Raw genomic sequence first — 113,640 nt, 5'->3', positions numbered from 1 at the left:
GGATGACTCAGGCAGGATGGTTAGCAACGCTTTCGTAACGTTTGGCCGGGCAATACACCGCCCGGCTCCGATTTTTGCCTGATAATTATCCAATTACACATTATTTCATTTCCCGCTAGTGGCGCACGAATTGAATTGGTTTACACTGCGGTCTCTACGCATGTTGCAGGGAAATTATTATGTTGCGATTTTTAAACCAGTGCTCACGGGGTCGGGGCGCATGGTTACTGATGGCGTTTACCGCCCTGGCGCTGGAAATGGTGGCGCTGTGGTTCCAGCACGTCATGTTACTTAAACCTTGCGTGCTATGTATTTACGAACGTTGCGCCCTGTTTGGCGTGATGGGCGCGGGTCTGGTCGGCGCTATAGCGCCGAAAACACCGCTGCGATACGTGGCAATGGTTATCTGGATTTACAGCGCCTGGCGGGGTCTACAACTGGCGTATGAACATACGATGATTCAGTTGCATCCCTCGCCGTTCATGACCTGTGACTTTATGGCGCGTTTTCCAGACTGGTTGCCGTTGGGTAAATGGCTGCCGCAGGTGTTTGTGGCATCCGGCGATTGCGCCGAGCGCCAGTGGTCTTTTTTAACGCTGGAGATGCCGCAATGGCTGTTGGGGATCTTTGCCGCTTATCTTGTAGTGGCGATAGCCGTCGTCATAGCCCAGGCATTTAAGCCTAAAAAACGCGACCTGTTCGGTCGTTGATACACACGCTCCTTCGGGAGCGTTTTTTTTTGCCCGAAGCGTTGTTTGCCAGTGATTAAAAGGTGTATATTAAATACATCTTTTAATCACCACATCAGGGAGATGTCTTATGTCCCACTTACGCATCCCGGCAAACTGGAAAGTTAAACGCTCTACCCCCTTTTTCACCAAAGAGAATGTTCCGGCGGCACTGCTCTCTCATCACAACACAGCGGCAGGCGTTTTCGGACAACTCTGCGTGATGGAAGGTACCGTGACCTACTATGGCTTTGCGAATGAAACCGCGACAGAACCAGAAGTGAAAGTGGTGATTAATGCCGGGCAATTCGCCACCAGTCCGCCGCAATACTGGCATCGGGTAGAGCTGAGCGATGATGCGCGGTTCAACATTCATTTTTGGGTAGAGGAAGACCATCAGGGCGAGGAAATGTATCAACAGAAAAAAGCCTGACATCGATAAACCAGTCACCACTGGGCGGCGTCCCGCCCAGTAGCCAGGTGATTAATGGTGCTAATTAAACGCTAGAGTAGTTTAATTTTAACGTGGTATCCCTCAAGCCCTTTCATCGTTTCTCGCGGCGCGAACTCTATTTCGGAAACCTCTTGCCCGGTTTTCTTCCGTAGTTCGGCAACCTTTTTGCTAATGAGTGCCGCGATTTCCTCTTCTGCTTTATGTGTCAACTCTTCGCTGTTCATTGATTTCCTCCTTTGAACTCGCAAACGGCTAAGCGCAATAAGACAGTGTCGTCATGGACGCGCTACTATTTTAACGTACAAAAAATTATAGGCTATCTTTCTGAGAGTTATCAGGATGTTTCACTTTGAAAGATGCAAAAAAACCGCCTGGCACAGGAGCTGCATCAGGCGGTTAGTTAATAGCACAAGACGCTATCTACGAGGATCTTCAACCTCATTCTGGGTATCCGGGTCGAGAGGATCGTCTCCCTCTGGTGTATCCGGAATATTTTCACCAGGAAGCGGCTCATCCTCTGGTAATGGATCGACTAAATCAGGACGTTCAGACATAAAGCCTCCAACGAACCATAGTTATTAAAGATACCCTACAGCACTACTTTTGGTTTTTCTTTGGATTTTTTCCTTCGTCTTCGGGTGTCTTATCAGGCTTCCTGGGCTGATCCTTTGAAACGCGCAACGGTTGGTTATTCATGGGGTAACTCCTCAGGATAGGCAGCGATATACTGCTTTGAAAGTATAGAGTCGCCGCCATACGTGCGCGAGCGCAGCGACAAGGCGCGTCAGGGAAGAATAGAAGGCAGTGATAACGCCAGGTGACGGAATTTGCACGCAATTCCTGGTTTCAGGGGCCGCCCGGCGTAAATTAAAGAATTGTAAACAATCAGCCGTTTTGCCGAAGACTTATTCTGCCCACGACGGTTTATTTAAAATATGATCCTGCCAGTCCCGTACTTCAGATTCTTTAACCGCGATATGACGGACAGAAATTCGCTCGCCATGCATAGCAGCTTTCGATCCAGTCAGCAGCGGATGCCACGTCGGCAAGGGCTTACCTTCCGCCAACAAACGGTAGGCGCAGGTCATCGGCAACCATTCAAAGTCTGGCAAGTTTTCGCGAGTGAGTTTGATACAGTCGGGTTCAAATTCAAAACGGCGCTCATAATGACGGCACTGGCACGTTTTAATATTTAATTGCCTGCACGCCACGTTGGTGAAGTAGATTTCATCTGTATCTTCATCCATCAGCTTATGCAGGCAGCATTGACCGCAGCCATCGCACAGCGACTCCCACTCGGCATCGGTCATTTCATCCAGGGTTTTACGTTGCCAGAAAGGTGTATCGCTCATTAAAGTATCCGCCATTGCACTAAAGCTGCACCTTATAACCAGTCTGGCCTGCAGATGCAAGTTTTACCGCCGCTGAAGGCGGCAAGCAGATTTTACAGAACGCGGGTAGACAACGTTTCGCCATTAAAACGAATGTCCAGCTCATCGCCGCTTAATAATGGCCCCACGCCTGCCGGCGTGCCGGTTAGCACCACGTCCCCGGCTTTGAGCGTAAAATAGCGGCTCATATAGGCGATAAGAGGCACAATAGGATGAATCATATCCGCGGTCGACCCTTGCTGGCGAACCTCGCCATTAACGTTAAGTCCGATAACCGTATTTTGCGGATCGCCGCAGAAGGCCGCGACAGGGATGAAGCCTGAAATCGGACATGCGTTATCAAAACCTTTGGCTTTTTCCCAGGGCTGTCCGGCCTTTTTCATTTTCCCTTGAATATCGCGCAGGGTTAAATCAAGCGCCACGCCATAACCGGCTATCGCTTTACGTACATGATCTTCGGTCGCCTGGCGGAGCGTTGCGCCAATCAGCACGGCAAGCTCAACTTCATGATGAACAGCGCCCATATCCGCCGGAATCGCCAGCGGCTGGCGAATATCACACAATGCGGTTTCCGGCTTGATAAAAAGCACGGGTTCTTCCGGCGTCGCGCTGCCCATCTCCTTGATGTGATTTGCGTAATTACTGCCCACGCAGACCACTTTACTTACCGGGTAATCAAGCAAGGCGCCTTGCCAGTTACGATGTTGATACATATTTTCCCCTAAGATCATGATGGAATTCAGGCGCGGCGCCGAATACCGTTTAACGGTCAGCGGGCGACGTATTTTGTCCTACCGAAGAAAGATGTTGTTTCAGCAAATCTTCCGGCGGCGGCGGCAATTGTAAATAATAGCCCTGCTCGCTTAACGCCTGTTTTACTTTTTCGAGCTCGGCATTGACTAATTTTTTACGTCCATCAAGCGGCAGCATCATCGCTAACTGCGGCTGACCGAATCCTTTCATCAACGCTTCAGGCACTCGCGAAAAATCGTCTTTTTTTTCGACATACAAATAGGTTTGATCGCGCTTGCTACTTCTATAGATCACACAAAACATACTTTTACTCTGAATTAACGGGATGGTGACTTGCCTCAATATAATACTGACTATAACATGCCTTCTGGACTTCGGAATATCACTCCGTATCGGAGATGATAAATAGCAAATTGAGTAAGGCCAGGATGTCAAACACGCCAATTGAGCTTAAAGGCAGTAGCTTCACCTTATCAGTGGTTCATTTGCATGAAGCGGAACCAGAGGTTATTCGTCAGGCGTTAGAAGACAAAATAGCGCAGGCTCCTGCGTTTTTAAAACACGCCCCTGTCGTTATTAACGTTAGCGGTCTTGAAAGCCCGGTAAACTGGCCGGAACTGCATAAGATCGTGACCTCAACCGGCTTACGCATTATCGGCGTGAGCGGCTGTAAAGACGCCAGCCTGAAAGTAGAAATCGATCGGATGGGTCTTCCTTTACTGACTGAAGGTAAAGAGAAAGCGGTTCGGCCTGCGCCCGTTGAGCCGGCAACGCCCAGCGAACCGCCGCAAAACGCTAATCCCATCACAAAAACGCGATTAATTGATGTTCCGGTTCGTTCCGGTCAGCGCATTTATGCTCCACAATGTGATCTGATTGTTACAAGTCACGTCAGCGCTGGCGCAGAGCTTATCGCTGACGGCAATATCCATGTCTATGGCATGATGAGAGGTCGCGCGCTGGCAGGGGCGAGCGGCGATCGGGAAGCGCAAATTTTTTGTACCCATCTGACGGCAGAACTGGTCTCTATCGCAGGTGTTTACTGGCTGAGTGATAAAATCCCGGCAGAATTTTATGGCAAAGCGGCGCGCCTGCGTTTAGCAGACAACGCTTTGACAGTTCAACCGTTGAATTGATCCCTTTTTAACAAGGAATTTTTATGGCACGCATTATTGTTGTTACTTCGGGTAAAGGGGGCGTTGGCAAGACCACCTCCAGCGCGGCCATCGCTACAGGTTTGGCCCAGAAGGGAAAGAAAACTGTCGTCATTGATTTTGATATCGGACTGCGTAACCTCGATCTGATTATGGGGTGCGAACGTCGTGTCGTTTACGATTTTGTAAACGTCATTCAGGGCGATGCGACACTGAATCAGGCGCTGATCAAAGATAAGCGTACTGAAAATCTCTTCATTCTTCCGGCGTCGCAGACCCGGGATAAAGACGCGCTGACGCGTGAAGGCGTCGCTAAGGTACTGGACTCACTGAAAGCGATGGACTTTGAGTTCATTGTTTGCGACTCGCCGGCGGGTATCGAAACCGGGGCGCTGATGGCGCTCTATTTTGCCGATGAAGCGATCATCACGACCAACCCGGAAGTCTCTTCTGTCCGTGACTCGGACCGTATTCTGGGTATTCTGGCATCGAAATCTCGTCGCGCAGAAAATGGCGAAGAACCGATTAAAGAACATCTCCTGTTGACGCGCTACAATCCAGGCCGCGTCAATAAAGGCGACATGCTCAGCATGGAAGATGTACTGGAGATTCTGCGTATTAAACTCGTCGGTGTGATCCCGGAAGATCAATCCGTACTGCGCGCATCGAACCAGGGCGAACCGGTGATTCTTGACGCCACTGCGGATGCGGGTAAAGCCTATGCAGATACCGTAGATCGTCTGTTGGGAGAAGAACGTCCTTTCCGCTTCATTGAAGAAGAGAAGAAAGGTTTCCTCAAACGCCTGTTCGGAGGATAAATTATGGCATTACTGGATTTTTTTCTCTCGCGGAAAAAGAGTACCGCTAATATTGCAAAAGAGCGGTTGCAAATCATTGTCGCGGAACGTCGCCGTAGCGATGCCGAACCGCATTATTTACCGCAGTTACGTAAAGATATTCTTGAGGTCATTTGTAAATACGTACAAATCGATCCGGAAATGGTTACCGTCCAGCTTGAGCAAAAAGATGGTGATATCTCCATCCTTGAACTTAACGTAACGCTGCCGGAAGCCGAAGAGTCAAAATAAGCTCTTTTATGGGAAAATTCCTGGATTAAAAAAGGCAGAAGAATCTGCCTTTTTTATTTTTTTACATTATTCCGAATACGGACATTTATTTCACTGGCCGTTTTCCCGGCAATTACCGTCGTTAAAGCGGATACTCCTGCAACAGAAGAGTTAACTTCTCCGCCATCAGTTCGGCGCGCCAGCCGGAAATCAATTCCGGTTGCCCATTTTGCGGTTTTAATTTCCAGTGCCAGTTAAGCAACTGATTAATCTGCCGACGCGATGCCAGTAGCTCGCCGCTGACGTGATGCGACGCGCTCACCTCCGCCACCAGCGCTTTGATGGCCTTAAACGCTTTGCGATAGCCCGGCATGTCCATCAGATTCAACAGGGGTTCCGGCAATGCCTCTTCCGGTAGCGCCTGTGCTTTCGCCACCAGCGATATCAACGTCTTGCCGTGAAAACGAATCTCGCTGCCGGAAAGCCCCAGGCTATCCAGCTCACCGAGACTGCCCGGCATATAACGCGCGACCGCCCACAGGTTTTCTTCACGCACAACAAAGTTCACCGCCATATCGCGCTCACGCGCCTTACGTAGCCGCCAGTCAGCTAAAAGTTGCAGACAGGCTAACTGGCGAGTACGCAGTTGCCAGGCATTGGTGATATCCCGCCATGCTTCTTCCGGCGCCTGAATCTCCTGACGACGCTGCTGCATCAATCGGCATTCATCAAGCGCGGCAGGCAGCCATCCTGCGGCTTCAGTTTCAATCATCAGCTTTTTGGCGATCGGTAACAGATACCAGACATCCGCCGCCGCGTATTCACACTGACGTTCGCTTAAAGGCCGGGCTAACCAGTCGGTACGAGACTCGCTTTTGTCCAGCGCCACGCCCGTATACTCTTCTACCATCGACGCAAAACCCCACGACAGCGGACGCCCGCAAAACGCCGCCAGAATTTGCGTATCAATCAGAGGTTCCGGCAGTTCGCCAAACGCATTCAGAAATACTTCCAGATCTTCGCTACCCGCGTGCAGAAATTTGGTGATTCCCGTATCGCGCAACACCGCTTTTAACGGCGACCAGTCGCTGATGCCGAGCGGATCGATCAGGGCGACATTTGCCCCGTCAAATAACTGGATCAATCCTAACTGCGGGTAATAGGTGCGGGTACGGACAAATTCCGTATCTAAAGCAATAGCCGGACATGCGCGGACAGCCTCACACAGGCTCGCCAGCGCATCGTCCGTTTCAATCATTTGGTAATTCAAATCGTGTTCTCTTTGGTTCGCGCCAAAAAAAACGCCGGCTTAACCGGCGTCTCTCGTTAGCTGACTTAACGCTCAGGCTTTATTGTCTACTTTGCCACGGGCTTCGTCACGCAGTTCTCGTCGTAAAATTTTCCCAACGTTAGATTTTGGTAATTCCTCGCGAAACTCGACCTGTTTGGGCACCTTATATCCGGTCAGATGGCGACGGCAGAAGGTGATCAACGCATCGTCAGTCAATGCCGGATCTTTCTTAACCACAAAAAGCTTCACCGCTTCGCCGCTACTACCGGAAGGCACGCCAACCGCCGCGACTTCCTGCACGCCAGAATGCTGCATCACCACATCTTCAATTTCGTTTGGATAAACGTTGAAACCAGAAACCAGAATCATATCTTTCTTACGATCGACAATCCGCAGAAAGCCGTCTTCATCCATAACCGCAATATCGCCCGTATGCAGCCAGCCATCTTTAATGATTTCATCCGTCGCGTCAGGACGCTGCCAGTATCCCAGCATAACCTGCGGGCCTTTCACGCAAAGCTCTCCGGCCTCACCCGGCGCGACTTCGTTGTCATCGTCATCCACCAGTTTGGCTTCTGTTGACGGTACTGGCAGGCCGATACTGCCGCTGTGATAATCAATATCATGCGGGTTGACGCTCACCAGCGGGGCGCACTCGGTCAGCCCGTAGCCTTCCAGCAGGTATTGCCCGGTCAGCTTTACCCAACGTTCCGCAACGACGTTTTGCACCGGCATCCCGCCGCCGGCTGACAGATGCAGCGAAGAAAAATCCAGCTGTTGAAACTCTTTATTATTGAGCAGGGCGTTGAATAGCGTATTAACGCCGGTCATCGCCGTAAATGGATATTTCGCCAGCTCCTTGACCAGGCCGGGGATATCACGCGGATTGGTAATCAGCAGGTTTTGCCCACCCAGCTCGATAAAAAGCAGACAGTTCATGGTTAAGGCAAAAATGTGATACAGCGGCAGCGCGGTCACTACCAGCTCTTTCCCCGGGTGCAGCAGCGGCCCATAGGTCGCTTTCACCTGCTCCAGATTCGCCAGCATATTGCGGTGGGTCAACATCGCGCCTTTCGCCACGCCCGTCGTACCGCCGGTATATTGCAGGAAAGCCAGATCTTCAGCGACAACCTCGGGTTTGACATACTGCATACGGTAGCCATGCTGTAGCGCGCTGCGAAACGAGATCGCATCTGGCAAGTGGTATTTTGGCACCAGACGCTTGATGTATTTCACGACAAAGTTAACAACCGTACCTTTGGCGGTAGAAAGCTGGTCGCCCATCCGCGTCAGAATAACGTGCTGTACCGACGTTTTCTCGACCACTTTTTCCAGCGTATGGGCAAAGTTAGAAACAATAATGATTGCCGCCGCGCCGCTATCGTTAAGCTGATGCTCAAGTTCGCGCGGAGTGTACAGCGGGTTAACGTTCACCACAATCATGCCAGCGCGTAAAATACCAAATAGCGCGACAGGATACTGCAACAGGTTTGGCATCATCAGCGCCACACGGTCGCCTTTTTTGAGTCCCAGCCCTTGTTGTAAATAAGCCGCAAATGCCCGACTACGTTCTTCTAATTTGCGGAAGGTCATTACCTCCCCCATATTGACGAACGCAGGCTGATCGGCATAGCGCGCCGCCGCATGTTCAAACAGTTCAACCAGGGATTGATAACGGTCAGGGTTGATCTCCGCCGGAACATCAGCAGGATAACGGTTAAGCCAAACCTTCTTCAATGCATCACCTCTAAAATGAGTGTTCGTCGTCATCACAACCCCAGTTAATAAACAAGTCGTTAACATTATATTAACTCAGCGTACCAGTTTATTAATTACGCAACTGAAAGGTTGCGAAGCGCGTCACTATTTATTTTTATTATGTCTCTATGAATGCAGAAACAGCGGACCAGCCGCTGTTTCTTTTATTGATAAAACAAAGGGTTACTCTGTTACTATCGTCTGAACCTCTGCGGGTCCAGGGTTATACCATCCCCAACCGCCATAGCCATAAGGCCAAGCGCGTCCGCCGTAAAACCACGGATCGATCGGCTGTGGAGGCATGACGACCTGCTGAACAAGATGCCAGCGTTTATAGCCGGTAGCCTGCATCAGCATAAATTTATACGGCGTATTGCCGATTTTACCGTCAACCGTGCCGGTTATCGGGCCAACAACGGTAACTAACTGGCCACGGAAGTCCACCGGGTCCAGAAAACCGTTCACATCGGCAAAAATTCTGCCGCGCGAGGCTTCGCCCAGAACAGGACGCGCGCCGCTGTCGAGCGGTACGGTAGCGATTTCAAGCCGGGTTTTTCCCTGCTGATTTTGTACCGCCACAACTTTGCCGCCGAAACGCGCCTCTTGCCCGATATAGAGCTGTGGCGCATTCATCACCCGCACCAAATCCTGCTGCGGCGTCGGACTCGAACCTTTAATGGCATCCGGGATAGTCACGCAACCACTCAGCATAAGCGCAAAAGCGCACGCCAGCGCCCCTTTTATTAACCTTTTTTGAACCGCCATGATGCGACTCCTTTTTCTCGACCTCTATTCCACCCCACAGCATAAAGTATGGGGGGGTAATAGTAGTGAGAGTCATTCTTTGCCGGGAAGTTTCTTCCACGCCACTTCGTTACGCAAATAAACCGGCTCGGCATGTTCCACGGCAACGGTCTCTCCTGCCGCCAGCTTTTGACTGGCGATGGGCAACATATCTTCCGCTGCCGGGAGCGACACTACCCCATCATGAAGCGTCAGGCCGCACTCCTTCGCCAGATCGGGCCACGCGGACCAACCCGTTCCTACGGTCGCCCACTCGCCGGAAAGCTGTTTCAACCGCTCGCCGACCCGTTCCGGTTTCAGCACCGCTTCCGTCTCTTCGCCCTGCCAGACGCCCTGCGCATCACGCTGGTATTCCGCCCAGTACACTTCGCCCATTCGCGCGTCAATCGCGGCGAGTACGCGGGTCGCGCCGGTTTTACGCCACGCGCCCTGCGCCATCGTGGCAAGCGTCGAAACACCGATCATCGGCAGATTTGCCCCTAACGCCAGCCCTTGCGCAATACCAATGCCGATACGCACGCCGGTAAAGCTGCCCGGACCGCGCCCAAACGCCAGCGCATCTATCTCATTGAGCGAGGCGCCGCTGGCGGCCAGAATTTCCTGCACCATGGGCAGGATACGTTGAGTGTGTTCTCGTGGACAAAGCTCAAAGTGAGCATTGATAGTACCGTTGTTCCACAGGGCGACAGAACAGGCCTCTGTGGCGGTATCGATAGCCAGAATTCGCATGAGGTTTCGTGCTTAGATCAATAAAATAGCGCGCATCTTACCATACTCCGTAACAAATTACTCGGCGGATGGAATCGCAAGAAAGCGAACGGCACGGGCGATATCACGCGTGCGCGGCGCAGGAGGCAGGCTGGCGAGAAACGTGGCGCCATAGGGCCGCATCACCAGCCGGTTATCACAAATCACTAACACCCCGCGATCGTCCGCATCGCGAATCAGCCGCCCTACTCCCTGCTTCAGCGTAATCACCGCGTCGGGCAGTTGAACCTCATCAAACGGATCGCCGCCGCGCAAACGACAGTCTTCCATTCGCGCTTTTAACAGCGGGTCGTCCGGGGAAGTAAACGGCAATTTGTCGATAATCACCAACGATAACGTATCGCCGCGCACGTCCACCCCTTCCCAGAAGCTGCTGGTGGCGACGAGCAGCGCGTTGCCGGCGCTAACAAATTGCTGTAACAGTTGGCCTTTACTGGTTTCCCCTTGCAACAACACTGGCAGCGTCATGATGGCGCGAAACTGCTCCGCCAGCTCGCGCATCATGGCGTGTGAGGTACACAGCATAAAACATCGCCCGTTATTGGCTTCGATAATCGGCCTGAGCATAGCCGCCAACTGTCGCGCCGCGCCGGGCTGGTTGGTTTGCGGTAGGTTACGCGGTACGCAGAGTAACGCCTGGCGCGTATAGTCGAATGGGCTGGGCAGCAGCATGGATTCTGCCTGTTCAATTCCCAGACGGGCGGTAAAGTGGTGAAGATCATCATTTACCGACAACGTGGCCGAGGTAAAAATCCAGCTACCGGGCTTCTGTTCCATCACCTCTTTGAATTTATCCGCCACGGTGAGCGGCGTCAGCGCCAGGGTGAAATGGCGCGAGGTGCACTCATACCAGTAGCTGTATCCCGGCTGATTGATCTCTTTTAAGCGTTTCAGCCGTGAACGGTATAGCGTGGCGCGTTCAAAAGCCGCATCCAGCAGCGCCGAACGGCCCAGCGACAGTTTCGCCACGTCGTAACAAAGCTCCAGCGTATCATCCAGCAGTAAAAATGCCCGTTGGATACGCGAGTCGGCTAACAGTTCACGCAAATTTCCCCGGTAGCCGGGCTCCCCCAGTTGCAGACGAAAATCCTGGGCGCTCTGGGCAAGGCGATCGGCGCATTTTTGCAACTGTTGAGTGTCTTTCAGTTCCGTCCGGTAGGCGATGGTGATGTCTTTTGCTAAATCCAGCAACTGACGGCTGGAGAGCGATTGTCCGAAATACTGGCTGGCGATGTCAGGCAGTTGGTGGGCTTCATCGAAGATCATTACTTCAGCCTGAGGGATAAGTTCGCCAAATCCGCTCTCTTTAACCACCATATCCGCAAGAAAAAGATGGTGGTTTACAATCACCACATCCGCGTCCATCGCCTTTTTACGCGCTTTCACCACAAAGCACTCTTTGTAGAGCGGGCAATCGCTGCCAAGGCAGTTGTCGTTGGTACTGGTGACCAGCGGCCAGGCTTGGGAATCCTCCGCCACGCTGACGCAGGTGCTGATATCGCCATCCCGCGTCTGATTTGACCAGGAGCGCAGCAATATCATGTCGCTTAACGTTTGTACCGGTAAATCGCCGCCCGCCAGCACTTGTTGTTCCAGACGCTCCAGGCAGAGGTAGTTTGAACGTCCTTTCAACAGGGCCGTCTTACCGGTAAACGCCAACGCTTTTGCTACCGTCGGCAGATCGCGGCTGTAGAGTTGATCCTGCAACGCTTTCGACCCGGTCGAAATAATGACTTTTTTCCCGGCGCGCAACGCCGGAGCGAGGTAAGCATAGGTCTTCCCGGTTCCGGTGCCGGCTTCAACAACCAGAGGCTGCGCATTTTCAATCGCTTGTGTTACGGCAACCGCCATTTGTCGCTGTGGTTCGCGCGGCTTAAAACCGGTTATCGCTTTGGCCAGTTGGCCATCTGCTGCAAAATCGTCCGTCACACTGCCCCCTGTTAATTTGCACAGGGGATTATGTCAGGGTAGAAAGGCTTACGCCAGTTACAGAGGTGACGGCGGCGCCACATTGTGGCAGTCTTGAGCCATTCAAATGGAAAGCAAATGAGGAATTAGTAATGTCTATCGTGCGTATTGATGCCGAAGATCGTTGGTCAGACGTGGTGATCTACAATAATACGCTGTGGTATACCGGCGTGCCGGAAAACCTGGACGCCGATGCTTTTGAGCAAACGGCGAATACTCTGGCGCAAATTGATGCGGTGCTGGAAAAACAGGGCTCCAGTAAGTCACGTATTCTGGATGCCACTATTTTCCTGAGCGATAAAGCGGATTTTGCCGCCATGAATAAGGCGTGGGATGCGTGGGTCGTCGCAGGTCATGCGCCGGTACGCTGTACCGTACAGGCCGGGTTGATGAACCCGAAATATAAAGTTGAGATTAAGATTGTCGCGGCGGTATAAGCCGGTTATTCGTCTTCATCCTCAAAACGCGCCACTATGCGTTCGCCGGTATGGTTGGCGCGAAGCTCGCCCGCCACCTGGGCAATCGCTTCTCCGCTGCTCATACCTTGCGACATCAATTCCTGGATACGTTCTACGGCTTTTTGCTGTTGTTCATGACTGAGTGAAGGTAAACCTGCAAACATGATTAACTCCTGCTAAATTGTTAGCGCTAATTATTTCACGCTACCCGGCGGTAAGCCAGTAGTGTTGTAACGAGTCAGGAATGATGAAGACGTTATCTCCCACTGTTATCACCTTACCCTGGCGTCCGGACGCCGCTGAACACTATTTTGCGCCCGTAAACCATTTACCCTGGGCGATGCTGCTGCATTCAGGTGATGCTATTCATCCCTATAACCGTTTTGATATTCTGGTCGCCGATCCTGTCACCACACTGACCACGCGCGCGCAGGAAACCACGGTATGTACTGCGCGCACGACTACCGTCACTCTCGACGATCCGTTACACGTTTTGCAGACTCAACTGGAGGCGCTGCCTTTCCATCCTCAGCCTGACCCTGACTTACCCTTTCAGGGCGGCGCGCTGGGTCTGTTTGGTTACGATTTAGGGCGGCGTTTCGAAATTCTGCCCGATACTGCCGCGCGCGATATCGTTTTACCCGATATGGCGATTGGCCTTTACGACTGGGCGCTGATTGTCGATCACCAAAAACAGGTGGTGTCGCTGATAAGCTATCATGATGCAGACGCCCGATATCGCTGGCTCACCAGCCAGCGCGCGCCAACCCGCACGCCCTTCAGGCTTACCTCAGCCTGGCAATCCAATATGACGCGTTGCGAGTATGGCGAGAAGTTTCGTCAGGTGCAGGCCTGGCTGCACAGCGGGGACTGCTATCAGGTCAATCTTTCCCAGCGTTTTCAGGCGAGCTACGAGGGTGATGAATGGCAGGCTTTCGAACGCCTTAACCGCGCAAATCGCGCCCCGTTCAGCGCCTTTCTTCGTTTACATGACGGCGCCATATTGAGCCTTTCTCCCGAGCGTTTTATCCAACTGGAGAATGGTCATATTCAGACGCGCCCGATCAAAGGTACGCTTCCACGGCTTAACGATCCGCAGGCGGATCGTCAGCAGGCGCAGAAACTGGCCAACTCAATGAAAGATCGCGCTGAAAATTTGATGATCGTCGATTTGATGCGTAACGACATTGGCCGGGTCGCCGTGCCGGGTTCAGTGAAAGTGCCGGAACTGTTCGTCGTCGAACCATTTCCTGCCGTTCACCATCTGGTTAGCACCATTACCGCCCGTTTACCGGACTCGCTTCATGCTACCGACCTGCTGCGCGCGGCTTTCCCCGGCGGCTCCATTACCGGCGCGCCTAAAGTGCGGGCGATGGAAATTATCGACGAACTGGAGCCGCAGCGACGCAACGCCTGGTGCGGTAGCATCGGTTATCTGAGTTTCTGCGGCAAGATGGATACCAGTATTACTATCCGCACCGTCACGGCAACGCAGGGCCAACTCTATTGCTCAGCCGGCGGCGGTATCGTGGCCGATAGCAAGGAAGAAGCGGAATATCAGGAAACTTTTGATAAAGTTAATCGTATCCTGCACCCACTGGAGAACTAATACGTGGATACCAGCCGTCTGACGCTCGATCATTTCTTATCGCGCTTTCAGCTTTTGCGCCCGCAGATAACTCATGAAACGTTAAATCAACGTCAGGCCGCCGTACTGATCCCTGTGGTTCGCCGCCCCCAGCCGGGGCTGCTGTTGACCCAGCGGGCTATTCATTTGCGCAAACACGCCGGACAGGTCGCCTTTCCCGGCGGGGCCGTGGACAGTACCGATGCTTCGCTTATCGCCGCAGCGCTTCGCGAAGCGCAGGAGGAAGTCGCCATCCCGCCGCAAGCCGTGGAAGTGATTGGCGTTTTACCGCCGGTAGACAGCGTGACCGGTTTTCAGGTCACCCCGGTGGTCGGCATTATTCCGCCAAATCTCCCCTGGCGCGCCAGTGAAGACGAAGTGTCTGCGGTGTTTGAAATGCCGCTGGCGCAAGCGTTGCAACTGGGTCGATATCATCCGCTTGATGTTTACCGTCGCGGCAATTCGCACCGCGTATGGCTCTCCTGGTATGAGCATTATTTCGTCTGGGGCATGACCGCAAACATTCTTCGTGAGCTGGCGCTGCAAATCGGCGTAAAGCCCTGACTGTACACAACGCCATTCACGTTGCCTCAAGGCGGTAACAATCGCCTCCCCCAAAGAGGCAGCCTGAAGGGCAACGTGTATATACTTAACTTTACGCGCGCAAGACACGACTTGAGATTACTGTCGCAATATTAGTAAAAACGCGGTTATTCATTAGTTTAATTCATGTGAATAGTTAAGCTGATGCCAGCGTTCCCTCTTACACTATGCGCAGTTATAACATCGTAACCGGAAGCCCCGGTTGCCCTGTCAGGAGTATTATCGTGATTAGCCTATTCGACATGTTTAAGGTAGGGATTGGTCCCTCCTCTTCCCACACTGTTGGCCCGATGAAGGCCGGTAAACAGTTCGTCGATGACCTGGTCGAAAAAGGATTACTGGATAACGTTACCCGCGTCGCTGTCGATGTCTACGGCTCGCTGTCGCTGACGGGGAAAGGTCACCATACCGATATCGCCATTATTATGGGTCTGGCGGGTAATGAACCCGCTACCGTGGATATTGATAGTATCCCCGGTTTTATTCGCGACGTCGAAACGCGCGAGCGTCTGTTACTGGCCCAGGGACGTCACGAAGTCGACTTCCCGAAAGATGACGGAATGCGTTTTCACAACGGCAATTTGCCGCTGCATGAAAACGGGATGCAGATCCACGCCTGGCATGACGACACGGTCATTTATAGCAAGACGTACTATTCCATCGGCGGCGGCTTTATCGTTGATGAAGAGCATTTCGGCCAGGAAGCGACGAATGAGGTTACTGTACCTTATCCGTTTAAATCGGCGAAAGAAATGCTGGAGTATTGCAACAGTACCGGCCTTTCACTCTCCGGCATGGTGATGCAAAACGAACTGGCGCTGCATAGCAAGAAAGAGATTGAAGAGTATTTCGGTCACGTCTGGCAGACCATGCAGGCCTGTATTGATCGTGGTATGAATACCGAAGGCGTGCTGCCGGGGCCGCTGCGCGTACCGCGTCGCGCCTCCGCGCTGCGTCGTATGCTGGTTTCCAGCGATAAGCTTTCCAGCGATCCGATGAACGTCATTGACTGGGTGAACATGTTTGCTCTGGCGGTGAACGAAGAGAACGCCGCAGGCGGCCGCGTCGTGACGGCGCCAACCAACGGCGCGTGCGGCATCGTTCCTGCGGTACTGGCTTACTACGACCATTTTATTGAATCAGTCAGCCCGGATATTTACACCCGCTACTTCCTGGCGGCAGGCGCTATTGGCGCGCTGTATAAGATGAACGCGTCTATTTCCGGCGCGGAAGTCGGCTGTCAGGGAGAAGTCGGGGTCGCCTGTTCGATGGCGGCGGCAGGCCTTGCTGAACTGTTGGGCGCCAGCCCGGAACAGGTTTGCGTTGCCGCTGAAATCGGCATGGAGCATAACCTGGGGCTGACCTGCGACCCGGTTGCCGGTCAGGTGCAGGTGCCGTGTATCGAGCGTAACGCCATTGCTTCGGTTAAAGCGATCAACGCTGCGCGTATGGCCATGCGTCGAACCAGCGCGCCGCGCGTCTCGTTGGATAAAGTCATCGAAACGATGTACGAGACCGGAAAAGACATGAACGCCAAATACCGCGAAACGTCGCGCGGCGGGTTGGCTATTAAAGTCCAGTGTGATTAAACGCCATTTCCCCTCCCTTCGCCCATCTGCTACGGATGGGCGAAATTTTTATCTCTTCCTCGTCGACTCCACGTTTCCCCACTACACTTGCTGTGTCGCGGTTGGCTTTTGTCGCCAACGCTTATTGGGCGGCCCGCATGCAAACAGCACAACGGATCATCAATCATTATCGCCGTAATCGTTTCATTGTTTGCACGATTTGTGCACTGGTCACGCTCATTCTTACGCTGAGCATCCGATTTATTTCGGAGCGGAACTTAAATCACCATCGCACGGTTGCATTCGCGAATCATGCCGTTGATGCGCTGGATAATGTGCTGCATCCTCTCCTGGTCGGACGAAACATACTGCTACCCTTACTTGAGCTTCCGTGCGCGACCGCGCATTTGCCGTTGCGTAAGCAAGCCGCCCGCCTGCAAACCATTCGTTCTATCGGGCTGGTAAAAGAGGGAATTCTCTACTGCTCAAGCATTTTTGGCGCCCGTAATACTCCCATACGCCAGCTTCAGCCCGATCTTCCCGCAGCTGGCGATCTGCTGCTACTTTCCACGGACCAATCGTTACTCAAGGGAAGCCCGATCCTCATTCAGTGGTATCCCGCCTCTGCCGATGGACAGGATGGCGTGATGGAAATTGTGAATATTGACTTGCTGGCGACTATGCTACTTGAGCCGCAGCAGCCGCAAATTACCAGCGCCAGCCTGACGGTCGGCAAACGGCACCTGTTATATGGTCGGGGCGTGGTCGATACTCTTCCGGAATTAAAAAAAGATGAAGAGCGTTACCAGCTTTCATCGCGGCATTTCCCTTTTACTATCAGCGTCAGCGGGCCGTCGGCAGGCGTACTGGCGTTCAAACATCTCCCGACGCAGTTACCGCTGGCCGTATTGCTTAGCCTGTTGATCGGTTATATCGCCTGGCTGGCAACCGCCAGCAGAATGAGCTTTTCCTGGGAAATTAATCTGGCCCTTGCCGAACGGGAGTTTGAGCTATTTTGTCAGCCGTTGCTTAATGCCCGCACGCAGCAGTGTACCGGCGTTGAGATCCTGTTACGCTGGAATAACCCGCGCCAGGGCTGGATCTCACCGGATGTTTTTATTCCTATCGCCGAGGAGCATAACCTGATAGCGCCGCTGACCCGCTATGTGATTGCGGAAACCATTCGGCAGCGGCACTACTTCCCCATCAACCATCAGTTTCATATCGGCATCAATGTGGCGGCAAGCCATTTCCGACACGGCGTGCTTCTCAAGGATCTTAATCAGTACTGGTTTAGTGCGGAACCTGTTCAGCAACTGGTGCTGGAGCTCACGGAACGCGACGCGTTGCTTGACGTTGATTACCGCCTGATGCGCGAGCTGCATCGTAAAGGCGTGAAGTTAGCCATCGATGATTTTGGCACAGGAAACAGCTCGCTCTCCTGGCTGGAAAAACTGCGGCCGGATATTTTGAAAATCGATAAATCCTTCACCGCCGCCATCGGTACCGATGCGGTCAATTCAACGGTGACCGATATTATTATCGCGCTGGGGCAAAGACTGAATATTGAACTGGTGGCGGAAGGGGTCGAAAACCAGACGCAGGCACAGCATTTGCGCCAGCATGGCGTGCAAATGTTACAGGGCTATCTCTATGCGAAGCCGATGCCCATTAGCGAATTTCCACAGTGGCTGGCGGGCAGCGCGCCGCCGCCCGCCCGGCATAACGGACAGATTATGTCCGCGATGCCGCATCTATAGACTTGATTCCTGCGTGTGACGTTATTCCTCTTCGTCGTGGGCAGGCTGTTCTTTAACAATCCGAACCAGATCGACACGATAGTCGTTGGCCTCGACAATGGTGATCCGCAGGGGCGGAACATCAATGACATCGCCTACACGAGGAATATGGCCATTAGCGGCGATCACTAACCCCGCGACCGTCGCAATATCGCCCTCTTCGTTCACCAGATGGTCAACTTCCAGCGCCTGCTGTAGCGCATGGAGATCGGTGCCACCCTTCACTATCCAGCCCTCGGCATCGGCAACGATTTCCGGCGTTTCATCGGCATCCGGGAACTCACCGGCAATCGCTTCCAGCACATCCAGCGGCGTAACCAGCCCCTGCACCACGCCGAACTCGTTAGTGACGATAACGAAACTGCCGCGCGCGCGGCGCAAAACGCCTAACAGATTGATAGGATCAAGCGTTTCCGGCACCACTATCGCCGGGGAAGACGCGGCGATAGCCGCAACGTCCGCGCCCTCTTCCAGCGCCACCAGCAACTCTTTCGCCCGAACGATACCGATAATTTCATCCAGCTCGCCCCGACATACCGGGAACAGGCTATGCGGAGAAGAGAGTAACTGCTGACGGATTTCAGCTACGCTGAGATTCGCATCCACCCAACTAATTTCGCCTCGCGGCGTCATAATGCCGCGCAGGGAGCGCGACGCCAGAGTCAGTACGCCGTTAATCATGTAGCGTTCTTCTTCGGCGAAGGCGCCTTCCGACACCGATATCGCGGCCGGGCTATCCGTCTCATGTTGCATACTCGCCTGACGTTTACCGCCCATCAGACGCAGGATAGCGTCCGCAGTACGCGCGCGCAGCGGCAACGTGGACTGATGACGAATAAAGTTGCGGCGCGCAATCTGGTTAAACACCTCGATAACGATCGAGAAACCAATTGCCGCGTACAGGTAGCCTTTCGGAATATGGAAACCAAACCCTTCCGCCACCAGGCTCAAGCCGATCATCAGCAGGAAACTCAGACAGAGCACCACCACCGTCGGATGCTGGTTGACAAAACGGGTCAGCGGTTTTGACGCCAGTAGCATCACCGCCATCGCAATCACCACCGCCGCCATCATAACCGGCAGATGGTTTACCATACCTACCGCCGTAATCACGGCGTCCAGCGAGAAGACCGCATCCAGGATGACAATCTGCGTGACTACCACCCAGAAGCTCGCATAGCCTTTACCGTGTCCGGTGTCATGCTCGCGGTTTTCCAGACGTTCATGCAGCTCGGTGGTCGCTTTAAACAGCAGGAATATACCGCCCAGCAGCATAATTAAATCGCGGCCGGAGAAGGTAAAATCCCAGACAGTAAAGAGCGGCTTTGTTAAGGTCACCAGCCACGAAATAATGGACAGCAGCGCCAGACGCATAATCAGCGCCAGCGAGAGCCCGATAAGACGCGCTTTGTCACGCTGCTTTGGCGGCAATTTATCGGCGAGGATCGCGATAAAGACCAGGTTATCGATACCCAGGACAATTTCCAGGACGACGAGCGTGAGTAAACCCACCCAAATTGAGGGATCCATTAATAATTCCATGACAAGCTCCTGCTTAAGGAATGACTAAACGGCGCCCACAACATCTCAAAGGATGCAGGCGGTAACGCAATAAACAAAGTAAGGCTATGGCAAGATATGCCAGATTGACAGGCGCAAAACGGCCAAAGAGTGAAATGACGTCGGTGACGATCCATACAACGGGCTGCTGCCCTATACCCCATTCTAATTAAACGGAAGCTAAACATAACAGAGACAACTGGTTTTTGGCAAAGATTTACCTTCCTTTGCAAAGAGATGTAACCAGGATATTTTACACTTCGAAATTTCTCATTATCGAAAACAAAATTACGGATCTCCATCACACAAAATATTTTTTTCGATATCTAAAATAATTCACGAAAATCATGCGTTTTTCGTTGTAACCCTCATCTGAATCGATTCGCTTGCGGACGGCGATTCAAAAAATACATCTGTCAAGTTGATGTGTTGACAATAATAAAGGAGGTAGCAAGTGACCATTGCTATTGTTATAGGCACACATGGTTGGGCTGCAGAGCAGTTACTTAAAACAGCCGAAATGCTGTTAGGCGAGCAGGAAAACGTCGGCTGGATCGATTTCGTTCCAGGCGAAAATGCCGAAACGCTGATCGAAAAGTACAACGCTCAGTTGGCTAAACTCGATACCAGTAAAGGCGTGCTATTTCTCGTTGATACATGGGGAGGCAGTCCGTTTAATGCTGCCAGCCGCATTGTCGTCGATAAAGAGCGCTATGAAGTTATTGCCGGCGTCAACATCCCGATGCTGGTCGAAACGTTTATGGCTCGTGACGACGATCCGAGCTTTGACGAGCTGGTCGCACTGGCGGTAGAAACCGGTCGTGAAGGCGTAAAAGCGCTGAAAGCGAAACCGGTAGAAAAAGCCGCGCCAGCGCCAGTCGCCGCCGCGCCAAAAGCGGCCACGCCGGCAAAACCGATGGGCCCGAATGATTATATGGTTATCGGGCTTGCCCGTATTGATGACCGTCTCATTCACGGTCAGGTCGCTACCCGCTGGACCAAAGAGACCAATGTCAGCCGTATTATTGTTGTGAGCGATGAAGTGGCGGCTGATACCGTACGTAAAACGCTGCTGACGCAAGTTGCGCCGCCGGGCGTTACGGCGCATGTGGTTGACGTCGCGAAGATGATTCGCGTCTACAATAACCCGAAATACGCTGGCGAACGCGTGATGCTTCTGTTTACCAATCCTACCGACGTCGAGCGCATCGTTGAGGGCGGCGTGAAAGTCACCTCCGTGAACATTGGCGGTATGGCCTATCGTCAAGGTAAAACGCAGGTGAACAACGCCGTTTCCGTCGATGAAAAGGATATCGAAGCCTTTAAAAAGCTCAACGAGCGCGGCATCGAGCTTGAGGTGCGTAAAGTTTCCACCGATCCGAAACTGAAAATGATGGATTTAATTGCCAAAGTGGCGAAATAACCGCCGGCATTTAATTAGCTTTCACACTTAAGATAGCAATAGGAGAAGTACAATGGAGATTACCACTCTTCAGATTGTGCTGGTGTTCATCGTCGCATGTATCGCGGGTATGGAGTCGGTACTTGATGAATTTCAGTTCCACCGTCCGCTGATCGCCTGTACCTTAATCGGCGCCGTTCTGGGGGACATGAAAACCGGTATTATCATCGGCGGTACTCTGGAAATGATCGCTCTGGGCTGGATGAACATCGGTGCTGCCGTTGCGCCTGATGCCGCACTGGCGTCCATCATCTCTACCGTTCTGGTCATCGCCGGGCATCAAAGCATTGGCGCCGGTATCGCGCTGGCGATTCCGCTGGCGGCAGCAGGCCAGGTACTGACCATTATCGTTCGTACCATCACCGTGGCATTCCAGCACGCGGCGGACAAGGCGGCTGAAAACGGCAACCTGACGGCGCTCTCCTGGCTGCACGTTTCTTCTCTGTTCCTGCAGGCAATGCGTATCGCTATCCCGGCGGTTATCGTTGCCATCTCCGTAGGCACCAGCGAAGTACAGGGAATGCTGAATGCGATTCCTGAAGTCGTCACAGGCGGTCTGAACATCGCCGGCGGCATGATCGTCGTGGTTGGTTATGCGATGGTTATCAACATGATGCGCGCAGGCTACCTGATGCCGTTCTTCTACCTCGGTTTCGTCACCGCGGCTTTCACAAACTTCAACCTGGTCGCACTGGGTGTCATCGGCGCAGTGATGGCTATTCTTTACATCCAGCTGAGCCCGAAATACAACCGTGTAGCGGGCGCGCCTGCAGCGGCTGCTGGCAATAACGATCTCGACAACGAACTGGACTAACAGGTGAGCGAAATGGTTGATATGACTAAAACTACCACCGAGAAAAAACTCACTCCGAGCGATATTCGCGGCGTATTTCTTCGTTCTAACCTGTTCCAGGGATCATGGAACTTCGAACGTATGCAAGCGCTGGGCTTCTGCTTCTCTATGGTGCCGGCGATTCGTCGCCTGTATCCGGAGAATAATGACGCGCGTAAACAGGCGATTAAACGTCATCTGGAGTTCTTTAACACCCATCCTTACGTTGCGGCGCCGGTACTGGGCGTGACCCTGGCAATGGAAGAAAAGCGTGCGAACGGCGCAGAGATTGACGATGGTGCTATCAACGGTATCAAAGTCGGTCTGATGGGACCGCTGGCAGGCGTCGGCGACCCTATCTTCTGGGGTACCGTCCGTCCGGTATTCGCGGCGCTGGGCGCAGGTATTGCAATGAGCGGCAGCCTGCTTGGTCCGCTGCTGTTTTTCATCCTGTTTAACCTGGTGCGTCTGGCGACCCGTTATTATGGCGTAGCTTATGGCTACCGCAAAGGCGTCGATATCGTTAAAGATATGGGCGGCGGCTTCCTGCAAAAACTGACTGAGGGGGCGTCAATCCTCGGCCTGTTTGTCATGGGGGCATTGGTTAACAAGTGGACGCATGTGAATATCCCGCTGGTGGTCTCCACCATCACCGGTCAGGATGGTCAGACACGCGTTACCACCGTGCAAACCATTCTCGACCAACTGATGCCGGGTCTGGTTCCGCTACTGTTGACCTTTGCCTGTATGTGGTTGCTGCGTAAGAAAGTTAACCCGCTGTGGATTATCGTGGGCTTCTTCGTCATTGGTATCGCCGGCTACTCCGTAGGACTGCTGGGCCAGTAAGGCTGTTGTACACTACCGGGGCCAAACGGCCCCGTTTTTTTATTTCTCTGGAGGATAAATGACTATCACGGACCTGGTGCTGATTCTCTTTATTGCCGCATTATTGGCTTACGCTCTCTACGATCAGTTCATCATGCCCCGTCGCAATGGCCCCACTCTGCTTTCTATAGCCCTGCTCCGCCGTGGTCGCGTAGACAGCGTTATCTTCGTTGGGCTGGTCGCCATCCTTATTTATAACAACGTAACCAGCCACGGAGCGCAGATGACCACATGGTTATTAAGCGCGCTGGCGTTAATGGGGTTTTATATATTCTGGATCCGCACGCCACGGATCATCTTTAAACAACGTGGCTTTTTCTTCGCCAATATCTGGATAGAATATAACCGTATTAAAGAGATGAATTTATCGGAAGACGGCGTACTGGTGATGCAATTAGAACAACGACGCTTGCTTATCCGTGTACGCAATATCGACGATCTGGAAAAAATATATAAACTTCTTATTGAAAATCAATAGCTTAAGATATAGCCTCAACTATGTTTTTCGAATTTTATTTCGAATCATAATATAGCTAAGGCTATATTTTCTATTGACCAATTGTTATTTAATTTAACGTTTTATTGATGAATAAATCTAAATGAAAATCGTTTTCAGTTAGAAGGCAAATAATATTTTATCGCTGTTGTTTTATATTCTAAAAATATGTTAATGTTGCGCCGTCAATTGGGGAGTAGCCGATTTCCAGACTCCGGAAATGTACGCGTCAACATACTCGTTGCAAAACGTGGCGCGTACGGACCAGCCGCCGCTGGTCAGGCGAGACCATAGGCGCATCAACTGCTGTGTATTTCGTCACAGAATGGCGACATGCATGTTTGCTGGGGGCAGTGATGTGTTTAATGGATACCCCGGTCAGGACGTTGTCATGCACTTTACTGCTACTGTTCTTCTCGCTTTCGGTATGTCGATGGATGCTTTCGCGGCATCAATTGGCAAAGGCGCCACCCTACATAAACCCAAATTCTCAGAAGCGTTGCGTACCGGTCTTATCTTTGGCGCGGTTGAAACGCTGACCCCGTTGATCGGCTGGGGGCTGGGGATATTGGCGAGTAAATTCGTTCTGGAATGGAACCACTGGATAGCCTTTGTTCTGCTGATTTTTCTGGGCGGACGCATGATCATCGAAGGTATCCGCGGCGGTAGTGATGAAGATGAAACACCGTTACGTCGTCACAGCTTTTGGCTATTAGTCACGACGGCTATCGCGACCAGCCTCGATGCGATGGCGGTTGGCGTCGGTCTAGCGTTTTTGCAGGTAAACATCATCGCAACCGCATTGGCTATCGGTTGTGCCACGCTTATCATGTCCACCCTCGGAATGATGATCGGTCGCTTTATCGGCCCAATGCTGGGTAAGCGTGCTGAAATTCTCGGCGGGGTCGTACTGATAGGAATTGGCGTCCAGATCCTCTGGACGCATTTTCACGGTTAACGGTCACGCTGCCAGAGATGAAGGTTGAAATCCGTCTGGCAGCTAAGTCCGGCGCTGGCGGCCAGTTGTTCCCACACGTCTGGCCTGGCGCGCCAGGCAAATGGCGTCATTTGCAACAGTGCTACAGCCGCTTCGGCGGTGAGCTGCATATGATAAGCAAGGCGGGTACTCTGCTGCAATGTGAACCCGTCGAGCTGCTCGGTATACGGCGCATGTAAACGCACCTCATCATAAATAAGCCCTTTTAGTTCCATCAGATGATGCGGCCCCGGCGTGGCGGTAACGACCCAACCACCAGGTTTCACCACGCGCGCTAATTCCTGCGCCTTACACGGGGCGTAGATTCTGATCACCGCATCCATTGACGCATCGGCAAAGGGCAGTCGATGGCTTGACGCCACACAAAACTTCACCTGCGAATAGCGCTTCGCTGCCGCTTTGATCGCCGTTTTAGCAACGTCCAGTCCAAACGTGGTGACTCCCGGCAACGCCTCGGCAAAAGCATGAGTGTAATACCCCTCGCCGCAGCCGATATCCAGAATCGCCGTGGCCGACTGATCCAGCCGCTCGCGCAACAGGTTAATCACGGCATCGCGCAGCGGCTGATAATGGCCCGCATCAAGAAACGCTCTCCTCGCCTGCATCATTTCGGCGCTGTCGCCCGGATCGCGCGAACGTTTATGCTGTACCGGCAGCAGATTGATGTAGCCCTCTTTCGCCACATCAAACTGATGGCGCTGTGGACATATAACGCTGTTATTAATCTGCGTAAGCGGCTGATGGCAAAGCGGGCAGGTAAACGACATGACAACTCCGGACTGGGGCGCTAAAGGGCGCAAGTGTAACGCGAATTGCGCCCCGGGAAAATCCTTTACGAGCCCGGAACCGCAACGTGGCTGCCATGCATCACCAGAAGGTGATCTGAATCGGCTGGCATACCGTCTGGCTCAACATTTTCCAGCCGCAGCACATCGCCCATGATCTGGCTGAATACGGGCGCAGATACCGCGCCGCCATAATAAGCCCCGTTTTGCGGATTATTAATCACCACCACCAGCGCAAATCTGGGGTTACTTGCCGGCGCGACGCCTGCGGTATATGCCACATACTTATCGACGTATTTACCATCATCGCCAATTTTTTTCGCCGTCCCGGTTTTGACCGCAATACGGTAGTCTCTTACTGCGGCTTTTGTTCCGCCGCCGCCAGGCAACGCGACGCTCTCCATCATATGTTCCACCTCGTGCACCAGTTCTTCCGGCATTACCCGCGTGCCGATCACGGGCGGATCAACTTTGGTGATCGATAACGGACGGTAGATACCAAAGCTGCCAATCGTGGCATAAACATGCGCCAGTTGCAGCGGCGTCACCATTAATCCATAGCCAAAAGCGAAGGTAGCGCGATCTAAATCACTCCAGTAATGACGTTTCGGTAATAACCCGCTACTCTCTCCGGTGAGACCCAGTCCGGTAGGCACGCCGAAACCAAAGCTTTTATAAGTATCCATTAATTTCTGCACCGGCATCGCCAGAGAAAGGTGAGAAACGCCGGTATCGCTGGATTTTTGCAAAATGCCGGTTAATGTCAGTTCCGGATAGTAACCGACGTCGCGGATACGGTGTCCATCGAGAGTAAAAGGATGGGTATCGATAACGCTGTCCGGCTGCACGATGCCCTGCTGTAACGCAGTCATGATGACCAATGGCTTCACAGTAGAACCGGGTTCGAAAGTATCGCTAATCGCGCGGTTACGAAAATCGTCCAACTGCGCGCCTTCACGGTTGTTCGGGTTGAAATCCGGGTAGCTCGCCATCGAGAGAATTTCACCCGTTGGGATGTTAATCAATACGGCAGCGCCGGATTCCGCTTTGTTCCAGATGACGGCGTTATCCAGCGCATCTTCGGTAACCGTTTGCAGACGTTCATCAATGCTAAGCTGAAGTTCATGAGCAGGAACCGGATTCACTTCCGTAATGTTCTCAATAACGTGACCAAATTTATCTTTACGCACCAGCCGGGAGCCCGGTTTTCCCGTCAGTTGCGCGTTAAAGCTCTTTTCAATACCTTCTATTCCCTGCCCGTCGATATTGGTAAAGCCGATCAAATTGGCCGCTACGTGTCCGGCAGGGTAAAAACGGCGCGACTCTTCCCGCAGGTTAATACCCGGTAGATTCAGTTTATCTATCCATTCGGCTTGCTGGGGTGAAACCTGGCGCGCGAGGTAGATAAAACGGCCTGCCGGATTACTGTTTACCCGTTCCGCAAGCGTACTGAGCGACAGATGCAGGGCACTGGCCAGCGCCTGCCAGCGCTCATTGTAGCCAACGCCGCCTTTGCTTATGATAGTTTTCGGATCGGCCCAGACAGCATTAACCGGAACGCTCACCGCTAAGGGCCGCCCTTCTCTGTCGGTGATCATGCCGCGTGGAGAGGCCGTGGTCACTTCACGAAGCGAGCGCATATCTTCTTGTTTCACCAGTTTCGACGGCGTAACAATTTGCAGCCATGCCACCCGCCCTAACAACAATGCCATACTGAGCAGAATGGCAGTGCAAAGTAGTGCAAAACGTATGGGCGTAAAATTACGGGTATCGCCGTCGCTTTTCTTTTTCACCTGATCTCCAGCCGAATCATTTTTCAGGTGATTGATTTAACGGGAAACGGCCGGAAAAACCAGAAAAAACAATGCTAATAACATCGCGCCTTTGCAACAAATCGCTAACGAGAGCGCATCCAGACACATTTTGAAGGATATTGAATTAAAAAGCCCCGCTTTTAGCGAGGCTTTATATCTGAGGCTGACGCGACAAACGCATCAAATCAGTGGTGTCGATCAGATAGCTGTTACGTTAACAGCAGCCGGACCTTTCTGGCCGTCCTGAATTTCGAACTCAACGTTCTGGCCTTCAGCCAGAGTTTTGAAACCATTGCCCTGGATAGCGGAGAAGTGTACGAACACATCTTTGCTGCCGTCAGCCGGAGTAATGAAGCCAAAACCTTTGGATTCGTTGAACCACTTAACTTGACCTTTAATCTTTGCCATTTGCAAAATTCCTTAGAGTGTTTTCTTTGCCCGTAGGCATAACATAGATAAAACTGAGACATTACTGCTTGAGGCACTAATATAAGGTTCGGCAGAGAAGCGGTATTCAACGTCAACGTGTTTACTCAGGACTTCTTTACTGAAAATGCCACACATAAACAGAACTGTACCTCGTTTAACCCAAAGCCTGTTATCACATACAACGTTAATTATGGCAAGCCATTTTTAAACGTGTCTCGATCCGTCGCACAAATTACGAGAACCTTCACAAATTGACAGCACGTTTATGCAACAAAATTGCGAAAGATATATCCTCACGCGCTGACGGACTCCTGACAACGTCACTGCTGAAAAGCCATTTTTCTACCATAGCTCAATAACTTCGCTTCTTCCAGTGCATCAAATCACATTTAAAAGCTGTATTTTTCATATCACTTTTTATGCTGAGTTATGCATAAATTGTCACAATGATAAAAAACACCTTTTAATCAAAATAATAGAAAAGAAAAGCGATTTTCGACACCGCTTTTTGTGATGTTCTGCGTCTTTACAGAATGCCTTAAAATAATGAACAAACAATGACAATCCATAAAGAGAGAGAAACGTTTCGCTTTTAATAGAGAATGAGCGGTATCACAAAATTGACATATGTCCATTTGTTATACATATCAAACTATGTTGCATATAAAGCCATATATTATGTAAGGTGTTGATGCTGTAGTATCAGTTGCAAACGGCAACGCGGAGAGATCCGACGGGGAAATGGGGCGTATGGCACTGGCGCCATTTGCGCCCCGGTAAGCATTATCGTTCAGCAACCAGACGAATGATGTCCTCATCCTCTTTCGGTTCGCTTGCCGCTGTTGCGGGTTCCGCTTCTTTTTCTGGTTCGTTTGCTTCGCAAAGGCGGCGTAACAACGCGTTTTGCCGCTTCTGTTGATCCAACAACGCTTCGAGCAGTTCTATCTGCTCGTTGGCACGGGAACTTGCCCGGTTGACAAAGAACCAGAGCGCCAGCCCCACCACCAGAACCACCATTGATACTATTAAAGATGCAAGAGAAAACGCACCAGAGTTTAAAACGTCGTTCATTTCACCACCTCGATGTAGAGACGTCATTCTACCACTGCTACACGGGAAGGAAATCTCTGGTGTAAAACGTTTACCAGGGAATAAATTTATTGATGGCGCAAATACCGCTGAAAAATTGTACATCCTGATCGCACATGATATTAAACACCTGCGCCCACAGCAACAGGCATACTACCACCACGATGCCGAGAACGACCCATCGAAATTTTTTCACTCCACTCTCCGATCTTACATCTTATGTCGCTAAATTATCATGAGTTACTTAAACCAGGAGTAACTGTAGCGGCATTATATGTTTTTAGGAATGATTCACTTGTTTCAATCAATGTACACGCTACTCTTATTCTAACTAAAAAAGAAAAGAGGTAGTAATGCGTTTGATCATTCGCGCAATTGTATTGTTTGCCCTGGTGTGGATAGGCCTGCTGATGAGCGGCTATGGCATCCTGGTGGGAAGTAAAGTGAACGCTGCGGGGCTGGGTTTACAGTGCCATTACCTGACCGCACGCGGCACCAGCACGGCGCAATATCTCCATACCAACAGCGGCATTATTGGCTTTTCCGACTGTCCCATTTTCAGAAAAATCGCCACCGTGGTGGATAATGGCTAAGCGGCAATAAATAATTTCACAGTGAAACTATCACCAATAATTCCCCTATATTGGCTGTTGTTCATAAGTACTGTTAAATAATATTTTAATAACCGTTAAATAAGCCGACAGATATTATCTACTTTTACGATTTCATCCCACCCGATGTTATAAAAAAAGCAGCTACATTTTTCGTAGCTGCTTTTTTTTAACGTCATGCTAATAACGTTGCTTAGAAGGGATAATCGTTGTAACCCATTTGTTCAGAAATTTTACGCGCGGCGGCGTGTAACATAGCCACATATTCCTGTAGGCGTTCTTCTGAAAAACGCAGCGTCGGGAACGAAATGCTTAACCCTGCGATGACTACGCCAAAACGGTCAAATACCGGTACGCCGATACAACGTAATCCTTCTTCCTGTTCTTCGTTATCTTCACCGTATCCTTGCGCACGCACTTCATCCAACAGCGGCAGCAACGCTTCAGTGCTGGTAATCGTGCGTCCCGTGCTTTGCTTATACTCTACGCCGTCGAGAATCTGCTTAACCTCATCGCGGTCACGCCAGGCCAGAAGCACTTTACCGATGGCCGTACTGTACAGCGGATTACGACGCCCAATACGTGAGTACATCCGCAGATTGTACATAGAGTCAATTTTATGGATATAGACAATGCTGTCTTCATCCAGCGCGCCAAGATGGATAGTTTCTTTTGTCAGACGAGACAGTTCGCGCATCTGAATGTCCGCACTGCGGATGAGATCAACATTTTGCAAAGCTCGCGCGCCCAGCTCAAACAGCTTTAGCGTCAGAGAGTATTTTTCAGACTCCCCCTCCTGAGCCACGTAGCCCAGCGTTTTCATGGTTTGCAAAAAGCGATAAACGGTGCTTTTCGACATCATGACGCGCTGCGATAGCTCGGTAATCCCTATTTCACGCTCTTCACCCAGCGCCTGCAGAATGCCGAAAACTTTCAGCACAGAAGATACAGAATCAGGCTGCTTATCCAGATCTGCGTTTGCCATTTATCACCTCATTACGAGCGTTTTATAAAATTCAGAACGAGTTTTTATTATAATTTCACGCCAGGTCGCCCGCAATCCATCTTTGCTTACTTCGTTACAAATCTGCGACATAACAACTCAGTATTAATGCTAACATTATTATTCAGCTCATAATTCCCCTTATTACAAAATACTTATGGAAAAAACACGGGCCGATGGCCTGCCCCTCCCGCAGAGATACGGCGCTATCCTGACGATTATTATCGGTATTTCGATGGCGGTTCTGGATGGCGCAATCGCTAATGTCGCGCTGCCAACCATTGCGACTGATTTACATGCCTCCCCTGCCAGCTCTATCTGGATTGTCAATGCATACCAAATCGCCATTGTCGTCTCACTGCTTTCCCTGTCTTTTTTAGGCGACATGTTTGGTTATCGCCGGATCTACAAATGTGGTTTAGTGGTATTTCTGCTTTCATCATTGTTTTGCGCGCTTTCAGACTCGCTGCAGATGCTGACGCTGGCGCGCATCGCGCAGGGATTTGGCGGCGCGGCGCTAATGAGCGTAAACACGGCGCTGATTCGTCTTATCTACCCCCAGCGTCATCTGGGACGAGGCATGGGAATTAACTCTTTTATCGTCGCAGTCTCTTCCGCCGCGGGTCCGACGATCGCCGCAGCGATTTTGTCCATCTCATCATGGAAATGGCTGTTTCTGATTAATGTCCCGTTAGGTATCATCGCGTTAATTCTGGCCATACGCTTTTTACCAGCAAACATCGCCCATGACACTAAGCCGCGCTTTGACTTACCGAGCGCGGTAATGAATGCGCTCACATTTGGCCTGCTGATTACCGCATTGAGCGGATTTGCCCAGGGACAGTCGCTAACGTTGATTGGCGCAGAGCTGCTCGTTCTGGTCGTGGTCGGGTTTTTCTTCGTGCGCCGCCAGCTTTCTTTGCCCGTCCCTTTGTTACCCATCGACTTGTTACGAATTCCGCTTTTTTCACTCTCGATCGGCACGTCAATTTGCTCGTTCTGCGCACAAATGTTAGCCATGGTCTCGCTACCTTTTTATCTGCAAACCGTGCTGGGCCGTAGCGAAGTAGAAACCGGCCTGTTATTGACGCCCTGGCCGCTGGCAACGATGGTAATGGCGCCGCTGGCGGGATACCTGATAGAACGTCTTCATGCCGGTTTGCTGGGGGCGCTGGGAATGGTGATAATGGCAGCCGGGTTGTTTGCGCTGGTCATGTTGCCAGCCTCCCCCTCCGATCTGAATATTATCTGGCCGATGATCCTTTGTGGCGCAGGGTTTGGCCTGTTCCAGTCGCCGAATAATCACACCATTATCACTTCCGCGCCGCGTGAGCGCAGCGGTGGCGCCAGCGGGATGCTGGGCACGGCGCGACTGTTAGGCCAAAGTACTGGCGCCGCGCTGGTAGCGCTGATGTTGAACCAGTTTGGCGATAGCGGTACGCATCTTTCTCTGCTCGCAGCGGCGATCCTGGCGACTCTCGCGGCGGTGGTGAGCGGTTTACGTATTACGCAACCACGCGTTCAGGCGTAAAAAAAGCGCGTCATTCGACGCGCTTTTCATACTTGCCAGTGGGCTTATTATTTCAGGTACTCACCGCTACGCAGCGCTTCAATGCGTTTATCCAGCGGTGGGTGCGTCATAAACAGCTCGCTTAACGATTTCGATTTACCGTTAATACAAAACGCCATCATGCTGGTCGCTTCTTGCGGCTCGTAGCTGGTTTTCAGGCGCTGCAACGCGGCAATCATTTTTTCACGGCCAACCAGCTTCGCCGATCCCGCATCGGCATGAAACTCACGGTAACGGGAGAACCACATGGTGATGATGCTCGCCAGAATACCGAAGACCAGTTCCAGCACCGTCGCAACGGCGAAATAGATTAGCGGATTACCGTTACTTCCTTCGCCTTCATCGCGGTTGCCGCCCAGAAAACCAGCAGCAATTTGCGCGATAATGCGCGAAATAAAGATAACGAAGGTGTTAACCACCCCCTGAATCAACGTCATCGTCACCATATCGCCATTGGCAATATGGCTGATTTCATGCGCAATGACGGCTTCCGCTTCGTCAGGGCTCATGTTTTGCAACAAACCGGTGCTCACAGCGACCAATGAGGCGTCACGGCGTGCGCCCGTCGCAAACGCGTTAATGTCCGGCGCATGGTAGATAGCAACCTGCGGCATGGCGATACCGGCCTGGCGCGCTTGCGTTGCTACGGTGTTCATCAACCAGCGTTCTCTTTCATTGCGAGGCTGTTCAATAACTTCCCCTCCTACGGATTTTAACGCCATCCATTTGGACATCAGCAATGAAATAAAAGAACCGCCAAAACCAAACAGCAGCGCCATGATCAGCAAGCCTTGCACGCTGCTCGACTGTATCCCTGTCAGGCTCAGAACCAGCCCGAAAACGACCATCACGGCCAGGTTCGTCAGCAGGAAGAGCGCGATTCGCATCATAATTTTCTTTTAACCTCAATTTAACAAAGCGCACTATGCGATTACCCACATCGTATGGGTCTTATGGCTATTTTCAAGCATCACCAGGCGGTAAGTCACGAGAAAAACACAACTTTACATTTTGTAGCATTATCCTGACGACTTCTGCGCTTGTTAAAAAAAACAGGCACAATTTTTTGTGCCTGTTTAGCGTTACTTATCGGCTGCCGCCTGCTCCGCTGGTTTTTCTTTTTCAAGATGCGCCAGGTCCAGAGCAATCTTCACCGTTTCATCAAGGTATGGGTCCGGCTCCTGGTAATCCTTTGGCAGATCGTCCAGTTTCTTCAGCAACGGTTTACCCTCACGTTTAAACCGATCGTTAATGCGCGCCAGACGCAGAGCGTCTTCTTCATTGTTCTCTTTCTCACGCTGCGCATAATTCAGAGAGACGATGTTACGCTTATCCTTCATGGCATTGAAACGTGCGATATCCTTCATGATGTACTGAAACTCAGGATCTTTGGCGATACGCGCGTTGTGCTCTTTCAATAATTCCGGGCCAAACGGGGCTAAATCGTCCGATTTCACGTATTTCGCCGCATCAATGCTATCCCACGGCAAGGCGTTATCTTCAAATTTTTCTCCGGTTTCCGTCTCTTCATTGCCGGTCGGCATGATGATATCCGGCGTGACCCCTTTACGCTGCGTACTACCGCCGTTGACACGGTAAAACTTCTGAATGGTGTACTGCACCGAACCCAGCGCAGGCCATTCCGGGCGAAGCATCTGATCGTAAATTCGGTTTAGCGAACGATATTGCTGTACCGTCCCTTTACCGAAGGTCGGCTCACCGACAATCAGCGCGCGACCATAATCCTGCATCGCGGCAGCGAAGATTTCCGATGCCGAGGCACTGAAACGATCGACCAGCACCACCAGCGGGCCTTTGTAGTAGACCACGCCGTCGGTGTCGCTATCCTCACGCACTTTGCCGTTATTGTCGCGCACCTGAACTATCGGACCAGAAGGGATAAACAGACCGGAAAGCGAAACGGCTTCCGTCAGCGCCCCACCGCCGTTTGAACGCAGATCGATAACGATGCTGTTAACATTCTGTTTTTCCAGCTTCTGAAGCTGAACTTTGACATCATCGGTCAAGCCAACATAGAAGCCTGGAATATCCAGTACGCCAACTTTTTCCTTGCCGACGGTTTTCACCGACATTTTAACCGCGCGATCTTCAAGACGAATCCGTTCACGCGTCAGCGTGATGATACGCGTTTTCGTCCCTTTACCAGCCGGCAGTATTTCCAGTCGGACCTTGCTGCCTTTTGGCCCTTTGATCAGCGCCACCACATCGTCAAGACGCCAGCCAATGACGTCGACCATCGGTTTTCCGGCCTGCCCTACGCCGACGATACGATCGCCGACGCTAATCGACTTGCTCTTCGCTGCTGGGCCGCCGGCGACCAATGAGTTAATGACAGTGTAATCGTCATCCATTTGCAGCACCGCGCCGATACCTTCCAGAGACAGGCTCATTTCGGTATTAAACTGCTCGGTATTGCGGGGAGAAAGATAATTCGTATGCGGGTCGATTTCACGCGCAAAAGCGGTCATCGCCAGCGAGAACACATCTTCACTGTTGGTCTGCGCCAGGCGACGAATAGCGAATTTGTAGCGACGCGTCAGCGTTTCGCGAATTTCTTTGTCGCTCTTGCCGGTGAGTTTCAGACTGAGCTCATCGAATTTCACTTTACCATCCCACAGCGCATTTAGCTCAGCCTCATCTTTCGGCCAGGGCGCTTTACTGCGGTCCAGGTTAAACGTATCGTTTCCGGTGAAATCCATTGGCCGTTCCAGCACTTTTAGCGCGTACTGGTAACGTTCAAACCGGCGCTTTTGCGCCAGGTTATAAAGATCGTAAAAAACATCCAGCTTACCCGTGCGCAGCTCATCGCCCAACACGGTTTTCTTTTTCGCAAACTGCTCGACATCGCTCGCCAACAAAACGTTGTGGCTATAGTCGAGAAGATTCAGATAGCGATCAAAAATCTTTGCCGAAAATGCCTCATCCAGATCGAACTGGCGATAGTGGGAGCGGGTAAAACGCGACGTTACGCGCTCGCTCACCGTCGCATGTTGCGTCTCTTCCTTTAGTACGGGAATTTGATCGGCACGCGTAATATCTTCCACGGCGAAGGACTGGCCTGCTAATGCAAGCAGGCCAGCTAACGCGGTAAGCCTAAAAAAAGTGTTCATGCCAGGCCTGGCCTCCGTTTCAGAACACCAGGTGTTCTGCGCGTACAATCAAAGACATACCCGAATTCAGCTGTACACGGACACCATCTTTGGTGATTTCTAATACGGTGGCATCCATCGCATTATTACCCGCTTTCACCTTGAGGGACTGCCCTACGGTCAATACTGAAATATCAGAAACCGGCGTGTGCTTCTCTTCGCGAGGCGCACGCGGCGCTTTCGTCGTCGGTTTATCAGCGCGAGGTTTACGTTCAGCGCCTTCTTTACGACGCGCTACCGGGCGAGGTTTACGCTCGCGTCGCGGCGCGTCTTCTTTTTCGCCAGCCGCCGCGGCAGCTTCGCGTTTTTTCGCTTGCTGCTCTGCGCGCTGCGCCTGAACACGGGCTTTGGCTTCTTCAAGCTGCTTACGCGCATGTTCGACATGCTGTTCTTCCAGCTCGCCGCACGGATTGCCATCAAGGTCGACGCGCGTTGCGCCCGGCTTAACGCCGTACAGGTAACGCCAGCTTGAAGTATAAAGACGTAAAGCGGAACGAAGTTGCGTTTTGCTGAGGTTCATTTCGCCCCCAACTCGCTCTACCAGATCCTGAAAAATACCAATTTTCAGCGGGCGAGCTTCGCCTTCCGCACTAAAACAGTGAGGAAAACGCTCGGCCAGAAACGCGATAACTTCTTTACTGCTATTCAACTTAGGTTGATTTTCCATGAAATTTCCTGATTACAACGGACGTAGCCAACAAGCAGCAGGCATGAACAGGCGTCATTATAATGACGCCATCAGTAATTGCTACGTTATCCGTTGATTATCCTGCGACGCTCGCAAAGAATTTTTTGTAATCCGTCGTTGCAAGCACGGTTTCAAGCTGTGCGACCAGCGTACGCAGGCCGTGTTCATCTTCTTCGGTAAAACGGCCAAACGCCGTGCTATCTATATCCAGCACGCCGATAATCCGTTCGCCAACCGTGACAGGCAGCACAATTTCGGCGTTGCTGGCGGCATCACAGGCAATATGGCCGTCAAACGCATGAACATCATCAATACGTTGAACCTTATTCTGCGCTACCGCTGCGCCGCACACGCCGCGACCAACCGGAATCCGCACACAGGCGATTCGCCCCTGAAACGGCCCCAACACCAGCGTATCGCCTTCGAGGAGATAAAATCCCGCCCAGTTCACCTCGGTAAGGCGTTCGAACAGTAGCGCGCTGGTATTCGCCAGCGTGGCCAGAAAGCTGGTTTCACCTGCCATTAACGACTGAAAATCGCGGTTTAACGCCGCGTATAGTTCTGTTTTGCTCATTATATAATCACTTCGTGGTCTTACTCCTAAACACAGGCTATTAAAATAAGCATTAAATGCGTTCTTGCTCAAGATTATTCCTGTCATGAGTTAAGATTACATTATTCTAACACTTTGATTCACGATACATGGCTCTGAACACCTCACACGTCACGCCAACAAAAAAGCTAACGATCAGGTCAATTAGCGAAGCGCTGCCGCGCAGCCACTACCAGCGCTGCCCTGAATGCGACATGCTGTTCAGCTTGCCGGAGATGAGCGCTCATCAAAGCGCTTATTGTCCTCGTTGCCAGGCCAAAATTCGCGATGGGCGCGACTGGTCGCTGACGCGGCTGACCGCGATGGCAGTAACCATGCTGCTATTGATGCCGTTTGCCTGGAGCGAACCGTTACTCCATATCTACCTGTTGGGCGTACGCATTGATGCCAATGTGATGCACGGCATCTGGCAAATGACGCAGCAGGGCGATCCGTTAACCGCCGCAATGGTGCTCTTTTGCGTGGTGGGCGCGCCGCTTATTTTGGTTTTTTCAATTGCTTACCTGTGGTTTGGCAGCCTTCTCGGCATGAATCTGCGTCCAGTCCTGCTGATGCTGGAAAAACTGAAAGAGTGGGTGATGCTGGACATCTATCTGGTCGGTATTGGCGTTGCCTCTATCAAAGTGCAGGACTATGCCTTTCTGCAGCCGGGCATCGGGCTTTTAGCGTTCGTCTCGTTGGTGGTTCTTAGCATTCTGACTATGATTCATCTGAATGTGGAGCAACTATGGGAACGATTTTATCCACAGCGCCCTGCTCAACGTGCGGACGAAAGATTGCGCGTCTGTCTTGGCTGCCACTTTAGCGGCTATCCGGATGCGAAAGGACGCTGCCCGCGTTGTCATATTCCGCTACGGTTACGTAGAAAACAGAGCATACAGAAGTGTTGGGCGGCCTTGCTGGCGTCTATTGTCTTTTTGCTGCCGGCAAACCTGCTGCCTATCTCAGTAATCTACATTAATGGCGGGCGTCAGGAAGATACTATCCTGTCGGGCATTATGTCGCTTGCCAGCAGCAATATCGCCGTCGCCGCCGTCGTTTTTATCGCCAGTATTTTGGTGCCGTTTACCAAAGTCATCGTGATGTTTACGCTACTGTTGAGTATCCATTTTAAATGCGAACAGGGACTGCGGACGCGAATTCTGTTGCTGCGTCTGGTGACATGGATAGGCCGCTGGTCGATGCTGGATCTTTTCGTTATCTCGTTAACCATGTCTCTGATTAATCGCGATCAGATTCTGGCTTTTACTATGGGACCGGCTGCGTTTTATTTCGGCGCAGCGGTAATTTTGACTATTCTTGCAGTGGAATGGCTGGATAGCCGCTTACTTTGGGATGCACATGAGTCAGGAAACGCCCGCTTCGAAGACTGAAGCGCAAATTAAAACCAAACGCCGTATTTCACCTTTCTGGCTGCTACCGCTTATCGCGCTAATGATCGCAGGGTGGCTAGTATGGGATAGCTACCAGGATCGCGGCAATAGCGTGACTATCGATTTTATGTCGGCGGATGGTATCGTACCAGGCCGGACTCCCGTTCGTTATCAGGGAGTAGAAGTCGGCACCGTGGAAGATGTCAGCCTGAGCAAAGATCTGCGCAAAATTGAAGTTCGCGTCAGTATCAAATCAGATATGGAAGATGCGTTGCGCGAAGAGACGCAATTCTGGCTGGTGACGCCCAAAGCCTCGCTGGCGGGCGTTTCCGGCCTGGATGCGTTGGTCGGCGGGAATTACATCGGTATGATGCCAGGTAAAGGCAAGCCCAGGGATCATTTCGTCGCCCTGGATACACAGCCTAAATACCGGCTTAGCAACGGCGATCTGATGATTCATCTCAATGCGCCGGATCTCGGCTCGCTTAATAGCGGTTCACTGGTCTATTTCCGTAAAATCCCTGTCGGACGGGTGTATGACTATTCGATTAACCCTAACAAACAGGGCGTGACGATTGACGTTCTGATTGAGCGACGGTTTACCGATCTGGTGAAAAAAGGCAGCCGTTTCTGGAATGTCTCCGGCATTGACGCCGATCTAAGCCTGAGCGGCGCGAAGGTGAAACTGGAGAGCCTCGCGGCCCTGGTCAATGGCGCGATTGCGTTTGACTCACCGGACAATTCCAAACCCGCCGCCCAGGATGACACGTTCGGCTTATATAAAGATTTAGCCCACAGCCAACGAGGGGTAATCGTTAAACTTGAGCTGCCCAGCGGAGACGGTCTGAAGGCGGAATCTACGCCGCTCATGTACCAGGGACTGGAGGTGGGTGAGCTTTCTAAACTGACGCTCAACCCTGGCGGTAAAGTCACCGGAGAGATGACCGTCGATCCCAGCGTTGTTCCGCTGATGCGGGAAAATACGCGCATTGAGTTACGCAATCCCAAACTGTCGCTGAGCGACGCGAATATCAGTTCGTTGTTAACCGGAAAAACCTTCGAACTGGTGCCGGGCGACGGCGAACCGCGCAGTGAATTTGTGGTGGTGCCGGGTGAAAAAGCCCTGCTGCATGAGGCGAATGCCTTAACCCTGACGCTGACGGCCCCGGAAAGTTACGGCATCGAACCGGGCCAGCCGTTAATTTTACATGGCGTAAAAATTGGCCAGGTCATTGAGCGCAATTTATCCAGTAAAGGCGTGTCATTCACCGTCGCGATTGAACCGCAGCACCGGGATTTGGTACAGGGCGACAGTAAATTCGTGGTCAACAGCCGGGTGGATGTCAAAGTCGGCCTTGACGGCGTAGAGTTCCTCGGCGCCAGCGCCAGCGAGTGGATTGACGGCGGAATTCGTATTTTACCCGGTACGAGCGGGAAGATGAAATCCACCTACCCGCTCTATGCTAACCTGGAAAAAGCGCTGGAAAATAGCCTCAGTGACTTACCGACTACCACCTTAACGCTGACGGCCGAAACGTTGCCGGATGTCCAGGCAGGTTCCGTCGTGCTGTATCGAAAATTTGAAGTAGGCGAAGTCATCACCGTTCGCCCACGCGCCAATACCTTTGACATCGACCTGCATATTAAGCCGGAGTATCGCCACCTGTTAACCAGCAATAGCGTGTTCTGGGCGGAAGGCGGCGCGAAAGTGCAACTTAACGGCAGCGGCCTAACGGTACAGGCCTCGCCACTCTCCCGCGCGCTGAAAGGGGCCATTAGTTTTGATAACCTGAGCGGCGCCAGCGCCAGTCGGCGCAAAGGCGATAAACGCATTCTTTATGCTTCAGAAACTTCCGCCCGCGCGGTAGGCGGACAAATTACGCTGCACGCGTTCGACGCCGGAAAATTGGCGGAGGGGATGCCAATTCGTTACCTCGGTATTGATATCGGCCAGATCCAGACGCTGGAATTGATCACCGCACGTAATGAAGTGCAGGCAAAAGCCGTCCTTTATCCGGAGTACGTACAGACATTTGCCCGCGCCGGGACACGTTTTTCCGTTATTACGCCACAAATTTCCGCGGCGGGCGTCGAGCATCTGGATACGATTCTCCAGCCCTATATTAACGTTGAGCCAGGACGCGGCGCGGCGCGGCGCGACTTTGAACTGCAGGAAGCCACGATTACCGACTCACGCTATCTGGATGGGTTAAGCATCGTCGTGGAGGCGCCAGAAGCAGGCTCGCTTAATATTGGCACCCCCGTCCTGTTCCGCGGTATCGAAGTGGGAACCGTCACCGGAATGTCCCTGGGGTCGCTCTCCGATCGCGTGATGATCACCTTGCGTATCAGTAAGCGTTACCAATATCTGGTGCGTAATAACTCCGTATTCTGGCTTGCCTCCGGCTATAGTCTCGACTTTGGTCTGACAGGCGGCGTGGTGAAAACGGGGACATTTAATCAGTTCATCCGTGGCGGTATCGCCTTCGCTACTCCACCAGGTACGCCGCTGGCGCCAAAAGCGCAAGCCGGTAAGCATTTCCTGTTACAAGAGAGCGAACCGAAAGAGTGGCGTGAATGGGGCACCGCTCTGCCACGTTAAACACCAGGCTCCGGCGTACTCGCGCCGGAGCGTTTTATGCTACACTGCGCGCCTGTTTTTTTGCCGGCGATACACCTGTGGCTCAACACGCTGTCTATTTTCCTGACGCTTTTCTGACGCAAATGCGTGAAGCAATGCCTTCCACGCTCTCTTTTGATGAATTTATTTCGGCCTGCCAACGCCCGTTGCGCCGCAGTATACGCATCAATACGCTTAAAATCTCCGTGGCTGATTTCCTTGCCCTAATCGCGCCCTACGGCTGGTCGCTCACGCCAATTCCGTGGTGTCATGAAGGATTCTGGATCGAGCGCGATGATGAAGAGGCATTGCCGCTTGGCAGTACCGCTGAGCATTTAAGCGGCCTGTTTTACATTCAGGAGGCCAGTTCTATGCTGCCGGTCGCGGCCCTGTTCGCCGATGATAATCATCCGCAGCGGGTCATGGATATGGCAGCGGCGCCTGGCTCCAAAACCACGCAGATCGCTGCCCGCATGGGGAACCGCGGCGCCATTCTGGCCAACGAATTTTCGGCCAGCCGCGTCAAAGTTCTGCACGCTAATATCAGCCGATGTGGAATCGCCAATACCGCACTGACGCATTTCGATGGCCGCGTATTTGGCGCTGCGTTACCGGAGATGTTTGACGCTATCCTGCTGGATGCGCCCTGCTCTGGCGAAGGCGTAGTACGTAAAGATCCTGATGCGCTAAAAAACTGGTCGCCAGAAAGCAATCTGGATATCGCGGCTACACAGCGGGAACTGCTCGACAGCGCTTTTCATGCTTTACGACCCGGCGGCACGCTGGTCTACTCCACCTGCACGTTAAATCGCCAGGAAAACGAAGCGGTCTGCCTCTGGCTGCAAGAGACCTACGCCGACGCCGTTGAATTTTTGCCGCTGGGTGATCTGTTTCCTGACGCTGACCGCGCCCTCACCCCGGAAGGCTTCCTGCACGTCTTCCCGCAAATTTACGACTGCGAAGGATTCTTCGTCGCACGTCTGCGTAAAATGTCATCCCTTCCAGCCATGCCCGCGCCGGGGTATAAAGTGGGGGCGTTTCCTTTTACCCCCCTCAAAGGCCGCGAAGCATTACACGTTACCCAGGCGGCCAACGCCGTCGGACTGTTATGGGATGAAAATCTCCATCTTTGGCAGCGTGAAAAAGAGGTCTGGCTGTTCCCGGCAGAGATTGAATCACTGATCGGAAAAGTCCGTTTTTCCCGGCTCGGCATTAAGCTGGCCGAAAGTCATAATAAAGGCTATCGCTGGCAACATGAGGCGACGATAGCCCTTGCCTGCCCGACTCATGCTCACGCGTTCGAACTCTCTGCGCAAGAGGCGGAGGAGTGGTATCGCGGTCGGGATATTTATCCGCAAACACCCCCTGCCGCTGATGATGTCCTGGTGACGTTCCAGCGTCAGCCGCTTGGTCTGGCAAAACGTATCGGCTCAAGAATAAAGAACAGTTACCCGCGTGAACTGGTACGTGATGGCAAACTCTTTACTGGTAATAGTTAAAAGGCGCACAAAAAAACCGCACTTTTTGACTGGCGCTTTTGCGTACGTTGACTACGCTGAAAAATGGACGACTAAACTGGTCGTACCACAATTAGCGTATTAACGGAGAGCACGATGATGAAAACCAGTGTGCGCATTGGCGCTTTTGAAATCGACGATGCTGAATTACATGGCGAATCGCCGGGGGAGCGAACGTTAACTATCCCCTGTAAATCCGATCCGGATTTATGTATGCAACTGGACGCCTGGGATGCCGAAACCAGCGTTCCCGCCATTCTCAACGGGGAACATTCCGTTTTGTTCCGTAATCATTACGATCCTAAATCTGATGCCTGGGTCATGCGTCTTGCCTGACTCAAAAAGAACCCGTCGCCAGGCGGGTTATTTATTCTTCCTTTTCTCATTTCCCCCCTGCGCTAACCTCTCCTACACTATCGTGTAAAGTAGTTAACATTGAGGATGTAATGTTCGCGCTGGTACTTTTTGTATGTTACCTGGATGGAGGATGCGAGGATATTGTCGTGGACATCTACGATACCGAGCAGCAATGTCTTTATTCGATGGACGATCAACGGATTCGCCATGGCGGCTGTTTTCCGGTAGAGGATTTTATCGACGGCTTCTGGCGACCTGCGCAGCAATATAGCGATTTTTAACCCTGGTCGCTGATGCCGCTATTGTATCCGCGCTAACGTCAATTGCCCGCCAAATACCGCGCCCGTATCAATATAGTGTACGTTGTCGAAATCCATGCGCCGGCGCAACGGCGTATGGCCAAACCAAAAATGATCGGCTCCGCTAATCCCGCCGCGCTTATTTATGAGCCGTTCGCGGCTCCAGAGAACCTGATGTAAATCGACCTTTCTTTGCCATTGATAGGTTGACGCGGGGTAATCAGCATGAGCGATCACATGCGTGCTATGGCGGCAGCGAACTTCCAGTATCCAGGGCAGCCGCTGACAAAGGATAAAAAGCGCTTCAGCTTGCGCAGCGTGTTCAGCGGTCAGGCGGGTAAACCAGTCGCCACCATTCATCAACCACAGCGTCGACTGCAATGAGGCCCGCGCATCCAGCGCCATTTGTTCATGATTGCCGCGAACCGCCATCATCCAGGACTCACGCAGTAAAGCCAGGCAACCCAGGCTGTCCGGGCCTCTATCAATGAGATCGCCCACAGAAACTAACAAGTCTTGTTGCGGATCAAATCGACACTCACGTAACCTTTTCATTAACATTGAAAAACAGCCGTGAATATCGCCAACCACCCAGACATGCCGCCAATTCTTTGCCTCTATTCGCTGATAAATCTCTTCAGGCCGCATCATGTTTTTCCTGTCGTTCATTATCCAGGACAGATATAAAAAGATAGCGTGTGCAGATTTTTTTGCTTAGTAAGCGTGCGCTGTTGTAAATAGCGAATTTCACCATTAGCGAGTAAATGCTTTGTTATCATCGCAATAAAATATAACTGGCTGCGCCAGGGGAGTGTTATCCCCTGGCGCAGCGAGCTACTCACTATCGCCTGTTCACCTTCAATATTTTCCCTCCTTAAAAACATATCGGAAACATAAACCACATATCGACACCACAGGCTTCAGCACACTCTTTAGCTGAGTGAGTTGCAAGGCAAACCAGCGCCAATGCAGGTGTCGTTACCGTGGCGACCATCGCCCCCACAAACAGGCGCAGCACAATTTTTTTTAAAGGCGGCATAACCTCTCCTGACAGTTAACAGACCATTAATCCTTATCGAGACATCATCCGTGCGCGGGTATCATAGACTTAACAACACGCAGCGTTACAAAAAAAGCTGTCTGGTTATACCGGTATTTAGAGTAATAACAATTATTTTAAGTTTTAAGGGTATCCATTTGATTTTTATATTAAAATAAAGATGACGACGTTTTGTTAAAAGCGTCGCCATAAAAATGAATATATAGTTTCAGAAAATCTGCTATTAATTCATATGGTTAATAGCAGTATTGTGTTTGCTATCTTCAGGAGGCATTCTGAAGATACTTATTCGCGATATTTTCTATAGTTAGCTGAAATTGTTGTGGCGTCGGCATCGTCCCCTTATTAAACAGCGGCGTAACCTCTTTCATAACGATTTTCTCAGCATACGCTTTAAAAGACACCTGCTGATTATGATTTATAAACATATGCGGATATTTAATGCTCGCTGCAGCAATGAGGGGGACGACAAAAGGATTCGCCCCTGCCCCACCTGGAGTAAATACGCCGTTTTTTATCTCCCCAGGTAGCCCCGCATTCTGCGCAGCCTCTCCTATCTCTTTCAGAAAGGGGGTAATACTGACCCCTTTACTGATGAGTAATTTACAACAGTGATCTTTATTATTACTGTACACGGCTGATAACATGGCTTCGCATGTCTGACGAGCATAGGCCGGATCTTTACTCGCATTACCTTTGATATCCAGGCTATTGAGCTTTTGCAGCATAAAATCTTTAACAGTTTTACTGGTTAATACTGCCCTACCCTCAGAGGCGCTCCCACGATGAAAATGGGTAGTCGGTATGTCTGTTTGCAGATGCAGGCTAAAGCGATCTGACAGACTCGTCGACAGACTGATAAAGCTATTTCTAACGGCAGTAATACTTTTTGCAAAAACGTCCTGATCCGTTGTTTTTTCTTTTACTGGTTCAACGTCACTTCTATGGATTCTGTAGTGCTGGGTGGATAGTGTTATGTTAGTCACGGTAGTTCTCCTTTTGGGTACCTATGCATAGCTACACTTTATTTATATTTCTTGCTTTCAAAAAATAGCCACCTTCGCCACAACCATTTTTATTTATTGATCTTTATAAATTTTATTTTCCTGATGAATTTTGCTCTTCTGTCACTTAGCCTGTTTTTTCGGCGTAAGGTGATCGACTTTTATCCAGGAACATTTTTACCGGGACAATCCTGAACAGGCAAAACATCACTTCAATTCAACTGCTGCGTCACACAAAACATTCATGAATATTATTATTTATGCTGATGTTGTTACGATTTTGCCCCCATTCACAGGCTGACTGTCAATTATCCTGCCTGCGGGTTAGCCGCTTTTTCAAAACCTATAAAGTCGCCACGCCAAACCTCTCCGCCACTGTAATCATTGTCAAGACATCAATTAATTAACTGATTTTCATATATTATGACATTTCATGGCGTTCAGAAGAACTACAAATGAAATGGATTGACTCATCTATTAGGGGTCAAAAAAAACGCGCTACAAGAAATAATCAGTAACAATTGCAACACTATTCCAATCATAACGTAAACTATATGATACCAGACGATTATTATTGCTTTTAGGTAACATCTTTGTATGGCTGCTTTTAAGCAACAATACTCTAACACAACATATAACATTATAACTTACAATAGGTTAACAAATGGAATTACAGCTTATGCTTAACCACTTTTTCGAGCGCGTCAGAAAGGATGCAAATTTCAACGCATTTCTAATCGATCTGGAATATAATAATATCGCTTATTACATTTATTTTGTTGCTACCGGTAATGTGAAAATTATCACTCATGCAGGCCACTTCATTTCTATTAAAAGCAATAGAAAGCTGATTAAAGTCAATTCAACACCGAATACGCAATTAATAAAATTGACTTCAGCTAAACACTTTTCGGGGGAGCATTCCTATGAAAAATACTGTACCGATCTGGCAACGGCAGGCGTTTTTAAATGGATTGTTGAATTAAACCAAAAAACTCGACAATACTGGTCGAAAGACAACCAATTATTATATATAGAAAATGTGGTCATGCCGCTTTAACAAGCCAGGGTAATAATAGCGTCAGTCGTGACATCCGGCGTGTTACGACTGCGGGTTATCCATTTAGAGACCATAATGAGAGTCTGGCTGCGAGAGTTACCCTGTGCAGTTCGACCGATGCAACAACGTTTGACACGATGCTCGACAACAGCATCTCCTGGTGCAGGAGAAATGATTTTCAAAGCGATATCGACTAAAAGCTCAAAATATTTGCCTGCTATTTATATTCTATCTAATTAATACCCTCCAGGAAGTGTGGCATAATTGCAGAATCTGTCAGGATTCCGGGAGCATACCGGAGCGTAATCGAAAAAACATCTGGAAATGTATGAGCAAGGATGAAATCAGTTATCAAATTCTTTACCGGTACTCTCTGGAAAAGCTATACAGTACTCTTACCAGAAGAGTAGATAACGTGCTGTCATTCGCCCTCGTTTTTCTCGGGGTCGGCGTCACCATAAACGTCGGGAGTCCCTTTATTCTGGGGCCAGGCATTGTGGGTATCGCCATACTAAAAAGAGTACTCCGCTTCGGCACGCGATCAGCACAGGCCGACCGGCAGTCCAGCGCCTGGCTGAAACTTTTTAATACTCGGCACCGCTTTCCTTCAGATAAAACACTGTTCCTTGCCTTCACATCGCTTGAGCAAGACGCGAGCGAAGTATGGTCCATGCTTATTGGTCCTGCCAACGTCATGACTGAGACCGCCCTCGGAAAAACGCCCATTGAGCCATTGACGGCGGGTGAAAAAATCTGCGCATTTTTGAGTGGCGCGACGAAATCCCAGCCAGCAGATCGCAATTGAACTGTCTTCTAAACGCCTGTGCCATACCACAGAGATTTAGTACAAAATTAATTAATGGAGTACTAACGCTGTCAGCAGGTTTCTCTGAGTGAAAGATTTGTATTATACGCACAGCCCAGTTTACAGTTTATATAACAGCGCAATATGTTTTTGTATCCGTACCATGCCGCCTACAAGCGGCTGTCTGAGTACCTCTAGCCATGCCAGGAGGTATTAGCTCAAATGTGAGCTGACATATCTATGGCACAGCGCCAAACCTAATCTGACTGTCCGCCCTGTGCCAGAAGCGGACGCTGATCATGGTGTGTACAGGCCAACGGTACGATATATTTTAAAGCTACCTGATTACAGCTTTCATAAAGCTATGTGTATTCAAATGCAGCAAAGCTATAAACCGGGCTTAATTAAATAATGCCTTTGCGAACCTACTTTAGGAAAGTCCGGTAGCGACATTTGAAGTATATACCCCTGTTTTTCATAAAAAGGGAGAGCCTGGAAGCTAAAAGTATCTACAAGTCCATGAACACAGCCTTTCCGCAAACCTTCTTTTTCGGCCATCGCCATAAGTTTGCTCCCCAGACCGCAGTTCCTTGCAGATTCACTTACCCAAAGATAGTCGATGCAGAGCCACGGACCTTTTCTGTCAGCAATTAATCCGCCTACCATTTCGCCGCTTTCGTTTCTGCAGTAGACCCCAAGCTGCCCATTTTTACTAAAATCGACGAACTGAGCATTGTAGCTTCTTAATCCGGTTAATAGTTCTTCTTTATCAAATTCAGTAACTTGATGTGTGATTTGAATGTCCATACATGCCCAATTGAACAAGTTTGTATTTGGAATATAACGTTATAAATAAGTTAATAAAATGTATCAATAGAAAGTTTGTTTTTACTCCTGGGGGCAGGCCACGTCCGCTACTCGCTTAAAGCAGACTGTCAGCTGGAGTCTGAGCCGGTACAATTAATGTGCCACTGGTTAGAAATCAGTAATACGATTTTATCAGGCTGGTGCTCTGGCCTGTCAGGATTTGAGGTATCCACCCGGTTTACCAGCCCCCTGTATTTGGCACCAGTGGAACCCACTTCCCGATCCAGGATATCCAGTACCTACCACCGAACCTCTTTCCCCAAAAGACATGAGCAACCTCAAGCGCCTTGTCTGGATGATAACCACGGTATGAAGTTTGATAACACGTGGAATCAGGGCGTTTGGTACGCTCTCCGTTCAGCAACTGGACGCCCTTCTCCCCAGCCTTTCAGCGTTGAAGATTTGCCAGCGCTGGGTGAAGAGTGTAGGCGAATTATGAAAATCACTTCTGCCGTTTATACTTCGAAAAAGACGTTATCAGAAAGGTGGTTCGCAAGCGCGGAGTTATTAAACCTTTACTTAACGAAATACGGTTTAAGTTGCTTGAATTGCAGCAGAAAGAAAACGACGGCTTGATGATGCTGGACAAATTAAGCGAGCATGGCATCAATGGACTGATACGCCGTCAATAAAAGGAAGGGTGCATGGACGATCCCGTCACATCACCAATCACAGCAGAAGAGCACAAAACAACATTTCACAGCGTAAAGGATAAAACACGATGCCATTTTCAATCAAAAACATATGTTCAGGTCCACAAGGACACTACCCAGAAATCTCCGGACCTATACAGAACAAGCCAGTACCGAGGAATTGCACACTGATCTCAACAACATGCAAAATACAGGAGTATACAGTATTCAGCAGATGTTCCTGCAGTTTTGAAATGCGACCACCCGGTACAGAAGAAAGAACCCCACGACTAAAACTCTCAGCAACAGAGCTCTTATGGCTATCTAAAACAATAGAAACAGAGATGCGCAACACAAAAGAATGAGCCTGTCAGTAATTCTGTGTAACTGCCCAGTTATTAAAGGTGATCGCTCAGGCGGTCACCGAACTTGATAATAAAACGGCTCATCGCCATCAGAGCCGCCTCTTCGGTCGGGGTCTGATAGACCATCTTCAGGCTGCTGGTCACGGCTTTGTAGTCTTTCCAGGCTACGTATTTCAGGCTGTTACGCACCATATGGATAATGCATAGCTGGATATGGGGTTGCGGGAAGACGCTGTTTATCGCATCCGGGAAGCCCTTCAGACCGTCCACACAGGCAATCAGGATGTCCTGAAGGCCCCAGTTTTTCAGCTCCGTCAGCACGCTTAGCCAGAACTTTTCGCCTTCATTTTCGGCCAGCCACATACCCAGCGGCGTCGTACATCTCTTTGAAGGTGGCGACGATTTCGCGGGTAGTCATGCCTTTGGCGTAGGGGGATAAAATTTGGCTGTCCATCTGCGTAATGCGCGTCTGGTGCTTCTTAAGCAGCTGTGGTTCGAAGGTGTTTTCACGGTCACGCGGCGTGTTCAGTTCGATCTCGCCGTCATCGCATAACACCGTTTTTGATGAGTAGCCATTGCGGGTGTTTGAGCCTGTTTTGGGGGCGTTTTTCTCATACCCGGGGTGGTCAGTCAGCTACGCATTGAGCGCCGTTTCGACGGTTAATTTCGCAGCATACGGGAAAACGGATTGAGGTCGGCTTCGGTTTTAAGGCCTTTAGCCAGTTCAGCCGCAAGGAATTTGAGTTTCTTTTCGTCCATAATTGCCTGTCTCCGTTACTGGAGTGAACATATCAAAAACAGGCAATTACACAATTTTAATTACAGTCTCAGTTCAGTCACATTATTGATGAGCGACTGTACGTTAAGCCAATCAAGACCGATATGAAAATCGCTCTGCCACTTTCGCGCCCCCCTCCTTCCATGGGTTTACGCCTCAGTACGGTGATTGATCGTTGCCGCCTGGTAAGCCGTAGCGAATACCTTATCAGCGCTGGCATACGCAAAAACCGCCCGAACGGGAGTATTCATCCTGACAGCCTGACTAAAAAATTTGTTGCGGCACGAAAATTTACCGGAATAAATTTAGTGATAACCCACCGACATTTCACGAGATCCGCAGCTTATCCGGACGACTATATAAAGATGCTTACGGGGAAGGGTTTGCTCAGAAACTCCTGGGACATACTTCCGAGAACACCACGAAACTCTATATCGATAAACGCGATAATAAAGCTTACGTGATGCTCTGATTTTGTTGTAAAAGAAATGTTAAACTGGATTTGGATCTGATATAACGAAAAAGCCCGGAATACAGAAGTTCTAGAAAATTTCGGAAATTTCGGATTATTGATCATAAGCAACTGATTTATAAGAAAAAAAGAGACCGAATACGATTTCTGTTTACGGCAACAATTAATCCTTCTCTTTAAATTCATAATGTTACATATTAATTAAGTGATTTTAACGATTAGAATACGTTATTTTTGATTCTAATAGATTCAATTAGTTATCACTTTTTACGTTTTAATTCGGACATATTTCGAACCATTTTGCGTATAAATCCCCCGACCAATCAAACTCACTGCCCAATATATCACTCGACCTCTTCCACTGGTGGCCTCCCGATGCCAAATGCCCATGTAGACGAAGGCTTAATAGTGATGCCAACAAAAGCGATCGCGAAAAGTTGAACAGATGCCTGGTTTCAGATTAAACACATTGGTTAGTCATCCTGAACAAGTAAAATCCGCCGCAACTGGCAACCATTCAATACTCGCACTATCGAACGATCGCCAGCTTGCCGCAGCCCGTTCTTGCATACGATGTGGCTGCGGTTCCATCACATCAGGAATGTGAAAATCTGGATAAACCTGCCACTTAACCTGAAGCAGGTCTTCATAGCGGGTGGTATACCGAGGCGAAAGCATTTCTCTTAAGGTCGCCATATAAAAACATTCTATTACAACGAGTTATCTCCTCCTGCCTCCGCCCCGGCGCAAAGCTATAGTTTTTTCTATCTCCTTGTGAAACAAACAATTATTCTTGCTATGGCGCTGATTAACAATCGTTCGCGGGCAACGTACATTCAGCGAGTTTCAGAGCTTCCTGACGGAATTCCGCCGGTGCTGTTTCCGGGGCTTCTTACTGGTTGATACAGATCCTGCCTCTTACTTGAGAATTTACTCATTTAGCCGTATGTCCATTATGGGTGGATAAGATCATTTATCATCGTAATGGTTGAAAGCGATAAGTTAAACTTGTCCTGGCTCAACAAGGGAACCCGACTAATGATGAGCTCTTCATCTTCAAGGCGTTTTATGCCTTCCAGCAAGAATAGATATTAAATCGACAACTGCTGCCAGGTCTTGCAGGCGCAGTGGACAATCGTGTGGTAACAGCCTGAGTCATTTCTTATTTTTCTCATTCAGCATAACTGCGTCTTCTGATAGAGAAATTTTTATCTAAACATATAAAAAACACAGTGAAGAAAACGCTACTTTTTTCTAGCTAAAAAGCTAAATTAATTTTTTTATGGAGAGGATCTTATGCGCAAGGTGTCGATATCTATATTATTCATGCTAGTTTCACTGACCTGGGGGACTACATGGTTGGCTATGCGAATTGCCGTTGAAACTATCCCTCCAGTGTTTGCAACCGGAATGAGGTTTATGTTTGCAGCACCTTTTTTAATCATCATTGCATGGTTAAGAAAAAAAAACCTGTTGTTTCCTCCCGGACAACGATTATTCCAGTTTGTGATTTGCATCTTTTATTTTTCTATTCCTTTCTCACTAATGATTTATGGTGAAACCTATGTCAACTCTGGGCTTGCCGCCATTATCTTTGCGAATATGCCTGTGGCCGTTTTGATAGCATCGGTTTTGTTTCTAAATGAAAAAGCGAAACTAATGCAGATCGCGGGCTTAACTATCGCAATCACTGCATTGACGGGGATACTTCTTGAAGAAACGAATACAAGTACAGAGAGTCACTGGCAGGGTATCACTGCGCTTATTTCTGCTGTGTTAATCCATGCCATAATATATACACAATGTAAGAAAAGAAGTTGTACTGTCTCTGTTATCACATTTAATGCGCTCCCGTGCCTTTTAGCTGGGTTGATACTTTCTGCGACAGGATGGTTTTTTGAAAGACCACAAGTATCAACCTTCTCAGTACACTCAATATTAGCTACCCTGTATCTCGGGGCTTTTGCCGGAGTTTTTGGTATCCTGTGCTACTTTGCGCTTCAGCAAAAGGCTAACGCCTTCCAGGCTTCGCTTGTATTTCTTATCTTTCCGCTGATTGCGGTAAGTCTGGAAGACTATATTTATGGATATGCTATTTCAACACACTCAATGCTGCTTATTATACCATTAGCTATCGGGATATTTCTTACTCTTGTCGCCAGAAATATCCCTGTAACCAGCAGATGTCGGGATAATTCATCACAGAAATAATCGATTTATAATAACGCAAATAATTCCTGATGCCTTACTGAACTCCAGCTAATGCGGGGTGGATAAGCTGGAATACAGACCCGGTAATACACAGCGATTATATTAACAAGCAATGTAATAAAGGAGTTTTTTATGTTCATGTTTCTGCCATTCTTGCTTGCACTGAGCGTGGCAATGGGAGCCATAAACAGAAAGGATAAAGTCAGCTACATTCTATGGGCCGTTTTACTCATCGTCACTATTTTATCATTCATCCATCATATGACCAATTCGCTAACTTTGTCATTTTAAGGAGCGTGTATGAAAACGCATCATCATCCAACAACATTTGTTCATCTGATTAATCAGATGGGACTCCTTGTGATATGCGTTGCTCTGGTTGTAGCCTTTTATTATCAACTCGTTAGGCATGAGCTGCCTTGTCCAATTTGCTTATTACAGCGGGCTGGCCTCATCATCGCCGGTTTTGGCTTTTTATTTAACCTCTGCTTTGGTCTACGAGGCATACATTACGGGATGGTAATTATTGGCAGTATCCTGACCGGAGTTATGGCATCCCGGCAAATATGTTTGCATATCATGCCCGGTGACACAGGATATGGTTCTGCATTTTTTGGATTACACTTTTATACCTGGACTCTGATTACGTCAATTCTCATTATTATTGCTGTTGCGGTAGTTCTGGCAATCAGTAGCATGAATGCTGCATTTCGTTCATTGAATATTAATCCGAACCTGTTCAGTATTGTCGGTTGGGTATTTCTATTACTGATTACTGCCAACCTTATTTCAACTGTACTGGAATGTGGCGGAGGGGAATGTGCTGCTAACCCGGTCACATATAAGCTACTGTCGAAGCAGGATATTGCCTTTCTGAAAACAGGCCTCCTGACGAGGACAGTTCTCCGGTTATGACGCACTTTTAAAATGACTGATTGGTAAATATATAGCAAGCACCTGTCTTGTAGAAACTGGAATGGTTATGGGCTAACACGGAAGTTTCAGTAACGTTGAAATGGTGCAATAATAGGAATCAAACTTATAACCTTCGCATTACGAATTAGTAGAATCACATTTAACTAACTAAAAGCATGTTGACCAGACTCGCAGACCATTGAATCACGCAACAACCAGTTACTGTCATCTGATGAAAAAGGCTGTGCATAACAGAATCAGGACTGACTGGCATCAGGGTCATGTGCTTCAGCAGCAAATACATAAAATGAAGCAAGATATAAAGAATGAAGGAAAAATCGAGTATGAAAAACGTACAGAATTGTCTGAAGTAACTTCCCTGCAGCATTGACGCCGCAGGGAATCTATTTATGGTGTAACTATATTGAACCAGAACTCAAACTTGTCCATATAGCCCAGCATCTCATCCAGTTTCGCAGCATTACCGGTAACGTTGACTTCTCCTTTATCTTGAGCCTGCTTCAGAGTTTCTTCCTTCAGGATAATTTTATTCAGCGTGTCACGGTTCAGAGTAATCGTGGCATCAGCGTCTTTCGCTTCAGCATTAGCCGTGTGGTTCAGCACGCCATTTTCCAGCTCAAGCTTGTACTTTCCGCCGTCGCTGCCAAGGTCAATATTAAACACCGCCCGGGCATTACCCGCTTTTTCACCGTTGATATGTACAGCCAGGAAATCGAAGAACATTTCAGGGGTCATTGCCCGAACGGTATCCGGACTTGCTGTATTTGGCGTCGGACCTTTAACCACACCGTTACGCAGCTCCTGCGCACCGGTCAGGTAGAAGTTACGCCATGGACCAGATTCAGCCTGATACCCCAATTGTTCCAACGCATCGGCTTCAAGGTTACGTGCATTCTGGTTATTTGGATCGGCAAACACGACCTTACTCACCACCTGAGCAACCCAACGGTAGTTCCCCTGGTCAAAGTCTGCTTTGGCTTTCTGAAGAATCGCATCGGCACCGCCCATATATTCAACAAATTTCTTAGCCGCTTCTTCGGGTGGCAGCTCATCAAGGGTTGCCGGATTGCCATCGAACCAACCGAGATACAGCACATACGTTGCTTTTACGTCATGGCTGATGGAGCCGTAATAGCCGCGGTTGGCCCAGGTTTTTGCCGGGCTATCCGGTAGTTTGAAGTTGGCCGCTATTTCGTCGCGAGTCAGACCTTCATTGGCCATACGCAGAGTCTGGTCATTGATATAACGATACAGGTCTCGCTGGCTTTTCAGCAGACCAACAACATTCTCGTTACCCCAGGTCGGCCAGTGGTGCTGGGCCATAATAATTTCAGCTTTGTCACCCCAACGCACTATAGCTTCGTTGATATATTTCGACCACGGCAACGGCTCACGAATTTTTGCGCCGCGTAGCGAGTAAGTGTTATGCAGGGTGTGAGTGACGTCCTCTGCGGCTTCGATGAGTTTCTTCTCTTCGATGAACCACAGCATTTCCGAAGGGGCTTCCGAACCAGGGGCCAGCATAAAGTCGTAAGTCAGGCCATCAATCACTTCTTTCTGGCCGTCTTTATCAATGATATTAGTGGGCGCAATCAGTGTCACCGTCCCCGCAGAGGTGGTCGTCCCCAGTCCGGCGCCAACCTGGCCGGAGGCATCTGGTTTCAGGAGGTTGCCATACATATAGCTGGCACGGCGGCTCATCACGTTGCCGGCCATAATATTCTCGGCTACTGCTGCCTCCATAAAGCCAGCAGGCGCATACACTTTCACCTTGCCGGATTTCACGTCCGCTTCATCGACAACGCCACGCACCCCGCCATAGTGGTCAACATGGCTATGAGTGTAAATGATGGCGACAACAGGCTTATTGCCCCGGTTTTTGAAATACAAATCCATACCAGCTTTGGCTGTTTCCGCAGAAACCAGCGGATCGACAACCGTAATCCCCTCTTTACCTTCGATAATCGTCATGTTGGATAAATCAAGGTTACGAATCTGGTAGACGCCGTCTGTGACTTCAAACAAGCCACTGATATTGATTAGTTGGGACTGACGCCACAGACTAGGGTTAACAGTGTCAGGAGATTTTTCCCCTTCTTTTATGAAAGCGTACTGCTGTGGATTCCAGATGACATTCCCTTGCTCTCCCTTAATCACGTCTTCAGGTAAAGCGGCGATAAAGCCTTTATGGGCATTCGTGAAATCGGTGTTATCAGAGAAAGGAAGTTGGTTATAAAGCGCATCGTTAGCTTGCCTGGTTGAAGCAGTGGCACCTTTTGGGGCTTCCTGTGCAAATAAAGGTGTCAGCGCAGAGGAAGAGAGTAGCCCCGCCAGTGCAAGACTTTTTACGATCGACTTAAGTCTCATTTGTATCCCTCATGTAAAAATATTCTGTATCACTCAGTCTGGTCGATTAATTATCTTTTAATTCAAACAATTAAAGTTATTGCTGACCATTTTTGCTCTTTTAAATATAACAAAAAAGTTACATTTAGCTATTTATGGATACAAATAAGTCGTGTTTTACGTATGCCAGTTACATCCTCTTTTAGTAAGTGGGGTAAGCTCGCTTCCAGTTTCCGGGAGACACTATAATTCTCCCCCCTACTACAGGAATTGTGACTATAAGTTCGTCACTGTGGAGCAAAAATCATCTCATCAGCCAAAAATGCAGCCTGGCCTGATAGCTTTTCCATTTTTCACCGTGAAGTATCTCCGCACTACACTGGATAGTAATTATTCATTATATGAGGCGATTAAGGATAGGGGCAGGATTCGGACGACAGGCGCCGTACCTCCAGTGCTGGAAGGGTATGGCAGGATCATAAAGATATGGTCAGGCAAGCGCTACGTGTAAGTATTCCGTGGTTCACATTTGTGAATATCAGCTTTGCGCTTATCATTTTATTTCGCCACATACTCATCAGTGACTTTGACAAGTCGATCAGTGCACAGACTGGAATACTGCCTTTAATAGACGATATTATGGGCAGTATTATTGTTTTTTCGTTCCTGATACTCCTTTTCATTTACCGCCTTCCGGCCAGATTTACTTCTCTTTGTCTGGTGATGCTGCTGATTCTCAGTTTGATGTGGAGCTATTGTAGCTACTGTTTTATTGTCTGGTGGCAACTGCCTTTTGCCTGGCCTCTCAGTGTCATCCTTATGCTTACCGCGCTGGCTGCGCTTTATTATCATCTGCCAGCGTTGCTACTTTTCATCGTCCCGTTATGGCTGACCGCCCTACTGGCCAGTGTGCAGCTTAACCAGTATGTGAATATCCGGTTTTTATTAGTCTGGCTTACTCTTACCGCCATACTCATTTATGGTCGCTTTATCCTGCAGCGCTGGTTTGATGAAGCCTGGTTGCGTTACCAGGAAAACCGGATGCTTATTGCGCGTCTCGACGTTATGGCTCACCAGGATGCACTGACCGGGACCGCTAATCGACGTTCAATGGAAAGTTTTCTTGGGGGTGCTCTCCGCCAGACGGAGCCGTTTGCACTGATCATGCTCGATGTGGACTATTTCAAAAACTATAACGACCATTATGGTCACCAGGCTGGCGATGCCTGTCTGGCAAAGGTGGCCTGTGTAGTGAAGAGGTCGATTCGTACTCCGGCAGACCTGGTGGCACGTTACGGGGGCGAGGAGTTTGTCGTTGTGCTGCCTTCTTCGTCGCTGAATGAAGCAGCACTGGTTGCTCAACGTATTCAGACAAACCTGCGTGAAACCGCACTGCCGCATGCAGCATCTGCGGTTAGCGAAACGGTCACCGTCAGCATGGGCATCACCCTTTCCACAGCCGGTGACACTGTTACCGGCATTATTGCCAGAGCGGACGAGGCCCTTTATCGGGCTAAACAACAGGGACGTAATCGTTGGGTAAAGTAAAACCAGTTGCCCGGTGTTTGATACAGATGATCACCTTGCCATACTCAGATAATTAAAACTGAATATTTGGAAGCAAAAAAGACAGTCGGACTCACGGAACCTTTGCGCTGGTACAGCCTGAATATCAGATAAAATTATGTCCAGCCGCAGACAACCAGTTGACAGTGGAATATTCCTGGTGTTGTGAACAAGGCGACATTCACAACACGACTGTGCTCACGGAATTCAAATGCCGAACGGGTGATTACGATATTCACTACCTCTGCAAAGTTATATTATTCGATTTTCATGCAGATTCCGCCTCCCGGTAATGTCCCGGATAAAATGCCAGTCCCCTTTGCATCGTCACGCTGTTCCGGCACTCCGTACAGATAACGTTTCTGGTCCGGTCGTAGGAACTCACGACACCTTCCGGCGTTTTCAGAAAGCGGGTAATCCTGGCATCTTCACGTTTCTGCTTCCAAAGCAGGAAAGCCTGTTCCGAAGGAAAAATACCGCTTCTCCCGGCCTGATACAGATCCCCACAACTTTCCGCCTTTTCCAGGTAGTGGCGGGCTGTAAAAATGGTTAACCCTGCTATCTTCCGCAGCTATCCAAACGTCATCCGACCGTGTGTTCGTATCAGTTCCGTCAGGCGCTTCTGTATTTCAGCTTTCTGCGCCGGTGTGTAATTTCTGCTCATAAGTCCCCCCCCTGTTAAAGCCTTCCCGCCGCCTTACGCCGTCTGAATTCTTCCATCATCAGTTGTGCCGGGGTTGGCCCTGCCGGATGGCGCGGCGCTGCAAGTTGACGGCGTACCGGCGGTAGCCACAACGGAAATCCGAAAAGTTCCGGCGCTGGGTGACTGTGACACCATGAGTTTTGTCAGCGCCATCGTTCAGTATTCCCAGCTTGGGCTGGAACCCGGCGGCGCGCTCGGTCATGCCTATCTGCTGCCGTTCGGAAACAAAAACGAAAAGTCAGGCAAAAAAACGTTCAGTTAATTATTGGCTACCGGGGAATGATCGACCTTGCCCGCTGTTCCGGACAGATTGCCAGCCTTTCCGCGCGCGTTGTCCGTGAAGGTGACGATTTCAGCTTCGAGTTTGGTCTGGAAGAGAAGCTGGTACACCGTCCGGGTGAGAACGAAGATGCACAGGTTACTCATGTCTATGCCGTTGCCCGCCTTAATCGATCGCTGCCGACTGGTAAGCCGAACTGATTTCATGATCAGTGCAGGAATCAGGAAAAATAGCCCGACCGGGAATATTCATCCGGATGGATTGACAAAGACATTTGTAAAAGCAAGAAAAGCCTCCGGCGTTAACTTCAGCAATAATCCACCGACATTTCACGAGATCCGAAGTCTGGCCGGGCGGTTGTACAAAAACGAGCACGGCGAGGTGTTCGCCCAAAAACTCCTGGGCCACACCTCAGAGAACACCACGAAACTCTATCTCGATGAACGCGATAATAAAGCTTACGTGATGCTCTGATTTTGCTGTAAAAGAAATGTTAAACTGGATTTGGATGTGATATAACCAAAAAGACCGGAATACAGAAATTCGGAAAATTTCGGATCGTTAATTGTAAATAGCTTATTTATAAGAAAAATAAAAAGAAACCGAATACGATTCCTGTTTACGGCAACAATTGATCTTTCTCTTTAAATTCAGAATGTTACATATTAATTAAGTGATTTTAACGATTAGAATACGTTATTTTTGATTCTAATAGATTCAATTAGTTATCACTTTTTACGTTTTAATTCGGACATATTTCGAACCATTTTGCGTATAAATCCCCCGACCAATCAAACTCACTGCCCAATATATCACTCGACCTCTTCCACTGGTGGCCTCCCGATGCCAAATGCCCATGTAGACGAAGGCTTAATAGTGATGCCAACAAAAGCGATCACGAAAAGTTGAACAGATGCCTGGTTTCAGATTAAACACATTGATTAGCCATTCTTAACCAGTAGAATCCGCCGCGACTGGCAACCATTCAATATTCGCACTATCGAACGATCGCCAGTTTGCCGCAGTCCGTTCCTGCATACGACGTGGCTGCGGCACCGATCATACCGGGCAGTCGTCAAACCTCCAGGATCGCGCATCGTCAACGATGCAGGTGATCGTGAACAAGATATAGTTTTCCACAGTTCGTACAGGATAGGCCTCCTTATTGCTGCCTTCGCAGTGACAGTAACTGTCCCTGTGTTTTCACATCCTAACCTACCATGTCCCCGATAAGTTAAGTATATGAGCGTAGAGGAGCTTTTCGACCATGGGCACAACCTCTAAATCTGAAGGGAGTTCATCAATAGATACAATAATGAACGTTTCTTTAAAGATCTTTGTAGTCAGTCCCTGTTAGGTTGTCGTGACATAAGAATATCGCTTAATTTTGAATACAGGGAAATGTAATTGATTATAAATGTTGGACATGTAGCTACAGAAAAATTCGACACAACTGGAGTGAGCGCCTGTAACAACCAACAGAGTACTTCAGTTGATTTATCCTCCTGTATTATTAATGCTGCTTCAGAATGTACCGTTTTTGTCAGAACAATAATAAAGAAATCGGACAGTTATGATGCAATGCAAATTGACAGGCTTAAAATTGATACGCAGGAAAAATACGACGCTCTTAATTTACAAAGAGAACATCACAAGAAATTTCTGCAAACTATAAAAGCAAACTCTTTTGACAGAGCTATGGCTGAAAGACCAGAAAACCCAATATCTCTGAGTCTAATATATTCTTCCATTGATTCAATAAAATATAACACAGGGAACTGTGCTGATATGTCGCTAATTTTAGGTGCGATTATTGCAAAATATATACCACAAAGACTAACCGGAATAGGATTTTCGAAAAATAATGTATTTGATGCCAGAATAAGTACATCCCTTATGTATAATAGCGCGTCAGGAGGGAATCATGTGGTTGTTTTTTTGACTTTTACTGATTCAAAAGGAATATCGGAATATATACTTGACCCTTGGCTGGATGCGCGCATTTTCAAAAAGGAAGAGTCATATGAAATTTATAAAAACAATAGCAGTGAATATATTAATGAAAATCATTACTTCGAAGCATACGATAAATACACTGCTATAATGAATAGCGCAGAATATATAGACGCCATAACAAAGACAATAAATCTTTTATATAGAGTTAATCTTGATGAAATTCAATTAACCAATCCATTTAAGTTTATATAATTAACTCTTATGGCTGATTAAAGGAGTGTTATTTTCCCATGAATGGCATCAAAGGCATGTTACTCGCCGGAAATTTTCTGTACAACGTCGAAACGCCAACATCATAAATAATCGCTACCTGCTGTCACGGTACTCCGGCCCTAATGAGGCGCCCGGCTGCGCCCATTGTTCCTGTGATTATTATTTAATAACGATTACGAAAACAAAAACTCAACTAACTGAATTAAATAGAATTAAACAAAATTGACATATAAAAATGTACTTAATTATGTACTTTTGAAATCGTCAGCATACGATCTGCTGATCAACATACGACGTTACATCACAATAGTGAACTGTACGACCTATAAACACGATTACAGTCAGTTCTGACTAAACAGCAGTCAGCCTACCAAGGCACGCTCTTGCAAACAACGTGACTGCGGTAATCCATCACACCAGAAATGTGAAAAATCAGGGTGAAAATTTAATTGAAGCTGTCACTTAACCCGAAGCAGGTCTTCATAGCGGATAGTATATCGTGGCGAGAGGATCTCCCGTTTAATATACCACTATTATTGGATTCCCTGCCCAGTAAAGGTTACCGGTGCAATGGAGAGAAGACAATCTCATCTGTGTCTACTGATCAAACATTAGGGTAAGAGTAATGAAAAAAGTATATTTTATGTTTGTTATCTTGTTGTCACTTTCAGGTATTCATTCCGCGATGGCAAAACCCTGGCAGGAGATTAAAGAAAGCAAAGAGTTACGTGTGGGGGTGCCTGGTGACTATGCTCCCCTCGCATTTCACAACAAACAAAATAAATTAATCGGTTTTGATATTGATATGGCATATTCACTGGGCAAAGCTCTGCACCTGAATATCCTGTTTGTACCTAGCAGTTGGCCTACACTGTCAACTGACCTGGCAGCAGACAAATTTGATATTGCAATGGGAGGGATTACAGAAACTCCCGGCAGAAGAAAACAGTTCGCACTTTCTTCTCCGGTACTTAAAAATGGGAAAATAGCGCTGACGCAATGTAACAGGATTAATGACTTCAAATCTCTTGAAGATATTGACCGTAAGGGCGTGCGGATTGTTGTTAATCCAGGTGGTACAAATCTGGACTATGTTGACAAGCATATCAGGTATGCAGATGTTATTCGCGAAAAAGATAATGATGCCACTCTGCAGAGGATTCGTGAACGCAGCGCTGATGTCATGTTTACCGACTTGCTCGAAGGTACTTATTACCAGAACAAAGAGCCAGGCGTCTTCTGCGTATCAACCAGGAGTATCCTCCCCGACACTGCCGGTAATAAAGTCTATATGATGGCGAAGGATAATCAGTATCTTCTTGATGCTGTAAATAGCTGGTTATCTGATGAAAACAGAATCATACTTGCCAGAAAGTGGCAGATAAATCCAGAGTAGCCGCCACAAAATTTTGACAAGCACCATTGCCGACTGACGAACAGAACTGGCGCGGGGTGAAAGATGTGACGACGATAAAGCCAGCCAGGCTAAATGGATGGCTTATATCAGGAAGCTTAAAACGCTGGATTTAACAGGCGTTTCAGATGAGGCCACCTTCACAGTAATCAGATGGTCTGCATGACCACAGTAATACTACTAACTTGCAGTTTTTTAGGCGTTAATTTGGTTCTGGTATCTACACGAGTTCATTCAGATACAAGTAAATTTTCTGTAGAGAATAAAATTACTACACTTATTATTCCATTTCAAAGTAAATACTTGCTTAACAATCAGTAGACAGACAAGAAAAATTTTCGCCTCTGCTTTATCCTGGTAAAGGATTGCGGTAAAAGTTAAGAAGGCAGCATAACTCTCAACTATGTGGATAATATTATGAATAAATTTAACAGTGTATTGTTAGCGCTGGTTTTTGCTATATCAGCCATAACATTTTCTTCATCTGCAATGGCCACTGAAAGCGATAATAAAGGATTCCCGGGCATTTCCTTTCCGTGGTGTAAAATCTGGCCGGCAGGTATATCAATCCCAGAACTACCAGAGGGTAAAATATGCTGGTAAACGAAACAACCTTTTATTAACCTGGGTGATTAATTACCGTGTAAACAAGTAATTTGTGATACATGGATAATTAAAGTACCACAGTAACGACTACAGACTGGCTGGTTTATCCGGCCAGGAGAGGCAGATGTATCCACCCTGTTTACCATTACGCTGTAGAGTTCCCATGCTTCCAGCCGTTTAATCTCGTCATCTGTGGCAAATCATTCACAGTATTTACGTTCTTTCCCATACATTCCCCTGCCAAATCACCTGACCGCCAGATACATCTCAATCCGTTTCCACTTCGGCGCGCCAAGCACGGTCATTCCGTCCAGGAATATCAAATTGGCTTCTTTTTTCGTGCGCAGCGCATTGTCGTAAAGGTAGTCGTGGATTATTGCCGCTTTAGCGTATTTGCCGTCTGGCGGCATGACTGACCAGAAGATGCATGGCACGGTGGCGAGATCAGTTACAAATCCGGCTGGTACGCTGATTACGTCGCTGTTGTCGTCGCTGAGGTAAAATTCAAAAGATTCATGTACACGCCAAAGGTAGTGGCCAGGCATTTCAAGAATGGCCGGGGTTGTGAAGCAGCTCATAATACATTCCTTAACGGTTTTCCGGCCAGCCAACACGTAACCCAGTACAGCCCGTGCGTTGGTGAGACTGTTCACTTCGTCCTTCATCTGCCGCTGGCGTTCGTGGATTTTAAAACCCACCAGTACCATGTTTCGTTGCATAGCGGCTTCGAGTTTAATCAGTTCGTCTGCGCTCATTGGCACATCGATGTTATCTGCATCCGTCCAGAAGAATCCTGGTGGTAGCGTTCCCTGTTTTGCCACCGCCGTTACTGGCGACAGTCGGTCCTGCGACGCTTTACCGCAGTCCCAGTGGTGATCATTCAGTGTGAACGGATAGTTACCGTTTTCCTGTGCATTAGGCCACACATTAATCTCAGCGTATTTCTGACCGAGTGCGGTCGCAAGGTCAGCCACCCACTGACCGTTTTCAAATTTATCTATTGGTGATGTGGGGGCCTGTGTGGTGGTGTTCTCCGGTAACGGGCCGGGTTTTGAAATATAAATCGGGTTGCTGGTTTGCGTGTCGTACACTGTTTCGCCGTGATGGTCTTCGTTTAGACTCCACGTTTCGGTTTCAGGGTCAAATACAGCAATATGACTGGCCGGAATATCAGGAGGGGCAATATCGGTACAGTTTGACGGTAATCCGGTATGTGGCGCTACCGTCGGCAATATCCAGTCCGGCAGTGCCTGTCACCATTACTGAAACATTACTGCCTTCACCGGCACTCCAGATCTGCGCGACGATACGGTAATGCTCCTGGATATTTTGTGTCTGCGGTAACAGTGAACAGTCCAGATACAACGAACTCAGTTCCGGATCATCTCCGGTACCGGTGATAATCCCTGTGGTCTGGTCGTTAACACTGGCTGTGATGGCCTTCTCCCTGAAATACCGCTCCACAGCATTTAGCAACTCATCCGGTTTACGGTTACCGATGAATGAGGTTGATATCTGTTCGCTCATCCCTGGCTGCTGCCCGGTCTGGCTATCCCCGGCGCAGCTTCTGCTGTTAAATCAGATGAAACAGAACGCACCCCTGCCGGAGAAAACGGGATAGACCGCTATGACGTGTTACTAAAACGACGGGATTTAGCGACCAACACATACAAAATTCGCGGCAACCAGTTAACGACCGTGAGCGAAAAAATGGGGGAAATGATACTGGCAGAGGTGACCACGCGGCATATTGCTGAGTTTCTGGAGTCATGGATCGCGGAAGGTAAAAACACGATGGCGGGGGCGATGAGGTCTGTACTATCTGACATGTTTCGTGAGGCAATTGTGGAAGGAAGAATAACAACGAATCCGGTTGAGCCAACCCGAGCACCTGAAATTAAGGTTGCCAGGGAACGCCTGCAACTGGAAACATATAACGCCACGCGGACGGCGGCAGAACATCTGCCTGTGTGGTTTCCTCTTGCGATGGATCTCGCGCTGGTTACTGGTTAACGTAGGGAGGATATCGTAAATATGAAATTTAGTGATGTTTTTGACAACCGCTTATACGTAACTCAGATTAAAACCGGAATGAAAATAGCCATTCCCCTCTCCCTGACACTTCAGGCGCCAGGGTTACGTCCGGGAACGGTTATCGATCGCTGCCGGCTGGTAAGCAGAACCGATCTCATGATCAGTGCCGGAATCAGGAAAAATAGCCCGACCGGGAATATTCACCCGGATGGGCTGACAAAGAAATTTGTAAAAGCCAGAAAAATTTCAGGCGTTAACTTTAGTGATAACCCACCGACATTTCACGAGATCCGTAGCCTGGCTGGTCGGCTGTACAAAGACGAACTCGGCGAGGAATTCGCTCAAAAACTACTGGACCACACCTCAGAGAACACCACGAAACTCTATCTCGATGAACGCGATAATAAAGCTTACGTGATGCTCTGATTTTGTTGTAAAAGAAATGTTAAAATGGATTTGGATGTGATATAACCAAAAAGACCGGAATACAGAAATTCGGACAAATTTCGGACATTTTCGGACAAGCGTTTTTAATTTTTTGATTTGTAAGGAAAATAAAAAGAGACCGAATACGATTCCTGTATTCGGTCCAGGGAAATGGCTCTTGGGAGAGAGCCGTGCGCTAAAAGTTGGCATTAATGCAGGCTAAATCGCCTTGCCCTTTAAGAATAGATGACGACGCCAGGTTTTCCAGTTTGTGACGAAGGTGATTGAAAAAACCTGGCGTTTTGTCTGTTATCAGAGATAAAAAAACCGTAAGCCTTTTCGTGAAGGTTTACGGTTTTTTATTAAAAATCAGTCAGCTATTGGATGGATCACAAAGCTTTTGCGCACGTTCGATAAACGGCGCCAGACTCATTTTCTCACCGGGCTTCGCCGGGTTATCGATTTGAATGACGGCAATAGGCTGAGCGCGCGTTTTACCCTCCGCTACTTGCTGTTCGGCAATAGCATTCAAAGGATACTGCACCAGCGTACTGGGGTTGATCACATAGAGCGCCTGGCCAGGCCGACAGGTCAACATGACCTCTTCCCGATTAAACGCCCACTTGTCTTTTCCTACTTCAAAACGACTTACGGTAATCACCTGCGGCGCCGCCAACGCTACGCCCGAAGTGGCCAGCAGAAGCGCCGGAAGGAGTATTTTTTTCATTCGTTATGCCAGTCCATCAGAAAGGTTCGAGGGTTGCAAACAGGCTGACGATCGCCAGAACTATGCCTCCAACTCCCCATTCAATTTGCGTCATCCTGACAAACCATAGGTCAGTCCGGGGATTTTCCTGTCGCATACGTGGTACGAGAACATACCGATTCGTCAGCGCAATTGCTACCATAAGCACGACCAGCGCACATTTTAACAAAAGCAACTGTCCATAGGTGGTCTGCCAGATAGCGGTAAATCCCGTGATAAATAGCGTGTTGCCAATGCCTGTGAGCAATACGCCCGCCACAAAAAAGTGACCATAACGAGAAAAACGCATCATGGCGCTAATAGCATGTTGACGCCAGCGTCCCTGAGCCATGCGCATACAATAAACCACTGGCAACAGCCCACCAAACCAGGCTGCGGCACAGAGTAAATGCAGAGCATGGTTAATCTGCTGTAATGTTCCCACTACACCGTCGCGCATCGTCGCATGTCCAACGCCTGCCAGCAGGATAAACTGAGCAACGGTGAGAATAAGAAGCCGTCGTTGCATTTTTACCGGCGCAATGACTACCACCGCCAGCGTGACCAGCGCGAGGATAATTTGCCATATCCAGACCGCGCCAAAGCGGGTTTGCAGTACCGCGCTCCACACCGAGACGGAAAAAACATCGGGCCAGCCGCCGCCCATCAGTCCACCCTGAATCGCCAGCATAAAAGCCGCGCTGATAACGCTCCAGGCGGCGGCATGTCGTTGCAGATGTAAAAATCGACGCGTCATTAAACGACGAATTGATGCGGGTGCCAGCCAGGCACCGTAAAGCGCGCAGCCGTAGACCAGCATCAAACTAGCAAAATGAATAAATCGGAGAGTTATCCAGACGAATGTCAGCATCATTTATTTCACGCTGAAGGTGTATTTCTCTTTTGTTTTATGTCCATCCACCGACACAACGTGCCAGTCTACCGTGTAAGCGCCAGATTTTAACGGCTGCTCAAGCGGGATAATCAACTGCGTTTTATCCTGTTCATTTCGCTTTGCCGGGCGCGTTTTGATGAGCTCTTGCTGAGGGCCAGTAATGGTTGCGCCGCTGAACCCTGGCTCAATCCCTTCAGAAAAGTTCAGGGTCAGCGCCTGTGGCGAGGCCGTAACGGCAGCATTCGCCGCTGGATACTGATGCGTCAGGTGCGCATGTGCCCAGGCCGCTGGCGTCGCAAATGTCGATGCCAGCAGCAGTAAAGCTAAACGTCGCGATGGTGCAGAAGAAGCCATATTCACTATTCCTTTTTGTTATACCTACGTTACAAAGAATAACCTTCAACAATCAATGAGTCGAGGATCATCATTTCCATCTTGCCATTACCGCGGACTCTTAGTACCTTCTGGCGGCAACAAAAAAGGAGACACGTATGAAAACAAATCTGGCTCAGCTTGAACAAGCGGAAATGGATAAAGTCAATATGGACCTGGCGGCAGCCGGGGTGGCATTTAAAGAGCGCTACAATATGCCAGTTGTCGCGGAGGCGGTCGAACGTGAGCAGCCAGAGCATCTACGCGCCTGGTTTCGCGAGCGGCTGATTGCCCATCGTCTGGCTTCCGTATCACTATCCCGACTCCCTTACGAACCCAAAGTTAAATAAAAATTATATAACGTTACACTTCCTTACATGCAGACGACTACATTATAAGGCGATTCTTAATCTATGCTTTTTAGAATGGCTGTAGAGACTATGAAAAGGAAGTCATTATGTCCTCCTGGAAAATTGCTGCTGCGCAGTATGCGCCCCTGAACGCCTCGCCGGTGGAGCATGTTGCCCACCATCTGGAATATATTGAGCTTGCGGCTCGTCAACAGTGCGAACTGCTGGTCTTTCCGTCACTGTCGCTATTAGGCTGCGACGAAAAAAATAAATCATTGCCCGCCCCGCCTGACGAGGCGCTTTTACAGCCGCTCACTCATGCGGCCGATACCCACCATATGACTATCATTGTGGGTATGCCTGTTGAGCATAACTGCCGCTTCGTAAAAGGCATCGCTATTTTTGCCCCATGGCTAACGTCGCCGCTCATGTTTCACAAAAGTCATGGCGCCTGTATTGCCAGGCAGCGAAGCGCTATCAACGTGGTGGATGAGCAGCCAGAAGGTGGTGATATAGACCCCTCATTTACGTTATTCACAACCAGTCAATGTCTTAACGAGCCTGAACTCCATGCTTCTACCTCACGCTTACAACGTTTTTCGCATAAATATGCGCTGGCCGTACTGATGGCCAATGCCTGTGGCAGTAGCGCGCTGTGGGATGAAAGCGGGCAACTTATTGTTCGTGCCGATTGCGGTTCGCTATTACTGACGGGTCTGCGCACAACCGAGGGTTGGCAAGGCGATATCATTCCATTACGCTAAGATCTTTGGGTGAGGAATGAATCATGTTGCGGATTATAGACACGGAAACCTGCGGGCTGCAGGGCGGGATCGTAGAGATAGCCTCTGTAGATGTCATTGATGGCAACATTGTCAATCCCATGAGTCACCTGATACGCCCCGATCGCCCTATTACGCCGCAGGCGATGGCGATACATCGTATTACCGAAGCCATGGTCGCCGATAAGCCGTGGATTGAAGATGTCATACCGCTTTATTACGGTAGTGAGTGGTATGTCGCTCACAATGCCAGTTTCGACAGACGCGTATTACCTGAATTGCCGGGTGAGTGGATCTGTACCATGAAGTTGTCGCGACGCCTGTGGCCGGGAATAAAATACAGCAATATGGCGCTCTATAAATCGCGCAAACTAAGCGTACAAACGCCGCCGGGGCTGCATCATCACCGGGCGCTTTATGATTGCTATATCACCGCCGCCTTGCTGATTGATATTATGCGAACCACCGGCTGGACCGCGGAAGAAATGGTCAATATCACGGGCCGTCCTGCGCTGTTAACCACTTTCTCGTTCGGTAAATACCGCGGTAAGGCGGTATCTGAAGTCGCAAAACGCGATCCGGGCTATTTACGCTGGCTTTTTAATAACCTTGATAATATGAGCCCGGAGCTTCGCCTGACGCTTAAACACTACCTGGAAGATGTTCAGGCTGGCGAGCAACGCAGCAATGGAACACCACAATAATCCGCGACGCTCACAAGCCGTTGCGGGCGCGCGCGTCTATGCGCTATGTAAGGTTCCCTGCGCCAGGCCGATTAAAAAGGCGAACTCCAGCGCGACGCCTTCGTAGGATTTAAACCGCCCCGACTTACCACCGTGCCCGGAGTCCATATCCGTACATAGCAGCAGCAGACGTTGGTCCGTTTTTAGCTCGCGTAATTTTGCCACCCACTTCGCCGGTTCCCAGTATTGCACCTGGGAATCGTGCAATCCTGTCGTCACCAGCAGGTGCGGATAGTCCTGCGCTTTGACATTGTCATAAGGACTATAGCTTTTCATATAGTCATAATACTCAATATCCTGCGGGTTCCCCCACTCTTCAAACTCTCCTGTCGTTAGTGGGATCGACTCATCCAGCATCGTGGTTAATACATCAACAAAGGGTACCTGGGCAATAACGCCGTGAAAAAGCTCGGGACGTTCGTTGATAGCGACGCCCATTAGCATTCCGCCCGCGCTCCCGCCCATCCCATAACACAGCGACGGCGAACCGTAACCCAGTTTTAATAAGGCATCGCAGGCATCAAGATAGTCATTAAAAGTATTCCGCTTTTTGAGGAATTTGCCATCTTCATACCACTGCTGCCCCAGCTCACCGCCGCCGCGAACGTGTACGATTGCGTAAACAAAGCCACGATCCAGCAAGCTCAGTCGGCTGCTGCTGAAATCGGCGTCAATACTGGAACCGTAAGATCCGTAGCCGTAAACCAGAAGCGGATTTTGCCCTTTACGAAAATACTTCTGATGATAAACCAACGATACCGGCACTTCGACGCCGTCGCGTGCGGTGATCCACAGGTGTTCGCTCTGATAACAGCCAGAATCAAACCCAGGCACTTCCGTCTGTTTAAGTACCCGTCGTTCTCCGGTATCCATATCCAGTTCAAACAAGGTATCTGGCGTCGTCATTGAAGAATAGCCGTAACGCAGCCGGGAGGTCTCAGGTTCGGGATTATAGGCAAGCCACGTCACGTAAGCCGGATCGTCAAAGGCAATGCCTATCACTTCACGGGTTTTACGGTTAATTTGCCGCAGGCTGGTAAGCCCCCGTTGACGCTCTTCGACCACTAACCAGTCGGTAAACAGGGTAAACCCTTCCAGCATAATATGCTCGCGCGGAGGGATCAGCTCTTCCCAGGCGTTTTCATTGCGCACGCGGGTACGGTACAACCCAAAGTTTTTACCGTTCCGGTTAGAGCGCAGGTAAAACTTATGTTGATAGTGATCGAGACTATATTCGTGGTCTTTGCGGCGCGGTAAGAATGAAAACGGCTCGGCATCGGCCAGTTCCGCGTCAAGTAATAGCACTTCGCTAGTGGTGGCGCTGGCAAGATGAATTACCACATAATGCTGCGAAGTGGTTTTATGCAGGCTGACATAAAAGGTGTCGTCTTTCTCTTCATATACCAGTTCATCTTGCGATGACGGAGTGCCAATCGTGTGCCGCCAAACCTGATAGGGCAGCAGCGTCTTCTTATGCTTACGCACATAGTAAAGGGTCAGGGAATCATTGGCCCAGACAAATTCAGGCGCAACGTTATCCAGCAGTTCCGGATACCAGTTACCGCTTTCGAGGTTACGAAAACGCAACCCATACTGACGACGGGATAAATAATCTTCTGCCAGCGCCATGATGGTATTATCCGGCGTAATGGCAAGTCCGCCGAGCGTATAAAATTCGCTGTGCGCGGCCCGCTGGTTCGCATCGAGCAAGGTTTCCCACACATCCCACTCTTCGCTTAACGCCGATTGTCGTTGATAGATGGCATATTCGCAGCCGGGTTCATAGATATAACGGTAGCGATAGCCATTTTTCACATACGGAGCGGAAACTTCTCTGGGCGGGATGCGATCGATAATTTCTTTTAGAATGCGGTCCTGTAACGCCTGCTGAGAGGACATGGCCTTCCGGCCATACTCATTTTCCTGATGCAGGTAATCAAGGACTTCCGGCTGCGAGCGAGTGTCATCTCGCAGCCAGTAATAATTATCAATGCGCGTATCGCCATGTACGGTCATGGCATAGGGAATTCGATTGGCTTTTGGCAACATGTCGTTTTTTCTTTTGCGTTAATATTTGTTATATATCACGCGGCAAACACAGCGGCTTAGCATGGTAGTCCCGGTCCGCTCACCTCGGTAAGCGCCTGAGATGTCACTGCTTCGCCGCTATCTTGCAACATGAATGACGTAAACTATCCATCCTATAAGGGTGGCAAAAGACACGCATGATGCAAGCGAAACATGTTACTTAATGGCAGGTTATCAGCCTGGTAGCGCTTGTTTTTGCTGCTGCAAGTCCTGCTCGATACCGTCCCGAACCTCCTGAGGAATTTTTAGCGCGTCTCCTAACGCATTCAGATAGCTACGTTCCATAAAGTGGTCAATATCAATGGCGGCACAGCTCAGGAAGTAGAGTTCCAGGGCTTCTTCTTCATTACGAACGCCCTGTGCCAGACGTTGTGGATCAAGCGGCTGCTCAATAGCTTTCTCGATAAACACACGCCCTTGCTCTTCCACACCTGATTCTCGCAGTTGGTGCTCAATCGCCGCGCGTTCTTTGGCATCAATATGCCCATCGCTTTTTGCAGCAAAAACCAGCGCCAGGATCAGTCGCTCAGTGCGAACATCCAGCGGCGTACTTTGGCTGCCGAATTGCGGCTCCCCCTGATGCGCGGCGCGTACTTTATCTTTGTACTTATTCCACAATACGGAACCCGCCACCGCGCCGCCGCCCACCAGCAAAGCGCCAGTACCGTATTTGGTTAATAATTTGCGCGAAGACTTATTGGCGACCAACAGTCCAGCCAGACCGCCCAGCGCGCCGGGAACCAGCAGTTTATTTAACCCCTGTTCACCGGAAGGCGATGCGGAAGCGCCTTTTTGCCCAAGAAGTGATTGTAATTGGTTCAACCAGTTAGCCATAGTACCCCTCAAATACAGACCAATAATGGTCAAGCGTACCTGAGGGGATGTCAGGAATTGTCTGTTCCGGCAAAAGAAGCGCAAATTACGCTGCTAGCGGGGCTTATATTCCGCCTTGCCGGCTTTGCAATCAACGATGACCTGATAATGAATATCGGCGCTTTTACCGCGAACGGTTAGCGGAACTGTCCATTTATCATTTTGACCCACAACGTCCTGCACATTAACCCACGCGACCGGGTCAGCCTGCCCGACCTTTTTTTGGTCGTCTGCCCACCGCACGATACGATTTTGCTGGTAGTCGCGCTTCACGCTTGCCGCAATCCCCGCGGCATCCAGCCCTTCGCACTGCGGAAACTTAACCGATTTACTCTCGGTGGATGCCGCAAATGCCGATACGCTGGCGGATAACAACAGCAGGCTCAACAACGCTCCTCTTTTATTCATACTTTTCTCCTTAGCACAATGATTCAGGAAAAGCATGGTACAAAACGCCGGGAGCGCAAGTACGGGTTCAGGCGGCTTGCTTTTTCGTTTTACTCGCGGCGTCCTTTTCAACCGCCTGCGGAGAAGGCAACTTACCGGTTTTGAGGATAGTGCTTAACACCTCTTTATGTTCCGCCAGCCACAGCGACAACGCTTCGCGCTGCCCATCTTCCAGCACGACTGGCGACTGCCCAAGCCAGGTATCAAGAAGATCGGCAGTATCGAGCATTTTGTCCCAGGCGTCGGCTTCCTTTTTACTGGTAAATGACATCTTCTCCTCACCCTCGCGAATGACTACGTATTTAACTTCAACCGCCATTTTGCAGCCCCTTATTTACCTGTGTTTATATACAGTATATTGCAAGGCAGCAAGAAAAGCAATCTATTCGAAAAGACATACGCAAACGTTTTCGTATATACTGCGCGCAGGTAAATAAGGGGACAGAAATATGACGCTATTAGGCACTGCGCTGCGTCCGGCAGCAACGCGGGTGATGTTATTAGGGGCAGGTGAATTGGGAAAAGAGGTGGCGATTGAATGCCAACGCCTGGGGATCGAGGTTATCGCCGTCGATCGCTATCCTGATGCGCCCGCCATGCATGTGGCTCACCGTTCACACGTCATTAATATGCTGGACGGCGAGGCGCTACGTCATGTGATTACAGAGGAAAAACCGCATTATATCGTGCCGGAAATAGAAGCGATCGCCACCGATACGCTGCGCGAGCTGGAGGGCGAAGGGCTGAATGTCGTGCCTTGCGCTCGTGCAACGCAGCTCACGATGAACCGCGAAGGGATCCGTCGCCTGGCCGCAGAAGAATTAGGTCTGCCGACATCGACGTATCGCTTTGCCGACAGTGAGGCCAGTTTTCATGATGCGGTAGCCGCAGTGGGTTTTCCTTGCATCGTCAAACCGGTCATGAGCTCTTCCGGCAAAGGCCAGAGCTTTATCCGCTCGGCCGAACAGCTCGCGCAGGCATGGGAGTATGCTCAACAAGGCGGACGCGCTGGCGCGGGTCGCGTGATTGTGGAAGGCGTGGTTAAATTTGATTTTGAAATTACGCTGCTCACCGTTAGCGCCGTCGATGGCGTGCATTTCTGCGCGCCGGTCGGTCATCGTCAGCAAGATGGCGACTATCGCGAATCCTGGCAGCCACAGCAAATGAGCGAACTGGCGCTGAAGCGGGCGCAAGAGATTGCCCGCCATGTGGTACTGGCGTTAGGCGGTCATGGACTGTTCGGCGTTGAACTCTTCGTCTGTGGCGATGAAGTCATTTTCAGCGAAGTCTCCCCTCGCCCGCACGATACCGGAATGGTCACGTTGATTTCTCAGGATCTTTCTGAGTTTGCGCTGCATGTGCGCGCCTTTCTGGGAATGCCCGTAGGCGCTATTCGCCAGTATGGTCCCGCTGCCTCGGCCGTGATTCTGCCGCAGCTTACCAGTCAAAATGTGACGTTTGATAATGTACACGCGGCGGTAGGAGCCGGAGTGCAGGTACGGCTGTTTGGTAAGCCTGAGATCGACGGCACCCGTCGTCTTGGTGTAGCGTTAGCGACAGGTGAAAACGTTGAAGAAGCGGTGATAAGAGCGAAAAAGGCCGTCAGCCGCGTGACGGTAAAAGGCTAATGCGCCATCGCCTGATGGCGACGTTAGCGCATTTTTATCAGACCTGCCTGATCGCCACTCGTAAGCCCGATAAGCAAGCGCCATCGGGCATTTAACGGCTTACTGCTTCGCGCCTTCTACCGCTTCGCGCGCCAGTTTGGTGATGCGATCGTAATCACCCGCTTCCAGCGCGTCGGCCGGCACCAGCCAGGAACCGCCGATGCACAACACGCTTTTCAGCGCCAGATAGTCACGATAGTTTGCCGGAGAGATGCCGCCGGTTGGGCAGAAACGTACCTGAGAGAACGGGCCGGCAATCGCCTGCAACGCTTTAGTGCCGCCATTCGCTTCCGCCGGGAAGAATTTGAACTCTTTCAGACCATAGTCCATGCCCAACATCAGTTCAGAAACGGTGCTAATACCGGGAATCAATGGGATAGTGCCTGCCGTCGCGGCTTTCAGCAGTGGCTCAGTCAGTCCCGGGCTAATCGCAAACTGCGCGCCCGCTTCCGTCACCTCCGCCAACTGCTGCGGATTGAGAACGGTTCCGGCGCCGACAATCGCTTCCGGCACTTCTTTAGCGATAGCGCGAATAGCATCCATCGCGCAGGCCGTACGTAAAGTCACCTCCAGAACGCGAACACCCCCGGCCACCAGCGCTTTAGCCATCGGCACCGCGTGCTCCAGTTTATTGACTACAATGACCGGGACAACCGGGCCGGTGGTCAGGATTGCTTCTGCACTTGTTTTCCAGTTTTTCATCGGAATTCTTCTCTCGCCTGATTACTAGTGTGTCATCTTAAAAAGTGATACAGGTTGCGCCCTGCTCCGCACCCGACAGCTTTTCGCGCAGCGCGCCAAACAACTCACGCCCCGTTCCGACGCGCGACGCGCTCAGGTCCGGAATATGAGGCTGACGAGCGGCAAGTTCCGCCTCGTCGACCAGCAGAGTTAACTCACCTGTCTGCCCATTCACGCGAATGATGTCGCCATCGCGCACTTTTGCCAGTAAGCCGCCATCGTAGGCTTCCGGCGTTACGTGGATAGCTGAAGGCACTTTACCCGAAGCGCCTGAAAGTCGTCCATCAGTAACTAACGCGATTTTGAAACGGCGGTCCAATAATACACCAAGTGGCGGCATGAGTTTATGTAATTCTGGCATTCCATTCGCTTTTGGTCCCTGATGACGCACGACAACGACACAATCCCGATCAAGCAGACCCGCGTCAAACGCAGGCAGCACATCATGCTGACTTTCAAATACCATGGCAGGCGCTTCAATGATCTGGTTTTCAACCGGTACCGCAGACGTCTTCATTACTGCGCGCCCCAGATTACCGCTTAGCACCTTGGTACCGCCGTGAGGAGAGAACGGCTTATCAAAAGAGGCAATGACATCGTTATCCAGTGACCTTTCCGCGCCTTCACGCCAGTCCAGCTCGCCGTTGTTGAGCCAGGGCTCCAGTGTATAGCGTTTCAGGCCGAAGCCTGCGACAGTATTAACGTCTTCGTGCAGCAATCCGGCATTGAGCAGCTCACGCATCAATACCGGTACGCCGCCCGCCGCCTGGAAGTGGTTAATGTCCGCCGGACCGTTCGGGTACAGGCGCGCCATCAACGGAACCACTTCCGACAAATCCGAGAAGTCATCCCAGTTGATCAGAATTCCCGCCGCGCGCGCCATTGCAACCAGATGCATGGTGTGGTTGGTGGAGCCGCCGGTAGCCAGCAGCGCGACAATGCCGTTCACCACGACTTTTTCGTCGATCATTTTACCGAGCGGCATCCACGTATTGCCGTTGCCGGTAAGACGTGTTACCTGACGTGCGGCAGCGGCAGTCAATGCCTCGCGCAGCGGCGCATCCGGATGCACAAACGAAGAACCCGGCAACTGCATTCCCATAAACTCCACCACCATCTGGTTGGTGTTGGCGGTGCCGTAAAATGTACAGGTGCCCGGCGCATGGTAAGAGGCGGCTTCCGACTCCAGCAGCGCCATTCTGTCTACTTTTCCTTCCGCATATAGCTGACGAATACGGACTTTTTCTTTATTCGGCAGGCCGCTCGCCATCGGGCCTGACGGAACAAAAATCGCGGGTAAATGACCAAAAGAGAGCGCGGCCATCGCCAGCCCCGGAACGATTTTGTCGCATACGCCGAGGAATAACGCGCCGTCAAACATATTGTGAGAGAGGCCTACTGCTGCCGACATCGCTATCACTTCGCGGCTGAGTAATGACAACTCCATGCCATCCTGCCCTTGTGTAACGCCATCGCACATTGCCGGTACGCCGCCTGCGACCTGACCTACCGCATTCACGGAATGCAGGGCCTGACGAATAATCTGCGGATAATGTTCATACGGTTGATGCGCAGAGAGCATGTCATTGTAGGAGGTAATGATGGCGATATTATTGCGCAACATACTTTTCAGCGAGGCTTTGTCCTCTGGCTGACAGGCGGCGAAGCCATGCGCCAGGTTGCCGCAGGCCAGTTGAGATCGGTGGACCGTGGCGGTTTTTGCCTGCTCAATGCGGGCAAGATAGGCTTCTCGGGTCTGCTGCGAGCGTTCGACAATACGCTGTGTTACGCGTAACAAATTAGGATTCATAGAGGCTCCTGAAATTTATCTGTCCGGCTACCGGGTTTACCATGCGTTTCATCAATGTGGAAAGACAGTGAAATACATGATGTCCGGTGATAATGGGGCAAAATCGTTTCAGGCAGTGTAATAAAAAAAGCCTCGCAGGTGAATCCACACGAGGCTTAAAAGTGCAAAAATGATTCTACAATCTGTGTTAGATCATGTTACCGGTAAAATACCACCTAAGAGTGAGTGGTAAATTTACTCAAACTCATTCCACGAACGACCGTCACGGGTAATCATCGCCACGGACGCTACCGGTCCCCAGGTGCCCGCCTGATACGGCTTCGGCGCGTCGTTGTCCATCGCCCATGCTTCGGTAATGGAGTCCACCCACTTCCAGGCTTCTTCCACTTCGTCACGGCGGACAAACAGCGCCTGAATGCCACGCATCGTTTCCAGCAGCAGGCGCTCATATGCATCCGCCAGGTGCGTCTGATTAAAGGTCTCGGAGTAGCTCAGATCAAGCTTCGTGATTTGCAGATTATGCTTATGATCCAGCCCCGGTACTTTGTTAAGTACCTGAATATCTACGCCTTCATCCGGCTGCAGGCGAATCGTCAATTTGTTCTGCGGCAGGTCTTGCCAGGACTCTTTAAAGAGATTCAGTTCAGGCGTCTTGAAATAAACCACGACTTCAGAGCACTTAGTTGGCAGACGCTTGCCGGTGCGCAGATAGAATGGCACGCCCGCCCAACGCCAGTTATCGATGTCGACGCGGATCGCGACGAAAGTTTCGGTGTTGCTGCTTTTATTCGCGCCCTCTTCTTCCAGATAGCCCGGCACCTTTTGACCCTGCGCAAAGCCCGCGGTGTATTGACCACGAACCGTTTTTTCACGCACGTTGGAGCGATCAATACGGCGCAACGATTTCAACACTTTGACTTTTTCATCGCGAATACTGTCGGCGCTCAGGTCAGACGGCGGTGACATGGCAATCATGCAGAGAATTTGCAGCAAGTGGTTCTGGATCATATCGCGCATCTGACCGGCCTGGTCAAAGTATCCCCAGCGCCCTTCAATCCCCACCTCTTCCGCTACGGTAATCTCAACGTGATCGATAGTGCGGTTATCCCAGTTATTAACGAATAACGAGTTGGCAAAACGCAGCGCCAGCAGGTTGAGAACCGTTTCTTTGCCCAGATAGTGGTCGATACGATATACCTGGCACTCTTCAAAGTATTCGCCGACCCGATCGTTAATCTCACGCGAGGTCGCCAGCGAAGTACCCAACGGTTTCTCCATCACGACACGCGCCGGTTTGGCGTTGAGTTTAGCCTCCCCTAACCCTTTGCAAATAGCGCCAAACGTGCTGGGCGGCATCGCAAAATAGTTAATGGTGGTGCGGTTTTTTTGATCCAGCATATCGCCCAGGCGACTAAACGCAGGCGTATCGTTAACGTCAAGATTACAAAAATCCAGACGGCCGCTCAGCGTATCCCACAAGCCTTCATCAATTTTTTCCTTCATGAAGGTTTCCAGCGCCTCACGCACGACGTGGGTATAAGCTTCTTTATCCCAGTCCGCGCGCCCCACCCCAATGATCCGGGTATCCGGATGGATCTGGCCGGCTTTCTCAAGCTGATACAGGGAAGGCAGCAGTTTCCGGCGCGCCAGGTCGCCTTTCGCGCCGAAAATGACCAGGTCACATGCCTGGGCTGTTTGCGTTACCGCCATGTCATTCTCCTCAGTTAATCTCCTGGTACTTTAGCCAGGATATCGTTGTAATTTTATTACACAGCACTGTACTGCTTTTACGAGATTACGGAAACCGTAAACGCCTTTTCATAGGTGAACCGGCGTTTGATTGGCAATATAATCGGCAAAACGCCTAATAAAATTGTCGCTTTTCCACACAAGCTGGAACTTAAAATCCGACGTCGGTCATGTAATGAAAAAAAACGACACCTTTTTTAGCCATTTTGCCCCCTTTGACAGCCGCCAGGAGTAATATCTAACAAAACGCGCTCGGTTTCGCGCATCATTGAAATCGCTAATACCCATGAGCCTTGCTAATCATGAATATGCTGGAAAAAGTCCAGTCTCAACTGGAACATTTAAGCAAATCTGAACGAAAAGTCGCCGATGTTATTCTGGCCGCCCCCGGCAGATCGATTCACTTAAGCATTGCCATGCTGGCCCAGGAAGCTAACGTTAGCGAGCCAACGGTGAACCGTTTCTGTCGCAGCATGAATACCCGCGGCTTTCCTGATTTTAAACTGCATCTGGCGCAAAGTCTGGCAAATGGCACCCCCTATGTTAATCGCAATGTGGATGAAGATGACAGCGTTGAGGCCTATACAGGAAAAATCTTCGAGTCCGCCATGGCCAGTCTCGACCATGTTCGTCAGTCGCTGGATAAATCGGCCGTCAACCGCGCCGTCGATTTACTGACCCAGGCAAAAAAAATCGCCTTTTTTGGTCTTGGTTCCTCCGCCGCGGTCGCGCATGACGCCATGAATAAGTTTTTTCGCTTCAATGTGCCGGTGATTTACTCCGACGATATCGTGCTGCAACGGATGAGCTGTATGAATTGTAACGATGATGACGTCGTCGTGCTCATTTCGCATACTGGCAGAACCAAGAGTCTGGTGGAACTGGCGCAGTTGGCGCGGGAAAACGATGCGATGGTGATCGCCCTGACCTCCGCTGGAACGCCGCTGGCGCGCGAAGCCACGCTAGCCATTACCCTCGACGTACCGGAAGATACAGACATTTATATGCCCATGGTCTCTCGACTTGCTCAGCTGACCGTGATAGATGTGCTGGCAACGGGATTTACTTTGCGTCGCGGGGCAAAATTCAGAGATAACTTGAAGCGTGTCAAGGAAGCGCTCAAGGAATCGCGTTTTGATAAAGAATTACTCATCAAGAGTGATGACCGCTAAAAGCAATAACAATGTTCTACCCTTTTCGTCATCCGGGGACGTTCATTTTATACCGTTAAGGTTTCAGAACGACCGGATCAATGTTCACGCAACACCAAGTTGTTTTAGTCAACGGAGTATTACATGTCCAGAAGGCTTCGCAGAACCAAAATCGTTACCACGTTAGGCCCGGCAACTGACCGCGATAACAACCTTGAGAAGGTTATCGCCGCGGGCGCAAACGTCGTACGTATGAACTTCTCTCACGGCTCGCCGGAAGATCATAAAATGCGCGCTGATAAAGTCCGTGAGATTGCCGCCAAACTGGGGCGTCATGTGGCTATTTTAGGCGACCTGCAAGGGCCAAAAATTCGCGTTTCCACTTTTAAAGAAGGCAAAGTGTTCCTCAACATCGGGGACAAATTTCTGTTAGACGCTAACCTGGGTAAAGGCGAAGGCGACAAAGAAAAAGTCGGCATTGATTACAAAGGGTTGCCGGCAGACGTCGTTCCTGGCGATATCCTGCTGCTTGACGATGGTCGAGTGCAGTTGAAAGTGCTTGAGGTCCAGGGCATGAAAGTCTTTACCGAGGTCACCGTCGGCGGCCCGCTGTCTAACAATAAAGGCATTAACAAGCTCGGCGGCGGGCTTTCTGCTGAAGCGCTGACCGAAAAAGACAAAGCCGATATTCAAACCGCTGCGCTGATAGGCGTTGACTATCTGGCCGTCTCCTTCCCGCGCTGCGGCGAAGATCTGAACTATGCACGCCGCCTGGCGCGCGACGCCGGCTGCGACGCGAAAATTGTGGCTAAGGTCGAACGCGCCGAAGCGGTATGCGATCAAAACGCTATGGACGATATCATTCTGGCCTCTGACGTTGTGATGGTCGCACGTGGCGACCTGGGCGTTGAAATCGGCGATCCGGAGCTGGTTGGTATCCAGAAGGCGCTGATTCGCCGTGCGCGTCAGCTAAACCGCGCAGTCATCACCGCAACGCAGATGATGGAGTCGATGATCACCAACCCGATGCCGACCCGTGCGGAAGTGATGGACGTGGCGAACGCCGTCCTGGATGGCACGGATGCGGTTATGCTGTCTGCCGAAACCGCAGCCGGTCAGTATCCTTCTGAAACCGTTGCCGCAATGGCGCGCGTCTGTCTGGGCGCAGAAAAAATCCCCAGCATCAATGTGTCTAAACACCGTCTCGACGTGCAGTTCGACAATGTTGAAGAAGCCATTGCCATGTCTGCGATGTATGCGGCAAACCATCTGAAAGGCGTTACCGCGATCATCACCATGACGGAATCCGGTCGTACCGCGCTAATGACTTCCCGTATCAGCTCTGGCCTGCCGATTTTCGCCATGTCGCGCCATGAACGCACGCTGAACCTGACCGCGCTCTACCGCGGAGTAACGCCGGTGCATTTTGATAGCGCGGCTGATGGCGTTGTCGCGGCGCATGAAGCTGTTAATCTGCTGCGCGATAAAGGGTATCTGGTTTCCGGTGACCTGGTTATCGTGACCCAGGGCGATGTCATGAGCACCGTCGGTTCAACCAATACCACGCGTATTTTGACCGTTGAGTAAAACTCCCCCACGCCTGTTCATCAGGTAGTACAGGGTTTGTCAGCATAAAGCCTCTCTTACGAGAGGCTTTATTTATTTGATGGGATAAAGATCTTTACGCTTATACGGCTGAATCTCGCCTGGCTTGCGGGTTTTGAGCAACTTCAGAATCCAGGTGTACTGTTCCGGATGCGGGCCGACAAAAATTTCGACCTCTTCGTTCATCCGTCTGGCGATAGTGTGGTCGTCAGCCGTGAGCAGATCGTCCATTGGCGGGCGAATCTGGATAGTCAGGCGATGCGTTTTACCATTATACACCGGGAAAAGCGGTATCACGCGTGCGCGGCACACTTTCATCAGCCGACCAATCGCGGGCAGCGTCGCTTTGTATGTCGCAAAGAAATCAACGAATTCACTATGCTCCGGGCCGTGATCCTGGTCCGGCAGGTAGTAACCCCAGTAGCCCTGACGAACAGACTGAATAAAGGGTTTAATCCCGTCATTGCGCGCATGCAAACGTCCGCCAAAACGCCGACGCACGGTATTCCAGATATAGTCAAAAACCGGATTACCCTGATTATGAAACATCGCCGCCATTTTTTGCCCCTGAGAGGCCATCAGCATAGCTGGAATGTCGACGCCCCAGCCATGCGGTACGAGAAAAATGACTTTTTCGTCGTTACGACGCATCTCCTCGATAATCTCCAGACCTTCCCAGTCAACACGCTGTTGAATTTTTTTCGGACCGCGCATCGCCAACTCAGCCATCATCGCCATTGCCTGCGGCGCGGTGGCGAACATCTCATCGACAATCGCTTCGCGTTCAGCTTCGCTACGCTGCGGAAAGCACAACGACAGATTAATTAGCGCCCGGCGACGAGAACTCTTCCCCAGCCGTCCGGCAAAACGCCCCAGCGTCGCCAGCAAAGGGTCGCGGAATGATGCCGGCGTTAATGCGATCCCCGCCATTGCCGCAGCGCCCAACCAGGCGCCCCAATACTGCGGATAGCGAAAGGATTTTTCGAATTCAGGGATATACTCACTATTATTTTTTTTGGTTTCCATGCTTTTCCAGGGTCTGCTGACACGAAAAGGAATTGTGAATAGTGTAGCGACGTCTGCGCCGCACACAAAACAAAAAAGCCGGCACACATCGCGTACCGGCTCTGTCAGCGCATTTGTTAATCGAAGCGCAGTTGCGGCAGAACCTCTTTCACCTGTGCCAGGTATTCACGACGATCTGACCCCGTCAGACCTTCCGTGCGCGGCAATTTTGCTGTTAGAGGGTTAACGGCTTGCTGGTTTATCCATACCTCATAATGCAGATGCGGCCCTGTGGAACGCCCGGTGTTACCAGAAAGCGCAATACGATCGCCACGTTTCACTTTTTGCCCCGGTTTCACCAGCAGCTTACGCAAGTGCATGTAACGTGTGGTGTAGGTGCGTCCATGACGAATCGCAATGTAGTAACCGGCAGCGCCGCTACGTTTAGCGACCACGACCTCGCCATCCCCCACCGACAGCACCGGCGTACCCTGCGGCATCGCAAAGTCAACGCCACGATGCGGCGCAACGCGTCCGGTAACCGGGTTCAGACGACGCGGATTGAAGTTGGAGGAGATGCGGAACTGTTTGGCGGTCGGGAAGCGTAAAAAGCCTTTCGCCAGACCAACCCCATTACGGTCATAGAATTTACCGTCAGCGGCGCGAATGGCGTAGTAATCTTTACCATCGGAACGCATCCGCACGCCCAACAACTGACTCTGTTCACGCTTGCCATCCAGCATCTCGCGCGACATCAGCACCGAAAATTCATCGCCCTTTTTCAGCTTGCGAAAATCCATCTGCCACTGCATGGCTTTTATCACTGCGCTGATTTCGCTGCTGGTTAAACCGGCCTCTTTCGCGCTGGCGACAAAGCTACCCCCTACCGTACCTTTCAGCAGACTGTTGACCCAGTCCCCCTGCTGCATTTCACTGCTCATTTTAAAACCGTTGGCAGTGCGATCGTAGGTACGCGTTTCACGGCGGGAGACTTCCCATGTCAGACGCTGTAAATCGCCATCGGCGGTCAGTGTCCAGGAAAGCTGTTGGCCAATTTTCAGATTGCGCAGCTCCTTATCAGAAGCGGCAAGTCGGCTAATATCGCTCATATCGATGCCGTACTGATTCAGAATGCTGCTTAACGTATCGCCTGTGGAGACGACGTATTCATGGACGCCGACTTCGCCTGCGGTTTTATCGTCCAGCTCATCCTGAGGAATAGCTTCATCTTCCTGCGCGGCCTGATCGATGGGTTCGCTGGCCTCCGGTAAGAGGGAACGAATCTCGCTTTTCTCCAGTTCAATAGTTTTAACGATTGGTGCGGATTCTGGGTGGTAAACATAGGGCCGCCATACGGCGACGGCCAGTGTCAGAACGGTAAGTGACCCCAGCATAACGCGGTGGGGTCGGGGCAGATTATTAAATGCCAGGGCGACAGAGCGGGCTATCTGTTGCACGTATTCACTTCCTCGTTAATCTCCTTTCAGGCAGCTCGCATACTGGTTGGCTAATTGGCTTAAAAACGCTGAATAGCTTGTTTTACCCAGTTTAATGTTCGTCCCGAGGGGGTCCAGTGTTCCCATTCGAACGGATGTCCCTCTCGCCACGGCTTCCACGACCGCTGGCCTGAATTGTGGCTCAGCAAAAACGCAGGTTGCTTTTTGCTCAACCAACTGTGTTCTTATTTCATGTAAACGCTGCGCGCCAGGTTGTATCTCAGGGTTCACGGTAAAGTGACCGAGCGGGGTGAGTCCGTAGTGTTTTTCGTAGTAACCGTAGGCGTCATGAAAAACGAAATACCCTTTCCCCTTGAGCGGCGCGAGCTCGTTACCGACCTGTTTATCGGTTGCGGCTAATTGTGCCTCAAAATCCTTCAGGTTGGCGTCGAGTTTGGCTCGACTTTGCGGCATAAGTTCCACTAATTTTTCATGGATTGCAACCGCTGTAGCCCGCGCTATCTCTGGGGAGAGCCAAAGATGCATGTTATATTCGCCGTGATGGTGATGTACGTCACCTTTTTCCTCATCGGCGCCCGTATGCGCATGTTCATCCTCATCATCATCCGCGCCCTTCATGAGTAACGGTTTTACATCGGCAAGTTGCGCAATGGTAACCTGCTTATTATCAGGGATATTCCTGACCGACTTCTCCATAAAGGCTTCCATTTCCGGGCCAACCCAGACGACTAAGTCCGCGCCCTGTAAGCGTTTTACGTCTGATGGACGCAATGAATAATCATGCTCGGATGCCCCATCCGGAAGTAATACTTGCGTATCCGTAACGCCATCAGCAATGGCGGAAGCGATAAACCCAAGCGGTTTAAGCGAAGCGACAACGGCGGCGTCGGCAGCCTGGGTTGCACTCCCCCAAAGCGCGGCGGATAATGCTGCGAAAAGAAGCGTATTTTTCTGTAACATAATGCGACTAATCATCGTAATGAATGTGTGAAATGTGATATTATAACATTCTATCACTTCTGCAAGCCTAAAATTAACATGACAAGTTTAGTTTCACTGGAAAACGTCTCGGTCTCATTTGGTCAACGCCGCGTCCTCTCTGACGTGTCGCTTGAATTGAGCCCCGGAAAAATTTTAACGCTTCTCGGCCCTAACGGCGCGGGGAAGTCAACGCTTGTACGCGTGGTTTTAGGACTGGTAGCCCCTGATGAAGGGGTGATCAAGCGCAACGGGCAACTCCGTATCGGCTATGTCCCGCAAAAGCTCTATCTCGATACCACGCTTCCGCTGACGGTAAACCGATTTTTACGTTTACGTCCCGGCACGCAAAAAACGGATATTCTCCCGGCGCTTAAACGCGTTCAGGCCGGACATTTGATTGACGCGCCCATGCAAAAACTCTCCGGCGGTGAGACACAGCGGGTACTGCTGGCGCGTGCTCTGCTTAACAGGCCGCAGTTGCTGGTACTTGATGAGCCGACGCAAGGCGTGGATGTCAACGGCCAGGTCGCGTTATACGACCTGATCGATCAGCTGCGCCGTGAACTCGATTGCGCCGTGCTGATGGTGTCGCATGACCTACATCTGGTCATGGCAAAGACGGATGAAGTGTTATGTCTGAACCATCATATTTGCTGTTCCGGCGCGCCGGAAGTGGTGTCTATGCATCCGGAATTTATCTCTATGTTTGGCCCGCGAGGCGCGGAGCAATTAGGGATTTATCGCCATCATCATAATCATCGCCACGATTTACAGGGTCGTATTGTACTGCGCCGGGGAAATGGTCACTCATGATTGAATTATTACTGCCCGGCTGGCTGGCCGGGATGATGCTGGCGTGCGCCGCTGGTCCTTTGGGCTCATTTGTGGTCTGGCGTCGGATGTCCTATTTTGGCGATACGCTGGCTCACGCGTCGCTTCTGGGCGTGGCGTTTGGCCTGTTGCTGGACGTTAACCCCTTTTATGCGGTAATCGCCGTTACGCTGCTGCTGGCCGCCGGTCTGGTATGGCTGGAGAAACGCCCTCACCTCGCGATTGATACCTTACTGGGCATTATGGCGCACAGCGCCTTGTCTTTAGGGCTGGTCGTGGTCAGCCTGATGTCCAATGTCCGTGTTGATTTAATGGCTTATCTGTTTGGCGATTTGCTGGCCGTCACGCCGGAAGATCTTATCTCGATCGCTATTGGGGTCGTTATTGTGCTGGCCATTCTCTTCTGGCAGTGGCGCAACTTGCTGTCAATGACTATCAGTCCGGATCTTGCCTTTGTCGATGGCGTGAAGTTACAGCGCGTGAAGCTGCTATTGATGCTGGTAACGGCGTTAACCATTGGCGTAGCGATGAAGTTTGTCGGAGCGCTGATCATTACGTCGCTGCTGATTATCCCCGCCGCAACCGCGCGTCGCTTTGCCCGTACGCCGGAGCAGATGGCGGGCGTCGCCGTTGGTGTAGGTATGATAGCGGTTACAGGTGGACTGACCTTCTCAGCCTTTTATGATACCCCGGCAGGGCCATCCGTAGTGCTGTGTGCCGCGCTGCTGTTTATCTTCAGTATGATGAAAAAGCAGGCAAGCTAAGCGTGTGTTGCCCGGTGGCGCTGCGCTTACCGGGCCTACAAAATCGCCCAGGTCTGATGAGCGCAGCGACTTCAGGCGCTAAGGCATCTCTGGCGGCGTGATCCCGAAATGGTTCCAGGCGCGCACCGTTGCCATACGCCCACGCGGCGTGCGCTGCAAAAAGCCTTGCTGAATCAGATACGGCTCCAGCACATCCTCAATGGTTTCACGCTCTTCGCCAATCGCCGCCGCCAGGTTATCCAGTCCCACCGGACCACCGAAGAATTTATCAATAACCGCCAGCAGCAGCTTGCGATCCATATAGTCAAACCCTTCCGCATCGACGTTCAGCATATCCAGCGCCTGCGCGGCAATTTCCGCTGAAATAGCCCCGTCATGCTTCACCTCGGCGAAATCACGCACACGTCTGAGCAGGCGGTTGGCTATACGCGGCGTACCGCGCGCCCGACGCGCCACTTCCAGCGCGCCGTCATCGCTCATCTCAAGCCCCATGTGCCTTGCGCTGCGCCCGACGATGTGCTGCAGATCGGGCACCTGGTAGAACTCCAGGCGCTGCACAATACCAAAACGGTCGCGTAGCGGGGACGTTAACGACCCGGCGCGCGTCGTCGCGCCAATGAGCGTAAACGGCGGCAGATCGATCTTAATTGAACGTGCAGCAGGCCCTTCGCCAATCATAATATCCAACTGGTAATCTTCCATCGCCGGATAGAGTACCTCTTCCACCACCGGTGAAAGCCGGTGAATCTCATCAATAAACAGCACATCATGCGGTTCAAGATTGGTGAGCATAGCCGCCAGATCGCCTGCTTTTTCCAGCACCGGGCCGGACGTGGTTCGGAGATTGACGCCCATTTCATTGGCAACGATATTCGCCAGAGTCGTTTTACCTAACCCTGGCGGGCCGAAAATCAGCAAGTGATCTAGTGCGTCGCCACGCAGTTTTGCCGCCTGAATAAAGATCTCCATCTGGGAGCGCACCTGCGGTTGGCCGACATATTCCGCCAATAACTTCGGGCGAATGGCGCGATCGGCGACGTCTTCTGCGATCGTGGCGCCTGCTGAAATCAGGCGATCTGCTTCTATCATCCTTTACCTCATAACGCGGCGCGTAACGCGTCGCGAATCAGTGTTTCACTGCTTGCATCCGGACGGGCGATCTTGCTTACCATCCGACTGGCTTCTTGCGGTTTATAACCCAGCGCCACCAGCGCAGCAACTGCTTCTTGTTCTGCATCTTCCGAGGTTGGGCTGGCCGGCGACGTCAATACCAGATCGACCGCTGGCGTAAAGAGATCGCCATGTAGCCCTTTAAAGCGGTCTTTCATTTCGACAATCAGCCTTTCGGCGGTTTTCTTGCCGATACCCGGCAGCTTCACCAGCGCACCCAGCTCTTCGCGCTCAACCGCATTCACAAACTGCTGCGCCGACATGCCGGAGAGGATCGCCAGCGCCAGCTTAGGCCCGACGCCATTCGTTTTAATTAGCTCTTTAAACAGCGTGCGCTCTTGCTTATTGTTGAACCCGTACAGCAACTGCGCATCTTCACGCACCACAAAGTGGGTGAAGACGATTGCCTCCTGCCCGGCCTCCGGCAGCTCGTAAAAGCAGGTCATAGGCATATGTACTTCATAGCCTACGCCCCCTGTCTCCAGCAGCACGATCGGGGGTTGTTTTTCGAGAATAATGCCTCTGAGTCTGCCTATCACATGACGCTCCTGCGTAAAGGGCTGAAAAGATAATGCACTATCATAAAAAAAGACTGGATGTTTATCCAGATGAAAAACACTTATCCCGATATTTCTGTACTCCGACAACCCGCGATAGTTAACGACGGGCACGCTCCCCGCTGCGTACAAAATAAGTCGTACACTCATTGACAACTTTTTGCGTCCCACGCGAATAACTTTTTGCCAACATGCCGTGGCGCACGTTCGGTAGTCTTCAATAATGAGTATCCTGATAACACTAATACTGTATCCAGTACGAATGCCAACAGCGGAACATCGGTCCCCCCCAAAAAACAGACCCGAGAATAGATTTAATAAAATTAACCACTAGCGCTGAATTTAATCGCATGTTGTTTTATCGTCGCGCACAACATATTTTAATTCACCATGACACAATAAATATTGTGCAAACTCATTTTTCATGCCATCGAAATTCACGGCTGGTATCCCTTCTGAATAACTATAATAAATATTCACATACTCTTCACTACTAAAAAGTGCCTGTCGTTTTGCTGCTAACCCACGGCCTTTTGCTGCAATATACTGGAAGCAGTGGCCGCTGGCGCCACAGCTCCGCCCATCATCAACAATATATATATCGGCAGCGTTAAACAACTGTTCCAGCCAGCACTGGCGAATCGTTCCGGCCGCACAAACCAAAAATAATGATGCGCTAATCATCCACCCGGATTTTTTTACCGATGTCATAGCCAGGAAAGCCATAAAGCACGCTGCCTGCAGGCACAAAACCAGTTCTTTATTCCCGGCAACCAAATGCCACTGGTTAAATACTAAGGTTATGAAAACTGAACTCAATGTTGCCAACAGTCTGGTTCTGAACCGCCTGGCAGGGAGAAGTAAAAATAATAATGAAATCGTCCCTAGCTTTAATAAAAAACAACGGTATTAGCCTCTGCCATATCAATACTCAAACAATAACAAAAACTAATAAACAGATGAAAGATAATAGCAACAAAAATATAATGAAAATAAAACACTCAACCTATTTTCATTGGTTTATCATCAACCACGTCGTACTCCCTGTCAATATAAGAGAGCAGATAATAAGAAATTTACCACCTTAATTCCTCCCCAGTTATATTTGCGACATTAATTCCAACAAATGAAATATTCACCATACATATTTCGATGACACTAAGGCTTGTCATTTATCTGGTATAATGCTAACTACCCTGTAGAATAAATAAAAGGAATTTATTTCAAATAATGGAATGCAGAGATGAAAAAACATTATCCTGTCCAATATGAAACCGGGGATATCGTCTTTACCTGTATAGGTGCCGCGCTTTTCGGCCAGATATCCACCGCTTCACAGTGCTGGAGCAACCATGTTGGGATTATTATTGGTCATAATGGTGATGACTATCTGGTGGCGGAAAGTCGCGTCCCCCTCTCAACCGTCACCACGCTGTCACTGTTTATACAACGTTCAGCCGGACAACGTTACGCCGTTCGCCGTCTGCGCGGCGGCCTGACGGTCGAGCAGAAACTCGCCATCATGGAGCAGGTTCCCGCCCGGCTGAATAAGTTTTATCACACGGGGTTTAAATACGAGTCATCGCGCCAGTTCTGCTCGAAATTTGTGTTTGATATCTATAAAGAAGCATTGTGTATTCCGGTAGGCGATATTGAGACATTCGAAGAATTACTTCACAGCAATCCTGATGCGAAACTCACCTTCTGGAAATTCTGGTTTTTAGGTTCAATCCCGTGGGATCGTAAGACGGTGACGCCCGCCAGCCTGTGGCATCATCCCAATTTAGAATTAATTAGCGCCTGTGGAATTGAAACCCCTCAACGCGAGGCTGAGGGAGAATGATTTAGCGCAACCTTCCCCGCGCCAGATTGAGTCGGCTCTCGCTCATTTGCATCGCGTTCTGGCTAACATGGCAATGCGTAATGGCGATAGCCAGCGCATCCGCGGCATCGGCCTGCGGGTTAGCGGGGAGCTTTAGCAACGTACGAACCATATGCTGTACCTGGCTTTTTTCCGCGCTACCAATACCGACGACGGTTTGCTTCACCTGACGCGCCGCGTATTCAAACACGGGCAGTTCCTGATTGACCGCGGCGACAATCGCGACGCCGCGCGCCTGTCCCAGCTTGAGGGCTGAATCGGCGTTCTTCGCCATAAACACTTGTTCGATAGCAAAATAGTCCGGCTGGAACTGCGTGATGATTTCCGTCACGCCTGCGTATATGAGCTTCAAACGAGACGGCAAATCATCGACTTTGGTGCGAATACATCCGCTGCCCAGATAGGTCAGTTGTCTGCCTACCTGGCGGATAACGCCATAACCGGTAATGCGCGAGCCGGGGTCAATACCGAGAATAATCGACACGCTATCCCCCCTGCCCGCCGGCGTTTAACAGCACCATTACAGGGTCGCCGCCACCTCATCAGAGATCTCACCGTTATGGTAGACTTCCTGAACATCGTCACAGTCTTCCAGCATATCGATCAGACGTAGCAGTTTCGGCGCGGTTTCCGCATCCATATCCGCTTTGGTTGACGGGATCATGGACACTTCGGCGCTGTCCGCTTTCAGACCCGCCGCTTCCAGCGCGTCACGCACTTTACCCATCTCTTCCCAGGCAGTGTAAACATCAATCGCGCCATCATCATAGGTCACAACATCTTCCGCACCGGCTTCCAGAGCGGCTTCCATGATGGTGTCTTCATCGCCTTTCTCAAAGGAGATGACCCCTTTCTTACTGAACAGGTACGCCACTGAGCCATCGGTACCCAGATTACCGCCGCACTTGCTGAAAGCATGACGCACTTCCGCTACGGTACGGTTACGGTTGTCACTCAAACACTCAATCATAATGGCCGTGCCGCCAGGACCATAACCTTCATAGATGATGGTTTCCATGTTCGAGTCTTCATCACCACCCACACCGCGAGCGATGGCACGGTTCAGAGTGTCGCGGGTCATGTTGTTGGCCAGCGCTTTATCTACAGCCGCGCGCAGACGCGGGTTGGCATCCGGATCGCCGCCGCCCAATTTAGCTGCCGTTACCAGTTCACGAATAATTTTAGTGAAGATTTTACCGCGCTTGGCATCTTGCGCAGCTTTACGATGTCTGGTGTTGGCCCATTTACTATGACCTGCCATAAATATTTCCTCAAAAAAAGCGCGCCTTTTCAGGCGACGTTAATGACAAACTCTTCAATCGCTTGCCGGTTACTCCAGGACTTGGTAAGCACCGCCGCGTCAGGCGCATCAAGCCACTGGTACGTCAGATGTTCAGTGAATATCACCTGCCGCTCATGCGGTAACGCAAGGCAGAACCAGAATTCTGTATTGTGCATGACGCCCGGCGCATAGCGATGACGTAAATGTGAAAAAATTTCAAACTCCACCGTACGTTGGCAGTCGACTAAGGTCAGTTGCTCTGCCGCAACATCAATCGTGACCTCCTCTTTGACTTCACGCACGGCGGCCTGCAACGCGGTCTCCCCTTCTTCTATGCTGCCAGTCACTGACTGCCAAAAATCCGGGTCGTCGCGTCGCTGCAACATTAGCACCCGTTTCGTATCCTGCGCGAAAATAACCACCAGGACCGAAACGGGGCGCTTGTACACTTTATCCTTCACGCGACCTCGTTGTTGGCTGTTGGGTGACGCCGCGCATTGATGAGACTCCCCCTTGCGGGCCGCCGCGATATCACGCGAATGATGTCGTGTACATTGTTCATATCAGTTATTCTCGGCTTTCTTCACAACCTGAATCCCCAACTCCGTCAACGCTGCCTGGTTGGCGAAACTCGGCGCTTCAGTCATCAGACACGCGGCGGCGGTCGTTTTCGGGAAGGCGATAACATCACGAATATTGTCGGTGCCGGTCAACAGCATGGTCAGACGGTCCAGACCAAACGCCAGGCCCGCGTGCGGCGGCGTACCGTATTTCAACGCATCCAACAGGAAGCCGAACTTCTCGCGCTGCTCCTGCTCATTGATACCGAGAATACCAAATACGGTTTGCTGCATTTCACCGTTGTGAATACGCACCGAACCGCCACCCACTTCATAGCCGTTAATCACCATATCGTAAGCGTTAGCGACGGCTTCTTCCGGGGCAGTTTTCAGTTCAGACGCCGTCATATCACGCGGGGCGGTGAACGGATGGTGCATCGCGGTCAGACCGCCTTCGCCGTCGTCTTCGAACATCGGGAAGTCAATCACCCACAACGGCGCCCATTTGTCTTCGTCGGTCAGGCTCAGGTCTTTGCCCAGTTTCAGACGCAGCGCGCCCAGCGCATCGGCAACCACTTTTTTGTTATCTGCGCCGAAGAAGATCATGTCGCCGTCCTGCGCGCCGGTACGTTCAAGGATAGCCTCGACGATGTCGGCGGTCAGGAACTTGGCCACCGGACTGTTAATCCCATCCGGACCTTTCGCGCGCTCGTTAACTTTGATATACGCCAGGCCTTTCGCGCCGTAGATCTTAACAAAGTTACCGTAATCGTCGATCTGCTTACGGCTAAGCTGTGCGCCGCCCGGCACACGCAGCGCTGCCACGCGGCCTTTCGGATCGTTAGCCGGGCCCGCGAAGACCGCGAACTCTACCGATTTCAGCAGGTCAGCGACATCTACCAGTTCCATCGGGTTACGCAGGTCTGGTTTGTCGGAACCGTAACGACGTTCCGCTTCGGCAAACGTCATGACCGGGAAATCCCCCAGATCCACGCCTTTCACTTCCAGCCACAAATGGCGCACCAGCGCTTCCATCACTTCGCGCACCTGTGGCGCGGTCATGAAGGAGGTCTCGACGTCGATCTGAGTAAACTCCGGCTGACGGTCAGCACGTAAGTCTTCATCACGGAAGCATTTGACTATCTGATAGTAACGATCGAAACCGGACATCATCAGGAGCTGTTTGAACAGCTGCGGCGACTGCGGCAACGCGTAGAATTTACCTTTGTGCACGCGCGAAGGCACCAGATAGTCGCGCGCGCCTTCCGGCGTGGCTTTGGTCAGCATCGGCGTTTCAATATCAAGGAAACCGTGATCGTCCATAAAACGACGCACCAGGCTGGTAATTTTGGCGCGGGTTTTCAGGCGCTGCGCCATTTCCGGACGACGCAAATCCAGATAGCGGTACTTGAGACGCGCCTCTTCGGTATTAACGTGGTTAGCGTCAAGCGGCAGTGAGTCTGCGCGGTTGATGATAGTGAGAGAGGACGCCAGCACTTCAATTTCGCCGGTCGCCATATCCGCATTGACGTTTTTCGCGTCACGCGCACGCACGGTGCCCGTAACCTGAATGCAGAACTCATTACGCAGTTCAGAGGCCAGCTTTAACGCGTCCGCACGATCCGGATCGAAGAACACCTGCACAATACCTTCGCGGTCGCGCATATCGATAAAGATCAGGCTGCCAAGATCACGACGACGGTTGACCCAACCACACAGAGTCACCTGCTGCCCCACGTGGGACAGACGTAGCTGTCCGCAATATTCTGTACGCATGAGATATCCCTTAACTTAGCCGCAGGCGGATTGTTGCCTGCCATGCAGGCGACGAAGTCGCAGCTTTAGCTGTATGTCACAACTGGATGAAAAAAGGCGGCTATTATACTGGAAATTCTGCCGCACGATAAGAGTCAATCCAGCATGGGAGCGATAACTTGCCCGTTTCATGCGGTATCGACGCCTGGTTCATACTGACTGTACCCGGGTTTTTCACGCGGGTATTGCGTATGCTCACAAAAATTAACAATATTTGTCACCGCTTTCCTCTTTAATCGCGCTTAAGGTGTAGTGAAATCCGCTATTTTTAGGAGAGTGATTATCATGCTGAAACTCAACGCGACCACAACCGCCCTGGTGGTTATTGATTTACAGGAAGGAATTCTTCCGTTTGCCGGCGGCCCGTATACGGCAAATGAGGTGGTCGCCCGCGCCGCGCGGCTGGCGGAAAAGTGTCGTGCCAACGGCTCGCCCGTGGTTATGGTACGCGTCGGATGGTCTGATGATTATGCCGAAGCGTTAAAACAGCCGGTGGATGCCGCAACGCCTGCGCACGCGTTGCCGGAAAACTGGTGGACCTGGCCTACGGCATTGGGTAAAAAGGACAGCGATCTGGAAGTGACTAAACGCCAGTGGGGCGCGTTTTACGGCACCGACCTGGAATTACAGCTTCGCCGCCGGGGTATCGACACCATCATATTGTGCGGAATCTCAACCAATATCGGCGTCGAATCCACAGCGCGTAACGCCTGGGAGTTAGGATTTAACCTTATTATTGCCGAAGATGCCTGTAGCGCCGCCAGCAGTGAGCAGCATCAGAGCAGTATGACGCATATTTTCCCGCGCATTGGCCGGGTACGCAGCGTAGAGGATATTTTAAACGCCTTATGATCTACATTGGCCTGCCGCAATGGTCGCACCCGAAATGGGCGCGGCTCGGCATCACCAGTCTGGAAGAGTATGCCCGCCACTTTAATTGCGTAGAGGGCAACACCACGCTTTACGCGCTGCCGAAAGCGGAAATTGTCGATCGCTGGTATGCGCAAACTACGGACGATTTCCGTTTTTGCTTTAAATTTCCCGCCACCATTTCTCACCAGGCCGCGCTGCGCCATTGCGACGATCTGGTACAGGCGTTTTTTACCCGCCTGGCGCCGCTGGAAACGCGTATTGGCCAATACTGGCTGCAGTTGCCCGCCGCCTTTGGACCGCGCGAGCTCCCCGCCTTATGGCAGTTTCTTGATGCGCTCCCCGCCACGTTTACCTATGGCGTAGAAGTTCGTCATCCGTGTTTTTTTGACAAAGGAGAGGATGAACAGCGGCTCAATCGCGGGTTACACGCGCGCGGCGTAAACCGCGTGATCCTGGATAGTCGTCCGGTACATGCCGCCCATCCCCACAGCGAGGCCGTCCGCGACGCGCAGCGAAAAAAACCCAAAGTCCCGGTACATGCGGTCGTGACGGCCAGCCATCCGATGGTGCGTTTTATCGGTAGCGACAATATGGCGCAAAACCGTGAATTTTTCGCCGCCTGGTTGCAGAAACTCCCGCAGTGGCGGCAGACCACCACGCCTTTTCTGTTTTTACATACTCCGGATATCGCGCAGGCGCCGGAACTGGTGAATACGCTTTGGCATGATTTACGCAGCGTCTTACCGGAAATCGGCACTGCTCCGTCCATTCCACAGCAATCTTCTCTTTTCTGAAAATGCCCCCTATCATAGACAGTGCCATCAGCCATTTTAAAAGGGAGTTTGTATGGTAAGCGCGCTGTATGCCGTTTTGGGTGCGTTATTATTAATGAAGTTCTCTTTTAATGTCGTTCGCTTGCGAATGCAGTACCGTGTCGCCTATGGCGACGGCGGTTTTAGCGAATTACAAAGCGCCATCCGTATTCATGGCAACGCGGTGGAATATATTCCTGTCGCGCTGGTGCTTCTGCTGTTTATGGAAATGAACGGCGCCGAAACGTGGATGGTGCATATCTGCGGCATCATTTTAATCGCCGGTCGGCTGATGCATTATTACGGTTTTCACCACCGCCTGTTCCGCTGGCGGCGGGCGGGGATGAGCGCGACCTGGTGCGCATTGTTGCTGATGGTGCTGGCAAACCTGTGGTATATGCCCTGGGAGTTGGTTTTCTCCCTGTATTAGCGCACAATATGCGCCTTTATTTTTCCCGGATGTATACGTTATGTCTCACCGCGACACGCTTTTTTCTGCGCCTATCGCCCGTCTCGGCGACTGGACTTTTGATGAACGAGTAGCCGAAGTTTTCCCCGACATGATTCAGCGTTCGGTACCAGGCTACTCCAACATCATCTCCATGATCGGCATGTTAGCTGAACGCTTTGTGCAGCCGAACACGCAGGTCTACGATCTGGGCTGCTCGCTGGGCGCCGCGACGCTGTCTGTTCGGCGTAATATCCGCCATGAGCATTGTCGCATTATCGCCGTCGATAACTCCCCGGCCATGATTGAACGCTGCCGCCGTCATATTGATGCGTATAAAGCGCCTACGCCGGTTGAAGTCGTTGAAGGCGATATCCGCGATATCACTATTGAAAACGCCTCGATGGTGGTGCTGAATTTTACCCTGCAATTCCTTGAACCTGCCGAACGCCAGGCATTGCTGGATAAGATTTACCAGGGGTTGAATCCCGGCGGCGCGCTGGTACTGTCGGAAAAATTTAGCTTTGAAGACGCGAAAGTGGGCGAGCTGTTATTCAACATGCACCACGATTTTAAACGCGCTAATGGGTACAGCGAACTGGAGATCAGCCAGAAGCGCAGTATGCTGGAAAACGTGATGCTCACCGACTCGGTGGAAACACATAAAGCGCGCCTGCGTCAGGCGGGTTTCGAACACAGTGAACTGTGGTTCCAGTGCTTTAATTTCGGGTCGCTTGTCGCGTTAAAAGCCGGAGTTGCCGCATGATCGAGTTTGGTAACTTTTATCAGCTCATTGCTAAAAATCATCTCTCCCACTGGCTGGAAACATTGCCCGCGCAGATTGCCGCCTGGCAACGCGAGCAGCAGCATGGCTTGTTTAAACAGTGGTCGAACGCGGTAGAATTTTTACCGGAAATGACGCCCTGGCGGCTGGATTTACTGCACAGCGTCACGGCGGAAAGCGAAACGCCGCTCAGCGAAGGTCAGCTAAAGCGTATTGATACATTGCTGCGTAATCTGATGCCGTGGCGTAAAGGCCCGTTCTCGCTTTATGGCGTAGATATTGATACCGAATGGCGCTCCGACTGGAAGTGGGATCGCGTACTGCCGCATCTGTCAGATTTAACCGGCCGGACGATCCTTGATGTCGGCTGCGGCAGCGGCTATCACCTGTGGCGGATGATTGGCGCGGGCGCACATCTGGCGGTCGGCATCGATCCTACACAGCTTTTCCTCTGCCAGTTTGAGGCGGTGCGTAAACTGTTGGGTAACGATCAGCGCGCGCATCTGCTGCCGTTGGGCATTGAACAACTCCCGGCGCTGAAAGCATTTGATACCGTCTTCTCGATGGGGGTGCTTTATCACCGTCGCTCGCCGCTGGAGCATCTGTGGCAGTTAAAAGATCAGTTGGTCAACGAGGGTGAGCTGGTACTGGAAACGCTGGTCGTCGACGGCGACGAAAATACCGTACTGGTGCCGGGTGACCGCTACGCGCAGATGCGTAACGTCTATTTTATTCCTTCCGCGCCGGCATTAAAAAAATGGCTGGAAAAATGCGGCTTTATTGACGTGCGTATCGCCGATGTCTGCGTCACTACCACCGAAGAGCAGCGCCGTACCGAATGGATGGTTACCGAGTCGCTGGCCGATTTCCTCGACCCGAACGATCGCAGCAAGACGGTGGAAGGCTATCCCGCCCCGCAGCGCGCGGTGCTGATTGCGCGTAAACCGTGATGGATTGTCGAATGATCGTTACGTATAGCACCGTTTCTCCAAAATAGTTCAAGTTGCAGCAAGGCGGCAACGCAGCAAATCCCCGGGAACGTAGGTAGCTACGTGACCGGGGTGCTCGACGCGGCCAACGCTGCTGCGGCTTGAAATATGAAGGAGAAAAAAAGGCCCCTGTTGAATTGGCAGGGGCCTGGTACGAGCAAGCATCATATTGGGCGACATGATGCAACGGTAAAAATCATTTGGCCTGATGGCGAACAATGATTCCTTTCATTTCAGCGACCGCCGCACCCTCTACTCTATAGCGAGAATACTCGTCCGCCTGAATATCGGCAGACATCGATAACCCCTGATTGCGATAGCGCATCGGCGAAGGCAGTAAGACTCCGGCGGAACTGTGTACTTCCCGTACTCCGGCATCGAGGAAATTCTGCAGGTTATTTGCACGAACCCCCGCACCAGCCATAATGATTGGAGCATCCCCCTGGGCAATAAGTTCCATAATTATTGATAAACCTTGCGCCGCATCGGCTTTTTGCCCGGAAGTCAGTACTCTTGCTACGCCTGCGTCAGCCAGATTCTTTAGCGCATTGAAGGGATTAGCGCACATATCGAAGGCGCGGTGGAATGTCACCGCCAGCGGCCCGGCCGCCGCCATTATTTTTTCCATTCGCGACATATCGACATCCCCATCAACGGTCAACACGCCAGTAACCAGCCCGGGAAACCCCAACTCTCTGACGAGACGGATATCTTCCAGCATGGCGGCAAATTCGCCGTCAGTGTAGTAAAAATCTCCGCCGCGAGGACGAATAATCGGATGTACGGGAATCGTAATATGCTCGCGTACGCTGCGTAAGATGCCGAAAGAAGGCGTAAGCCCCCCTTCTTTCGGCGCGGCGCACAGTTCGATACGATCCGCGCCGTTTCGCTGCGCGGTGAGCGCGCATTCCATGCTGTAACAACAGATCTCAAGTAACGCCATATTCACTCCGCTCGGCAGGTTAATGGGCCGCCTGTTCGCTGGCGACAATCGCTTCAATCGACCATGGATGAAATTTTACCGTGACGCGGCCATCGGTCACAGCCAGCGTAGGGTTTGGCAAACGTTCATGCTCGCCCTGTGGCGAACTGGTTTTAACCACGATCCCCGGCTGACTAAGCCCCTCATCCGACAACAACGCCAGAGCCCTCGCGTTCAAGGTCTCCGGCTCGCCGGGCAGCACGATTTCAATATGCTCCCACCCTTCGTGTGGATAGCGTTTTTCTCCCGGCCACGGTAATTCAATAACAGAAAACCGCCAGTGTTCCACACATACCGGTTCATGCAGTTTAAACAGACAAATCGGCCTGCCGTTGATGATATTTTCCGACAGTAGCTCACCGCATTGTTCAAAACCGCGACGCCAACGCTCCGCCGTCGTATTCTGGTGACAGCGCAATGAAATGTGATCGGCCTCAAGGGCACTAATCTGCAGACCAAGGCGAGTGGAAAGTTCTCTGAACGCCAGAGTGAATCGCGGTAAATCTGCGGAAATATCATGCAGTTCATCAATATGTTGCCAGTTCGCCATATCAGGACGCTCTTCTTGCTGTGAAAACCGCTAATTTACGCTGTTGCGCCCCGGCAACCAACCTTTGATTTGATTGGGCGTTTATTGAATGCTTATGCAGATTATTGTTGCGTATATTTCAGGCGACGCGCCGCGCGCGCAATGCTGACGCCAACGGGCATTTGCAGTATACTCCCGCCCTAATTCTTAAACTGGCGCGGGCAATACAGTCCGCTTCATAAACGTAAGGTATTCCGGTGAATATTCAGGCTCTTCTCTCAGAAAAAGTTAGTCAGGCCATGATTGCTGCAGGCGCACCTGCAGATTGCGAGCCCCAGGTTCGTCAGTCAGCCAAAGTTCAGTTCGGCGACTATCAGGCCAACGGCATGATGGCAGTTGCGAAAAAACTGGGTATGGCCCCCCGACAACTTGCAGAGCAGGTGCTGACTCATCTGGATCTCAGCGGCATCGCCAGCAAGGTTGAAATCGCCGGCCCTGGCTTTATCAATATTTTCCTCGAACCGGCTTTTCTCGCTGAACAGGTGCAACAGGCGCTGACCTCCGATCGTCTGGGCGTTTCTCAGCCGACTCGTCAGACGATTGTCGTCGACTACTCCGCGCCCAATGTCGCGAAAGAGATGCACGTCGGTCATCTACGCTCCACGATTATCGGCGATGCGGCAGTGCGCACGCTGGAGTTTCTGGGCCATCATGTTATTCGCGCTAACCACGTCGGCGACTGGGGCACCCAGTTCGGTATGCTTATCGCCTGGCTGGAAAAACAGCAGCAGGAAAACGCGGGCGACATGGCGCTGGCGGATCTCGAAGGATTTTACCGCGATGCGAAAAAGCATTATGACGAAGATGAAGCGTTTGCCGAGCGCGCGCGTAACTACGTCGTCAAATTGCAGAGCGGTGATACCTATTTCCGTGAGATGTGGCGTAAGCTGGTTGATATCACCATGACGCAAAACCAGATCACCTATGATCGCCTGAACGTCACTCTGACGCGTGACGATGTGATGGGCGAAAGTCTGTATAATCCGATGCTGCCGGGCATTGTCGCCGATCTGAAAGCCAAAGGCCTGGCTGTTGAAAGCGAAGGCGCAACGGTGGTTTTCCTTGATGAGTTTAAAAACAAGGAAGGCGACCCGATGGGCGTCATTATTCAGAAGAAAGATGGCGGTTATCTGTATACCACTACCGATATCGCCTGCGCCAAATACCGTTACGAAACGCTGCACGCCGACCGCGTGCTCTACTACATTGACTCCCGTCAGCACCAGCACCTGATGCAAGCCTGGACCATTGTGCGCAAAGCCGGTTATGTACCGGATTCCGTTCCGCTGGAACACCACATGTTCGGCATGATGTTGGGTAAAGATGGTAAACCGTTTAAAACTCGCGCGGGCGGTACGGTGAAACTGGCGGACCTGCTGGATGAGGCGCTGGAGCGCGCGCGTCGTCTGGTGGCGGAGAAGAACCCGGATATGCCGGCTGACGAGCTGGAAAAACTGGCTAACGCCGTCGGTATTGGCGCGGTGAAATACGCCGATCTGTCAAAAAACCGCACCACTGACTATATCTTCGACTGGGATAATATGTTGGCTTTCGAAGGCAATACCGCACCTTATATGCAGTATGCCTATACGCGTGTGCTGTCTGTTTTCCGTAAAGCGGACATCGACGAGCAGGCGCTGGCGAGCGCGCCGGTCATCATTAGCGAAGATCGCGAAGCGCAGCTCGCTGCCCGTTTGCTGCAGTTTGAAGAAACCCTGACGGTGGTCGCGCGTGAAGGTACGCCGCACGTCATGTGCGCGTATCTGTATGACGTCGCCGGGCTGTTCTCCGGCTTCTACGAGCACTGCCCTATTCTCAGCGCCGAGAATGACGCGGTTCGCAATAGCCGCCTAAAACTGGCGCAACTGACGGCGAAGACGCTGAAACTGGGTCTGGATACGTTGGGTATCGAAACCGTAGAACGCATGTAAACGCGCCGTCGTTAACATCATCAGGCCTGACTCCGGGTAACGGACTCAGGCCTTTTTATTGCCACAGCGGTATATCTGTAACAAATCACAAGGAATGACACATTTCTATAGAGAGATGGAACATCTTTTACCTGTGCTGGCGCTGACCGCCCCGTATCATTAGGCGGCGGATTGTTCAGGTACAGGTAATGACTTTTAAAGACTTTGATGCGGAAGAGAAACTCTTCCTGAGACGTGTGATTGTGGCGTTTGGTGTAGTGGTTGTCTGCTTTGGTATCCTGATCTTCAACCTCTATAACTTGCAAATCCGTCAGCACCACTACTACACCACCCGTTCGAATGAGAACGATATCAAGATGCTACCCGTCGCGCCCACGCGCGGCATCATTTACGATCGCAACGGCATTCCGCTGGTGCGTAACGTAACCTGGTATGATATCGCGGTTACGCCCTATAAAATTGCCGATATGGATGCGCTGCTAAAACAGCTCACCCCTATTGTTGATCTCTCCCCCGATGATATCGCCGACTTTCGCCATGCGCTAAAATCCAGTAGCCGCTATCGTCCGGTGGTGCTCAAAAACGCGCTAACGGATGTTGAAATCGCACGCTTTGCGGTCAATCAGTTTCATTTCAACGGCGTCACGATCAATAGCTATCAGGATCGGCAGTATCCTTACGGCGCGGAGCTGGCGCATGTTCTCGGTTACGTGTCAAAGATAAACGATAACGACCTTAAAGCGCTGGATAAAAAAGGGCTGGCAGAGAATTACGCGGCGGACCATAACATCGGTAAACAGGGGATTGAGCGTTACTACGAAAACGATCTTCATGGCAAAACCGGTTATCAGGAGGTCGAGGTGGATAATCACGGGCGTATTGTCCGCCTGCTGAAAGACGTTCCTCCCATCGCGGGTAAGAACATTCACCTGACGCTGGATCTCCATTTACAAGAGTACATTGAAAGTTTGCTGGCCGGGCAGCGTGCTGCCGTACTGGTTGAAGATCCGCACGATGGTTCAGTGCTGGCGATGGTATCTATGCCCAGCTACGACCCGAACCCCTTTGTAAAAGGCATTAGCTATCAGGATTACGGCAAACTGCTGCACGATAAAAATCTGCCGCTGATCAACCGCGTGACGCAAGGGCTTTATCCCCCGGCGTCAACGGTTAAACCCTATATGGCGATGTCCGCGCTGTTATGCGGGATTATTACGCCGCAAACCACCTTCTTTGGCGCGCCAACCTGGACGCTTCCCGGCACGCAGCGTCATTACCGGGACTGGAAAAAAACCGGACACGGTATGCTGGATGTCACTAAAGCGATTGAGGAATCTGCGGATACCTTTTTCTATCAGGTCGCTTATATGATGGGTATTGACCGTATCGACACGATGTTGTCTCAGTTCGGCTATGGCAAACCGACGGGCATCGACCTTAATGAAGAGTATGACGGGCTGCTTCCCAGCCGCGCATGGAAACAGCGGGTCCATAAAAAAGCCTGGTATCAGGGCGATACCATCTCTGTCGGCATCGGCCAGGGCTACTGGATTGCCACCCCCATCCAGATGGTAAAAGCGATGGTGGCGCTCATCAACAACGGTAAGGTGATTGCCCCTCACCTGTTACTCAATGAAGAGAGCGGCAAAACGGTGGTTCCGTATCGTCCTTCAGGAACACCGGCACAGATAGCCGATCCGGCGTCGCCATACTGGGGACTGGTGCGTCAGGCGATGTACGGCATGGCGAATGCGCCCAACGGAACGGGCTATAAGTTCTTTCACACCGCGCCCTACGGCATTGCGGCCAAAAGCGGCACGTCGCAGGTGTTTAGCCTGAAAGAAAATCAGACCTACAATGCGAAAATGATCCCCATTCGCCTGCGCGATCATGTGTTTTATACCGCTTTTGCACCGTATAAAAACCCTAAGGTCGCTATTGCCTTGATTCTGGAAAACGGAGGAAGCGACGGCGTTACCGCCGCACCCATCATGCGAAAAATCCTTGACCACCTGTTTGATCCACAGGCTGATACCACACAGCCGGATCAGGTGCCATAGTCAAATAAGCAAAGCGCCATCAGACAAGGATACGACCGGAATATCCGCATACATCAGAAATAGTTACGCAGATATTCCGTCAAACACAGCATTGCCATCGCCTGCCCGTAAGGCATAGAGGTCAACGGAATATGACGGTAAAAATCGAGATCGTGGCCCATGCCAGTGCCAAATGACGTTTGCAGCAGTTCGCCTTCCGGCGAGATATGTTTCACTATCCCCCGAATAGCTTTTTCCGCCACCTGCGCATAGTGCCGTTCGACATAGCGTTTGCGCACCGCTTTAAGAATACCGTAGGCAAAACCCGCCGTCGCCGACGCCTCAAGATAAGAGTGCGGATCGTCAAGCAGCGTATGCCACAAACCGCTTTCATCCTGACATTTCGCCAGCGCGGCGATCTGCGCATTCAGTACCTGGACCAGATAACGGCGCACGGCATTATTTTCCGGCAAGTCCAGCAGTTCAAGAAAATCCGGGATCACAATGGTCAGCCAGCTGTTGCCGCGCGCCCAGCGAGCGTTAGCGAAGTTATGATGACCGTCATAGCTCCAGCCGTGGAACCACAGCCCCGTCTCTTTATCCATCAAATTCTGCACGTGCAGCAGGAACTGATAGGTTGCCTCTTCCACATATTCCGGCCGGTTCAACAGCTTACCGATTTTCGCCAGCGGCAGCACCGTCATCATTAGCGTGTCGTCCCACATCTGCTGATGATTTTCCTCCGCCAGCGTGATGTGCTGCATTCCGCCGTGATCGGTACGGGGCATTTCATTCATCGCCCATTCGGCCCACGTTTCCAGCCACGGTAAATACGCTGGATTACGCGTCTCTTCATAGCGATACGCCAGCGTTAAAAATGGCGCCATCGTATTAACGTTTTTCGTCGTCGCGCCTTCCGCAAAACGATCGGCAAACCAGTCATCAATGATCTTACGCATCGTCTGGTCGCCGGTCTGTTGATAATAGTGATACATTCCGTACAGGCCCACGCCGTGCGTCCACTCCCATCCGGCCCAGCCTTTAGTATCGATCACGCGTCCGTCGTCCAGTCGCAATAAAAATTCGCCCGTCTCATCTTTAATATTGACCAGGTTATGCGTCACCTTTTGCACCAGGGCTTTTAGTTCATCTCTGGCGATAAAATGCTCAGGCTGACGCAATAGCGGACTGTGTTTGACTGGATAAACCATCATTTGCTTAACCTCTGTGTAATGTCGAATTCAGTGCTGCGTGCAGTTTTACCGCGGACGCAGTCGATTCGCTACAGTAAAAGCTAAGCTGGGCGGAAACCTTTTTGTTTCTGCCATTGCCAGAGCGTAAATGGCAAAAACGCAAAGAGTCCGGCAACCTACCTCACCATTTTATAAAACGGTGTTTCTATTTATTCAAAAAGAGAGTCAGGTCTGCTACCTGGCAAAGAAAGGAACGGTTAGCGGTAGTTCACAATCACCTGATTGCTCCGCACTTTTAACGCCGGGATAAGTCTGCCGCCGCCGGGGACTTCCCAGACAAAGCGGAGCGGCTCGACTGCGGGAACATGGGCAAAACCGTGGGTCGTGCCACTCTGACCATCGAGTTCTACGCAACGGGACTGGGAACATAACCGTACCCGTAATCCCGCGGGAGTCGGGCCATTCAGTTCATAACGCCAGGCGACCAGCGTCATCACACCGGAAACTGGCTGACGCGCCGACAATGGCGAAGACGATGCGGAAACGCCCCGGTAATTTAAGGTTACGCCCATACCGCTATCCTGCCACGCGCCTTCGCCTGCGGCCTGAACCGTCAGGGGAAAGAGCAACACCGCCAGCCACTTACGCATTATTTTCCTCCAATGGTCGCCGTCATGCGGATATGACGGTTATCGGAAAGCTCAAGGTTCGACAACACCACCAGCTGCGGTAAACTGCGCCGCAAAAAGCGGGACAATAATGGACGTAGCGCATGGTTAACCAGCAATACCGGCGGCGCGCCAAGCATCTCCTGGCGAGAAAGCGCCTCTTGCGTCTGCGCCAGCAGGCGATCCGCCAACCCCGGCTCAAGTCCACCGCCGCCCTGCAATGCCTGAAGTAGCAAACGCTCCAGCGCGGTATCCAGGCCAATCACCTGCACTTCTTCATTACCGGGGAACCACTGTTGCGTAATCGCTCGTCCTAATGCCACGCGTACCACGGCGGTTAATTCATGCGGATCGCTTTGTAACGGCGCATGTTCCGCCAGCGTTTCCAGAATGGTGCGCATATCGCGAATCGGAACTTTTTCCGCCAGTAAGTTTTGCAGGACTTTATGTAAAGTCGTGAGGGTCACGACGCCGGGGACCAGATCTTCCGTGAGTTTAGGCATCTCCTGAGAGACACGATCCAACAGTTGCTGCGCTTCCTGGCGGCCAAACAGTTCAGCGGAGAATTGGCCAATCAAGTGGTTAAGATGCGTCGCCACAACGGTACTGGCTTCAACGACGGTAAAGCCCTGAATTTGCGCCTGCTCTTTCAGGGCGCTTTCAATCCAGATGGCATCAAGGCCAAAAGCTGGATCGACGGTTTTCTCGCCCGGTAGCGTTCCCGCCGCCGTGCCGGGGTTAATAGCCAGCCAGCGTCCCGGATAGGCGTCCCCGCTGCCGATCTCTACCCCTTTCATCAAAATACGGTAGCGCGCAGGCTGTAAATCCATATTGTCGCGAATATGGACCACCGGCGGCAGGAACCCCATATCCTGCGCGAATTTTTTACGAATGCTGCGAATACGTCCGAGCAATTCGCCATCCTGTTGAAAATCCACCATCGGGATCAGGCGGTAACCCACTTCCATTCCCAGTGAATCCTCAAGCTGTACGTCATTCCAGGTGGCTTCGACCACCGAGTTATTTTCCGGCATTTTTACCGGCTGCGGCTCCTCTGGCGCTTTTTCTTCACGCCCGCGCAGCCACCATGCCAGGCCGAGCAAAGCGGCGGTAAAAAGTAAAAATACCAGATTAGGCATTCCTGGCACCATGCCAAGCAGCCCCAGCACCGCCGCCGCCAGCAGCATCACCCTTGGATTACTGAACAGTTGGCCAACCATCTGCTCGCCTACATCCTGATCGGTACTGACGCGGGTCACAATGACGCCCGCCGCCGTGGAGATAACCAGCGCCGGGATCTGGGCGACCAGGCCGTCGCCAATGGTCAGCAGGGTGTAGCTTTCCGCCGCGCTGCCCATGCTCATTCCGTGCTGTAATACGCCGACCAGCAGCCCGCCGACCACGTTAATGACCATGATGAGAATACCGGCGATGGCGTCGCCGCGCACAAATTTACTTGCCCCGTCCATCGAGCCGTAGAAGTCGGCTTCCTGCGTGACTTCCGAACGCCGTTTTTTGGCCTCGTCTTCACCAATCAGACCGGCATTAAGATCGGCGTCAATCGCCATTTGCTTGCCGGGCATACCGTCCAGCACAAAGCGCGCGCCGACTTCGGCAATACGTCCGGCGCCTTTGGTGATGACCATGAAGTTGATAATGACGAGGATGATAAAAACCACAATCCCGATCGCGAAGTTACCGCCGACCAGGAAATGACCGAACGCCTCCACCACCTTTCCCGCCGCCGCCGCGCCGGTATGCCCTTCCATCAAAATAATGCGCGTTGAGGCAACGTTAAGCGCCAGACGCAGTAGCGTGGTAAACAGCAGGATGGTCGGAAACGCGGCAAAATCCAGAGTACGCTGGGTAAACATCGCCACCAGCAGCACCATGATCGATAGCGCAATATTAAAGGTAAACAATAAGTCGAGGATAAAAGCAGGCAGCGGCAGCACCATCATCGACAAAATCAGCAGAATGAGGATCGGCCCGGCAAGAATTTGCCATTGCGTCGATTTCAGGTTGCTGGGCAGGCGCAGCATCGCGACCAGATTAGCCATCAGTATTCTTCTCGTTCATAAAATCCAGCGCTTCTGGCACCGGAAGGTTCTCAGGTTGTGGAGGACGTTGCCCGCCCGCAAGCCGCCAGCGTTTAAGCTGCCAGACCCAGGCCAACACTTCCGCAACGGCAGCATATAACTGCCCGGGAATTTGCTGACCGATTTCGGCGTGGCGATATAATGCCCGCGCCAGCGGCGGCGCTTCTAAAGTGGGAACCCGATGTTCAGCGCCGATCTCGCGAATGCGCAGCGCTATTAATCCAGCCCCCTTCGCGACCACTTTCGGCGCGCTCATTTTGTTTTCGTCATACTGCAGCGCCACGGAATAGTGCGTCGGGTTAGTGACAATGACGTCCGCTTTCGGCACATCTTCCATCATGCGACGCTGCGCGGCGGCGCGTTGCATCTGGCGAATTTTGCCCTTAACATGCGGATCGCCTTCGCTCTCTTTAAATTCGTCGCGGATGTCCTGCCGCGACATGCGTAATTTTTTCAGGTGGCTAAAGATCTGGAAAAACACGTCAAATCCCACCATCGGGATCACGCCCAGTACCACCAGTAACGCGCAGAGTCCAACCAGATCCAGCGCATTCCCCATTGCGACGATCGGCGACTCCGCCATCAGGCGCATCATTTGTGGCCAGTGATGCCAGAGATAAAAGCCGGTAACGCAGCCGACCAGCGTGGATTTCAACACCGCTTTTAGCAGTTCCGCGCCGGTCTGCGCCGAAAACATGCGCTTAATTCCCGGCAGCGGGTTTAATTTAGAAAATTTTGGCTGTAGCGACTTACCGCTAAAAATCAGGCCGCCAAGCATAACCGGCGAGATAAGCGCCACCAGCACCACGCCCGCGATGAGCGGTAGCAGTGCCATCATCGCCGCTTTAATCAGCAAAATTATCTGCCCCAGGATCAGGTTAGGATCGTTCACCATACGGTGATCGAAGTGCAGGCCTGCTGAGAGCATTCCCGCCAGCTGCCGCGCTAACGACTCGCCGCCGAACCAAATAATACAAACGCCCACCAGCAATATCAGCAGTGAGGTCAGTTCTCTGGAACGGGGGATCTGCCCTTCTTCCCGCGCTTTTTCAAGTCGGTGGGGTGTGGGGGCTTCTGTTTTGTCGTCGTCGCTCTCTTCTGCCACGCAGCAAACCCTGGATAGATTGATAAGCGAGAATGATGCCAGAACCGCTTTACGCCAATGGGCAGAGTAAGCGGTAAAAAAGGCGGGGTTTATGGCGTTAATAGAGATAGCCGGATACGATAAGAAAGTCTCGTATCCGGCCTGGTTGACGGATTCGGACCCGATAAGCGCCGCGCCATCAGGTCAAAAAAGCTTAAAAGCCAAGACTGTCCAGCAGGTCGTCCACCTGATCCTGACTGGCGACGACGCCAGCTTTCGAGGTATCCACCTGCGGGCCGTTGAGCAAGCTTTCGTTCTCGCGTTTTGGTCGCGCGCTCTGTTCCGGGATGTTTTCCAGCAGCACCATTAACAACTGGCGCTCAATCTCCTGAATCACGTCCATCATGCGTTTGATCACCTGACCCGTCAGATCCTGGAAATCCTGCGCCATCATGATGTCCAGCAGTTGCGCGTTAGTAAAACTAGTATGGCCCGGGACATCCCTGAGAAACTGGCGCGTATCCGTCACCAGTTCACGGGCGTCGGAAAGCTCGATCGGATTGTCAAACCACTCGTCCCAACGTTGGGTTAGCGCTTTCGCCTCTTTTTCCATCGCATCCTGATGCGGCTGCGAGGCTTCGACACTGTTTAGCGCGCGTTCCGCCGCCTGCGCCGTCATCTGGACGACATAATCCAGACGGTCGCGCGCATCAGGGATCGCTTCCGCCGCTTCGGCAATCGCCTGGTCCAGCCCCAGTTCACGCAGGCTGTCGCGCAGCATTCGGGTCAGACTACCGATGCGCGCAATGATGTCTCCTGCTGAGCCTTCATCAGCAGGCTTGATAGATGGTTGCATCATCATCGCATCCTCACATGCCCAGTTTCTCAAAGATTTTGTTGAGCTTCTCTTCCAGAGTCGCTGCGGTGAACGGTTTTACGACATAACCGCTGGCGCCAGCCTGTGCGGCGGCGATAATATTCTCTTTCTTGGCTTCCGCCGTGACCATCAACACGGGTAACGCCGACATGGCGCTATCGGCGCGAATGGTTTTCAGCAGCTCCAGGCCATCCATGTTCGGCATGTTCCAGTCAGAGATAATAAAACCAAAGCCGCCTGCCTGGAGCTTGTTCAGCGCATCGACGCCGTCTTCGGCCTCTTCCACATTGTTAAATCCAAGCTCTTTTAAGAGGTTGCGCACGATACGACGCATGGTCGAAAAGTCATCCACAACCAAAAATTTAAGCTCTTTATCCGCCATAAAATACTACTCCTGGTTCAAATACGTATCGCCTGTCCGGCACTGATTTTCGCCAGCATCTGCTGGCTTACCTGGCTAAGATCGACCACTTCGCTTACGCCACCCATATTGATGGCCTCGCGCGGCATGCCGAACACCACACAACTTGCTTCGTTTTGCGCAATGGTCCAGGCGCCAGCCTGGTACATCGCTAACATTCCAGCGGCGCCATCGTTGCCCATCCCCGTAAGAATGACGCCTACGGCGTTGCGCCCCGCGTGTTTCGCCACCGAATGAAACAGCACATCCACGGAAGGCCGATGCCGGTTTACCGGCGGGCCATCATGAATTTTGATTTGATAATTCGCCCCGCTACGCGCCAGCTCCATATGCTTGTCGCCGGGCGCAATGTAGGCATGACCTGGCAATACGCGTTCGCCGTCCTCGGCCTCCTTCACGCTGATTTGACAGAGTTTATTCAGACGCTCGGCAAACGAGCGGGTAAAGCCAGGCGGCATATGCTGCGTAATAATCACTGCCGGACTGGAAAGCGGCAGCGGTTGCAGCACATGTCGGATAGCTTCAGTACCGCCCGTTGAAGCGCCGATAGCAATCAGTTTTTCCGAACTGAGCAGCGGACCGGCTTTTAAGGTTGCCGGGGCCGCCATCGGTTTATGTGCGGCGATGCGGGCCCGCGCGGCGGTACGCACTTTTTCGGCGATCATCTCGCTATACGCCAGCATACCTTCACGAATGCCAAGCTGCGGTTTGGTGACAAAATCGATGGCCCCCAACTCCAGCGCCCGTAGCGTCACTTCGGAACCTTTCCCGGTCAGCGAAGAGACCATCACCACCGGCATCGGTCGCAGGCGCATCAGTTTTTCCAGAAAATCGAGGCCGTCCATACGCGGCATCTCAACGTCCAGGGTCAATACGTCCGGATTAAATTTTTTGATGAGATCCCTGGCGACCAACGGGTCCGGCGCAGTCGCTACCATCTCCATATCGCTATGGCTATTAATAATTTCAGTCATGATTTGGCGCATTAGCGCGGAATCATCAACTGACAATACCCTGATTTTACTCATGCTTTATCCTTACTTAGCGCATACACCGTCTGTCCGCGCAGGCTAAACTCGCGCACGAGGTTGCTAAAGTTTTCTGAGTGACCGGCAAACAACAGTCCGTCAGGTTTAAGGAGTGGAACAAAACGGCGCAGAATGTCCTCCTGAGTCGTTTTATCAAAATAGATCATGACGTTACGGCAAAAAATCGCGTCAAAGGGACCGGGTACGTTGTACTGCTTTTCCAACAAATTAACGGAGGAAAATTCAACATAATTGGCCAGTTCCTGACGCACGCGCACCAGTCCTTCATGCGGCCCCGTACCGCGCATGAAGTAACGTTGTAGCTGCTGCGGCGATAACGTTTTCAGTTCGCTGAGGCGATAAATACCGCTTCTCGCTTTTTCCAGCACTTCAGTATCAATATCGCTGGCGAATACTTTCCAGCGACCGGGGGCCATCCCCAACGCATCCGCCAGCGTAATGGCGATACTGTAAGGTTCTTCTCCTGTCGATGCCGCCGCACTCCAGACGCGGTACTCGCCGTGGCGGCGACGCGCATGTTCCGCAAGGATGGGAAAATGGTGCGCCTCGCGAAAAAAGGCGGTCAGGTTGGTAGTCAGAGCGTTGATAAAAGCCTGCCACTCAGCGCTGTTTTGATTAGCCTCCAGCATACTGAGATAACGGCCAAAATCATCCAGTCCCAGGGCACGCAGCCGACGGACCAGGCGGTTATAAACCATATCCCGCTTATGGTCGGCCAGCACGATCCCTGCGCGCTGGTAGATTAATTGACATATCCGACGAAAATGCGCGTCGGACAGCGCGAGGCGCTGTGTCATCTGTAACAATACTGACGTTTGCCCGGAGGGCAGAGATGATGTCATAGCGCCTTCTTAATCACATTCAAAGTACAACGGGCGCGCCCTGCGGCAGCGCCATGCTTCCCGTATTACACATTTTTTGCTTTTATCTATGCGAACCAGACGAAAGGGATCGGCGGGTTCGCAAATTAATCGAGAACCGACAGCGCACGTCGATCAGAAGGTTTCCCAGTTCGCATCATCCCCGGCGGCTAAGGGCCGCGGCGTATTGCCGGACTGAGCGTCCACTGAAAAACGCATCTCAGGTTTATTTACCGCCAGCGGTCGCGATGCCAGGCGGAAAGCCGATACCGCCTGGGTCAGACGGCTGGCCTGCTCTTCCAGCGCGGCGGCGGCCGCTGCGGATTCCTGAACCAGCGAGGCATTCTGTTGCGTTACGCGATCCATTTCGGAAACGGCCAAAGCGACCTGATCGATACCCCGGCTTTGCTCATCCGAGGCGGAGGCGATTTCGCCCATGATATCCGTGACGCGCGTAACGGCATTGACGATGTCAGTCATGGTTTCCCCGGCGCTTTCCACCAGCACTGAACCGGTATCGACACGCGAGACGGAATCTTCAATCAACGCTTTTATTTCTTTCGCCGCCTGGGCACTGCGGCTGGCCAGATTACGCACCTCGCCTGCCACGACCGCAAAACCGCGCCCCTGCTCTCCCGCGCGCGCCGCTTCTACCGCCGCGTTCAGCGCCAGAATGTTAGTCTGGAAGGCAATACCGTCGATAACGCTGATAATGTCAGCGATTTTTTTCGAACTGTCGGCAATTTCGTGCATGGTGTTTACTACGCCGTCGACCACTTTGCCGCCATGGCGTGCGGTCTCGGAGGCGCTTTGCGCCAGTTGCGAAGCCTGACGGGCGTTATCGGCGTTTTGCTTCACGGTGGCCGTCAGTTGTTCCATGCTGGCAGCCGTCTCCTCCAGAGCGGAGGCCTGCTGTTCGGTACGGGAAGAGAGGTCGGTATTACCGGCGGCAATTTCACTGGTGCCGGAATAAATCGCATCCGAACCTTCACGAACCTGCGTTACGGTGTCAATCAGCGAGCGTTGCATATGTTCAACCGTTCCCGCCAGTTCGCCAATTTCATTACGTCCTGAGACGGTGAGCGTTTTCGTCAGATCGCCGCTGGCAATTTCACGGATATGAGTAATCACTCGCGCCAATGGGTTAAGCAGGGCATGACGAATGCCGAACCAAACCACCATCAAAATCAGCACCAGCACGACCGCAAGAACCCCCAGTTGCCATTGCGCAAAACGGTAGTCATGAGCGCTTTGATCAAATGTCTGGCGGTACAGGTTTTCGCTCACCCGGGCGTAATTGCCCAGCGCCTCGCCCAACGCGTTTTGCATTCCCTGGGTTGGCTGGGCGAAGTAGGCATCCATATTGCCATTGTCCAGAAACTGAATAAGTTCGGCTAATGCGGCCTGATAGCGCTGATATTTTTCATCGACGTTCGCGCTGGCCTCCGCCATCGCTGGCAATGGCGTCATATTTTTGAAATTGGCGTAGTGCGCCGCCGCCTGTGCGAGAGTCGTTTTTGCATTCTGGAGTAAATCCGTTTTGGCGCTGCTCTGCTGGTTAGAAGCGTCCATCATCATGCGTGCGGCGGAGCGGCTCAGGTTAATGCGCGTTTGCAGCATTAAGTCCCATGTCGACGTGAGTTCGCTTTGTTGCTGGCGTAATTCGTTAGAAATAACAAAACCTTGCTGGTTATGCTGTAATGAAGAAAACAGCAAACCACCGGAAACAAGCTGTAGCAGTGCGAAAACCCCCAGCACCATCATCAGCATTGTGACAACGCGGATACGGTTAAACATAAGGCACCTTCCTGATAACGAGTTATCAACGTTATCGGCACCTGCGGTGATAACTTTACTTTTGCAAAAAGGAAATACGCTGTTCCGGAAGACGATATTGACAATAACAGTGTCGCAGCGGCGATGCCGGCACAAAATGCAGGGGCTGGGCGCGGGCGATGAAGAGGAACTCTCACCGCTGGCGGAAGCATAACGGTGAATATTGCCGGATGGCGCGACGCCATCCGGCAACGTTATTACGCGACGTGTGATGCTGCGATATCCAGCAGCGCCATCTCTTCGCTGTTAAGCAGTTTTTCGATATTCACCAGAATCAGCATACGCTCGCCGAGCGCGCCCAATCCCGTCAAATATTCTGTTGACAAGGTCACGGCAAATTCTGGCGCCGGACGGATCTGTTCCGCCGTTAACGACAGTACGTCAGACACGCCGTCTACCACTATCCCGACGACGCGTTGCCCCAGATTCAGTACGATCACTACCGTATTGTCATCATACTCAACGTCGCCTTCGCAGAATTTCACGCGCAGATCGACAATGGGGACAATCACGCCGCGCAGGTTAGTCACCCCTTTTATAAAGGCCGGTGTATTGGCGATGCGCGTCACCTGGTCATAGCCACGGATCTCCTGCACTTTCAGGATATCGATGCCGTACTCTTCATTTCCCAGTGTAAACACCAGGAATTCCTGACCTGACGGCTCGCCGGCCAGTTTGCTTACATTACTCATACCGGTCATATTATTCCCTTCTCACTCAATCAGGCGGCTGTGATCGCCATACGTTGTTCGCGGTTTAAACCCTGCAATGCGGAAACATCAACAATCAGCGCGACGCTGCCGTCGCCCAGGATCGTCGCGGCGGAAATCCCCGGTACCTTGCGATAATTGCTTTCCAGATTTTTGACCACCACCTGGTGCTGACCGATGAGCTGATCGACCAGCAGCGCGTAACGGCGTCCCGCGCTTTGCAGGATCACAACAATGCCCTGCGTGGCTTCGGTTTTCGCCCCGTCCACGTCAAACACTTTCCACAATTCGACCAGCGGCAAATACTCGCCGCGAACTTCCAGAACCCGTTCGCCGCCCGCCAGCGGATGAAGATCCTCTTCACGCGGTTGCAGCGACTCCATCACCGCATTTAACGGCAGGATAAAAACTTCCCCCGCCACGCGAACCGACATCCCATCGAGGATGGCCAGCGTCAGCGGCAGCAGAATACGAATCGTGGTGCCGGAGCCTTGTTTTGACTGGATCTCAACGTGACCGCCCATCTCCTGAATGTTACGTTTCACCACATCCATGCCAACGCCGCGACCGGAGACATCCGTGACCTGTTCCGCAGTTGAGAATCCCGGCGCGAAGATCAACATGCCTACTTCATCGTCGGTCATGTTTTCATTCACCGCCATCCCCTGCGACATGGCCTTCGCCAGGATACGCTCACGGTTAAGCCCCGCGCCGTCATCGGTCACTTCAATACAAATATTCCCGCCCTGATGTTCTGCGGAAAGAATCAGATTGCCGACAACATTTTTCCCCGCCTCAAGGCGTTTTTCCGGCATTTCAATCCCGTGGTCGAGACTGTTGCGCACCAGGTGTGTCAGCGGGTCGATAATGCGTTCGATCAGGCTTTTATCAAGTTCAGTGGAGCTCCCCACCAGCGTCA

At 51.2% G+C, this 113,640-nt stretch carries 115 protein-coding genes, 12 pseudogenes and 1 riboswitch (2 of these 128 running past the window's edge); of the genes and pseudogenes, 55 read left to right on the top strand and 72 right to left on the bottom strand.

What is annotated here, in order from left to right; translation table 11 throughout:
- The 3 genes from nhaB to NA197_RS13930 form a co-directional block, all read left to right on the top strand.
- A protein-coding gene (gene nhaB / locus NA197_RS13940; protein WP_064043480.1) for a Na(+)/H(+) antiporter NhaB crosses the window boundary here: on the top strand, positions 1–38 show its 3' portion. Its footprint begins 1,507 nt before the window's first position; the window shows 38 of its 1,545 coding nt (coding positions 1,508–1,545); the start codon falls outside the window, past its left edge; it ends in the stop codon at positions 36–38.
- A 141-nt stretch (positions 39–179) separates the two neighbouring features.
- Positions 180–710 (top strand): disulfide bond formation protein DsbB, encoded by a 531-nt coding sequence (gene dsbB, locus NA197_RS13935; RefSeq protein ID WP_000943475.1) that lies wholly within the window; start codon positions 180–182, stop codon positions 708–710.
- A gap of 109 nt (positions 711–819) precedes the next feature.
- Complete coding sequence (locus NA197_RS13930; protein WP_000018967.1) at positions 820–1,161, top strand: DUF1971 domain-containing protein; 342 nt, start codon at positions 820–822, stop codon at positions 1,159–1,161.
- A gap of 71 nt (positions 1,162–1,232) precedes the next feature.
- On the opposite strand, the gene NA197_RS13925 is transcribed toward NA197_RS13930, so the two are convergent.
- The 5 genes from NA197_RS13925 to NA197_RS13905 form a co-directional block, all read right to left on the bottom strand.
- The gene (locus NA197_RS13925) at positions 1,233–1,406 is read right to left on the bottom strand and encodes a GnsA/GnsB family addiction module toxin (RefSeq protein ID WP_001083582.1); all 174 of its coding nucleotides are present in this window, start codon (positions 1,404–1,406) and stop codon (positions 1,233–1,235) included.
- 192 nt (positions 1,407–1,598) lie between these two features.
- Positions 1,599–1,736: a hypothetical protein gene (locus NA197_RS13920; protein WP_001519337.1), complete on the bottom strand. Its 138-nt coding sequence runs from the start codon at positions 1,734–1,736 to the stop codon at positions 1,599–1,601.
- 351 nt (positions 1,737–2,087) lie between these two features.
- Positions 2,088–2,534, bottom strand: a complete 447-nt coding sequence (locus NA197_RS13915) for a YcgN family cysteine cluster protein (protein WP_001285703.1) — start codon at positions 2,532–2,534, stop codon at positions 2,088–2,090.
- 92 nt (positions 2,535–2,626) lie between these two features.
- On the bottom strand, positions 2,627–3,286 hold the full coding sequence (locus tag NA197_RS13910) for a fumarylacetoacetate hydrolase family protein (protein WP_001519895.1): 660 nt from the start codon (positions 3,284–3,286) through the stop codon (positions 2,627–2,629).
- Between the two features lie 49 nt (positions 3,287–3,335).
- The gene (locus NA197_RS13905) at positions 3,336–3,629 is read right to left on the bottom strand and encodes a YcgL domain-containing protein (protein WP_001525604.1); all 294 of its coding nucleotides are present in this window, start codon (positions 3,627–3,629) and stop codon (positions 3,336–3,338) included.
- A 125-nt stretch (positions 3,630–3,754) separates the two neighbouring features.
- Between NA197_RS13905 and minC the strand changes: the two genes are divergently transcribed.
- Genes minC through minE form a run of 3 tightly spaced genes read left to right on the top strand, consistent with a single transcriptional unit; the run spans position 3,755 to position 5,568 of the window.
- A complete protein-coding gene (gene minC, locus NA197_RS13900; protein WP_000072527.1) occupies positions 3,755–4,462 on the top strand; it encodes a septum site-determining protein MinC in 708 nt (235 codons plus the stop codon).
- 23 nt (positions 4,463–4,485) lie between these two features.
- Positions 4,486–5,298: a septum site-determining protein MinD gene (minD, locus tag NA197_RS13895; RefSeq protein WP_000101047.1), complete on the top strand. Its 813-nt coding sequence runs from the start codon at positions 4,486–4,488 to the stop codon at positions 5,296–5,298.
- Between the two features lie 3 nt (positions 5,299–5,301).
- The gene (gene minE, locus NA197_RS13890) at positions 5,302–5,568 is read left to right on the top strand and encodes a cell division topological specificity factor MinE (protein ID WP_001185666.1); all 267 of its coding nucleotides are present in this window, start codon (positions 5,302–5,304) and stop codon (positions 5,566–5,568) included.
- Positions 5,569–5,689: 121 nt separating this feature from the next.
- Here minE and rnd read toward each other — a convergent pair whose 3' ends face one another.
- The 5 genes from rnd to NA197_RS13865 all read right to left on the bottom strand — a co-directional run bounded on the left by rnd (position 5,690) and on the right by NA197_RS13865 (position 12,097).
- Positions 5,690–6,817, bottom strand: a complete 1,128-nt coding sequence (rnd, locus tag NA197_RS13885; protein WP_064000471.1) for a ribonuclease D — start codon at positions 6,815–6,817, stop codon at positions 5,690–5,692.
- Positions 6,818–6,889: 72 nt separating this feature from the next.
- The gene (gene fadD, locus NA197_RS13880; protein ID WP_064043485.1) at positions 6,890–8,575 is read right to left on the bottom strand and encodes a long-chain-fatty-acid--CoA ligase FadD; all 1,686 of its coding nucleotides are present in this window, start codon (positions 8,573–8,575) and stop codon (positions 6,890–6,892) included.
- Positions 8,576–8,779: 204 nt separating this feature from the next.
- Positions 8,780–9,361, bottom strand: coding sequence for a Slp family lipoprotein (locus NA197_RS13875; protein WP_000290594.1), 582 nt, complete (start codon positions 9,359–9,361; stop codon positions 8,780–8,782).
- Positions 9,362–9,433: 72 nt separating this feature from the next.
- The gene (gene tsaB / locus NA197_RS13870) at positions 9,434–10,129 is read right to left on the bottom strand and encodes a tRNA (adenosine(37)-N6)-threonylcarbamoyltransferase complex dimerization subunit type 1 TsaB (protein ID WP_064043479.1); all 696 of its coding nucleotides are present in this window, start codon (positions 10,127–10,129) and stop codon (positions 9,434–9,436) included.
- A gap of 57 nt (positions 10,130–10,186) precedes the next feature.
- The gene (locus tag NA197_RS13865; RefSeq protein ID WP_064043478.1) at positions 10,187–12,097 is read right to left on the bottom strand and encodes an ATP-dependent DNA helicase; all 1,911 of its coding nucleotides are present in this window, start codon (positions 12,095–12,097) and stop codon (positions 10,187–10,189) included.
- Positions 12,098–12,228: 131 nt separating this feature from the next.
- On the opposite strand from NA197_RS13865, the gene NA197_RS13860 reads away from it, so the two are divergent.
- On the top strand, positions 12,229–12,573 hold the full coding sequence (locus NA197_RS13860; protein ID WP_000029550.1) for a RidA family protein: 345 nt from the start codon (positions 12,229–12,231) through the stop codon (positions 12,571–12,573).
- A 5-nt stretch (positions 12,574–12,578) separates the two neighbouring features.
- Here the strand turns inward: NA197_RS13860 and NA197_RS13855 are convergent, their stop codons facing one another.
- The gene (locus NA197_RS13855; RefSeq protein ID WP_000457328.1) at positions 12,579–12,758 is read right to left on the bottom strand and encodes a YoaH family protein; all 180 of its coding nucleotides are present in this window, start codon (positions 12,756–12,758) and stop codon (positions 12,579–12,581) included.
- An 80-nt stretch (positions 12,759–12,838) separates the two neighbouring features.
- Between NA197_RS13855 and pabB the strand changes: the two genes are divergently transcribed.
- From pabB to NA197_RS13835, 4 genes are all read left to right on the top strand, one after another.
- On the top strand, positions 12,839–14,203 hold the full coding sequence (pabB, locus tag NA197_RS13850; RefSeq protein ID WP_074181632.1) for an aminodeoxychorismate synthase component 1: 1,365 nt from the start codon (positions 12,839–12,841) through the stop codon (positions 14,201–14,203).
- A 3-nt stretch (positions 14,204–14,206) separates the two neighbouring features.
- Entirely contained in the window at positions 14,207–14,785 is a 579-nt protein-coding gene (locus tag NA197_RS13845) for a CoA pyrophosphatase (protein WP_000381531.1), read from the top strand.
- Positions 14,786–15,048: 263 nt separating this feature from the next.
- Positions 15,049–16,413 carry an L-serine ammonia-lyase gene (sdaA, locus tag NA197_RS13840; RefSeq protein WP_000624277.1) on the top strand — a complete coding sequence of 455 codons (1,365 nt, stop codon included), beginning with the start codon at positions 15,049–15,051 and terminating at the stop codon, positions 16,411–16,413.
- 137 nt (positions 16,414–16,550) lie between these two features.
- Positions 16,551–18,152, top strand: coding sequence for an EAL domain-containing protein (locus NA197_RS13835; RefSeq protein WP_001192519.1), 1,602 nt, complete (start codon positions 16,551–16,553; stop codon positions 18,150–18,152).
- A gap of 21 nt (positions 18,153–18,173) precedes the next feature.
- Here NA197_RS13835 and yoaE read toward each other — a convergent pair whose 3' ends face one another.
- Both yoaE and NA197_RS13825 read right to left on the bottom strand, forming a co-directional pair.
- Positions 18,174–19,733, bottom strand: coding sequence for a CNNM family cation transport protein YoaE (gene yoaE / locus NA197_RS13830; RefSeq protein ID WP_058115795.1), 1,560 nt, complete (start codon positions 19,731–19,733; stop codon positions 18,174–18,176).
- On the bottom strand, positions 19,721–19,888 hold the full coding sequence (locus NA197_RS13825; RefSeq protein WP_370739650.1) for a protein YoaL: 168 nt from the start codon (positions 19,886–19,888) through the stop codon (positions 19,721–19,723). The genes yoaE and NA197_RS13825 overlap by 13 nt, the downstream gene beginning before the upstream one ends.
- A gap of 317 nt (positions 19,889–20,205) precedes the next feature.
- On the opposite strand from NA197_RS13825, the gene manX reads away from it, so the two are divergent.
- From manX to mntP, 5 genes are all read left to right on the top strand, one after another.
- Positions 20,206–21,174: a PTS mannose transporter subunit IIAB gene (gene manX, locus NA197_RS13820; RefSeq protein WP_000150523.1), complete on the top strand. Its 969-nt coding sequence runs from the start codon at positions 20,206–20,208 to the stop codon at positions 21,172–21,174.
- A gap of 52 nt (positions 21,175–21,226) precedes the next feature.
- Entirely contained in the window at positions 21,227–22,027 is an 801-nt protein-coding gene (gene manY / locus NA197_RS13815) for a PTS mannose transporter subunit IIC (RefSeq protein ID WP_000406918.1), read from the top strand.
- A gap of 12 nt (positions 22,028–22,039) precedes the next feature.
- On the top strand, positions 22,040–22,891 hold the full coding sequence (locus NA197_RS13810) for a PTS mannose transporter subunit IID (protein WP_001518647.1): 852 nt from the start codon (positions 22,040–22,042) through the stop codon (positions 22,889–22,891).
- 58 nt (positions 22,892–22,949) lie between these two features.
- Positions 22,950–23,408, top strand: coding sequence for a DUF986 family protein (locus tag NA197_RS13805; RefSeq protein ID WP_064043476.1), 459 nt, complete (start codon positions 22,950–22,952; stop codon positions 23,406–23,408).
- A gap of 196 nt (positions 23,409–23,604) precedes the next feature.
- Positions 23,605–23,706, top strand: a riboswitch (yybP-ykoY riboswitch).
- 111 nt (positions 23,707–23,817) lie between these two features.
- Entirely contained in the window at positions 23,818–24,384 is a 567-nt protein-coding gene (gene mntP / locus NA197_RS13800; RefSeq protein ID WP_001518359.1) for a manganese efflux pump MntP, read from the top strand.
- Here the strand turns inward: mntP and rlmA are convergent.
- From rlmA to mgrB, 6 genes are all read right to left on the bottom strand, one after another.
- Positions 24,381–25,190: a 23S rRNA (guanine(745)-N(1))-methyltransferase gene (gene rlmA / locus NA197_RS13795; RefSeq protein ID WP_000010922.1), complete on the bottom strand. Its 810-nt coding sequence runs from the start codon at positions 25,188–25,190 to the stop codon at positions 24,381–24,383. The two genes, mntP and rlmA, sit on opposite strands and share 4 nt — an antisense overlap.
- A 65-nt stretch (positions 25,191–25,255) precedes the next feature.
- Complete coding sequence (ftsI, locus tag NA197_RS13790; RefSeq protein WP_064043475.1) at positions 25,256–27,001, bottom strand: peptidoglycan glycosyltransferase FtsI; 1,746 nt, start codon at positions 26,999–27,001, stop codon at positions 25,256–25,258.
- A 219-nt stretch (positions 27,002–27,220) separates the two neighbouring features.
- Complete coding sequence (gene cspE / locus NA197_RS13785; protein WP_001062678.1) at positions 27,221–27,430, bottom strand: transcription antiterminator/RNA stability regulator CspE; 210 nt, start codon at positions 27,428–27,430, stop codon at positions 27,221–27,223.
- 12 nt (positions 27,431–27,442) lie between these two features.
- Positions 27,443–27,586, bottom strand: a complete 144-nt coding sequence (locus NA197_RS13780) for a DUF2627 domain-containing protein (RefSeq protein ID WP_001537930.1) — start codon at positions 27,584–27,586, stop codon at positions 27,443–27,445.
- Positions 27,587–28,234: 648 nt separating this feature from the next.
- Entirely contained in the window at positions 28,235–28,522 is a 288-nt protein-coding gene (locus tag NA197_RS13775; protein WP_001000660.1) for a YebO family protein, read from the bottom strand.
- 70 nt (positions 28,523–28,592) lie between these two features.
- Entirely contained in the window at positions 28,593–28,736 is a 144-nt protein-coding gene (gene mgrB, locus NA197_RS13770; protein ID WP_000714547.1) for a PhoP/PhoQ regulator MgrB, read from the bottom strand.
- Between the two features lie 157 nt (positions 28,737–28,893).
- Here mgrB and yobH point away from each other — a divergent pair, with 157 nt between their 5' ends.
- Positions 28,894–29,133 (top strand): invasion protein YobH, encoded by a 240-nt coding sequence (gene yobH, locus NA197_RS13765; protein WP_001236777.1) that lies wholly within the window; start codon positions 28,894–28,896, stop codon positions 29,131–29,133.
- A gap of 211 nt (positions 29,134–29,344) precedes the next feature.
- Here yobH and kdgR read toward each other — a convergent pair whose 3' ends face one another.
- A complete protein-coding gene (kdgR, locus tag NA197_RS13760; RefSeq protein ID WP_001262195.1) occupies positions 29,345–30,136 on the bottom strand; it encodes a DNA-binding transcriptional regulator KdgR in 792 nt (263 codons plus the stop codon).
- A 175-nt stretch (positions 30,137–30,311) separates the two neighbouring features.
- Here kdgR and NA197_RS13755 point away from each other — a divergent pair, with 175 nt between their 5' ends.
- On the top strand, positions 30,312–31,685 hold the full coding sequence (locus NA197_RS13755) for an MFS transporter (protein WP_000416139.1): 1,374 nt from the start codon (positions 30,312–30,314) through the stop codon (positions 31,683–31,685).
- 47 nt (positions 31,686–31,732) lie between these two features.
- Here NA197_RS13755 and htpX read toward each other — a convergent pair whose 3' ends face one another.
- The 4 genes from htpX to NA197_RS13735 all read right to left on the bottom strand — a co-directional run bounded on the left by htpX (position 31,733) and on the right by NA197_RS13735 (position 36,156).
- Positions 31,733–32,614, bottom strand: coding sequence for a protease HtpX (htpX, locus tag NA197_RS13750; RefSeq protein ID WP_000984498.1), 882 nt, complete (start codon positions 32,612–32,614; stop codon positions 31,733–31,735).
- Between the two features lie 192 nt (positions 32,615–32,806).
- Positions 32,807–34,855, bottom strand: a complete 2,049-nt coding sequence (prc, locus tag NA197_RS13745) for a carboxy terminal-processing peptidase (RefSeq protein ID WP_001525059.1) — start codon at positions 34,853–34,855, stop codon at positions 32,807–32,809.
- Between the two features lie 19 nt (positions 34,856–34,874).
- The gene (gene proQ, locus NA197_RS13740) at positions 34,875–35,561 is read right to left on the bottom strand and encodes an RNA chaperone ProQ (protein ID WP_000431401.1); all 687 of its coding nucleotides are present in this window, start codon (positions 35,559–35,561) and stop codon (positions 34,875–34,877) included.
- Between the two features lie 97 nt (positions 35,562–35,658).
- Entirely contained in the window at positions 35,659–36,156 is a 498-nt protein-coding gene (locus NA197_RS13735) for a GAF domain-containing protein (RefSeq protein WP_001518229.1), read from the bottom strand.
- Between the two features lie 128 nt (positions 36,157–36,284).
- Between NA197_RS13735 and yebS the strand changes: the two genes are divergently transcribed.
- The 5 genes from yebS to NA197_RS13710 all read left to right on the top strand — a co-directional run bounded on the left by yebS (position 36,285) and on the right by NA197_RS13710 (position 42,343).
- Positions 36,285–37,568, top strand: coding sequence for a membrane integrity lipid transport subunit YebS (yebS, locus tag NA197_RS13730; protein WP_001207293.1), 1,284 nt, complete (start codon positions 36,285–36,287; stop codon positions 37,566–37,568).
- Complete coding sequence (locus NA197_RS13725) at positions 37,537–40,170, top strand: PqiB family protein (RefSeq protein ID WP_001529852.1); 2,634 nt, start codon at positions 37,537–37,539, stop codon at positions 40,168–40,170. The genes yebS and NA197_RS13725 overlap by 32 nt, the downstream gene beginning before the upstream one ends.
- 77 nt (positions 40,171–40,247) lie before the next feature.
- Positions 40,248–41,687, top strand: coding sequence for a 16S rRNA (cytosine(1407)-C(5))-methyltransferase RsmF (gene rsmF / locus NA197_RS13720; protein WP_023226863.1), 1,440 nt, complete (start codon positions 40,248–40,250; stop codon positions 41,685–41,687).
- Between the two features lie 117 nt (positions 41,688–41,804).
- The gene (locus tag NA197_RS13715) at positions 41,805–42,041 is read left to right on the top strand and encodes a YebV family protein (protein ID WP_024131167.1); all 237 of its coding nucleotides are present in this window, start codon (positions 41,805–41,807) and stop codon (positions 42,039–42,041) included.
- A 110-nt stretch (positions 42,042–42,151) separates the two neighbouring features.
- Complete coding sequence (locus NA197_RS13710) at positions 42,152–42,343, top strand: YebW family protein (protein ID WP_000457838.1); 192 nt, start codon at positions 42,152–42,154, stop codon at positions 42,341–42,343.
- A gap of 18 nt (positions 42,344–42,361) precedes the next feature.
- On the opposite strand, the gene pphA is transcribed toward NA197_RS13710, so the two are convergent.
- From pphA to sopE2, 4 genes are all read right to left on the bottom strand, one after another.
- On the bottom strand, positions 42,362–43,012 hold the full coding sequence (gene pphA / locus NA197_RS13705; protein WP_064043474.1) for a protein-serine/threonine phosphatase: 651 nt from the start codon (positions 43,010–43,012) through the stop codon (positions 42,362–42,364).
- Positions 43,013–43,029: 17 nt separating this feature from the next.
- Positions 43,030–43,245, bottom strand: coding sequence for a serine/threonine protein phosphatase (locus tag NA197_RS13700; protein ID WP_319792432.1), 216 nt, complete (start codon positions 43,243–43,245; stop codon positions 43,030–43,032).
- A complete protein-coding gene (locus NA197_RS13695; protein WP_001134855.1) occupies positions 43,236–43,400 on the bottom strand; it encodes a hypothetical protein in 165 nt (54 codons plus the stop codon). The genes NA197_RS13700 and NA197_RS13695 overlap by 10 nt, the downstream gene beginning before the upstream one ends.
- A 284-nt stretch (positions 43,401–43,684) precedes the next feature.
- A complete protein-coding gene (gene sopE2 / locus NA197_RS13690; protein ID WP_052932126.1) occupies positions 43,685–44,407 on the bottom strand; it encodes an SPI-1 type III secretion system guanine nucleotide exchange factor SopE2 in 723 nt (240 codons plus the stop codon).
- A 682-nt stretch (positions 44,408–45,089) separates the two neighbouring features.
- On the opposite strand from sopE2, the gene NA197_RS13685 reads away from it, so the two are divergent.
- Both NA197_RS13685 and NA197_RS13680 read left to right on the top strand, forming a co-directional pair.
- Positions 45,090–45,485 (top strand): DUF1398 domain-containing protein, encoded by a 396-nt coding sequence (locus tag NA197_RS13685; protein WP_000422887.1) that lies wholly within the window; start codon positions 45,090–45,092, stop codon positions 45,483–45,485.
- Between the two features lie 328 nt (positions 45,486–45,813).
- A complete protein-coding gene (locus NA197_RS13680) occupies positions 45,814–46,290 on the top strand; it encodes a hypothetical protein (protein ID WP_053445721.1) in 477 nt (158 codons plus the stop codon).
- A gap of 387 nt (positions 46,291–46,677) precedes the next feature.
- Here the strand turns inward: NA197_RS13680 and NA197_RS13675 are convergent, their stop codons facing one another.
- The gene (locus NA197_RS13675; RefSeq protein ID WP_000354408.1) at positions 46,678–47,097 is read right to left on the bottom strand and encodes a GNAT family N-acetyltransferase; all 420 of its coding nucleotides are present in this window, start codon (positions 47,095–47,097) and stop codon (positions 46,678–46,680) included.
- Between the two features lie 369 nt (positions 47,098–47,466).
- On the opposite strand from NA197_RS13675, the gene NA197_RS13670 reads away from it, so the two are divergent.
- Together NA197_RS13670 and NA197_RS13665 are read left to right on the top strand one after the other, a co-directional pair.
- Positions 47,467–47,733, top strand: a complete 267-nt coding sequence (locus NA197_RS13670; RefSeq protein WP_077950678.1) for a hypothetical protein — start codon at positions 47,467–47,469, stop codon at positions 47,731–47,733.
- A gap of 168 nt (positions 47,734–47,901) precedes the next feature.
- Entirely contained in the window at positions 47,902–48,042 is a 141-nt protein-coding gene (locus tag NA197_RS13665) for a hypothetical protein (RefSeq protein ID WP_001640444.1), read from the top strand.
- A 184-nt stretch (positions 48,043–48,226) separates the two neighbouring features.
- On the opposite strand, the pseudogene NA197_RS13660 reads toward NA197_RS13665, so the two are convergent.
- Positions 48,227–48,913: pseudogene (locus NA197_RS13660) on the bottom strand (transposase); the annotation flags it as partial.
- Positions 48,914–48,982: 69 nt separating this feature from the next.
- Here NA197_RS13660 and NA197_RS13655 point away from each other — a divergent pair.
- The 4 genes and pseudogenes from NA197_RS13655 to NA197_RS13640 all read left to right on the top strand — a co-directional run.
- A pseudogene (locus NA197_RS13655) lies at positions 48,983–49,404 on the top strand (tyrosine-type recombinase/integrase); the annotation flags it as partial.
- A gap of 1,296 nt (positions 49,405–50,700) precedes the next feature.
- Positions 50,701–51,615, top strand: a complete 915-nt coding sequence (locus NA197_RS13650) for a DMT family transporter (RefSeq protein WP_001233444.1) — start codon at positions 50,701–50,703, stop codon at positions 51,613–51,615.
- A 132-nt stretch (positions 51,616–51,747) separates the two neighbouring features.
- Entirely contained in the window at positions 51,748–51,906 is a 159-nt protein-coding gene (locus NA197_RS13645; protein ID WP_000480735.1) for a DUF5993 family protein, read from the top strand.
- Between the two features lie 9 nt (positions 51,907–51,915).
- A complete protein-coding gene (locus NA197_RS13640; protein WP_064043561.1) occupies positions 51,916–52,530 on the top strand; it encodes a disulfide bond formation protein B in 615 nt (204 codons plus the stop codon).
- 408 nt (positions 52,531–52,938) lie between these two features.
- Here the strand turns inward: NA197_RS13640 and NA197_RS13635 are convergent, their stop codons facing one another.
- Complete coding sequence (locus NA197_RS13635; protein WP_371062099.1) at positions 52,939–54,918, bottom strand: alkyl/aryl-sulfatase; 1,980 nt, start codon at positions 54,916–54,918, stop codon at positions 52,939–52,941.
- Positions 54,919–55,383: 465 nt separating this feature from the next.
- Between NA197_RS13635 and NA197_RS13630 the strand changes: the two genes are divergently transcribed.
- Positions 55,384–56,445: a GGDEF domain-containing protein gene (locus tag NA197_RS13630; RefSeq protein WP_064043563.1), complete on the top strand. Its 1,062-nt coding sequence runs from the start codon at positions 55,384–55,386 to the stop codon at positions 56,443–56,445.
- Positions 56,446–56,731: 286 nt separating this feature from the next.
- Here NA197_RS13630 and NA197_RS13625 read toward each other — a convergent pair whose 3' ends face one another.
- Together NA197_RS13625 and NA197_RS13620 are read right to left on the bottom strand one after the other, a co-directional pair.
- A complete protein-coding gene (locus NA197_RS13625; protein ID WP_226996218.1) occupies positions 56,732–57,034 on the bottom strand; it encodes a DUF977 family protein in 303 nt (100 codons plus the stop codon).
- 107 nt (positions 57,035–57,141) lie between these two features.
- Positions 57,142–57,252: pseudogene (locus NA197_RS13620) on the bottom strand (replication protein P); the annotation flags it as partial.
- Here NA197_RS13620 and NA197_RS13615 point away from each other — a divergent pair.
- From NA197_RS13615 to NA197_RS13605, 3 genes and pseudogenes are all read left to right on the top strand, one after another.
- Positions 57,249–57,613 (top strand): annotated as a pseudogene (locus NA197_RS13615) (recombinase RecT); the annotation flags it as partial. The pseudogenes NA197_RS13620 and NA197_RS13615 overlap by 4 nt on opposite strands.
- Positions 57,612–57,920: pseudogene (locus NA197_RS13610) on the top strand (tyrosine-type recombinase/integrase); the annotation flags it as partial. The pseudogenes NA197_RS13615 and NA197_RS13610, both read left to right, overlap by 2 nt.
- A gap of 933 nt (positions 57,921–58,853) precedes the next feature.
- Entirely contained in the window at positions 58,854–59,654 is an 801-nt protein-coding gene (locus NA197_RS13605) for a hypothetical protein (RefSeq protein WP_023218576.1), read from the top strand.
- A gap of 28 nt (positions 59,655–59,682) precedes the next feature.
- Here NA197_RS13605 and NA197_RS13600 read toward each other — a convergent pair.
- Positions 59,683–59,825: pseudogene (locus NA197_RS13600) on the bottom strand (helix-turn-helix domain-containing protein); the annotation flags it as partial.
- A 475-nt stretch (positions 59,826–60,300) separates the two neighbouring features.
- On the opposite strand from NA197_RS13600, the gene NA197_RS13595 reads away from it, so the two are divergent.
- The 3 genes and pseudogenes from NA197_RS13595 to NA197_RS13585 all read left to right on the top strand — a co-directional run bounded on the left by NA197_RS13595 (position 60,301) and on the right by NA197_RS13585 (position 61,692).
- Entirely contained in the window at positions 60,301–61,071 is a 771-nt protein-coding gene (locus NA197_RS13595) for a transporter substrate-binding domain-containing protein (protein WP_000758583.1), read from the top strand.
- 16 nt (positions 61,072–61,087) lie between these two features.
- Positions 61,088–61,255 (top strand): annotated as a pseudogene (locus NA197_RS13590) (tail fiber assembly protein); the annotation flags it as partial.
- A 251-nt stretch (positions 61,256–61,506) separates the two neighbouring features.
- On the top strand, positions 61,507–61,692 hold the full coding sequence (locus NA197_RS13585) for a PagK family vesicle-borne virulence factor (RefSeq protein ID WP_071787785.1): 186 nt from the start codon (positions 61,507–61,509) through the stop codon (positions 61,690–61,692).
- Between the two features lie 90 nt (positions 61,693–61,782).
- Here the strand turns inward: NA197_RS13585 and NA197_RS13580 are convergent.
- From NA197_RS13580 to NA197_RS13560, 5 genes and pseudogenes are all read right to left on the bottom strand, one after another.
- Positions 61,783–61,892: pseudogene (locus NA197_RS13580) on the bottom strand (tail fiber assembly protein); the annotation flags it as partial.
- Between the two features lie 48 nt (positions 61,893–61,940).
- Positions 61,941–62,273, bottom strand: a complete 333-nt coding sequence (locus NA197_RS13575) for a DUF1353 domain-containing protein (RefSeq protein WP_031607880.1) — start codon at positions 62,271–62,273, stop codon at positions 61,941–61,943.
- A 120-nt stretch (positions 62,274–62,393) separates the two neighbouring features.
- Positions 62,394–62,621 (bottom strand): annotated as a pseudogene (locus tag NA197_RS13570) (DUF4376 domain-containing protein); the annotation flags it as partial.
- Positions 62,622–62,713: 92 nt separating this feature from the next.
- A pseudogene (locus NA197_RS13565) lies at positions 62,714–62,918 on the bottom strand (DUF1353 domain-containing protein); the annotation flags it as partial.
- Positions 62,914–63,249 (bottom strand): annotated as a pseudogene (locus tag NA197_RS13560) (hypothetical protein); the annotation flags it as partial. The pseudogenes NA197_RS13565 and NA197_RS13560, both read right to left, overlap by 5 nt.
- Before the next feature lie 63 nt (positions 63,250–63,312).
- Between NA197_RS13560 and NA197_RS13555 the strand changes: the two are divergent.
- Positions 63,313–64,155 (top strand): annotated as a pseudogene (locus tag NA197_RS13555) (tyrosine-type recombinase/integrase); the annotation flags it as partial.
- 373 nt (positions 64,156–64,528) lie between these two features.
- Here NA197_RS13555 and NA197_RS13550 read toward each other — a convergent pair.
- Genes NA197_RS13550 through yobA form a run of 3 tightly spaced genes read right to left on the bottom strand, consistent with a single transcriptional unit; the run spans position 64,529 to position 66,149 of the window.
- The gene (locus NA197_RS13550; RefSeq protein ID WP_000722368.1) at positions 64,529–64,882 is read right to left on the bottom strand and encodes a YebY family protein; all 354 of its coding nucleotides are present in this window, start codon (positions 64,880–64,882) and stop codon (positions 64,529–64,531) included.
- A 16-nt stretch (positions 64,883–64,898) separates the two neighbouring features.
- On the bottom strand, positions 64,899–65,774 hold the full coding sequence (copD, locus tag NA197_RS13545; protein WP_001579467.1) for a copper homeostasis membrane protein CopD: 876 nt from the start codon (positions 65,772–65,774) through the stop codon (positions 64,899–64,901).
- Positions 65,775–66,149, bottom strand: a complete 375-nt coding sequence (gene yobA, locus NA197_RS13540) for a CopC domain-containing protein YobA (protein WP_064043334.1) — start codon at positions 66,147–66,149, stop codon at positions 65,775–65,777. It lies immediately after the preceding gene.
- 137 nt (positions 66,150–66,286) lie between these two features.
- Between yobA and NA197_RS13535 the strand changes: the two genes are divergently transcribed.
- From NA197_RS13535 to exoX, 3 genes are all read left to right on the top strand, one after another.
- Positions 66,287–66,517 carry a DNA polymerase III subunit theta gene (locus NA197_RS13535; RefSeq protein ID WP_064043333.1) on the top strand — a complete coding sequence of 77 codons (231 nt, stop codon included), beginning with the start codon at positions 66,287–66,289 and terminating at the stop codon, positions 66,515–66,517.
- Between the two features lie 107 nt (positions 66,518–66,624).
- Positions 66,625–67,281 (top strand): carbon-nitrogen hydrolase family protein, encoded by a 657-nt coding sequence (locus NA197_RS13530; protein WP_023227121.1) that lies wholly within the window; start codon positions 66,625–66,627, stop codon positions 67,279–67,281.
- Positions 67,282–67,304: 23 nt separating this feature from the next.
- Entirely contained in the window at positions 67,305–68,003 is a 699-nt protein-coding gene (exoX, locus tag NA197_RS13525; RefSeq protein ID WP_000944285.1) for an exodeoxyribonuclease X, read from the top strand.
- 36 nt (positions 68,004–68,039) lie between these two features.
- Here exoX and ptrB read toward each other — a convergent pair whose 3' ends face one another.
- From ptrB to yebG, 4 genes are all read right to left on the bottom strand, one after another.
- A complete protein-coding gene (ptrB, locus tag NA197_RS13520; RefSeq protein ID WP_001579463.1) occupies positions 68,040–70,091 on the bottom strand; it encodes an oligopeptidase B in 2,052 nt (683 codons plus the stop codon).
- Between the two features lie 213 nt (positions 70,092–70,304).
- Positions 70,305–70,964, bottom strand: a complete 660-nt coding sequence (locus NA197_RS13515) for a tellurite resistance TerB family protein (RefSeq protein WP_000024709.1) — start codon at positions 70,962–70,964, stop codon at positions 70,305–70,307.
- Positions 70,965–71,057: 93 nt separating this feature from the next.
- Complete coding sequence (yebF, locus tag NA197_RS13510; protein WP_001042123.1) at positions 71,058–71,411, bottom strand: protein YebF; 354 nt, start codon at positions 71,409–71,411, stop codon at positions 71,058–71,060.
- A 67-nt stretch (positions 71,412–71,478) separates the two neighbouring features.
- A complete protein-coding gene (yebG, locus tag NA197_RS13505) occupies positions 71,479–71,769 on the bottom strand; it encodes a DNA damage-inducible protein YebG (RefSeq protein ID WP_001579458.1) in 291 nt (96 codons plus the stop codon).
- A 130-nt stretch (positions 71,770–71,899) separates the two neighbouring features.
- Between yebG and purT the strand changes: the two genes are divergently transcribed.
- Complete coding sequence (gene purT / locus NA197_RS13500; RefSeq protein ID WP_000173431.1) at positions 71,900–73,078, top strand: formate-dependent phosphoribosylglycinamide formyltransferase; 1,179 nt, start codon at positions 71,900–71,902, stop codon at positions 73,076–73,078.
- Between the two features lie 99 nt (positions 73,079–73,177).
- On the opposite strand, the gene kdgA is transcribed toward purT, so the two are convergent.
- The 3 genes from kdgA to zwf all read right to left on the bottom strand — a co-directional run bounded on the left by kdgA (position 73,178) and on the right by zwf (position 77,378).
- On the bottom strand, positions 73,178–73,819 hold the full coding sequence (gene kdgA, locus NA197_RS13495; RefSeq protein ID WP_000800497.1) for a bifunctional 4-hydroxy-2-oxoglutarate aldolase/2-dehydro-3-deoxy-phosphogluconate aldolase: 642 nt from the start codon (positions 73,817–73,819) through the stop codon (positions 73,178–73,180).
- Between the two features lie 37 nt (positions 73,820–73,856).
- Positions 73,857–75,668 (bottom strand): phosphogluconate dehydratase, encoded by a 1,812-nt coding sequence (edd, locus tag NA197_RS13490; RefSeq protein WP_001069113.1) that lies wholly within the window; start codon positions 75,666–75,668, stop codon positions 73,857–73,859.
- Positions 75,669–75,902: 234 nt separating this feature from the next.
- On the bottom strand, positions 75,903–77,378 hold the full coding sequence (gene zwf, locus NA197_RS13485) for a glucose-6-phosphate dehydrogenase (RefSeq protein WP_000301711.1): 1,476 nt from the start codon (positions 77,376–77,378) through the stop codon (positions 75,903–75,905).
- 341 nt (positions 77,379–77,719) lie between these two features.
- On the opposite strand from zwf, the gene NA197_RS13480 reads away from it, so the two are divergent.
- Both NA197_RS13480 and pyk read left to right on the top strand, forming a co-directional pair.
- The gene (locus NA197_RS13480) at positions 77,720–78,589 is read left to right on the top strand and encodes a MurR/RpiR family transcriptional regulator (RefSeq protein WP_020898861.1); all 870 of its coding nucleotides are present in this window, start codon (positions 77,720–77,722) and stop codon (positions 78,587–78,589) included.
- A 123-nt stretch (positions 78,590–78,712) separates the two neighbouring features.
- Positions 78,713–80,155: a pyruvate kinase gene (gene pyk, locus NA197_RS13475; RefSeq protein ID WP_000091156.1), complete on the top strand. Its 1,443-nt coding sequence runs from the start codon at positions 78,713–78,715 to the stop codon at positions 80,153–80,155.
- 72 nt (positions 80,156–80,227) lie between these two features.
- Here the strand turns inward: pyk and lpxM are convergent, their stop codons facing one another.
- The 3 genes from lpxM to znuA form a co-directional block, all read right to left on the bottom strand.
- Complete coding sequence (lpxM, locus tag NA197_RS13470; RefSeq protein ID WP_000448401.1) at positions 80,228–81,199, bottom strand: lauroyl-Kdo(2)-lipid IV(A) myristoyltransferase; 972 nt, start codon at positions 81,197–81,199, stop codon at positions 80,228–80,230.
- 116 nt (positions 81,200–81,315) lie between these two features.
- Positions 81,316–82,635, bottom strand: coding sequence for a murein DD-endopeptidase MepM (gene mepM, locus NA197_RS13465; protein WP_001184028.1), 1,320 nt, complete (start codon positions 82,633–82,635; stop codon positions 81,316–81,318).
- Positions 82,636–82,650: 15 nt separating this feature from the next.
- Entirely contained in the window at positions 82,651–83,595 is a 945-nt protein-coding gene (gene znuA / locus NA197_RS13460) for a zinc ABC transporter substrate-binding protein ZnuA (protein WP_000939597.1), read from the bottom strand.
- A gap of 78 nt (positions 83,596–83,673) precedes the next feature.
- Between znuA and znuC the strand changes: the two genes are divergently transcribed.
- Entirely contained in the window at positions 83,674–84,429 is a 756-nt protein-coding gene (gene znuC / locus NA197_RS13455; protein WP_000203023.1) for a zinc ABC transporter ATP-binding protein ZnuC, read from the top strand.
- Complete coding sequence (znuB, locus tag NA197_RS13450) at positions 84,426–85,211, top strand: zinc ABC transporter permease subunit ZnuB (RefSeq protein WP_000571508.1); 786 nt, start codon at positions 84,426–84,428, stop codon at positions 85,209–85,211. The genes znuC and znuB overlap by 4 nt, the downstream gene beginning before the upstream one ends.
- Positions 85,212–85,289: 78 nt before the next feature.
- Here the strand turns inward: znuB and ruvB are convergent, their stop codons facing one another.
- The 3 genes from ruvB to NA197_RS13435 form a co-directional block, all read right to left on the bottom strand.
- A complete protein-coding gene (ruvB, locus tag NA197_RS13445) occupies positions 85,290–86,300 on the bottom strand; it encodes a Holliday junction branch migration DNA helicase RuvB (RefSeq protein ID WP_000568504.1) in 1,011 nt (336 codons plus the stop codon).
- 8 nt (positions 86,301–86,308) lie between these two features.
- Positions 86,309–86,920: a Holliday junction branch migration protein RuvA gene (ruvA, locus tag NA197_RS13440; RefSeq protein ID WP_000580335.1), complete on the bottom strand. Its 612-nt coding sequence runs from the start codon at positions 86,918–86,920 to the stop codon at positions 86,309–86,311.
- Positions 86,921–87,280: 360 nt separating this feature from the next.
- On the bottom strand, positions 87,281–87,757 hold the full coding sequence (locus NA197_RS13435) for a hypothetical protein (protein WP_024152354.1): 477 nt from the start codon (positions 87,755–87,757) through the stop codon (positions 87,281–87,283).
- 424 nt (positions 87,758–88,181) lie between these two features.
- On the opposite strand from NA197_RS13435, the gene NA197_RS13430 reads away from it, so the two are divergent.
- Positions 88,182–88,781: a YebB family permuted papain-like enzyme gene (locus tag NA197_RS13430; RefSeq protein WP_000716742.1), complete on the top strand. Its 600-nt coding sequence runs from the start codon at positions 88,182–88,184 to the stop codon at positions 88,779–88,781.
- A gap of 1 nt (position 88,782) precedes the next feature.
- Here the strand turns inward: NA197_RS13430 and ruvC are convergent, their stop codons facing one another.
- The 4 genes from ruvC to aspS all read right to left on the bottom strand — a co-directional run bounded on the left by ruvC (position 88,783) and on the right by aspS (position 92,438).
- Positions 88,783–89,304, bottom strand: a complete 522-nt coding sequence (gene ruvC, locus NA197_RS13425) for a crossover junction endodeoxyribonuclease RuvC (protein WP_000022509.1) — start codon at positions 89,302–89,304, stop codon at positions 88,783–88,785.
- A gap of 36 nt (positions 89,305–89,340) precedes the next feature.
- The gene (locus NA197_RS13420) at positions 89,341–90,081 is read right to left on the bottom strand and encodes a YebC/PmpR family DNA-binding transcriptional regulator (RefSeq protein ID WP_000907242.1); all 741 of its coding nucleotides are present in this window, start codon (positions 90,079–90,081) and stop codon (positions 89,341–89,343) included.
- A gap of 29 nt (positions 90,082–90,110) precedes the next feature.
- Positions 90,111–90,563: a dihydroneopterin triphosphate diphosphatase gene (gene nudB, locus NA197_RS13415; protein ID WP_064043332.1), complete on the bottom strand. Its 453-nt coding sequence runs from the start codon at positions 90,561–90,563 to the stop codon at positions 90,111–90,113.
- A 102-nt stretch (positions 90,564–90,665) separates the two neighbouring features.
- Positions 90,666–92,438, bottom strand: coding sequence for an aspartate--tRNA ligase (gene aspS / locus NA197_RS13410; protein WP_438796696.1), 1,773 nt, complete (start codon positions 92,436–92,438; stop codon positions 90,666–90,668).
- Positions 92,439–92,762: 324 nt separating this feature from the next.
- Between aspS and NA197_RS13405 the strand changes: the two genes are divergently transcribed.
- The 5 genes from NA197_RS13405 to cmoB are packed head-to-tail and all read left to right on the top strand — an operon-like array spanning position 92,763 to position 96,344.
- A complete protein-coding gene (locus NA197_RS13405) occupies positions 92,763–93,329 on the top strand; it encodes a hydrolase (protein ID WP_000916144.1) in 567 nt (188 codons plus the stop codon).
- Positions 93,326–94,144, top strand: coding sequence for a DUF72 domain-containing protein (locus tag NA197_RS13400; RefSeq protein WP_000639232.1), 819 nt, complete (start codon positions 93,326–93,328; stop codon positions 94,142–94,144). The genes NA197_RS13405 and NA197_RS13400 overlap by 4 nt, the downstream gene beginning before the upstream one ends.
- A 52-nt stretch (positions 94,145–94,196) precedes the next feature.
- Complete coding sequence (locus NA197_RS13395) at positions 94,197–94,592, top strand: MAPEG family protein (protein WP_000252975.1); 396 nt, start codon at positions 94,197–94,199, stop codon at positions 94,590–94,592.
- 40 nt (positions 94,593–94,632) lie between these two features.
- Positions 94,633–95,376 (top strand): carboxy-S-adenosyl-L-methionine synthase CmoA, encoded by a 744-nt coding sequence (gene cmoA, locus NA197_RS13390; protein WP_000019613.1) that lies wholly within the window; start codon positions 94,633–94,635, stop codon positions 95,374–95,376.
- Entirely contained in the window at positions 95,373–96,344 is a 972-nt protein-coding gene (cmoB, locus tag NA197_RS13385) for a tRNA 5-methoxyuridine(34)/uridine 5-oxyacetic acid(34) synthase CmoB (RefSeq protein ID WP_000569035.1), read from the top strand. Before cmoA ends, cmoB begins: the two co-directional genes overlap by 4 nt.
- Before the next feature lie 235 nt (positions 96,345–96,579).
- Here cmoB and cutC read toward each other — a convergent pair whose 3' ends face one another.
- Together cutC and NA197_RS13375 are read right to left on the bottom strand one after the other, a co-directional pair.
- Positions 96,580–97,326 carry a copper homeostasis protein CutC gene (gene cutC / locus NA197_RS13380; protein WP_064043331.1) on the bottom strand — a complete coding sequence of 249 codons (747 nt, stop codon included), beginning with the start codon at positions 97,324–97,326 and terminating at the stop codon, positions 96,580–96,582.
- A gap of 19 nt (positions 97,327–97,345) precedes the next feature.
- Positions 97,346–97,915, bottom strand: coding sequence for a VOC family protein (locus NA197_RS13375; RefSeq protein WP_000024796.1), 570 nt, complete (start codon positions 97,913–97,915; stop codon positions 97,346–97,348).
- A gap of 236 nt (positions 97,916–98,151) precedes the next feature.
- Here NA197_RS13375 and argS point away from each other — a divergent pair, with 236 nt between their 5' ends.
- Complete coding sequence (gene argS, locus NA197_RS13370) at positions 98,152–99,885, top strand: arginine--tRNA ligase (RefSeq protein WP_020839273.1); 1,734 nt, start codon at positions 98,152–98,154, stop codon at positions 99,883–99,885.
- A 188-nt stretch (positions 99,886–100,073) separates the two neighbouring features.
- The gene (mrdA, locus tag NA197_RS13365) at positions 100,074–101,945 is read left to right on the top strand and encodes a penicillin-binding protein 2 (protein WP_052932133.1); all 1,872 of its coding nucleotides are present in this window, start codon (positions 100,074–100,076) and stop codon (positions 101,943–101,945) included.
- 53 nt (positions 101,946–101,998) lie between these two features.
- Here mrdA and bglB read toward each other — a convergent pair whose 3' ends face one another.
- The 11 genes from bglB to cheA form a co-directional block, all read right to left on the bottom strand.
- Positions 101,999–103,138, bottom strand: coding sequence for a beta-galactosidase BglB (bglB, locus tag NA197_RS13360; RefSeq protein WP_000989908.1), 1,140 nt, complete (start codon positions 103,136–103,138; stop codon positions 101,999–102,001).
- Between the two features lie 236 nt (positions 103,139–103,374).
- On the bottom strand, positions 103,375–103,767 hold the full coding sequence (gene flhE, locus NA197_RS13355; protein WP_001233622.1) for a flagellar protein FlhE: 393 nt from the start codon (positions 103,765–103,767) through the stop codon (positions 103,375–103,377).
- Positions 103,767–105,845, bottom strand: a complete 2,079-nt coding sequence (gene flhA, locus NA197_RS13350) for a flagellar biosynthesis protein FlhA (RefSeq protein ID WP_000002392.1) — start codon at positions 105,843–105,845, stop codon at positions 103,767–103,769. The genes flhE and flhA overlap by 1 nt, the downstream gene beginning before the upstream one ends.
- Positions 105,838–106,989: a flagellar biosynthesis protein FlhB gene (gene flhB / locus NA197_RS13345; protein WP_000797081.1), complete on the bottom strand. Its 1,152-nt coding sequence runs from the start codon at positions 106,987–106,989 to the stop codon at positions 105,838–105,840. The genes flhA and flhB overlap by 8 nt, the downstream gene beginning before the upstream one ends.
- A gap of 193 nt (positions 106,990–107,182) precedes the next feature.
- A complete protein-coding gene (gene cheZ, locus NA197_RS13340; protein WP_000983586.1) occupies positions 107,183–107,827 on the bottom strand; it encodes a protein phosphatase CheZ in 645 nt (214 codons plus the stop codon).
- Between the two features lie 10 nt (positions 107,828–107,837).
- Positions 107,838–108,227 carry a chemotaxis response regulator CheY gene (gene cheY, locus NA197_RS13335; RefSeq protein WP_000763861.1) on the bottom strand — a complete coding sequence of 130 codons (390 nt, stop codon included), beginning with the start codon at positions 108,225–108,227 and terminating at the stop codon, positions 107,838–107,840.
- Positions 108,228–108,244: 17 nt separating this feature from the next.
- Positions 108,245–109,294, bottom strand: coding sequence for a protein-glutamate methylesterase/protein glutamine deamidase (gene cheB / locus NA197_RS13330; protein ID WP_000036389.1), 1,050 nt, complete (start codon positions 109,292–109,294; stop codon positions 108,245–108,247).
- On the bottom strand, positions 109,291–110,157 hold the full coding sequence (gene cheR / locus NA197_RS13325) for a protein-glutamate O-methyltransferase CheR (RefSeq protein ID WP_000204362.1): 867 nt from the start codon (positions 110,155–110,157) through the stop codon (positions 109,291–109,293). Before cheR ends, cheB begins: the two co-directional genes overlap by 4 nt.
- 153 nt (positions 110,158–110,310) lie before the next feature.
- The gene (gene tar, locus NA197_RS13320; RefSeq protein WP_064043330.1) at positions 110,311–111,972 is read right to left on the bottom strand and encodes a methyl-accepting chemotaxis protein II; all 1,662 of its coding nucleotides are present in this window, start codon (positions 111,970–111,972) and stop codon (positions 110,311–110,313) included.
- 236 nt (positions 111,973–112,208) lie between these two features.
- Positions 112,209–112,712, bottom strand: coding sequence for a chemotaxis protein CheW (gene cheW, locus NA197_RS13315; RefSeq protein WP_000147295.1), 504 nt, complete (start codon positions 112,710–112,712; stop codon positions 112,209–112,211).
- Between the two features lie 20 nt (positions 112,713–112,732).
- Positions 112,733–113,640, bottom strand: the 3' end of a protein-coding gene (cheA, locus tag NA197_RS13310; RefSeq protein ID WP_000061307.1) for a chemotaxis protein CheA. 1,108 nt of this gene lie beyond the right edge of the window; only the last 908 of its 2,016 coding nucleotides appear in the window; the start codon falls outside the window, past its right edge; it ends in the stop codon at positions 112,733–112,735.

This window comes from Salmonella sp. NW884, assembly GCF_051700745.1.
GTDB classification, from domain to species: Bacteria; Pseudomonadota; Gammaproteobacteria; order Enterobacterales; family Enterobacteriaceae; genus Salmonella; species Salmonella enterica.
Note: the sequence above shows the minus strand (reverse complement) of the source record. Positions and strands in the feature narration are given on the sequence as shown.

What these genes read in the sequence shown, in the direction of transcription:
- NA197_RS13735 (WP_001518229.1), bottom strand. Translation starts at nt 36,156, where the DNA reads ATGAGCAAAACAGAACTATACGCGGCGTTAAACCGCGATTTTCAGTCG.
- edd (WP_001069113.1), bottom strand. Translation starts at nt 75,668, where the DNA reads ATGAATCCTAATTTGTTACGCGTAACACAGCGTATTGTCGAACGCTCG.
- NA197_RS13550 (WP_000722368.1), bottom strand. Translation starts at nt 64,882, where the DNA reads ATGAAAAAAATACTCCTTCCGGCGCTTCTGCTGGCCACTTCGGGCGTA.
- yobA (WP_064043334.1), bottom strand. Translation starts at nt 66,149, where the DNA reads ATGGCTTCTTCTGCACCATCGCGACGTTTAGCTTTACTGCTGCTGGCA.
- NA197_RS13670 (WP_077950678.1), top strand. Translation starts at nt 47,467, where the DNA reads ATGAAGTTTGATAACACGTGGAATCAGGGCGTTTGGTACGCTCTCCGT.
- proQ (WP_000431401.1), bottom strand. Translation starts at nt 35,561, where the DNA reads ATGGAAAATCAACCTAAGTTGAATAGCAGTAAAGAAGTTATCGCGTTT.
- NA197_RS13685 (WP_000422887.1), top strand. Translation starts at nt 45,090, where the DNA reads ATGGAATTACAGCTTATGCTTAACCACTTTTTCGAGCGCGTCAGAAAG.
- NA197_RS13640 (WP_064043561.1), top strand. Translation starts at nt 51,916, where the DNA reads ATGAAAACGCATCATCATCCAACAACATTTGTTCATCTGATTAATCAG.
- tar (WP_064043330.1), bottom strand. Translation starts at nt 111,972, where the DNA reads ATGTTTAACCGTATCCGCGTTGTCACAATGCTGATGATGGTGCTGGGG.
- copD (WP_001579467.1), bottom strand. Translation starts at nt 65,774, where the DNA reads ATGATGCTGACATTCGTCTGGATAACTCTCCGATTTATTCATTTTGCT.
- prc (WP_001525059.1), bottom strand. Translation starts at nt 34,855, where the DNA reads ATGAACACTTTTTTTAGGCTTACCGCGTTAGCTGGCCTGCTTGCATTA.
- cutC (WP_064043331.1), bottom strand. Translation starts at nt 97,326, where the DNA reads ATGGCGTTACTTGAGATCTGTTGTTACAGCATGGAATGCGCGCTCACC.
- NA197_RS13725 (WP_001529852.1), top strand. Translation starts at nt 37,537, where the DNA reads ATGAGTCAGGAAACGCCCGCTTCGAAGACTGAAGCGCAAATTAAAACC.
- NA197_RS13635 (WP_371062099.1), bottom strand. Translation starts at nt 54,918, where the DNA reads ATGAGACTTAAGTCGATCGTAAAAAGTCTTGCACTGGCGGGGCTACTC.
- lpxM (WP_000448401.1), bottom strand. Translation starts at nt 81,199, where the DNA reads ATGGAAACCAAAAAAAATAATAGTGAGTATATCCCTGAATTCGAAAAA.
- yebF (WP_001042123.1), bottom strand. Translation starts at nt 71,411, where the DNA reads ATGAATAAAAGAGGAGCGTTGTTGAGCCTGCTGTTGTTATCCGCCAGC.
- kdgA (WP_000800497.1), bottom strand. Translation starts at nt 73,819, where the DNA reads ATGAAAAACTGGAAAACAAGTGCAGAAGCAATCCTGACCACCGGCCCG.
- NA197_RS13400 (WP_000639232.1), top strand. Translation starts at nt 93,326, where the DNA reads ATGATCTACATTGGCCTGCCGCAATGGTCGCACCCGAAATGGGCGCGG.
- NA197_RS13575 (WP_031607880.1), bottom strand. Translation starts at nt 62,273, where the DNA reads ATGAGCTGCTTCACAACCCCGGCCATTCTTGAAATGCCTGGCCACTAC.
- pabB (WP_074181632.1), top strand. Translation starts at nt 12,839, where the DNA reads ATGATGAAGACGTTATCTCCCACTGTTATCACCTTACCCTGGCGTCCG.
- NA197_RS13645 (WP_000480735.1), top strand. Translation starts at nt 51,748, where the DNA reads ATGTTCATGTTTCTGCCATTCTTGCTTGCACTGAGCGTGGCAATGGGA.
- cspE (WP_001062678.1), bottom strand. Translation starts at nt 27,430, where the DNA reads ATGGCAAAGATTAAAGGTCAAGTTAAGTGGTTCAACGAATCCAAAGGT.
- NA197_RS13835 (WP_001192519.1), top strand. Translation starts at nt 16,551, where the DNA reads ATGCAAACAGCACAACGGATCATCAATCATTATCGCCGTAATCGTTTC.
- NA197_RS13910 (WP_001519895.1), bottom strand. Translation starts at nt 3,286, where the DNA reads ATGTATCAACATCGTAACTGGCAAGGCGCCTTGCTTGATTACCCGGTA.
- NA197_RS13710 (WP_000457838.1), top strand. Translation starts at nt 42,152, where the DNA reads ATGTTCGCGCTGGTACTTTTTGTATGTTACCTGGATGGAGGATGCGAG.
- ptrB (WP_001579463.1), bottom strand. Translation starts at nt 70,091, where the DNA reads ATGTTGCCAAAAGCCAATCGAATTCCCTATGCCATGACCGTACATGGC.
- NA197_RS13535 (WP_064043333.1), top strand. Translation starts at nt 66,287, where the DNA reads ATGAAAACAAATCTGGCTCAGCTTGAACAAGCGGAAATGGATAAAGTC.
- NA197_RS13860 (WP_000029550.1), top strand. Translation starts at nt 12,229, where the DNA reads ATGTCTATCGTGCGTATTGATGCCGAAGATCGTTGGTCAGACGTGGTG.
- NA197_RS13855 (WP_000457328.1), bottom strand. Translation starts at nt 12,758, where the DNA reads ATGTTTGCAGGTTTACCTTCACTCAGTCATGAACAACAGCAAAAAGCC.
- NA197_RS13405 (WP_000916144.1), top strand. Translation starts at nt 92,763, where the DNA reads ATGCTGAAACTCAACGCGACCACAACCGCCCTGGTGGTTATTGATTTA.
- minC (WP_000072527.1), top strand. Translation starts at nt 3,755, where the DNA reads ATGTCAAACACGCCAATTGAGCTTAAAGGCAGTAGCTTCACCTTATCA.
- dsbB (WP_000943475.1), top strand. Translation starts at nt 180, where the DNA reads ATGTTGCGATTTTTAAACCAGTGCTCACGGGGTCGGGGCGCATGGTTA.
- NA197_RS13480 (WP_020898861.1), top strand. Translation starts at nt 77,720, where the DNA reads ATGAATATGCTGGAAAAAGTCCAGTCTCAACTGGAACATTTAAGCAAA.
- zwf (WP_000301711.1), bottom strand. Translation starts at nt 77,378, where the DNA reads ATGGCGGTAACGCAAACAGCCCAGGCATGTGACCTGGTCATTTTCGGC.
- NA197_RS13715 (WP_024131167.1), top strand. Translation starts at nt 41,805, where the DNA reads ATGAAAACCAGTGTGCGCATTGGCGCTTTTGAAATCGACGATGCTGAA.
- NA197_RS13810 (WP_001518647.1), top strand. Translation starts at nt 22,040, where the DNA reads ATGGTTGATATGACTAAAACTACCACCGAGAAAAAACTCACTCCGAGC.
- yobH (WP_001236777.1), top strand. Translation starts at nt 28,894, where the DNA reads ATGCGTTTGATCATTCGCGCAATTGTATTGTTTGCCCTGGTGTGGATA.
- cmoA (WP_000019613.1), top strand. Translation starts at nt 94,633, where the DNA reads ATGTCTCACCGCGACACGCTTTTTTCTGCGCCTATCGCCCGTCTCGGC.
- yebG (WP_001579458.1), bottom strand. Translation starts at nt 71,769, where the DNA reads ATGGCGGTTGAAGTTAAATACGTAGTCATTCGCGAGGGTGAGGAGAAG.
- yoaE (WP_058115795.1), bottom strand. Translation starts at nt 19,733, where the DNA reads ATGGAATTATTAATGGATCCCTCAATTTGGGTGGGTTTACTCACGCTC.
- NA197_RS13530 (WP_023227121.1), top strand. Translation starts at nt 66,625, where the DNA reads ATGTCCTCCTGGAAAATTGCTGCTGCGCAGTATGCGCCCCTGAACGCC.
- NA197_RS13695 (WP_001134855.1), bottom strand. Translation starts at nt 43,400, where the DNA reads ATGCCGCCTTTAAAAAAAATTGTGCTGCGCCTGTTTGTGGGGGCGATG.
- NA197_RS13875 (WP_000290594.1), bottom strand. Translation starts at nt 9,361, where the DNA reads ATGGCGGTTCAAAAAAGGTTAATAAAAGGGGCGCTGGCGTGCGCTTTT.
- NA197_RS13585 (WP_071787785.1), top strand. Translation starts at nt 61,507, where the DNA reads ATGAATAAATTTAACAGTGTATTGTTAGCGCTGGTTTTTGCTATATCA.
- rlmA (WP_000010922.1), bottom strand. Translation starts at nt 25,190, where the DNA reads ATGTCGTTTACCTGCCCGCTTTGCCATCAGCCGCTTACGCAGATTAAT.
- NA197_RS13905 (WP_001525604.1), bottom strand. Translation starts at nt 3,629, where the DNA reads ATGTTTTGTGTGATCTATAGAAGTAGCAAGCGCGATCAAACCTATTTG.
- cheY (WP_000763861.1), bottom strand. Translation starts at nt 108,227, where the DNA reads ATGGCGGATAAAGAGCTTAAATTTTTGGTTGTGGATGACTTTTCGACC.
- NA197_RS13780 (WP_001537930.1), bottom strand. Translation starts at nt 27,586, where the DNA reads ATGTGTGGCATTTTCAGTAAAGAAGTCCTGAGTAAACACGTTGACGTT.
- cheW (WP_000147295.1), bottom strand. Translation starts at nt 112,712, where the DNA reads ATGACCGGTATGAGTAATGTAAGCAAACTGGCCGGCGAGCCGTCAGGT.
- flhE (WP_001233622.1), bottom strand. Translation starts at nt 103,767, where the DNA reads ATGCGTAAGTGGCTGGCGGTGTTGCTCTTTCCCCTGACGGTTCAGGCC.
- mntP (WP_001518359.1), top strand. Translation starts at nt 23,818, where the DNA reads ATGCACTTTACTGCTACTGTTCTTCTCGCTTTCGGTATGTCGATGGAT.
- minE (WP_001185666.1), top strand. Translation starts at nt 5,302, where the DNA reads ATGGCATTACTGGATTTTTTTCTCTCGCGGAAAAAGAGTACCGCTAAT.
- yebS (WP_001207293.1), top strand. Translation starts at nt 36,285, where the DNA reads ATGGCTCTGAACACCTCACACGTCACGCCAACAAAAAAGCTAACGATC.
- pyk (WP_000091156.1), top strand. Translation starts at nt 78,713, where the DNA reads ATGTCCAGAAGGCTTCGCAGAACCAAAATCGTTACCACGTTAGGCCCG.
- NA197_RS13925 (WP_001083582.1), bottom strand. Translation starts at nt 1,406, where the DNA reads ATGAACAGCGAAGAGTTGACACATAAAGCAGAAGAGGAAATCGCGGCA.
- bglB (WP_000989908.1), bottom strand. Translation starts at nt 103,138, where the DNA reads ATGATGGTTTATCCAGTCAAACACAGTCCGCTATTGCGTCAGCCTGAG.
- NA197_RS13755 (WP_000416139.1), top strand. Translation starts at nt 30,312, where the DNA reads ATGGAAAAAACACGGGCCGATGGCCTGCCCCTCCCGCAGAGATACGGC.
- NA197_RS13775 (WP_001000660.1), bottom strand. Translation starts at nt 28,522, where the DNA reads ATGAACGACGTTTTAAACTCTGGTGCGTTTTCTCTTGCATCTTTAATA.
- NA197_RS13930 (WP_000018967.1), top strand. Translation starts at nt 820, where the DNA reads ATGTCCCACTTACGCATCCCGGCAAACTGGAAAGTTAAACGCTCTACC.
- NA197_RS13515 (WP_000024709.1), bottom strand. Translation starts at nt 70,964, where the DNA reads ATGGCTAACTGGTTGAACCAATTACAATCACTTCTTGGGCAAAAAGGC.
- NA197_RS13375 (WP_000024796.1), bottom strand. Translation starts at nt 97,915, where the DNA reads ATGGCGAACTGGCAACATATTGATGAACTGCATGATATTTCCGCAGAT.
- NA197_RS13595 (WP_000758583.1), top strand. Translation starts at nt 60,301, where the DNA reads ATGAAAAAAGTATATTTTATGTTTGTTATCTTGTTGTCACTTTCAGGT.
- cheZ (WP_000983586.1), bottom strand. Translation starts at nt 107,827, where the DNA reads ATGATGCAACCATCTATCAAGCCTGCTGATGAAGGCTCAGCAGGAGAC.
- NA197_RS13665 (WP_001640444.1), top strand. Translation starts at nt 47,902, where the DNA reads ATGTTCAGGTCCACAAGGACACTACCCAGAAATCTCCGGACCTATACA.
- NA197_RS13700 (WP_319792432.1), bottom strand. Translation starts at nt 43,245, where the DNA reads ATGTTTTTAAGGAGGGAAAATATTGAAGGTGAACAGGCGATAGTGAGT.
- NA197_RS13680 (WP_053445721.1), top strand. Translation starts at nt 45,814, where the DNA reads ATGAGCAAGGATGAAATCAGTTATCAAATTCTTTACCGGTACTCTCTG.
- cheB (WP_000036389.1), bottom strand. Translation starts at nt 109,294, where the DNA reads ATGAGTAAAATCAGGGTATTGTCAGTTGATGATTCCGCGCTAATGCGC.
- NA197_RS13805 (WP_064043476.1), top strand. Translation starts at nt 22,950, where the DNA reads ATGACTATCACGGACCTGGTGCTGATTCTCTTTATTGCCGCATTATTG.
- NA197_RS13395 (WP_000252975.1), top strand. Translation starts at nt 94,197, where the DNA reads ATGGTAAGCGCGCTGTATGCCGTTTTGGGTGCGTTATTATTAATGAAG.
- manY (WP_000406918.1), top strand. Translation starts at nt 21,227, where the DNA reads ATGGAGATTACCACTCTTCAGATTGTGCTGGTGTTCATCGTCGCATGT.
- znuB (WP_000571508.1), top strand. Translation starts at nt 84,426, where the DNA reads ATGATTGAATTATTACTGCCCGGCTGGCTGGCCGGGATGATGCTGGCG.
- htpX (WP_000984498.1), bottom strand. Translation starts at nt 32,614, where the DNA reads ATGATGCGAATCGCGCTCTTCCTGCTGACGAACCTGGCCGTGATGGTC.
- flhA (WP_000002392.1), bottom strand. Translation starts at nt 105,845, where the DNA reads ATGGCTAATCTGGTCGCGATGCTGCGCCTGCCCAGCAACCTGAAATCG.
- mrdA (WP_052932133.1), top strand. Translation starts at nt 100,074, where the DNA reads ATGACTTTTAAAGACTTTGATGCGGAAGAGAAACTCTTCCTGAGACGT.
- ruvB (WP_000568504.1), bottom strand. Translation starts at nt 86,300, where the DNA reads ATGATAGAAGCAGATCGCCTGATTTCAGCAGGCGCCACGATCGCAGAA.
- NA197_RS13430 (WP_000716742.1), top strand. Translation starts at nt 88,182, where the DNA reads ATGAAAAAACATTATCCTGTCCAATATGAAACCGGGGATATCGTCTTT.
- NA197_RS13630 (WP_064043563.1), top strand. Translation starts at nt 55,384, where the DNA reads ATGGTCAGGCAAGCGCTACGTGTAAGTATTCCGTGGTTCACATTTGTG.
- pphA (WP_064043474.1), bottom strand. Translation starts at nt 43,012, where the DNA reads ATGATGCGGCCTGAAGAGATTTATCAGCGAATAGAGGCAAAGAATTGG.
- znuC (WP_000203023.1), top strand. Translation starts at nt 83,674, where the DNA reads ATGACAAGTTTAGTTTCACTGGAAAACGTCTCGGTCTCATTTGGTCAA.
- exoX (WP_000944285.1), top strand. Translation starts at nt 67,305, where the DNA reads ATGTTGCGGATTATAGACACGGAAACCTGCGGGCTGCAGGGCGGGATC.
- cmoB (WP_000569035.1), top strand. Translation starts at nt 95,373, where the DNA reads ATGATCGAGTTTGGTAACTTTTATCAGCTCATTGCTAAAAATCATCTC.
- NA197_RS13920 (WP_001519337.1), bottom strand. Translation starts at nt 1,736, where the DNA reads ATGTCTGAACGTCCTGATTTAGTCGATCCATTACCAGAGGATGAGCCG.
- cheR (WP_000204362.1), bottom strand. Translation starts at nt 110,157, where the DNA reads ATGACATCATCTCTGCCCTCCGGGCAAACGTCAGTATTGTTACAGATG.
- NA197_RS13650 (WP_001233444.1), top strand. Translation starts at nt 50,701, where the DNA reads ATGCGCAAGGTGTCGATATCTATATTATTCATGCTAGTTTCACTGACC.
- znuA (WP_000939597.1), bottom strand. Translation starts at nt 83,595, where the DNA reads ATGTTACAGAAAAATACGCTTCTTTTCGCAGCATTATCCGCCGCGCTT.
- minD (WP_000101047.1), top strand. Translation starts at nt 4,486, where the DNA reads ATGGCACGCATTATTGTTGTTACTTCGGGTAAAGGGGGCGTTGGCAAG.
- NA197_RS13915 (WP_001285703.1), bottom strand. Translation starts at nt 2,534, where the DNA reads ATGAGCGATACACCTTTCTGGCAACGTAAAACCCTGGATGAAATGACC.
- tsaB (WP_064043479.1), bottom strand. Translation starts at nt 10,129, where the DNA reads ATGCGAATTCTGGCTATCGATACCGCCACAGAGGCCTGTTCTGTCGCC.
- NA197_RS13420 (WP_000907242.1), bottom strand. Translation starts at nt 90,081, where the DNA reads ATGGCAGGTCATAGTAAATGGGCCAACACCAGACATCGTAAAGCTGCG.
- kdgR (WP_001262195.1), bottom strand. Translation starts at nt 30,136, where the DNA reads ATGGCAAACGCAGATCTGGATAAGCAGCCTGATTCTGTATCTTCTGTG.
- NA197_RS13825 (WP_370739650.1), bottom strand. Translation starts at nt 19,888, where the DNA reads ATGGATCGTCACCGACGTCATTTCACTCTTTGGCCGTTTTGCGCCTGT.
- aspS (WP_438796696.1), bottom strand. Translation starts at nt 92,438, where the DNA reads ATGCGTACAGAATATTGCGGACAGCTACGTCTGTCCCACGTGGGGCAG.
- NA197_RS13675 (WP_000354408.1), bottom strand. Translation starts at nt 47,097, where the DNA reads ATGGACATTCAAATCACACATCAAGTTACTGAATTTGATAAAGAAGAA.
- purT (WP_000173431.1), top strand. Translation starts at nt 71,900, where the DNA reads ATGACGCTATTAGGCACTGCGCTGCGTCCGGCAGCAACGCGGGTGATG.